This window comes from Micromonospora sp. CPCC 205739, assembly GCF_036906795.1.
Classification (GTDB): domain Bacteria; phylum Actinomycetota; class Actinomycetes; order Mycobacteriales; family Micromonosporaceae; genus Micromonospora.
Genome location: NZ_JBAKHS010000014.1, coordinates 1 through 115,343, shown reverse-complemented (window position 1 = coordinate 115,343; position 115,343 = coordinate 1). Strand labels below are relative to the sequence as shown.

General features: G+C 74.2%; 63 protein-coding genes and 4 pseudogenes (1 of these 67 running past the window's edge). 43 read left to right on the top strand and 24 right to left on the bottom strand.

What is annotated here, in order from left to right; translation table 11 throughout:
• Positions 1-8,872: the 5' portion of a non-ribosomal peptide synthetase/type I polyketide synthase gene (locus V6U88_RS20720; RefSeq protein ID WP_334455335.1), read on the bottom strand. Its footprint begins 3,134 nt before the window's first position; 8,872 of the gene's 12,006 nt are visible here — the first part of the coding sequence; the start codon lies at positions 8,870-8,872; the stop codon falls past the left edge of the window.
• 691 nt (positions 8,873-9,563) lie between these two features.
• On the opposite strand from V6U88_RS20720, the gene V6U88_RS20715 reads away from it, so the two are divergent.
• Positions 9,564-9,992, top strand: a complete 429-nt coding sequence (locus V6U88_RS20715; RefSeq protein ID WP_334455333.1) for a phage holin family protein — start codon at positions 9,564-9,566, stop codon at positions 9,990-9,992.
• A 117-nt stretch (positions 9,993-10,109) separates the two neighbouring features.
• Positions 10,110-10,661, top strand: a complete 552-nt coding sequence (locus V6U88_RS20710) for a DUF5872 domain-containing protein (RefSeq protein WP_334455332.1) — start codon at positions 10,110-10,112, stop codon at positions 10,659-10,661.
• Positions 10,662-10,699: 38 nt separating this feature from the next.
• On the opposite strand, the gene V6U88_RS20705 is transcribed toward V6U88_RS20710, so the two are convergent.
• A complete protein-coding gene (locus V6U88_RS20705; RefSeq protein WP_334455330.1) occupies positions 10,700-11,890 on the bottom strand; it encodes an MFS transporter in 1,191 nt (396 codons plus the stop codon).
• A gap of 57 nt (positions 11,891-11,947) precedes the next feature.
• Positions 11,948-12,844 carry a redoxin gene (locus tag V6U88_RS20700; protein ID WP_334455329.1) on the bottom strand — a complete coding sequence of 299 codons (897 nt, stop codon included), beginning with the start codon at positions 12,842-12,844 and terminating at the stop codon, positions 11,948-11,950.
• A gap of 431 nt (positions 12,845-13,275) precedes the next feature.
• Between V6U88_RS20700 and V6U88_RS20695 the strand changes: the two genes are divergently transcribed.
• From V6U88_RS20695 to V6U88_RS20685, 3 genes are all read left to right on the top strand, one after another.
• Positions 13,276-14,448 carry a low temperature requirement protein A gene (locus tag V6U88_RS20695; protein ID WP_334455327.1) on the top strand — a complete coding sequence of 391 codons (1,173 nt, stop codon included), beginning with the start codon at positions 13,276-13,278 and terminating at the stop codon, positions 14,446-14,448.
• A gap of 173 nt (positions 14,449-14,621) precedes the next feature.
• Positions 14,622-15,137 (top strand): YsnF/AvaK domain-containing protein, encoded by a 516-nt coding sequence (locus V6U88_RS20690; protein WP_334455326.1) that lies wholly within the window; start codon positions 14,622-14,624, stop codon positions 15,135-15,137.
• A gap of 154 nt (positions 15,138-15,291) precedes the next feature.
• Entirely contained in the window at positions 15,292-16,113 is an 822-nt protein-coding gene (locus V6U88_RS20685; RefSeq protein WP_334455324.1) for a mechanosensitive ion channel family protein, read from the top strand.
• A 139-nt stretch (positions 16,114-16,252) separates the two neighbouring features.
• Here the strand turns inward: V6U88_RS20685 and V6U88_RS20680 are convergent, their stop codons facing one another.
• Positions 16,253-16,675 (bottom strand): nuclear transport factor 2 family protein, encoded by a 423-nt coding sequence (locus V6U88_RS20680; RefSeq protein WP_334455321.1) that lies wholly within the window; start codon positions 16,673-16,675, stop codon positions 16,253-16,255.
• An 88-nt stretch (positions 16,676-16,763) separates the two neighbouring features.
• Positions 16,764-17,729 (bottom strand): SDR family NAD(P)-dependent oxidoreductase, encoded by a 966-nt coding sequence (locus tag V6U88_RS20675; protein WP_334455318.1) that lies wholly within the window; start codon positions 17,727-17,729, stop codon positions 16,764-16,766.
• 83 nt (positions 17,730-17,812) lie between these two features.
• Here V6U88_RS20675 and V6U88_RS20670 point away from each other — a divergent pair, with 83 nt between their 5' ends.
• Positions 17,813-18,727, top strand: a complete 915-nt coding sequence (locus V6U88_RS20670) for an AraC family transcriptional regulator (RefSeq protein WP_334455316.1) — start codon at positions 17,813-17,815, stop codon at positions 18,725-18,727.
• Between the two features lie 83 nt (positions 18,728-18,810).
• Entirely contained in the window at positions 18,811-21,276 is a 2,466-nt protein-coding gene (locus tag V6U88_RS20665; protein WP_334455314.1) for a PEP/pyruvate-binding domain-containing protein, read from the top strand.
• Between the two features lie 63 nt (positions 21,277-21,339).
• On the opposite strand, the gene V6U88_RS20660 is transcribed toward V6U88_RS20665, so the two are convergent.
• Positions 21,340-21,816 carry a MarR family winged helix-turn-helix transcriptional regulator gene (locus V6U88_RS20660; protein WP_334455312.1) on the bottom strand — a complete coding sequence of 159 codons (477 nt, stop codon included), beginning with the start codon at positions 21,814-21,816 and terminating at the stop codon, positions 21,340-21,342.
• Between the two features lie 101 nt (positions 21,817-21,917).
• Here V6U88_RS20660 and V6U88_RS20655 point away from each other — a divergent pair, with 101 nt between their 5' ends.
• A complete protein-coding gene (locus V6U88_RS20655) occupies positions 21,918-22,478 on the top strand; it encodes an NADPH-dependent FMN reductase (protein ID WP_334455309.1) in 561 nt (186 codons plus the stop codon).
• A gap of 260 nt (positions 22,479-22,738) precedes the next feature.
• Here the strand turns inward: V6U88_RS20655 and prfH are convergent, their stop codons facing one another.
• Positions 22,739-23,416 (bottom strand): peptide chain release factor H, encoded by a 678-nt coding sequence (gene prfH, locus V6U88_RS20650; RefSeq protein WP_334455306.1) that lies wholly within the window; start codon positions 23,414-23,416, stop codon positions 22,739-22,741.
• The gene (locus tag V6U88_RS20645) at positions 23,413-24,612 is read right to left on the bottom strand and encodes an RNA ligase RtcB family protein (RefSeq protein ID WP_334455305.1); all 1,200 of its coding nucleotides are present in this window, start codon (positions 24,610-24,612) and stop codon (positions 23,413-23,415) included. The genes prfH and V6U88_RS20645 overlap by 4 nt, the downstream gene beginning before the upstream one ends.
• A 278-nt stretch (positions 24,613-24,890) precedes the next feature.
• Here V6U88_RS20645 and V6U88_RS20640 point away from each other — a divergent pair, with 278 nt between their 5' ends.
• From V6U88_RS20640 to V6U88_RS20625, 4 genes are all read left to right on the top strand, one after another.
• Positions 24,891-25,469, top strand: coding sequence for an AMIN-like domain-containing (lipo)protein (locus V6U88_RS20640; protein ID WP_334455303.1), 579 nt, complete (start codon positions 24,891-24,893; stop codon positions 25,467-25,469).
• A 198-nt stretch (positions 25,470-25,667) separates the two neighbouring features.
• The gene (locus V6U88_RS20635) at positions 25,668-26,495 is read left to right on the top strand and encodes an oxidoreductase (protein ID WP_334455302.1); all 828 of its coding nucleotides are present in this window, start codon (positions 25,668-25,670) and stop codon (positions 26,493-26,495) included.
• A 76-nt stretch (positions 26,496-26,571) separates the two neighbouring features.
• A complete protein-coding gene (locus V6U88_RS20630; RefSeq protein ID WP_334455300.1) occupies positions 26,572-27,159 on the top strand; it encodes a maleylpyruvate isomerase family mycothiol-dependent enzyme in 588 nt (195 codons plus the stop codon).
• Positions 27,160-27,285: 126 nt separating this feature from the next.
• The gene (locus tag V6U88_RS20625) at positions 27,286-28,116 is read left to right on the top strand and encodes a PIG-L family deacetylase (RefSeq protein ID WP_334455299.1); all 831 of its coding nucleotides are present in this window, start codon (positions 27,286-27,288) and stop codon (positions 28,114-28,116) included.
• 13 nt (positions 28,117-28,129) lie between these two features.
• Here the strand turns inward: V6U88_RS20625 and V6U88_RS20620 are convergent, their stop codons facing one another.
• Positions 28,130-29,134, bottom strand: a complete 1,005-nt coding sequence (locus V6U88_RS20620) for a helix-turn-helix transcriptional regulator (protein ID WP_334455296.1) — start codon at positions 29,132-29,134, stop codon at positions 28,130-28,132.
• 43 nt (positions 29,135-29,177) lie between these two features.
• Here V6U88_RS20620 and V6U88_RS20615 point away from each other — a divergent pair, with 43 nt between their 5' ends.
• Complete coding sequence (locus V6U88_RS20615) at positions 29,178-29,651, top strand: hypothetical protein (RefSeq protein WP_334455293.1); 474 nt, start codon at positions 29,178-29,180, stop codon at positions 29,649-29,651.
• Between the two features lie 215 nt (positions 29,652-29,866).
• Here the strand turns inward: V6U88_RS20615 and V6U88_RS20610 are convergent, their stop codons facing one another.
• Both V6U88_RS20610 and V6U88_RS20605 read right to left on the bottom strand, forming a co-directional pair.
• A complete protein-coding gene (locus tag V6U88_RS20610) occupies positions 29,867-30,832 on the bottom strand; it encodes a golvesin C-terminal-like domain-containing protein (RefSeq protein WP_334455291.1) in 966 nt (321 codons plus the stop codon).
• Positions 30,832-30,987 (bottom strand): hypothetical protein, encoded by a 156-nt coding sequence (locus tag V6U88_RS20605; protein ID WP_334455289.1) that lies wholly within the window; start codon positions 30,985-30,987, stop codon positions 30,832-30,834. Before V6U88_RS20605 ends, V6U88_RS20610 begins: the two co-directional genes overlap by 1 nt.
• A gap of 203 nt (positions 30,988-31,190) precedes the next feature.
• On the opposite strand from V6U88_RS20605, the gene V6U88_RS20600 reads away from it, so the two are divergent.
• On the top strand, positions 31,191-31,904 hold the full coding sequence (locus V6U88_RS20600; RefSeq protein WP_334455287.1) for a M23 family metallopeptidase: 714 nt from the start codon (positions 31,191-31,193) through the stop codon (positions 31,902-31,904).
• Positions 31,905-31,932: 28 nt separating this feature from the next.
• Here V6U88_RS20600 and V6U88_RS20595 read toward each other — a convergent pair whose 3' ends face one another.
• Entirely contained in the window at positions 31,933-32,931 is a 999-nt protein-coding gene (locus V6U88_RS20595; protein ID WP_334455356.1) for a hypothetical protein, read from the bottom strand.
• A gap of 308 nt (positions 32,932-33,239) precedes the next feature.
• Between V6U88_RS20595 and V6U88_RS20590 the strand changes: the two genes are divergently transcribed.
• Both V6U88_RS20590 and V6U88_RS20585 read left to right on the top strand, forming a co-directional pair.
• Positions 33,240-34,001 carry an MBL fold metallo-hydrolase gene (locus tag V6U88_RS20590; protein WP_334455286.1) on the top strand — a complete coding sequence of 254 codons (762 nt, stop codon included), beginning with the start codon at positions 33,240-33,242 and terminating at the stop codon, positions 33,999-34,001.
• Positions 33,998-34,579, top strand: a complete 582-nt coding sequence (locus V6U88_RS20585) for a DedA family protein (protein ID WP_334455284.1) — start codon at positions 33,998-34,000, stop codon at positions 34,577-34,579. Before V6U88_RS20590 ends, V6U88_RS20585 begins: the two co-directional genes overlap by 4 nt.
• Here the strand turns inward: V6U88_RS20585 and V6U88_RS20580 are convergent.
• The gene (locus V6U88_RS20580) at positions 34,512-36,896 is read right to left on the bottom strand and encodes an alkaline phosphatase family protein (protein ID WP_442934665.1); all 2,385 of its coding nucleotides are present in this window, start codon (positions 36,894-36,896) and stop codon (positions 34,512-34,514) included. The two genes, V6U88_RS20585 and V6U88_RS20580, sit on opposite strands and share 68 nt — an antisense overlap.
• Before the next feature lie 167 nt (positions 36,897-37,063).
• Entirely contained in the window at positions 37,064-38,905 is a 1,842-nt protein-coding gene (locus tag V6U88_RS20575; protein ID WP_334455282.1) for a VCBS repeat-containing protein, read from the bottom strand.
• Between the two features lie 218 nt (positions 38,906-39,123).
• Here V6U88_RS20575 and V6U88_RS20570 point away from each other — a divergent pair, with 218 nt between their 5' ends.
• Positions 39,124-39,570 (top strand): SRPBCC family protein, encoded by a 447-nt coding sequence (locus V6U88_RS20570; protein WP_334455280.1) that lies wholly within the window; start codon positions 39,124-39,126, stop codon positions 39,568-39,570.
• Positions 39,571-39,573: 3 nt separating this feature from the next.
• Here V6U88_RS20570 and V6U88_RS20565 read toward each other — a convergent pair whose 3' ends face one another.
• Both V6U88_RS20565 and V6U88_RS20560 read right to left on the bottom strand, forming a co-directional pair.
• Positions 39,574-40,317 (bottom strand): N-acetyltransferase, encoded by a 744-nt coding sequence (locus V6U88_RS20565; RefSeq protein WP_334455279.1) that lies wholly within the window; start codon positions 40,315-40,317, stop codon positions 39,574-39,576.
• A 76-nt stretch (positions 40,318-40,393) separates the two neighbouring features.
• Positions 40,394-41,449 carry an NAD(P)H-dependent flavin oxidoreductase gene (locus V6U88_RS20560; RefSeq protein ID WP_334455277.1) on the bottom strand — a complete coding sequence of 352 codons (1,056 nt, stop codon included), beginning with the start codon at positions 41,447-41,449 and terminating at the stop codon, positions 40,394-40,396.
• Positions 41,450-41,671: 222 nt separating this feature from the next.
• On the opposite strand from V6U88_RS20560, the gene V6U88_RS20555 reads away from it, so the two are divergent.
• Entirely contained in the window at positions 41,672-43,849 is a 2,178-nt protein-coding gene (locus tag V6U88_RS20555; protein WP_334455275.1) for an amylo-alpha-1,6-glucosidase, read from the top strand.
• A 68-nt stretch (positions 43,850-43,917) separates the two neighbouring features.
• Positions 43,918-44,664 (top strand): ABC transporter permease, encoded by a 747-nt coding sequence (locus V6U88_RS20550; RefSeq protein WP_334455272.1) that lies wholly within the window; start codon positions 43,918-43,920, stop codon positions 44,662-44,664.
• 37 nt (positions 44,665-44,701) lie between these two features.
• Here V6U88_RS20550 and V6U88_RS20545 read toward each other — a convergent pair whose 3' ends face one another.
• On the bottom strand, positions 44,702-45,430 hold the full coding sequence (locus V6U88_RS20545; RefSeq protein ID WP_334455271.1) for a DUF4386 domain-containing protein: 729 nt from the start codon (positions 45,428-45,430) through the stop codon (positions 44,702-44,704).
• A 105-nt stretch (positions 45,431-45,535) separates the two neighbouring features.
• On the opposite strand from V6U88_RS20545, the gene V6U88_RS20540 reads away from it, so the two are divergent.
• From V6U88_RS20540 to V6U88_RS20525, 4 genes are all read left to right on the top strand, one after another.
• Positions 45,536-46,252 carry a TetR/AcrR family transcriptional regulator C-terminal domain-containing protein gene (locus V6U88_RS20540; RefSeq protein ID WP_334455270.1) on the top strand — a complete coding sequence of 239 codons (717 nt, stop codon included), beginning with the start codon at positions 45,536-45,538 and terminating at the stop codon, positions 46,250-46,252.
• 291 nt (positions 46,253-46,543) lie between these two features.
• Positions 46,544-46,666, top strand: coding sequence for a type B 50S ribosomal protein L36 (gene ykgO / locus V6U88_RS20535; RefSeq protein ID WP_334455269.1), 123 nt, complete (start codon positions 46,544-46,546; stop codon positions 46,664-46,666).
• A 194-nt stretch (positions 46,667-46,860) separates the two neighbouring features.
• Entirely contained in the window at positions 46,861-48,402 is a 1,542-nt protein-coding gene (locus tag V6U88_RS20530) for an NAD(P)/FAD-dependent oxidoreductase (protein ID WP_334455268.1), read from the top strand.
• A gap of 37 nt (positions 48,403-48,439) precedes the next feature.
• Positions 48,440-48,781: an MmcQ/YjbR family DNA-binding protein gene (locus V6U88_RS20525; protein WP_334455267.1), complete on the top strand. Its 342-nt coding sequence runs from the start codon at positions 48,440-48,442 to the stop codon at positions 48,779-48,781.
• Between the two features lie 127 nt (positions 48,782-48,908).
• Here the strand turns inward: V6U88_RS20525 and V6U88_RS20520 are convergent, their stop codons facing one another.
• Complete coding sequence (locus V6U88_RS20520) at positions 48,909-50,486, bottom strand: Na+/H+ antiporter (RefSeq protein WP_334455266.1); 1,578 nt, start codon at positions 50,484-50,486, stop codon at positions 48,909-48,911.
• Between the two features lie 383 nt (positions 50,487-50,869).
• Between V6U88_RS20520 and V6U88_RS20515 the strand changes: the two genes are divergently transcribed.
• A complete protein-coding gene (locus V6U88_RS20515; protein WP_334455265.1) occupies positions 50,870-51,718 on the top strand; it encodes a mycofactocin-coupled SDR family oxidoreductase in 849 nt (282 codons plus the stop codon).
• Positions 51,719-51,873: 155 nt separating this feature from the next.
• Positions 51,874-52,620 carry a TylF/MycF/NovP-related O-methyltransferase gene (locus V6U88_RS20510; protein ID WP_334455263.1) on the top strand — a complete coding sequence of 249 codons (747 nt, stop codon included), beginning with the start codon at positions 51,874-51,876 and terminating at the stop codon, positions 52,618-52,620.
• Positions 52,621-52,757: 137 nt separating this feature from the next.
• On the opposite strand, the gene V6U88_RS20505 is transcribed toward V6U88_RS20510, so the two are convergent.
• Together V6U88_RS20505 and V6U88_RS20500 are read right to left on the bottom strand one after the other, a co-directional pair.
• Positions 52,758-53,549 (bottom strand): ABC transporter permease, encoded by a 792-nt coding sequence (locus V6U88_RS20505; protein ID WP_334455262.1) that lies wholly within the window; start codon positions 53,547-53,549, stop codon positions 52,758-52,760.
• On the bottom strand, positions 53,542-54,519 hold the full coding sequence (locus V6U88_RS20500; protein ID WP_334455261.1) for an ATP-binding cassette domain-containing protein: 978 nt from the start codon (positions 54,517-54,519) through the stop codon (positions 53,542-53,544). The genes V6U88_RS20505 and V6U88_RS20500 overlap by 8 nt, the downstream gene beginning before the upstream one ends.
• An 862-nt stretch (positions 54,520-55,381) precedes the next feature.
• Between V6U88_RS20500 and V6U88_RS20495 the strand changes: the two genes are divergently transcribed.
• Entirely contained in the window at positions 55,382-55,672 is a 291-nt protein-coding gene (locus tag V6U88_RS20495; protein WP_334455260.1) for a hypothetical protein, read from the top strand.
• A 68-nt stretch (positions 55,673-55,740) separates the two neighbouring features.
• On the opposite strand, the gene V6U88_RS20490 is transcribed toward V6U88_RS20495, so the two are convergent.
• Both V6U88_RS20490 and V6U88_RS20485 read right to left on the bottom strand, forming a co-directional pair.
• A complete protein-coding gene (locus V6U88_RS20490; protein ID WP_334455258.1) occupies positions 55,741-55,962 on the bottom strand; it encodes an acyl-CoA carboxylase epsilon subunit in 222 nt (73 codons plus the stop codon).
• The gene (locus V6U88_RS20485) at positions 55,959-57,527 is read right to left on the bottom strand and encodes an acyl-CoA carboxylase subunit beta (RefSeq protein ID WP_334455257.1); all 1,569 of its coding nucleotides are present in this window, start codon (positions 57,525-57,527) and stop codon (positions 55,959-55,961) included. Before V6U88_RS20485 ends, V6U88_RS20490 begins: the two co-directional genes overlap by 4 nt.
• A 430-nt stretch (positions 57,528-57,957) precedes the next feature.
• On the opposite strand from V6U88_RS20485, the gene V6U88_RS20480 reads away from it, so the two are divergent.
• Complete coding sequence (locus V6U88_RS20480) at positions 57,958-60,081, top strand: MMPL family transporter (protein ID WP_334455254.1); 2,124 nt, start codon at positions 57,958-57,960, stop codon at positions 60,079-60,081.
• 1,390 nt (positions 60,082-61,471) lie between these two features.
• The gene (locus tag V6U88_RS20475; RefSeq protein WP_334455251.1) at positions 61,472-64,297 is read left to right on the top strand and encodes an AAA family ATPase; all 2,826 of its coding nucleotides are present in this window, start codon (positions 61,472-61,474) and stop codon (positions 64,295-64,297) included.
• Between the two features lie 232 nt (positions 64,298-64,529).
• On the opposite strand, the gene V6U88_RS20470 is transcribed toward V6U88_RS20475, so the two are convergent.
• Complete coding sequence (locus tag V6U88_RS20470; RefSeq protein WP_334455249.1) at positions 64,530-64,802, bottom strand: acyl carrier protein; 273 nt, start codon at positions 64,800-64,802, stop codon at positions 64,530-64,532.
• Positions 64,803-64,906: 104 nt separating this feature from the next.
• On the opposite strand from V6U88_RS20470, the gene V6U88_RS20465 reads away from it, so the two are divergent.
• The 6 genes and pseudogenes from V6U88_RS20465 to V6U88_RS20440 all read left to right on the top strand — a co-directional run bounded on the left by V6U88_RS20465 (position 64,907) and on the right by V6U88_RS20440 (position 87,817).
• Positions 64,907-66,445, top strand: coding sequence for an AMP-binding protein (locus V6U88_RS20465; protein ID WP_334455242.1), 1,539 nt, complete (start codon positions 64,907-64,909; stop codon positions 66,443-66,445).
• 77 nt (positions 66,446-66,522) lie between these two features.
• On the top strand, positions 66,523-83,430 hold the full coding sequence (locus tag V6U88_RS20460; protein WP_334455239.1) for a type I polyketide synthase: 16,908 nt from the start codon (positions 66,523-66,525) through the stop codon (positions 83,428-83,430).
• 32 nt (positions 83,431-83,462) lie between these two features.
• Positions 83,463-84,803: pseudogene (locus V6U88_RS20455) on the top strand (type I polyketide synthase); the annotation flags it as partial.
• Positions 84,804-84,823: 20 nt separating this feature from the next.
• A complete protein-coding gene (locus tag V6U88_RS20450; protein ID WP_334455236.1) occupies positions 84,824-85,414 on the top strand; it encodes a flavin reductase family protein in 591 nt (196 codons plus the stop codon).
• A gap of 252 nt (positions 85,415-85,666) precedes the next feature.
• Positions 85,667-86,950: an LLM class flavin-dependent oxidoreductase gene (locus V6U88_RS20445; protein WP_334455235.1), complete on the top strand. Its 1,284-nt coding sequence runs from the start codon at positions 85,667-85,669 to the stop codon at positions 86,948-86,950.
• A 93-nt stretch (positions 86,951-87,043) separates the two neighbouring features.
• The gene (locus V6U88_RS20440; RefSeq protein ID WP_334455234.1) at positions 87,044-87,817 is read left to right on the top strand and encodes a thioesterase II family protein; all 774 of its coding nucleotides are present in this window, start codon (positions 87,044-87,046) and stop codon (positions 87,815-87,817) included.
• 489 nt (positions 87,818-88,306) lie between these two features.
• Here V6U88_RS20440 and V6U88_RS20435 read toward each other — a convergent pair whose 3' ends face one another.
• Positions 88,307-89,089: a TetR/AcrR family transcriptional regulator gene (locus V6U88_RS20435; RefSeq protein ID WP_334455232.1), complete on the bottom strand. Its 783-nt coding sequence runs from the start codon at positions 89,087-89,089 to the stop codon at positions 88,307-88,309.
• 306 nt (positions 89,090-89,395) lie between these two features.
• On the opposite strand from V6U88_RS20435, the gene V6U88_RS20430 reads away from it, so the two are divergent.
• The 9 genes and pseudogenes from V6U88_RS20430 to V6U88_RS30300 all read left to right on the top strand — a co-directional run.
• Positions 89,396-90,607, top strand: coding sequence for a cytochrome P450 (locus V6U88_RS20430; protein ID WP_334455231.1), 1,212 nt, complete (start codon positions 89,396-89,398; stop codon positions 90,605-90,607).
• A gap of 17 nt (positions 90,608-90,624) precedes the next feature.
• The gene (locus V6U88_RS20425) at positions 90,625-90,855 is read left to right on the top strand and encodes a ferredoxin (protein ID WP_334455230.1); all 231 of its coding nucleotides are present in this window, start codon (positions 90,625-90,627) and stop codon (positions 90,853-90,855) included.
• 131 nt (positions 90,856-90,986) lie between these two features.
• On the top strand, positions 90,987-92,180 hold the full coding sequence (locus V6U88_RS20420) for a DUF993 family protein (protein WP_334455228.1): 1,194 nt from the start codon (positions 90,987-90,989) through the stop codon (positions 92,178-92,180).
• Positions 92,177-93,586, top strand: a complete 1,410-nt coding sequence (locus tag V6U88_RS20415) for an NAD(P)/FAD-dependent oxidoreductase (protein WP_334455227.1) — start codon at positions 92,177-92,179, stop codon at positions 93,584-93,586. The genes V6U88_RS20420 and V6U88_RS20415 overlap by 4 nt, the downstream gene beginning before the upstream one ends.
• Positions 93,587-93,674: 88 nt before the next feature.
• A pseudogene (locus tag V6U88_RS20410) lies at positions 93,675-103,079 on the top strand (SDR family NAD(P)-dependent oxidoreductase); the annotation flags it as partial.
• Positions 103,080-103,085: 6 nt separating this feature from the next.
• Positions 103,086-107,861: a type I polyketide synthase gene (locus tag V6U88_RS20405; protein WP_334455225.1), complete on the top strand. Its 4,776-nt coding sequence runs from the start codon at positions 103,086-103,088 to the stop codon at positions 107,859-107,861.
• Between the two features lie 21 nt (positions 107,862-107,882).
• Positions 107,883-110,540 (top strand): annotated as a pseudogene (locus V6U88_RS30310) (type I polyketide synthase); the annotation flags it as partial.
• Between the two features lie 33 nt (positions 110,541-110,573).
• Positions 110,574-111,479: pseudogene (locus V6U88_RS30305) on the top strand (polyketide synthase dehydratase domain-containing protein); the annotation flags it as partial.
• A gap of 135 nt (positions 111,480-111,614) precedes the next feature.
• Positions 111,615-115,343: type I polyketide synthase (locus tag V6U88_RS30300; RefSeq protein WP_442934664.1), on the top strand; the 3,729-nt coding region annotated here is incomplete at its 3' end.

Here is a 115,343-nt window from a genome sequence, read left to right as displayed (position 1 = left end):
GACGGCCGATGCTCAGGTGCGTGAAGCCGGGTTCGAGGCGTTCCATCGTGGACCAGACGGCCGCCTCGGTCGGGCCGTACAGGTTCCACAACGCGTCGACCCGCTCGGCCAACTGCCGGGCCAGCGGCGCGGACACCGCCTCCCCGCCGCACACCGCGGTCAGGCCGGGCGCCCCGGTCCAGCCGGACTCGATCAGCAGCCGCCAGGTCGCCGGGGTGCCCTGGGCCAGGGTGACCCGTTCCGCGACGAGCAGGTCGGCCAGCCGCGGCGCGTCGTAGGCGACGTCGCGCCCCACCAGCAGCATCCGGGCGCCGACCACGAGGGGCAGGAAGAGCTCCGGTACGGACATGTCGAAGGCGAAGCTCGCCATCGCCAGCATGGTGCCGTCGCTGGTCAGACCCGGCCGGTCGCGCATGGTGGCCAGGGTGTTCACGACGGCGCCGTGGCTCACCCGGACGCCCTTGGGTCGCCCGGTCGACCCGGACGTGTAGATCACGTACGCGAGGTCGTCCGGCCCGGCCAGCGGCTCGGGGTCGGTGTCCGGCTCGGAGTACGGCGCCTCGCCGCCGTGCACCACCTCGCCGGCGTACCCGGCGAACCGGTCGGCGAGGCCCGCCTCGGTGACCAGGACCGGGGCGCCGCTGTGCGTCAGCACGTACCGCTGCCGCTCGACCGGGTAGTCGGGGTCCACCGGGACGTACGCGCCGCCCGCCTTCAGCACGCCGAGCAGCGTGACCGGCAGCTCCGCCGAGCGGTGCAGGCAGACGGCGACCGGGACGCCCGCGCCGACGCCGGCGCGGCGCAGCCGGTGTGCGAGCCGGTTGGCCCGGGCGTTGAGCTCGGCGTAGCGGAGCGTGCTCGCCCCGAAGGTCACCGCGGGCCGGTCCGGGTGCGCCGCCACCTGGCGCTCGATCAGCTCGACGAGGGTCGGCACCCGTCCGGCCGGGGTGGCCCAGTCGAGTGCGGTGGCCGTGTCGTTCCACTCGGCGACCCGGGTCAGCTCGGCGGGGGTCAGGACGGCCACGTCCGCCAGCCGGACGCCGGGGTCGGCGACGGCGGCGGCGAGCAGCGTCTCCAGGTGCCCCATCATCCGCTCGGCGGTCGCCGCGTCGAACAGGTCGGTGTTGTACTCCAGTCGGAACCGCAGCCCCTCGTCCACCTCGTACGCGTACAGGGCCAGGTCCTGCTGGGCGATGCCCGGCTCGACGGCGAACGGGACCATCCGCAGCCCGGCCGTTCCCAGCTCCCCCCGGTCGGGGACGTTGAGCAGGTTGAACATCACCTGGAACAGGGGGTTGCGGCTGAGATCGCGGGGCGCGTCGACCAGGTCCACCAGCCGCTCGAACGGCACCTCCTGGTGGTCGTACGCCCCCAGCGCGGTGTGGCGTACCTGCCCGAGCAGCTCCTCGAAGGTCCAGTCGCCGTCGATCACCGTCCGCAACGGCAGCATGTTGACGAAGAAGCCGACCATCGGTTCCAGCTCGGCGCGGACCCGTCCGGCGACCGGCGTACCGACGCAGATGTCGCGCTGGCCGGTGTAGCGCCAGAGCAGGGCCTTCAGCGCGGCCAGCACCGTCATCGCCAGGGTGGCGCCCCGGGCCTGGCTGAAGTGGCGCAGCTCGTCGGCGGCCTGCCGGGACAGGACGCGGGTGCGGACCGCGCCCTCGAACGTCTGCACCGGCGGCCGGGGCCGGTCGGTGGGCACCTCCAGGGCACTCGCCACCCCGTCGAGCTGCCGGCGCCAGTACCGCATGTCGTCGCTGTCGGTGTCCGCCAACCGGCTGCGCTGCCAGCGCGCGTAGTCCCCGTACTGGACGGCCAGTTCCGGCAGCGGGGACGGGCGGCCGTTGCGGACGGCGTCGTAGAGCGTGGCCACCTCGCCCGCGATGACGCCGAGGGACCAGCCGTCGGAGACGGTGTGGTGCATGGTCAGCGACAGCACGTGCCGGTCGTCGGCGACCCGGAGCAGCACGGCCCGGAACAGCGGCCCGCGGGCCAGGTCGAACGGGCGGCGGACGTCGGCGGCCAGGGCCTCGTGGACCCACGGCGGCACCGCCTCGGCGACCGCCGACTCCACGATGGTGCGCCGCCCCGGCGCGTCCGTGCCGTCGGCGTCCGGCGGCGCCGACACGATCGACAGCTCGACCGGACCCGGCGGCCGCACCTCCTGCACCGGGTCGCCGTCGGGTCCGGTCGGGAAGACGGTACGCAGCGACTCGTGCCGCCGGACCAGCTCGGCCAGCGCCCCGCGCAGCGCCTCGACGTCGAGGGCGCCGTCGAGCAGCAGCGCCGTGCCGACGGTGTAGGCGTCCTGGTGGTACGCCTGGTCGAGGAACCAGAGCCGGTGCTGCCCGGAGGAGAGCGGCGCCGGTCCGGCGTCGGCGTCGGCGCGGGGGATGGTCGGCTCGGCCGGCGCGGGGGTGGGGCGTTCGGCGGCGGCCGGGGCGGCGGGGACGGTGCCGGTGGCCGGCAACGCCGCCGCGATCCCGGCGACGGTGGGCTGCGCGAAGACCGCCTCGAGCGGCAGCGCCACGCCGAGCCGGGCCCGCAACCGCACCACGAACTGGGTGGCGAGCAGCGAATGCGCGCCCAGCTCGAAGACGTTGTCGAGCGCCCCGATCGGCCGGATGCCGAGCAGCTCCGTCCAGATCTCCGCCACGCACCGCTGCTCCGGGGTGCTCGGGGCGACGTAGGCCGTGCTGAGGGGCGGCCGGTTGCCGGTGTCGGCGGGTTCGGGCGCGTCCGGGGCGGCCGGGGAAGCCGTCGGTGGGGCGGGGTCCGCCACGCCGGTACGCGGTGCCGCGTCCACCCAGTACCGGCGCCGCTCGAAGGGGTAGCCGGGCAGCGCCAGGCGGCGGCGCGGGCCGCCGTGGAACCGGTGCCAGTCGACCGGTACGCCGGAGAGCCACAGCCGGCCGACCGCGTCGAGCAGCGTGCTGAGATCGTTGACGTCGGCGCGCGGATGCCGCATCGCCGCCACCGCCTGACCGGGCCGCAGACCGGCCAACCGCACCAGGCCGCCGAGGGCGTGCCCGGGGCCCAGCTCCGCGAGGACCACGTCCTGCTCGGCGAGGAGCGCTGCCGACTCGGCGAACCGCACCGGCTGGCGCATGTGCCGCACCCAGTACCCCGGATCGGTGACCTGCCCGGGGGTGACGGGGCCGCCGGTCAGGTTGGCCAGGTAGGGCCGCTCGGGTTCGGAGTAGGTGACCCGGCGGGCGTGCTCGGCGAACTCGTCGAGCACCGGATCGAGCAGGGACGAGTGGTAGCCACGGGTGACCCGCAGCGGCCGGCACTGCACCCCGTCGCGGGTCAGCCGCCCGCGAAGCTCCTCGATCGCCTCCGGCGCGCCGGAGAGCACGCACAGCTCGGGGGCGTTCACGGCCGCCACCGACAGCCCCTCGCCCAGCAGCCCGGCCACCGCCGGCTCGGGCAGGCTCACCGCGAGCATCGCCCCGGCCGGGGTCCGCCCGACCAGCTCACCCCGGGCGCAGACCAGGCGCAACGCGTCGGCCAGGGAGAAGACGCCGGCGAGGCACGCGGCGACGTACTCGCCGAGGCTGTGCCCCACCATCAGGTCCGGGGTCACGCCCCGGGCGAGCAGCGACCGGGCCAGCGCGTACTCGGTGACGAAGAGCGCGGGCTGGACCAGCCGGGGCTGCGCGAGCAGCCGCTCGGCCTCGGCGTGGCCGTCGGCCGTCGGGCAGAGCAGGGTACGCAGGTCGAGCCCCAGGTCGTCGCGGACCAGCTCGGCGCACTCGTCCACCACGGCCCGGTAGGTCGGCTCCGCGCGGTACAGCCCGGCGCCCATCGCCACGTGCTGCGCGCCGTGCCCCGGGAAGGCGAACACCAGCGGACGCCGGCCGCCGGGCTCGGTCCCACTGAACTGCCGCTGCGGCGAGTCGAGGGCGGCCAGCGCGTCGGCGCGGTCCGCCGCGACGAGGAAGCGCCGGTGGGTCATCGACTGGCGCCGGCCCAGGTTGGCCGCGACTTCGGAGAGGTCCACCTCGGGATGCGCGTCGAGCCAGGCGCGGACCTGGCGGGTCTGCCGCTCCAGCGACTCGACGGTACGGGCCGACACGACCAGCAGCTGCGGCCCCGTGGCCGGCGCGGTGGGTGGCGTGGCGGTCGTGGCCGGCGGCTCCTCCAGCACGACGTGGGCGTTGGTGCCGCCGATGCCGAACGAGCTGATCCCCGCCCGGCGAGGCCCGTCGGCGGGCCATGGGCGGGCGGTGTCGTTGAGGTAGAACGGGCTGCCCGCGAAGTCGATCGCCGGGTTGGGCCGGCTGACGTTGATCGTGGGAGGCAGCGTACGGCTCCACAGCGCCATGATCGTTTTGATCAGCCCGGCCACCCCGGCCGCGGCGTCGGCGTGCCCGATGTTGGCCTTGACCGAGCCGAGGGCGCAGAAGCCCCGCTCGTCGGTGCCGCGGCGGAACGCCTCGGTCAGCGCGGTCACCTCGATGGGGTCGCCGAGGCTCGTGCCCGTCCCGTGCGCCTCCACGTAGCTCACCGAACGGGGGTCCACGCCGGCCGCGGCCAGCGCGCTGCTGATCACCTCGACCTGCCCGTCGACGCCCGGCGCGGTGTACCCCGTGCGGCGGGCCCCGTCGTTGTTGATGGCCGAGCCGCGGATCACGGCGTAGACCGTGTCGCCGTCGGCGACCGCGTCCTCCAGCCGCTTCAGGGCGACGACGCCGACCCCGCTGGACTCGATGCTGCCACGGGCGTCGGCGCTGAACGGGCGGCAGTGCCCGTCGGGGGAGTAGATCCCACCGTCGTGGTAGAGGTAACCGCGCCGCTGGGCGGGGAAGACGCTGACCCCGCCGGCCAGGACCAGGTCGGACTCGCCGGTCAGCAGGCTCTGCCGGCCGAGGTGCACGGCCACCAGCGAGGTCGAACAGGCCGTGGCGACGGTGACGGCCGGGCCGGTCAGGTCGAGCTTGTAGGCGACCCGGCTGAGCAGGAAGTCCTTGTCGTTGCTGATGGACAACTGGTGCTCGCCGATGGCGCTCGTCAGCTCCGGATGGCTGCTCAGGTGGTCGAGCAGGTAGGTGCTGCGACCCGACCCGGCGAACAGGCCGATCCGTCCGGTCTGGCCGGACGGGTCGTAGCCGGCGTGCTCCAGCGCGTGCCAGGCGCACTCCAGCAGGAGCCGGTGCTGCGGGTCCAGGGTCTGCGCCTCGCGGGGCGTGATGCCGAAGAAGGCCGCGTCGAACTCGTCGATCCCGGGCAGCCAGGTGCCCGCCCGGACGTACGCCGGGTCGTCGAGCCGGGCCGGGTCCGCCCCGTCGGCCAGCATCTCCTCGACGGTGAACTCCCGGACCGACTCCACCCCGGCGCGGATGTTGTGCCAGTACTCGTCGACCGTCGCCGCCCCGGGGAAGCGGCCGGCCATGCCGACGACGGCGATCAGGCCGCTGGGCTGGCCGGTGTCGTCGCTCGCGCCGGGCCGGGCGACGCGGGCCGGCGCGGCGGGGCGCGGGGCGGCCGGGGCGATCGCCGTCCCGGTGGTGGCGGCGGTCAGGAACGCCGTCAGGGACTCGACCGTGGGGTTGCGGAACAGGTCGGTGACCGTGACGACGTCGCCGAGTTCTGCGCGCAGCCGTTCGAGGACGGTCAGCAGGCGCATCGAGTGGCCGCCGAGGTCGAAGAAGTTGTCCTGCACCCCGACCTGCGCGACGCCGAGCACGTCGCGCCACACGTCCAGGACCAGCCGTTCGAGGCGTACCCGGGCGGAGTCCCACTGCGCCGGGCCGAGGCCGGCGGGCGCGGCCACCGGCAGGTCGGGCGCCGGCGGAACCTGCTCGGACCGCTGCCGTGGCACGTCGGGTGCGCGGCCGGGCGCGGGCAGCGCCGCGGCGTCGACCTTCCCGTTGCCGGTCAGCGGCAGCGCGTCCAGGAAGACGAACGCCGCGGGAACCAGGTAGGACGGCAGCTCGGCGGCGAGGGCGGTGCGGAGGGCCGAGCCGTCCCGGTCGGGCTCCGCCCCGCCCGCCACGTACGCGACGAGCTGCGGGTCGTCGGGGTCGTCCCGGCGTAGCTGCACCGTCACGTCGCTGTCCGGCAGGTTCCGTCGGACGGCCGCCTCGATCTCGCCGCACTCCACCCGGAAGCCGCGCAGCTTGACCTGGTTGTCGGTGCGGCCCAGGTACTCGAGGTTCCCGTCGGGGCGCAGCCGCACGAGGTCGCCGGTGCGGTACAGCCGGGCACCGGGGACGGACGAGAACGGGTGCGGCACGAACCGCTCGGCGGTCAACCCCGGCTGGTGCAGGTACCCGCGCGCCACGCCGGCCCCGCCGACGTACAGCTCGCCGACCACACCCGCCGGCACCGGGTTCAGCCACCCGTCGAGCACGTACAGCTCGGTGTTCGCGATCGGCCGGCCGATCGGGACGGAGCCGTCGGCCGGAGTGGCCGGGTCGACCTCGTACGCGGCGCAGCCGACCACGGTCTCCGTCGGGCCGTACTCGTTGACCAGCGCGGTCGCGGGCGCGTGGGCTCGCCACGGTGCCACCTGGTCGGCGCGCAGGTTCTCGCCGCCGATGACGAAGCACCGGGTGCGGTCGGCCATCTCGGCGGGGCGGAGCTGGTGGTTGACGAGGTCGAGCTGGGCCGGGGTGATCTTGACCAGCCCGAACGCGGGCCGCTGGTCGCGCAGCGCCTCGCCGAGCGCCTCGGGGCCGAGGTGTTCGCCGATCATCCGCACGGTGGCCCCGCTGGTCAGCGGGACCAGCAGGCTCGTGACGGTCAGGTCGAACCCGATCGACGAGTGCAGCGGGACGATGTCCCCGGGCTGCAACCGGTAGGCCTGGGCCGCCCAGCGCACGTAGTTGCACACCCCGCGGTGGGTGACCATGACGCCCTTGGGGCGGCCCGTGGACCCGGAGGTGTAGATGACGTACGCCAGGTCCTCCGCCGTCGGCGTCGGCCGGCGGCGCGGCCGGCGCTTCGGCCCCGAGCCGTTGGCGCCACGACCGGGCTCGGCCGCCGTCACCGCCGGGACCGCCGTGTCCGGCACCAGCAGCGCCGTGTCGTCGGGCACCAGGTGCGCCAGCGCGGGGCAGGTGAGGACGACCGCAGCGGCCGTGTCGTCGACCAGGTACCGCAGCCGCGCGGGCGGGTGGGACGGATCCATGGGTACGTAGGCCGCGCCGGTCTTCAGCACGGCGAGGACCGCCACGGCGAACGGGGTCGCACGCGGCAGCAGCACCCCCACCAGGCTGCCGATGCCGACGCCCCGGCTGCGCAGCGTCTCTGCCAGCGCCTCGGCGCGGGTGTGCAGCTCCTGGTAGCTCAGCGCGGTCTCGCCGTCGGTCACCGCCACGCCGGCCGGGGTCCGCTGTGCCTGCCGCTCGATCAGCACGTGGACCAGGTCGTCCGGTTCGGCGGGGGTGGCGGTGCGGTTCGCCTCGACGACGAGTCGCCGGTACTCGTCGGGGGTGAGCATCGTGGCCGAGCCGACCGGCGCGCCCGGGTCGGCGACCAGCGACCGCAGCAGCGTCTGGAAGTGTCCGGCGAGGCGGAGCATCGCGTCGTCGTCGAACAGGTCGGTGCGGTACTCCAGCACGGTCCGCAGGCCGTCGGCGTTCTCCCGTACCGAGACGGTGAGGTCGAACTTGGCGGTGTCGGTCGGTACCTCGATCGGGGTGACGCCGAGGCCGTCGAGGCGCGGGGGCGACGCCTCCCGGCCGTACACGAACATGACCTGGAACAGCGGGGTGACGCCGGGCCGGCGGGCCGGGCGCAGCGCCTCGACCAGCGTGCCGAAGGGCAGCTCCTCGTTGCCGAGGGCGTCGAGTACGGCGGTGCGGACCCGCCCGAGCAGCGTCTCGAACGACGGGTTGTCGTCCAGTCGGGCCCGGATCGCGACGGTGTTCAGCAGCAGCCCGACGAGCTGCTGCGTCTCGGCCCGCTGCCGGTTCGCCACCGGCGTGCCCAGCACGATGTCGCGCTGCCCCGTCCAGCGCGCCAGCAGCACCTGGACAGCGGCGAGCAGGACCATGTACGGGGAGACCCGCGTCCGTTGGCACAGCGCCGTCAGCGCCTGCGCGGACACGTCCAGCGGCACCGACAGGGTGGACCCGGCACCGGACGGTACGGCGGGCCGGGGCCCGCGGGTGGGCAGGTCGAGCAGGGCGGGCGCGTCGGCGAGCTGCCGGCGCCAGTATTCGCGCTGGGCGGCCGCCTCCGCACCGGTGAGCCAGTCGTGCTGCCACGCCGCGTGGTCGCGGCAGTCGACGCCGACCGGGGGAAGCTCCGCGGGGCGCCCCGCCCGGTGTGCGGCGTAGAGCCGTTCCCACTCGTCGTGCAGGATGCCCAGCGACCACTCGTCGACGGCGACGTGGTGCATGGTCAGCAGGAGCACGTGCTCCTCCGGCGCGCAGCGCAGCAGGTTGGCCCGCAGCACCGGTCCGCGTTCCAGGTCGATCGGGGTACGCCCCTCGGCGTGGATCCGGGCCTGCAGCTCCTGGTCGCGTTGCCAGGTGGGCAGCCCGCTCAGGTCGTGCGTCCGCAGGAGCCCCGGGCGCGGCTGGTGGACGACCTGGACCAGGTGCTGCGCCGCACCGTCCGACGCCGCGTCCACACCTGCCGGCCCGGCCGGGGCGTCCGCCGCCGGCGCGAGAGTGGTGCGCAGGGCGGCGTGCCGGGCCACCAGATCGTCGAGCGCCGCCGACAGCGCCGCCACGTCCAGCGGCCCCCGGAGCCGGTACGCCAGCGGCACCAGGTAGGTGGCCGACTCAGGGTCGAGGCGGCTCAGGTGCCACATCTGGCGTTGCGCGTACGAGGCCGTGGCCGGGCCGACGTCGTCGGGGTCGACCCGGCGCGACGCGACGGGCGTCGTCTGCCGGGACCTCAGGACGTCGGTCATCGCGTCCGCCTCCTCTGCGCCCACACCGACCGGAGCGGCGCCGCCGACGTGCCGGCCCGCTCCACCGGTTGCTCGTAGTCCAAAAGCCCGAAATCCGTCGATGGCCACCGTCGAGCCGGCATCGGCCCGGCGTGGTGGATCACGACCGCGGGTACGGTGCCGGAATGTGGTGGCACGACCGGCCGGCGGGTTGATCCCGCAGCTCGGAACGTACTCGGGCCCGCCCCCGTGAACAGTCATTCATGTGACACGTGTACATCTCTCGATAGCTGGAGCTGTTCCACATCATGGCACTGATGATCTTCGACGGGATCCCCGGATCGTGTCGGCTGTCGATGCATTCGGGGGGGTCGTTTGCACGTTCGTCTATTCCTTGTCGACGGAAACCTCGACGACGCGGAAGGCGACCACCTCGGGTGCCGCGAACGCCACGGTTACGGCGGACCGAACGGGTCGCCGATCCTGGCCGAGTGCGGGCCGGCATCGCCCCCGTGTGCCGAATCGGCCCTCCCACGCCTGCGGGCACCGATGGATCCCCGGCAGCCACGTCGACGGCTTCGTCGTGGTCGTGCCCGGAACAGCAGCGGACAGGTATGCCGGTGACGTTCGTGGGTAAGCGGCTGCCCGCAACGGCCGAGGAGGGGGACCCATGGGTGACGCGGCGGCGGAACGGTCCAGAGCATCCGCAGCAGTGGTCGGTCCGACCGAGCGCCTGGCTGCCGAGGTGGCCGAGGTGGTGCGGGAGGAGATCCGGCAGGTACGCGCCCACCTGCTGAGGTCGGCCCGTCCGGCGGGTGCCGGCCTGGCACTGCTCGCCACCGCCGGGGGGTGTCTCGTCCTGGGTGCCGGGGCCGCCTCGGCGACCGCGCTGCGCGTGCTGGAGGGTTTCCTGCCCCGCCGGTTGGCCACCGCGGGACTCACCGCGGGCTACCTCGCCGCCGCCGTGGTGCTGGGCCGCGCGGGCCTGCAGCAGTTGCGGGCGGCCGGCGGCGGCTCGGCCTGGCTGGCCGACGAGATGCAGGACGCCGTCTCCGCCACCGCGAGCCAGGTGGTGCCGGCCGGTGCCGCCGCCGTCCGGGACGAACTCGACCGTTGGGGTTCCGCCCGAAGGGAGCAGTGACCTCGACGGCCGTGCGCGCGTCGGTCGTCGCCGGTGAGCCGCACCCACGTGCGCCCGCATCGACGGGGTCGAGGGGCCGGGAGGCATAGCCGGTGCAGGCCCGGGTAGCTGCCAGCCATGGCGCGATACACGAAGCCCGAACTCAGGGAGCAGCTCAAGGAAGAAATCAAGGCTTCCGACAAGGGCGGCAGGCAGGGGCAGTGGTCGGCGCGTAAGTCGCAGCTGCTCACCCAGGAGTACAAGAAGCGCGGCGGCGGCTTCCAGGGTCCCAAGGACGAGCGGCAGAAGTCCCTGCAGCGCTGGGGCGAGGAGAAGTGGCAGACCAAGGAGGGCGACACCCGCGCGCGTCGCGACGGCACCACCAGTCGATACCTGCCCAAGCGGGCCTGGGAGGAGCTCTCCGAGGGCGAGAAGCGGGCGACCGACGACAAGAAGCGCGCAGCGTCTCGATCCGGCAAGCAGTACGTGGCCAACACCGGGTCGGCCAAGCAGGCCCGTAGGGACGCCACCACGGTCGGCCGGCTGTCGGAGCTGCCGGTCACCGAGGCGGCCAAGCTCGTCCGCGGCCTCGACACCGGGCAGCTCAAGACCGCCCTGAAACGCGAGCGCGAGGGCAAGGCGCGCAAGACGCTCATCCAGCGCCTCGAAGCGGAGCTCGGCCGCCGGTGATCAGGCGCCCCGCCTCGCGCAGTGCCGGCACGGTCTGGTCAGGCGGGTGACGTCCGGCCGGCCCTGCGCAGCCCGAGCAGGGCGACCAGGGCGAAAAGGATGACGGCGACGGCGAGCTCGTTGGCGGTCCGGCGCAGGCCGCCGCCGTAGACCACGAGGAAGCCGGCGATGACCGTGGGCAGGCCGAAGCCGACGTAGCAGACGATGTAGATCAGGGAGAGCACGCTGGCGCGTTCGTGCGCCTCGGCCAGCGGCATGACCGTCTTGATGCTGCCCTGGAATCCGCCACCGAAGCCGATGCCCCCGAGCGCGAGGCCGACGAAGAGACCGGCGATGGACTCGGTGGTAACCGACACCAGCGTGACGATCATGCCCAGGATGAGCGCGGTGATGCCGGTGAGCATCACGGTCCGTGCGGCGGCGTTGCGCAGCAGGAGGATGGCGATGGTCCCGAAGCCGGCGAAGACGAAGACGACCAGACCGCCGACCACGATCGACATCTCCATGAGGGCGCGCACGAGCGCCGGGCCGAGCGCGCTGAAGAAGCCGGCCAGCGCCCAGACGGCGAAGACCACCGGAGCGACGGCCAGTACCGGCCCGCGCACGGCGCGGGGCAGGGTGATCTCCGGCCGCAGGCTCTGCAGCGCCCCCTTCATGGGCGTGACCGTTTCCGGCATCAGCACGACCCCGACGCCCTGGAGCAGCAGGATGACGAGCAGGACGACGTACACCAGTCGCGTCGGCGCGGGCAGGAACTGGACGAGCAGCGCCGAGAGCAGGGCACCGGTACCGGTCCCGATGCCGGGGCCGAGAGCGTTCGCGAGCGCGCCGCGGGCGCGGTTGATGTCGAGCATGGCGGCCCCGACCGCGCCGATGGCGGCGCCGGCCGAAAGCCCCTGCACGATGCGGGCGACCACCAGCGCGGGTACCCCGTTGGCGACGATGAAGATGACCAGCGAGACCGCCTGGACGGCGATCGCCACGAGCACCACCGGCCGCCGCCCGACGTGGTCGGAGAGCTTGCCGAAGGTGAGCAGGGACGCCAGCACCGCCACGGCGTAGACGGCGAACACCACCGTGGTGGAGATCGGCGAGAAGCACCAGCGGGCCTGGTAGATCTCGTAGAGCGGGGTCGGCGCGGCCGATGCGGCCACGAAGCACACGAGGATCGAGGCGAGCAGAAGCAGGGAGACCTTCGGCGAGAGACGCCTCGAATCGGCGGTACTCATCAAACGTGCTCCCTAGGTCGGCTGCGAGCGGCGGTCCGGCACCGAGGCGGAGGGTGTCTAGGGGCCGAAGGTGAAGGCGTACGCGCGGAGGCCGGGCCGGTCGGCGACGAGGGTCAGCAGGTGCTCGTCCCGGGACGCGCCGGCGACGAGCCGGATCATGGCCGCCCGGTCGATGTGCGCGACCGCGTCCGGGTCGACGTCTGCGCCGCGCTCGTCGCCGATCGGCTCTCCGTCGAGGAGCACCCGGACCGCGGCCTGCCCGGCGGGGCCGGGGTCGACGACGAGGTTCACCTCGCCGGCGTTGAAGGGCAGGGCCAGCTCGCCGATGCCGCCGGCGAGTTCGACGTACTCCTTGCTGCTGGCCCAGTCGCCGCTCAGGGCGAACGTGCCGGGCAGGCTGCGCGCGGCGCCGAGGTACGTCTCAGGCGTGACGCCGACGTACGAGGGCATCCCGCTCCGGGCGAAGGCCATCGCCTCCTGGCTGACCGGCGGGAGCCTGGTGCCGGGCGCCCTGATCTCGAGAAGCCGCCGGATCTCCGACTCGACCCGCTCGTAGCTGCCCTCGCCGAGCCACCGGTCGACGAGTCTGCCGTCCGCGCCGAAGAGGTACTTCGCGGGCCAGGCGTCGTTGCCGAGGGCACGCCAGAACCTGAACTCGTTGTCGATCGCGATGGGATGGGTGAGGCCGTGGTCGCGGATCGCCCGGTCGATGTTCTCGGCGTGCCTGCCGAACTCGAACTCGGGCGCGTGCACGCCGATGACGGTCAGGCCCAGGTCGGCGTAGTCGCGGTGCCATGCCTTGACGTAGGGCGCGGTGCGGATCCAGTTGATGCAGGTGTACTCCCAGACGTCGATCAGGACCACCCGGCCGTGCAGCGCGTCCGGGGTCAGTGGCGGTGAGTTCACCCACCGCTGGCCGGCGAAGGTCGGGAGCCGCATCGCCACCGCGGTCACAGCGGCGACCTGGAGGCCGTCGGGTCCGCGCTCCGCTGCGCGGTGGCGCCCGGGACGACGATCCGGAACGGGCGTACGACGGTTGGCGTCGACATGAGACTCCCCAGTCCGCTGGGTTCATGGACCTGCCCGGTGTGGGCGACGCATGGCGATCGAGAGCGGCGCGGGCCGTACCCGCAGGGCAGCGGTCGCGCCCTGGCGGCGGCGCGAGCGGTGGCCCCGGTACCGCCAATGCTCCTCGCGATGTCGTGCTCAGCGTAGCCACGCGTCAGGGCGCGTGAGCCGGAAAGCCGACCTCATCCCGCTCCGGTGGTCCTCTCGGAGGCGACCGCGCTGCCGCCGGTCACCCACCCGTGCCGCCCGATCTGTCCGGATCCGGCCCGCCGCGCAGTGCCGGGTGGTATGAAATCAGCAGGCGCGGGAGGAGTGCGATGTCCGGCAGGCCGGCGTTGCTGCGCCGAGGCGACGAACCGCCGAAGGCGTCCTTCCTGGAACTCTTCTTCGACCTGGCGTTCGTCTTCGCCCTGCGGCAGTTGTCCGTCGCCTTCCTGGCCGACGCGAGCCCCGCCGGGGCGGCGCGGACCGCTCTCCTGCTGTTGGCCCTCTGGTGGGTCTGGGTCGTGACCGCGTGGTACGCCGACTGGTACGCCCGCGCCAACCGCTGGGTACAGGCGCTGTTGGTGGCCACCACGCTCGGCGTGACGCTGATGAGCGTCGCGGTGCCGCACGTGTACGCGCATAAAGCCGTCCTCTTCGCCGGCGCCTATGTCGCGATCAACGTGGGTCGCGGCAGCATCAACCTGTTCCTGCTGCGGGGGCACCGGTTGCGCCGGCGCACCCTCAGGGTGTTCGTCTGGATCAGCGCGACGGGGGTCCTGTGGCTGATCGGCGCGTTCTGGCCGGCCGGGCGGGTGCCGGTCTGGGCGGTGGCCCTGGCACTGGACTACGTGGGGCCGCACATCGGGTGGCCCACCCCGTGGCTCGGGCGCACCCGCCCCGAGGACCTGAAGCTACGGGGTGAGCACGTGACCGAGCGGTACCAGCAGATCTTCATCATCGCGCTCGGCGAGCTGGTGCTCGGCGCCGGCCTGGCCTACACCGCGACCGCCATGAACGCCGCACACTCCGCGGCGTTCCTGCTGGTCTTCGCCGTTTCCGTCCTGATCGGGCAGCTGTACGTGACGCCGGCGGGCCGAAACCTGGGCACCGCCATCAACGAACGCGACCCCTCCCGATTCGGCGCGGTCACCGGCGACCTGCACCTGCTCATGATCGCAGGAGTCCTGGCCGCCTCCGTGGGCGCGGAATTCCTCATCACGCACCCCACCGACCAGGGACCCGCTGTCGCCGTCGGCCTCGTCACCGTGGGTCCGGCGCTCTTCCTCGCCGGCCGGGTGGCCCTGTCGGCCGCGATCTACCGGCGGGTGTCCTGGGCCCGGCTGGCCGGCCTGCTCGGGGTGCTCGTCGCCGGCGTCACCGCGTACGCGCTGCCGCTGGTCGGCGTGGGCGCGGTGGCGACCGCGGTGCTTCTCGGCGTGGCGGTCCTCGACCGCCGGCTCGGGGGAATCGAGCCGACTCGGCCTGTAAACCAGGCGGGCCGGTGACCGGGTAACGCCGTCGGCGAGCGCGCGAGAAGCTCCCTGTCCGATCCCGTCCACGGGACTCCGCACGGTTCCGCGGCACCAGCAGCGATTCCTGGCCGCTTTTGGATATCCGCCTCGACGATGCCCCGGGAAATGGCGGTCCCGACCAGCGAAAAGCGTGCACAAAGTCTGGTTTGGGATTCCGGTACCGGCACTACGGCCTGAGCTGGAACGAGTCCTACCGGGACCGCGGGTCGGCCGGCTACCCCGGCGCCGACGCGTCCTACCAGGCCAGCGCCGGGCACGACACGTCCGGCCCGAACACCGACGATGCCATGACCCGCTCCGAGGAGCGGCTCCACGTCGGCACCGAGCGGGAGCAGGCCGGCAAGGCGCGGCTGCGCAAGTACGTGGTGACCGAGCAGCAGCAGGTCACCATGCCCGTCCAGCGCGAGGAGGTCCGGCTGGAGCGCGAGCCGATCACCGACGCCAACGTCGGTAGGGCGATGGACGGCCCGGCCATCAGCGAGGAGGAGCACGAGGTCACGCTGCACGCCGAGCGGCCCGTGGTCGACAAGGAGGCCGTGCCGGTCGAGCGGGTCCGCCTGGGCAAGGAGACCGTCACCGACACCGAGACCGTCGGCGGTGAGGTACGCAAGGAGCGCATCGAGGCCGACCTGCCCGACGAGGGTCGCCGCGACCTGAACTGAGTGCCGGCGGAAATGCGGTGCCATCCCTGGAATTGTCGTCGGGGGTGGCACCGCATTTCCGTGCAGGATGTCCACGGCCGGAGCGGTTTTGAGTGTCACGCGGGCGGGTACATCGGGTCCTGGAAATGCTTCTATAGGCATGAAAGGCGATTCGATGAGAGACAATTTTGGTGACGCGGTGGGTGACGCGCTCCGCTCGGTGATGCTGTTCCTGCCCAAGGCGGTCGCCTTCGTGGCGATCCTCGTGGTGGGCTGGCTGATCGCCAAGGCCGTACTGAAGATCGTGGACAAGGTCCTGGAGCGGGTCCACTTCGACAAGGCCGTCGAGCGGGGCGGCATCAAGACCGCGCTGGCCCGGTCGAAGTACGACGCCAGCGACATCGTCGCCAAGCTCGCCTACTACGGGGTCCTGCTGGTCACCCTGCAGCTGGCCTTCGGCATCTGGGGTCCCAACCCGATCTCCGACCTGATCCGCGGTGTGGTCGCCTGGCTGCCGAAGGCGTTCGTCGCCATCGTCATCGTGGTCGTCGCCGCCGCGATCGCCAAGGCCGTCAAGGACCTCATCTCCAGCGCACTCGGTGGCCTGTCCTACGGCCGCATCCTGGCCACCATCGCCTCGGTGTTCATCCTGGGCCTGGGCATCATCGCCGCGCTCAACCAGATCGGCGTGGCCACCGCCGTCACCACCCCGGTGCTGATCGCCGTGCTCGCCACCGTCGGTGGCATCCTCGTCGTCGGCGTCGGCGGTGGTCTGGTCCGCCCGATGCAGAGCCGCTGGGAGAACTGGCTCACCCGCGCCCAGGAGGAGTCGCAGACCATCGCCACCCACACCCGCGCCTACCAGGCGGGTCGCCGGGACGCCGACGCGGCGATGGCCACCATGCCGCCGGCCCAGCCGCTGGGCGGACGGGGTGCGGAAGCCAGCAACGAGGCCACCATGGTCATCCCCGAGGCGGGCCGCGCCAACTACCGCTGATTATCCGGAGTCGAGTGACTGAAGGGCGGGCACCGGTCCGGGGGACCGATGCCCGCCCTCTCGCTGCGCAGACGCGGCAGGGGTGCGCGTACCGCCTCGGGCCGGCCCGACGGCGGGCGCCGTTCACGGCGCTGAGGTGTCAGGCAGCGACGGCCTGGGCGACGACGTGGGTGTCCTCGTACAGGTGCAGACGGACGATCTTGCTGTTCTGCACGGTGAGGTGGAAGGCCACCGGCGTGGTGAAGGTGCGGTTGTTCGCCCTCACGGTGTGGGTGAAACGGCCCAGCCACACCGCGTCGTCGCCGTCGACGAGCAGCTTGTCGAACTCGACGACGCTCTCCCCGGCAACGAGGGCGGGCCACAGCAGCCTGAAGTACTCCGGTACCTCCCGGCGGTGGGTGCGGCGCCCGGTCCAGGGCAGGCTCTCGTCACCCGGGACGTACCAGTCGATCTCTTCGGCGAAGACGTCCGCGATGTGGTCCGGATCGCCCGCGCCGAGCAGCTGGAAGAAGGTCTGGACCGTTTCCCGGACCGTTGCCTCCTGAGCGGTGTCATGTGACATCAGAACCTCCGGATGGGGACAGGCGGTGGCGTCGGCCACCGCGAGTGGACCTGTCAGGTAGCTGAGGGGCGGGCCACACCCGCGCTGCTCACCGGGCGTCGAGGACCTGTTCGGCGTACGCCCAGAGCCGGTCGGCGGCGGCCGGGTCGACCGCGTGCTCGGCCACGCCGGTGGCCGGCTCCGGGCCGCCCGGCACGACCTCCGCCTCCTGGTTGTCCTCGAAGTACCGGCCGGTGACGCCCTCGACCAGCGGCGACGCGGCGAGCAGCACCGAGGTCGCCGCGCCCTGCGCCGGGCTCTTGTAGTACGACGGCGTGACGAGGTTGCCCGCCTCGTCCATCGCCCCGAAGGCGCGCATGGTGTCGGCGTCGAGGTGGCGTTGCAGGTTGGTGTGGACGTACCCCGGCGTGAAGGCGTTGGCGGTGATCCCGTCGCCGGCCCACCGGCGGGCGATGCCGACCGCGAGCAGGACGTCCGCGGTCTTGGACTGGCCGTACGCCGTCCACGGGTCGTACGCGCGCCGTGCGAACTGGGGGTCGTCGAAGTCGACCCCGGCCCGCAGTTGAGCGCCGGAGCTGACCACCACGACGCGGGCCGACCCGGCGGCCCGGAGGTTGTCGCGCAGCCCGCGGGCGAGCGCGAAGTGGCCCAGGTAGTTGGTGGCGAGCTGGAGTTCCCAACCTTCGGGGGTCAGCTGCCGCTGCGGCACCGCCATGATCCCGGCGTTGGCGATCAGGGCGTGCAGTGGGCCCTCCCAGCCGGCGACGAAGGCGTCGACCGAGTCCAGGTCGGCCAGATCGAGCGCCGCGGCCCGGACGGCGCCCGGGGCTGCCGCGGCGAACTCCTCGACCAGGCCCGCCGCCCGCGCGGGCTCACGGGTGGCGACGGTGACCTCCGCCCCCGCTGCGGCGAGGGCACGCACCGTTTCCGCGCCGATGCCGGAGGCACCGCCGGTGACGATGATCCGGCGTCCGATGAGGTCGACGCCGTCGAGGATCTCGGCGGCGGTGGCGTGGGCGGTGAACGGGGTGATCACGCGCTTGGTGCTGGTCATGGTGGCAACGCTACGAGCGCTCGGCGTGGACTGCCTATAGTCTGAACTCTTACATTCTTTCGTGTGCGTCCAAGGGGGCAGGGATGGACCCGTTGGAGGACGTGCTGTCGCTGCTGCAGGTGTCGAGTTACCTGTCGTGCGGGATGTCCGGCGGTGGGCGCTGGGCGGTCGCCTTTCCGCCGCCGACCGGGCTGAAGTTCAACGCCGTCCGCCGGGGCGACTGCTGGCTCCGGGTGGACGGCCTGCCCGATCCGGTCCGGCTTCGCGAGGGCGACTGCTTCGTGCTGACCCGGCCGCACCCGTTCACCCTCGCCAGCGACCTGGACCTGCCGGCCGAACCGTCGCATCTCCTCTTCGCGGCGGCCGGGGACGGCGTGGCCCGGGCTGGAGAGGGCGACGAGGCGTTCCTCATCGGCGGCGGGTTCAACTTCGTCGGGCCGGCTCGCGAGCTGCTGCTCGACGATCTGCCGCCGGTCCTGCACGTGTCCGCCTCGACGCCGGAGGCCGCGACGGTGCGGTGGGCGGTGGGCGAGATTGACGTCGAACTGCGGCGCCGGCCGATGGGGGGCACGCTGGTCGCCGAACACCTGGCACTGGTCATGCTGATCCGCATCCTGCGCCTGCATCTGGAGCGCGATCCGGGCCGGACGGCTGGCTGGCTGGCCGGACTGGCGGACCCGACGGTCGCCGCCGCGCTGCGCGGGATGCACGCCCGACCCGCCCACCCCTGGACCGTGGCGGAGCTGGCCCGAGTCGCGGCCGTCTCCCGGTCCACGCTGGCCGCCCGGTTCAAGGACGTGGTCGGCAAGGGTCCGCTGGAGTACCTCACCCACTGGCGGGTCGAGCTGGCAGCCGAGCGGATCCGCCGTGGCGAGACCCTCGCGACCGTCGCCCGGTCCGTCGGGTACGGCTCGGAGAGCGCCTTCAGCGTGGCTTTCAAGCGGACCATGGGCTGTTCTCCGCGCACCTACCGCAGCCGGCTCACCCACCAGAGCTGAGCACGGGGATGCATTGCAGTCGCATTGCGATGGGCGTACCCTGACTTTGCAATGCATACGCATTGTCAAGAGTGGGGGTTCGCGTGCGCGTAGTCGCGTTGTCCGAGTTGACCGCCGACCTGGCCGACCTCGTGGGCGGCAAGGCCGCCGGACTGGGGGAGATGGCCCGGTCGGGCGAGCGGGTGCCGGAGGGCTTCTGCGTCACCACCACCGCTCACGAGCTCGGGGTGGTCCCGGAGTCCGAGGTCGCCGAGGCGTACGAACGGCTCGGCGCGGGCCGGGTGGCGGTGCGCTCCAGCGCGACGGCGGAGGACCTGCCGGACGCCAGCTTCGCCGGCCAGCAGGACACGTTCCTCGACGTCGCCGGAGTCCCGGACCTCCTGACGGCGATCCGGGCCTGCTGGGACTCGCTGCACCACGACCGCGTCGTCGCCTACCGCGCCGCGCACCAGATCGACCAGCGGTCGGTGCGCATGGCCGTCGTGGTTCAGCGCATGATCGACCCGGTGGTCGTGGGGGTGCTGTTCACCGCTAACCCGCTCACCGGTTGCCGGACCGAGATGATGGTGGAGGCCGCCGCGGGACTGGGCACCGCCGTCGTGGACGGCAGCGCCGGCGTCGACCGGTACGTCCTCGACGGATCGCCGGCCGCCGGCGCCGGGCTGCTGACCGCTGCCCAGCTCGACGAGCTGCGGGCCGCGGGCCGACGGCTGCAGGACCACTTCGGGCGACCGCAGGACGTCGAGTGGGCGTACGACCGGGAGGGTGTCCTCTGGCTGCTGCAGTCGCGGCCCATCACCACCCTGTTCCCGCTGCCGCCGGAGACGGGGCGACCGGCTCCCCGGGTCTACCTCGATTTCGGGCACGTGCAGGGCATGCTGCAACCCGTCACCCCGATGGGCATGTCCACCTTGAAGTCGCTGGTGGCGGCGATGCTGGCTGCCATCGGCCTCACCGTGGAGATCACCGACATCGGCGGCCGGCTGTACGGCGACCTGACCGACCTCGCGCGCCACCCGTCCGCCCGTAAGCGACTGGTCAAACTGATGGCGGTGGACTTCGGCCCGCGCGCCCAGGCCGTGATGGAACACGTCCTCGCCGATCCGCGATTCGCGCCGCAGCCCGGTGCCACCCCTCGCCGCGCTGGGACGGGGCCCGGCCTGCGGACCGGACTGCGTGCCGTGACCGGGGTCGTCCGGGCGCTGGCCCGCCCGGAGGCCGCCCGGATCCGCCTGGCCCACGAGGTCGAGCGACTGAGGGTCGACTCGGCCGCTCCCGCCGGGCTGGACACCGCCGCCGAGCGGCTGCGGTTCGTGCGCGCCGTGGACACCTCGGACGGCTCCGACGAGATCGTCTGGCCGATCGTCGCCGGCATGCTCGCCTCCGCGCTGCCGCCCGTGCTGTTGCGGGGAGTGGCCGGCCCCGACGAGATCAACACGGTGCTGGGCGGGATGCCGCACAACGTCACCATCGAGATGGACCTGGCGCTGTGGGCGTTGAGCCGACAGGCCCGCGAGCACCGGGAGCTGCTGCTCACCACCGCGCCGTCGGAGCTCGCCGAGGCGTACGCGCGGGGAACGCTGCCCGACTTCGGCCTGGCGGCCTTCCTGGACAAGTACGGCCACCGCGGCGCCGCGGAGGTGGACCTCGGCGTGCCGCGCTGGGCGGAGGACCCGACCCCGGTCTTCGCCGCCCTCGCCAACTACCTGCGGGTCACCGACCCGGAGCTGGCCCCCGACCGCCGGTTCGCCCGGGCTGCGGCGACCGCCGAAGCCACCCTGGAACAGCTCGCGGCCCGGGTACGCCGCCGCCGGCCCGTCCGCGGTCGCCTCGCCGGCTTCCTCCTGCGCCGGGCCCGGATGCTGGCCGGGCTGCGGGAGGCCGGCAAGTTCGCCGGCCTGTACCAGTTGCGGGAGATGCGCCGGCAAATGCTGCTCATCGGCGCCGAGTTGATGCAGCGGCAGCTGCTGGAGCAGCCCGACGACATCATGTTCCTGACCCTCGACGAGGCGGAGACCGCCGTGCACGACGGTGCCGACCACCGGTCGACCGTCGCCGCCCGCCGCGCGGTACACCAGCGGGAACTGCGCCGCACGAGCGTCCCGGTGGCCGTACTCTCCGACGGCACCGACGTCGAGGCCGTCCTGGCGCCGGCACCGGCCCCGAGCGGCGCGCTGCGCGGGGTGGGAGCCGCCGCCGGCAGGGCGACCGGACCCGCCCGGGTCGTCCACGACCCCGCCACCGCCCACATCGAATCCGGCGACATCCTGGTCGCGCCCACCACCGACCCGGGCTGGACACCCCTGTTCCTGACCGCAGCCGCGCTGGTCACCGAGACCGGCGCGATCATGGCCCACGGTCCGACCGTCGCCCGTGAGTACGGCATCCCCGCCGTGATCTGCGTCCCGGGCGCCACCCGAGCGATCCGCACCGGGGAGATCATCACGGTGGACGCCGCCGCCGGCACGGTGACCAGGGCGACCGCGCCCGGCGAGGGTGGTGCCGCGCAGCGGCCGACGATCAGCGGCTCGCTCGGCACCGCCGTCTGAGGCCGTCCCGGGCAAGGTCTGGGCGGGTCGCGCACCACGAGGGTGTCGAGGCCCGCCCTTCGCTCAGGTGGCGACGTTCTGCAGGGCGGCGGCGAGCTTCTTGAGGTCCAGGCCCGCCAGGTGGTCGAGGAAGTGCCGGCGCACCGCGGCGAGGTGGGCGGGCCAGGCCTCCGTCAAACGGGCGAAGCCCGCGTCGGTGAGGACGGCGTTCCAGCCCCGGGCGTCCTCCTCGCACCGGACCCGCCGGACGTACCCCTGGCTCTCCAGCTTCTGCACCACCCGGCTCATGCCGCTGAGCGACATCTCGCAGGCGCTGGCGAGTTCGCTCATCCGCAGCCGCCGGTCGGGTGCTTCGGAGAGGTGCATCAGGGTCAGGTACTCGATGGCGGGAAGACGCTGGGCGCGGACCATGTCCGCGTCGATCGCCCGGGGCAGGGCGTAGATGACGCGATTGAGGGACCGGACGACGGCCTCTTCGTCCGGATCGAGCGGTTGGACCCCTTCCGGGGCCGGTGTCGGCTGCGGTGTGACGACGGACATGACTCCAAGCGTACTTGCTTGACGAAGAAAACGGGCGACCTATAGTTGCGACGCGAAGCAAGAACACCTGTCCGGGTGTTCGCCACCGAGAGGAACCGCAGATGACCAGGATCGGAATCATCATCGGCAGCACCCGACCGGGCCGCAACGGCGCCGCCGTCGCCCAGTGGGTGCACGAGGTCGCCGCGCAGCGCAGCGACGCCGAGTTCGAGCTCGTCGACCTGCTCGACTACAAGCTGCCGCACCTCGACGAGATGTACCCGCCGTCCATGGGCCAGTACCAGCAGCCGCACACCCTCGCCTGGGCCAACAAGATCGCCTCGTTCGACGGGTTCATCATGGTCACCCCCGAGTACAACCACTCCACCTCCGGGGCCCTGAAGAACGCCATCGACTTCCTCTTCAACGAGTGGACCAACAAGGCCGTCGGCTTCGTCAGCTACGGCGGCCTCGGCGGCGCCCGCGCCGTCGAGCACCTGCGCCTCATCGCCGGCGAACTGCAGATGGCCGACGTCCGCGCCCAGGTCGCCCTCTCGCTGTACACCGACTTCGAGAACTTCAGCACCTTCAAGCCCGGCGACCACCAGCGCGACGCCCTCACCACCACCCTCGACCAGGTCGTCGCCTGGAGCCGGGCCCTCGCGCCGCTGCGCAACAAGTGATTGCGTCGCCCTCCGGCACGATCCGGAGGGCGGCCGGTCGGAGGTCTAGCCCGCCTCGACGCTGACCGATATCGAGGAAGGCCGTTCCGAGCAACTCGGCCTGCCGCTCATCGCGGCGGGCACCGCTCGGTCCGGCCTTCCTCGCTGTCCGGGGGTGGCCCGGCCTCGCTGCCTGTGCCGGTGTTCCCCGACCTCGTGCAGTGGGCGTGTACCTCGCCACGGCTTCTGCCGTGACCGGTGCCCGCGCCGGTCGGACGTCGCTACCGCGACGGGCTGGGCACCCGGCTGGACCGCCGTCGCCGCTGCGGAGGCGCCTCCGGCCCGGACGGGTCGAGCCGTTCGACTCGGGTGGGGTTGCCCCGGACGAGTTCGTCGTGGATACGCCGGCGGGCGGCGGTGACGGCCCGCCCCGCCGCCTCGTCGCCCTGCTCGATGCGCTCCCGCAGCAACCGCAGGGCGATGCGGCGGTTGAGGCTGAACTGCCGCTCGGTGTCGACCACCACGACCATCCCCGTGGGGCGGTGGATGGCCCGTACCGCCGTGCTGGCCTTGTTCCGGTGCTGGCCGCCGGGACCGCCGGTGCGGCAGGCGACGACGTCGACGTCCGCTTCGACGAACGGCGTACGCGGGGTGTCCACCCGGCACGGTCGGGCGATGACGTACCAGTTCTTCCGGCCGGCGCCGGACCGGTATGGGCTGGGGGCCTGCAGGCACAGCGTTCCGGTCCACGAACCGGCGAACTCCTCGGCGCCGGCTCCGTCGATCCGGATCAGGACCGATCGGTAGGTGTCGGGCCGGTCACCGGGAACGGTCTGGATCCGATGGATCTCCAGATGCTGCCGGACGGCGTCGGATTCCAGCCGCCCCAGCAGCCGGGCCAGCGCCCAGGCACACTCCTGCGGGCCCCGTCCGGCCGACAGCAGCAGGTGGACGCTCACTGCCGGCCTCGCGCGCGGCGGTGGTCGCGGCGGTCCGGTCGGCTCGGGGACCCGAGGTCGGGCGTCTTGTAGGTGACCAGGGGAACCGTGGTGGCCACGGGCGTGGCCAGCTCGTGGTCGACGAGGTCGGCGATCACCTGCTCGATGCGTTTGTAGGCGGTGGGTGCCTCCTCGAAGAGAAGCTGGCGGTCGCCGCACACCACCAGCGACCCCACCGGCGTGCGGCGCAGCTCCTCGACGGTGTGCTTGGCCCGGCCCCGGCGCAGGGCGTCGGCGCGCGACATCTTGCGGCCCGCGCCGTGCGCCACCGAGTGGTTCGCCGCCGGGCCGGCGTGGGCGGCCACGAGGTAGGAGGCGGTGCCTCGCGTACCGGCGATGAGCACGTCGCGGCCGTCTCCCGGCGCCGCGCCCTTGCGGTGCAGGTAGACCCCGTCGCGGATCTCCACGAGGTTGTGGCACTGGTCGACGATCGGCTCGGTGGGCTCGGCGCCCAGGGCGTGGGCGACCCGGGCGGCCAGCAGCCGCCGGTTGAGCGAACCCCAGCGCACGGCGTCGTCGTGCTGCGCCAGGTAGCCGGCGGGGTCAGGGGCGGGGCCCGCGCCGTGCACCTCGGTGTGCGCCCGCAGGATGCGCTCACCCAGCCCTCGGGAACCGCTGTGGACCACGAGCACGAGGTCGCCGGCGGCGATGCCGAGGCGGCTCGCGTCCTCCGGCTCGAAGACGGACCCGACCCGTGCCAGCTCGACGAAGTGGTTACCCCGGCCGACCGTCCCGAGCCCCTCGACGTGACCGGCGGGGATGTCGCCCGCCACGACCGCCCAGGCCGGGTCGTCGGCATCCTGCCCGGGGTCCAGGGCGCGGTCGAGGTCGGGGAACCGGGCGGCCAGCCGCTCGGGCACGGCACGCCGGAGCCTGATCGGGAAAACGGAGATGCCGCACCCGATGTCGGAACCCACCAGGAATGGGTAGAGCACGGTCGATGCCATGGCGGCGCCGATGGGGGCGCCCTTGCCGGGGTGCAGGTCCGGCATGGCGGCGACGTGAATCATGCCGTCGAGGGCGGCCACCTGATGGCACTGTGCGACGGCATCGGACTCGATCCAGCTCCGCGTGGAGGCGAACACGGTGACCGTGGCCGTACCCGCGGCCGGCGTGGACTGCGGCAGGGACTCCTGCCGGGGGAGGTGCTCGGACAACGACGTTCTCTTCCTGATCAGGATGTGGACGGACGGCAGCACGGCGCGCGTCGGCGCCGGGGAGCCTCGGGGGAGCGGGTGCGGTCCGTCAGAACGTCATGGGCAACACCTTCCCCGAGCCCCGCGCACCCGGCAACCGGATTTCGCCCCGCTGCCCGCTGTTACACGCCAGTTACCCCACGGTGAAGCTGCTGCCGTGGACGCGTCCCACCGTGAACTCGACGTCACCGGCGACGACGCCGGGGGAAGCCATCGAAGCGGGATCACAGGAGGAGACGATGAGGATCAGAAGTGGACTCATGGCGCTGGTCGTCGTGCTCGGCGGGCTGGTCGCCGGCGCGGGCACCGGCACGGCGGCGACCACCAGGGCCGCGGCGACGGGATCGCCGTACTGCGGGATCACCTGGGGCAGCGGGGAGAAGTCGGCCGGCACGCTCAGCAGCGCGCCGCTGATCAACGTGCGTACCGGTCGGCACGACTGCTTCGACCGGGTGGTGTTCGAGTTCGCCGGGCCGGTGAACGGCTACACGGTCACCTACGGCGAGACGTGGACCGAGGGCGAGGGGCTGGCGCTGTCGCCGTACACCGCCGGGGGCGCGCTGCTGCGGGTCTCGCTGCAGGCCCCGGCGTACGACGACGGGCACGTCGCCACCGTCCCCTACCGGGTCGGTGAGCACGCCGCGAACGTGCTGCGCTACCCGACGCTGCGGGACGTGGTCTTCGGCGGCAGCTTCGAGGGCTACACCACCTTCGCGGTCGGGGTGCGGGCCCGGCTGCCGTTCCGGACGTTCGTGCTGGCAGGCCCGGGCACGCACAGCCGGATCGTGCTCGACGTCGCCCACCAGTGGCAGGAGTGACCCAGCCGCCAGGAGGAGGGCCCGGCCCCGGCCGGGCCCTCGACGCCGTGGCGGAGTTCCGGGGCGGGTGACGGTTGCCACGTTGACACGCTGACATTAATAGCAAGAATTGTCAGCACGTCAGAGGGGCGGGTTCGGTGGACGCGGGACCTGTCCGACCGAGGTGCGCCGCCGGCACCCGCTCCCAGGAGGACCGTCATGACCGTCGTACTGATCACCGGCTGCTCGTCGGGTATCGGCCGGGCCACCGCCCAACGCCTGCTCGCCCGCGGCTGCACCGTCTACGCCACCGCCCGCCGGATCGACTCCATCGCCGACCTCGCCGCCGCCGGCTGCCACACCCTGGCCCTGGACGTCACCGACGAGGAATCCATGACCAGAGCCGTGGCCCACGTCGAGGCCGCCCACGGCGCGATCGACGTCCTGGTCAACAACGCCGGCTACGGCGAGTACGGGGTGATCGAGGAGGCCGACCTGGACCGGGTGCGGGCGCAGTTCGAGACCAAAGTGTTCGGGCTGGCCCGGCTCAGCCAGCTGGTGCTGCCGGCGATGCGCCGGCAGGGCGGTGGCCGGATCATCAACGTCGGCTCGATGGGCGGCCGGCTGGTCTTCCCCGGCGGTGGCTACTACCACGCCAGCAAGTACGCCGTGGAAGCCATCACCGACGCCCTGCGGTTCGAAGCCGCCCCGTTCGGCGTGCAGGTCAGCCTCATCGAGCCCGGCCTGATCCGCACCGGCTTCGGCGACACCGCCGCCGGCACCCTGGCCGGCAGCGCCGTCCACAGCGGCCCGTACGCCACGCTCAACAAGGCCGTCGACGAGTCCATGGCGCGCGGCTACGCCAACCGCACCATGTCAGCACCGCCCGAGGCCGTCGCCCGAGCCATCGACCACGCCGCCACCGCCCGCCGTCCCCGCGCCCGCTACGTCGTCACCGCCGCCGCGAAGATCATGGTCCACACCCGCCGACTGCTCGGCGCCCGCGTCTTCGACGCCTTCCTCCGCACCCAGTTCCCTGGCCGCTGAGCCCCGCAACCCGTCACCCGACAGGACAACCCCGCCCCGCGACCGGGCGACCACGCGCGACAGGTAGGAGGAAGCGATGACGAGAGCGGCCGGTTCGGCGGTGCAGGCTCTGCGCACGGAACGACTGGCGTTCCTGGCCACGGTGGCGTCGTTGGAGGAGGAGGTGTTCGATTCCGGCCCCACCCTCTGCGCCGGATGGGCGCCCCGCGACGTGCTGGCACACGTCGTCGGCATCGACGACCACCTGGACCACTACCTCAGGGCCGGCGGCAACGTGAACCGCGCCAACGCGCGGATCGTGGCCGCGCAACGGACCCGGTCGCGTACCGAACTGCTCCACCGGGCACGCGAGTGGGCCGAGCGGCCCCGGTGGACCGCGCGGCTGGCAGCCGGATTCCTCCTCGGCGACCTGGCCGTGCACCACCACGACGTGCTGTTCCCGCTGGGCCGCAGCCGGGAGATCCCCGAGGTGGTGCGGCGGGCCATGCTGCGCGAGGGGACCATCCTCGGGATCCACCGGCTGCGGCACCACCGGGTCGTCCCCACCGACCTGGACGTGGCCCGTGGGCGCGGGCCGGTGCTGACCGGCAGCACCGAAGCGATCGCCATGTGGCTGGCCGGCCGCGACGTCTACCGCCGACACCTGCATCCCACGGAGCTGTAGCGGTGCCGGCAGCGAGCGGCCCGCGCCGCGGCCGACGAGCACGCGGGGCAGCCGTACCGGGCCGGCGTCGAGCGGCGGCGGCCCGATGGCCCCTCGCGGTCCCGGTGGCGCTCGTAGGGTGTGGGCATGGCTGAGCGATCCTTGACTCTGATGGCGGTGCACGCCCACCCCGACGACGAGGCGACGAGTACCGGTGGTGTCCTCGCGCGCTACGCGGTCGAGGGGGTCTCGACCGTCCTCGTCACCTGTACCGACGGGGGATGCGGCGACGGCCCCGGTGGGGTCAAGCCCGGCGATCCGGGGCACGAGCCGGCCGCCGTGGTGGCGATGCGCCAGGCCGAACTGGAGGCCAGCTGCGCGGCGTTGAAGATCAGTCACCTGGAGACGCTCGGCTACGCCGACTCCGGGATGATGGGCTGGCCGACCAACGATCTGCCCGGATCGTTCTGGAAGACGCCGGTGGCGGAGGCGGCGGACCGGCTGGCCGAGCTGATGCGCCGCTACCGCCCGGACGTGGTCGTCACCTACGACGAGAACGGCTTCTACGGCCACCCGGACCACATCCAGGCGCACCGCATCACGATGGCGGCGGTCGCGCTGACCGGCATCCCTGCCAAGGTCTACTGGACGACGGCTCCGCGCTCCATGATCGAGGACTTCGGTCGGGTGATGAAGGAGCTGGGCGTCGACTGGGCGGAGCCGGAGGTGACGTCCGAGTCGGGACCGCAGATCGGCCTGCCCGACGAGGAGATCACCACCTGGGTGGACACCAGCAGGTACGGCGCACAGAAGTTCGACGCGCTGGCCGCGCACTCCAGCCAGAGCGAGAACATCTTCTTCCTCCAGCTGGGCCGGGAGCGGTTCACCGAACTGATGGGCGTGGAGACCTTCGTCCGGGTCCACGACACGACGGGCGCGCCGCTGCCCGAGGACGACCTCTTCGCGGGCCTGCGCTGAGGTCCGAGCGCCGTCACCCGACCGGCGGCTCCCCCTCCGACGGCTGCCGGGCGTAGAGCGCGGCGAGCGCGGCGGCCGTGTCGGCCAGGCGGTCCCGCAGCGCGGCGGGGGCGAGCACCTCCACCTCGGCGCCGAGCCGGAGCAGGTCGCCGTGGGCGTGGGTGAGCGACTCGATCGGCATCACCGAGCGCACCCAGCCCGCGTCGTCCGGTGGGCCGGCGCCGGCATCGACCGCGGCGACCACCGCGTCGGTGCCGATCTCGCGCAGGCGCTGCCGCCCCCGCGGCGACAGGCGGATCGTCGCCTCGTCGCGGTGCAGTCGGGCCCGGAAGTGCAGCACGTGCGCCCGCCACCACCCCGGCAGGTCGAAGTCTCCGGGCCGGTCGAAGGGCTCGTCGAGCGTGGTCAGCGACAGGATCTGGTTCACCCGGTAGGTCGCCGGCTCGGGGCGCTCCGGCCGGGCGGCCACCACGTACCAACGGCCGCCCTTGAGCACCAGGCCGTACGGCTCCAGCGTGCGGCTCACCTCGCCCTGCCAGCTGCGGTAGTCGACCCGTACCCGGTGCTGGCGCCAGACCGCGTCGGCGGTGGGGGCCAGGTGCGGGGAGGGATCGCCGTCGGAGTACCAGCCGGGGGTGTCCAGGTGGAACCGCTGCTGGAGCTGGGCGGCCCGGTCGGCCAGGGGCGGTGGCAGCGCGGCCCGCAGCTTCAGCTGGAGGGTGGCGACGACCGACTCGTAGCCCAGCTCGGCAGCCGGGCCGGGCAGGCCGGCGAAGAGCAGCCGGTCGGCCTCCTCCGCGGTGAGCCCGGTCAGCCGGGTCCGCCAGCCGTCGACCAGCCGGTAGCCGCCGGTGTGCCCGGCCTCCCCGTACAGCGGGATCCCGGCGGCGTGCAGCGACTCGACGTCGCGGTAGATGGTCCGGACGGAGACCTCCAGCCGCTGCGCCAGCTCGGCGGCGGTGAGCCGGCCGTGGCTCTGCAGCAGCAGCAGGATGGACAGGAGGCGGCTGGCCCGCATCTGCTGACAGTAGCTGTCAGGGGAGTGGTCCTACCGTCCCGGCATGGCATTCCGACAGAAGGAACTGACCGTGCCCGGCGTCGTCGAGGTCGCGGGCCGGCACGTCAAGCGCTACCACATCGACCAGCCCGACCGACGGCTCGAACCGGCGGTGGTGACCGCCGCGTACGCGTACCTGCCCCGGTTGCTGCCCGAGCCGGACGGCGGCACCCCGCCGGCGAGCTGGGTGGTGCTGCACCGGGGCGCCGACAGCGGCGCCTACCTGCTGGCGTACAGCTGGTTCTGGGACAACGTGGTGGAGTGCCGGATCGCGGTCGCCGGCCAGCCCGCGCTGGACTGCCCGGACGACGACCCGGCGCGCTTCGTGCCGATGCCCAGGCCCGGGGTGGGCTGCGTCTGGGAACTGGGTGTGCTGGAGCACGAGCGGGCCGCCTGGGTCCGGCACGTCCTCGCCGCCGCCCGGCCCGACCTCGCCGGCTACCTGGCCGACACCCGCGCCGAGGGGCCGGTGGGCTGATGACGGGCGACTTCGACTTCCTGGCCGGCACCGCCCGGTGGCGGGCGGGTGACGACCATGCAGCGCCGACGGCGGGGGGAGCGGGGAATCTGCTGCTTCTACTGGACGGGCGGCCCCGCTATCAGCCGTTCGGTGCGCGGCCGCGGCGCCTCGGCCATCCGGCTCGCCTGACGCCGCGACCGCACACCTGACTCCCTGGTCGGCGTTCGGATCGGTCAGACGCGGGTCAGTCGGACGGCGTCGGCGATGACCAACCCGCCGGAGGAACTCCACCGGCTCACGGCCACCCGGTTGGCATCCCCCGCCGGAAGCGTGAAGGTGCCGAGGGAACGCCACTGCCCGCCGTACGACCGTTGGTCCACGTAGACGGTCCGGTTGCCGGTGGTGGTGGCGACGACGTACGGGGTCGCGCCGTTGTAACCGGCGTTGGCCGGCCACCATGCCTCCACCCGGTAGCTCGCCGTCGCCGGGACGTTGAACTTGTACCAGGCGGCGTCGCTGGCCGCGACCGGGTCGGCGTAGCGGTAGTCGGCCCCGTAGCGCTGCCCGGAGAAGGACGAGACGCCCCAGTTGGCGCTGGCGCTGAACCGCCCGGCGGTGGTGTTGTCCACCACCGAACTCCAGGGGGTGCCGCCGCCGGCCATCCGCGCCGCCACGTCGGCCCGCATCACGTTCAGGTCGATGAACGACGGGTCGATCTTGCCGGTGGTGCTGGTCTCCCGGTGCCCTCGGGCGTGGCTGGCGTCCCTGCCCAGCCGGGTCAGTACGGCGGCGGTGGCGGCGAGCGACGCCTCGTACTGCGCCGCCGTCATCTCCTGGTTGACACCGTTGTAGTCGATCTCCCACCCGATCATCAGGGTGTTGCCGTCACCGGCGGGGATCGGTCCGCTGCCTCCGCTGGTGCCGGCGTGGTTGCACCGGCCGGCCGAGATCACGTGGAAGACCCCGTGATAGTCGACCAGGGCCTGGCAGAGCGGCCCGGGCAGGTCGGACCGGCCGTTGATGCAGATGTTCAGGGCCGGGTGCGGGTTGCTGGCACTGGAGGTGGCCGCGGTGTGGTGCCACAACACCCCGATGGGGTCGAAGGAGCCCGGGCGCATCCGGTTGAGCCAGTCACCCTCCACGACGACCTGCACGCCCGCGGCCCGCAGGACGTCCACCAGCCAGGGGATCGTCGCCATCAGGACGCCCCGAGCAGGTCGGCCAGGCACTCGATCTTTCCAGCGGCGCTCGCCTTGGCGGGTCGGGCGGTGGTGGCCAGGGCCGAGGCGGTCAGCAGCAGGGGGATGCCGAGGACACCTCGGCGCGGGAGACGGATGGATCGTGAGGTGGCCATGGCGCTCCTTCAGCGACTGCGGGGGTGCCGACAGAGATTGACGCTCGTCGTGACCGGCACGCTATAGCGTTACCACCGTCTATGTCGATACCCTTCGTTGCAGAGGTTTCAACTGAAGGAAAATGTCAACGTCGGGGGTCGCGGCGCCGCCGTCCCGGCCGCAGCGCGTACGCCGTCGTGGCTGGACCTTGGTGCCGTCTGCCATGCTCGGGACGGTGACGACCGGCCACCCACCGAAGCTCCGTACTCGCCGCCGAGTGCAGAGCCGCGCCGTCCGGGCCGTACTCGTGCTCGGCGCGGTCGCCGCCCTGCTCGCCCTCGCCGTGGTGGTCGTGCCGCTGCTGCGGCCACCGGGTCCGCGCCCGCTCTTCCAGCTTCCCGTCGCCTGCGGCGAGACCTGGCAGCTCGGCACGTACCCCGGCCACGACGACTACGACGTCGACCTGTTCCCCACCGAGGGAAAGGCGTGGGGCCGACCGGTGCTCGCGTCCTACGCCGGCACGGTCACCGTCGCCGGGATCAACGGCTCGCTGGGCGACCGCACCCCCGAGCGGCCGGACGGCCCGCGCGGTCGCGGCGGTGGTTACTGGGTGAAGATCGACCACGGCGGCAAGTGGGAGACGCAGTACCTGCACCTGCTGGAACCGCCCCTGGTCCGGGTCGGTCAGCGGGTCGAGCAGGGCGAGCAGATCGGGCGGATCGGCAGTACCGGCAACTCCGGTGCGCCGCACCTGCACTACGAGCAGCGCCGGGGCTGGCAGAAGGTGGAGACCCACTTCGACGGCTCGCCCTCCGGTATCACCCGGGACGACACCGAGTACACGGTCACGCGGACGAGCAACAACTGCGCCCCGGGGCACCCGGACCGCAAGGCCGGTGCCGGCCGGGGGAGGGGCGACAACCCGGGTCCCGCGTGACGCCGTACGCCGTGCCGCCCCGAGGAGTTCATCGGTCGGGCGCGGGAGCCCGCCGGCAGAGCCGGCGGTGCTCGGCGGTGACCACGCCCAGCAGGAAGAGATCCACGGCGAGCGCGGAGAGCGCCCCGAACTGGTTGACGGTGAAGCTGAAGATCTGCCCGAAGAGCAGGTCGACCAGGAGCGCGAGCTTGAACAGCCGGAAGGCCCGCACCCGGTCGCGCGGCAGCAGCCACGCCCCGCGGATGCTGAGCACCGCGGTGATCAGCGCGGCGATCGAGACCCCGAGCACCGCACCCCACTCCCGCTGGTCGTGCAACTGCCCGGTGACCGTGTCGAGCAGGAAGCTCGACACCACGACGAACGGCTCGCCGATCAGGTAGAGCACCACCAGCGACACGACCCACCGGTGGGTGGTCACCCAGACCATGGCCCGGCGGGCCCGGCTCAGCCAGGGCTGCCAGAACCGGGGGCCGGGCGCCTCGCGTCGAGGCACCACGTTCAGCAGCCGGGCCACGCCCTCCTCGACGTCCGGGCCGCACCCGTGGACCAGCCGGGCCGCCGCCGCCCGGCGGTCATCGGTGAGGCCGGAGCGGAGCCCACCGACCACCGCGTACAGCGCGTTCGCCGTCCGCTCCGGGCCGGAGAGCCGGATCCGGCCCCGGATCGCCTGGCTGATCACGACGAGCAGGGCGAAGGCGCCGTAGATGATGCCGGCCGCCGGGGCGTAGAAGTAGTCGGTCCCGGCGGTGACGAACTTGCCCACCTCGTCGATGAAGAGCCCGAACCCGATCCCGCCCAGGACCGCGCCGAGGACCCGCGCCGCGCTGCCCAGGTAGACCAGCGCGACCCCCAGACCGGCGGTCATCAGCAGGCCGCCCCAGAGCACGTGCGCGATGTGCAGTCCGCCGCCGCCGAGCCGGGGATAGCCGGCCGCCTGCAGGAAGGCCCGGGTGACCAGCACGGTCACCACCCCGGAGAGCACGAACGCCTGCAGGTACGACGGTGCCTCCAGTACCCGGAGCGGCATCGACCAGCGGGACGGACGGGCGGGCATGGCCCCGACGCTAGTGGCGCTGGCCGTCACCCCGGGTCGGTTCCGCCCAAGTCGCGTCGGCTCGCGGCGCCCTCACCTGCGTCCCATCGGCTCGGTCCCGACATCCGCCACCCGGAGCGTTTCCGCACGGCAACAGCGGGGCCGCCGCACGCTTCGAGTATGGGACAGCCTCCGCGGCGAGATGGGGTACTTGCGGATGGTTCGGAGGAACGGGCCGCACCGGGTTCGGGCCGGGTGGTGGCACCGCCGGTTACGGTGGCAGGCGTGACCGAGGCGGTGCCGTGCAGCTGACGTGGTACGGGCACAGCACCGTGTGGATCGAGGACTCCGGTACCCGGCTGCTGACCGACCCGCTGCTGCGTGACCGGCTCGCCCACCTGCGCCGGCGCCGGGGACCCACCCCGCAGTTGCCGGGCGCCCCGGACGCCGTACTCGTGTCGCACCTGCACGCCGACCACCTGGACTTCGGGTCGCTGCGCCGGCTGCCCGCGCAGACCGCGCTGGTGGTGCCGGCCGGTGCCGCGCGGCTGGTCCGGCGGGCGCTGGGCGCGGCCGCCGACGGCCGCTGCACGGAGCTCGCGGTCGGCGACCGCACCACGATCGGGCGGGTCACGGTCGCCGCCGTCCCCGCCGCCCACCACGCCGGCCGTGGCCCGTGGTCCGGTCACCGGGCGCCCGCCCTCGGCTACCTCGTCGAGGGACGGGCGCGGACCTGGTTCGCGGGGGACACCGGCCTCTTCGACGAGATGACCGGGCTGGGGCCGCTCGACGTGGCGCTGGTCCCGGTCGGCGGATGGGGACCCACGCTCGGCCCCGGCCACCTCGACCCGGCGGGGGCCGCGGAGGCCGTCCGCCGGGCGGCGGCGGCGTGGGCCGTACCGATCCACTTCGGCACGTTCTGGCCGGTCGGCTGCGACCTGGTCCGGCCGGACCGGTTCTTCCGGCCCGGAGACGACTTCGCTCGCCACGCCGAGGCGGTCGCGCCGGGCACCCGGGTGCGGGTGCTGCGACCGGGCGAGTCGCTCACGGTGCGCCGGCCGTGACGGCGACGCTCGGCGCGCTGGGCTCGCTGGTCCTGGTGGTCCTCTTCGGGTCCGTGGTCCCGGTGGTGCCGACCGGCGCGGCGGTCAGCGGCGCCGCCGCGCTCGCCGCCCACCAGCACCCGGTGACCGTGGTGCTCGTCGTGGTCGCCGGCGCCCTCGGCGCGTACCTGGGCGACCTGGCGACCTACGGCCTGCTCGGCTGGGGTGGCGAGCGGCTGGCCCGGCGCCTGCGCTGGCTGCGCGGACGGCAGCGGGTCGGCCGGATGACGGCCCGCCTGCGCGAGCGGCTCGTCTCGACGCTCCTGGTGTCCCGGCTCATCCCGGGCGGCCGGATCCCGGTGCTGCTCGCGGCGGCCATGGGCGGACTGGCCTGGCGGCGCTTCGCCGTCGCCGACGCGCCGGCCAGCCTGCTGTGGGCGGTGCTCTACGCCGCGATCGGCGTCCTCGGGCGAGCGATCTTCCCCGAGCCGTGGCAGAGCGTCGTCGCCGCGATCCTGCTCGTCGTGCTGGTCACCCAGGCGCTGAGCTGGGTGAGCCGGCGCCGGACCCTGCCGGGCGAGCCGCCGGTGGTGCCGTAGTCGGCGCCGCCCGGGTCGCTCCCGCCACGCCTCCGGACGCACGGCCCGCGAGGTGGTCCCGCTCGCCGTCCGCCCCGTCGTCGGCGTGCTCGTCGGGCCGGCGCAGGCCGAGCCCGCGCAGCCAGTCCAGCAACTGCCGGTGTACGGCCTCCGGACCGACCAGTTCGCCCTCCTGCGGCCAGTCGGCCGGGTGGATGAGCAGCGCGTCGGTCTGCCAGCCGCCGAGCCCGCCGTGGCAGCCGATCAGCTCCTCGAAGGCCGCCACCTCCTCCAGGCCCGGGTCCACCGTGCTGATCACCACGAGGTCGCCCACGTGGTCCATCGCCTGGTGACGCAGCAGGTCCTGACGCGCCCGCGGGCCGTACGGCGCCAGCGGATCGTCGCCGTCGACCTGTCCGTCGCGCAGGTTGTGGCAGCCGTGTGCCCCGATCGCCAGCGGCCCGGCGGCGGAGTCGACGACCACCAACCCGATGCCGGGGTGCGCGGCCAGGCCGTCGATCAGTCCCGGTACGGCGGCGTCGAGACGCTCCCGGGTCAGCCGCCCCGGATGGCGGGGCAGGTAGATCATCGCCAGGTTGCCCGACGCCACCACCACGGTCTCCGGATCGGTACGCGTCGCCGCCTCCTCCCGGTCGGCCGGCCCCAGGGTGACCTCGCCGCCGTCCGTGTGCGACCGCACCGCCACCCGGGTCGCCGTCCCGGTCGCCCCGCCCCGGCTGGCCACCTCGGTGAGCAACGTGTTCACCCGTCCCCACTCCTCGACCGGGCCGGCGGCCTCGGCGGTCGTCGCGGCCCGCACCGGGACGGGACCCGCCGGCCCGCCCTCGGCAGCGGCCGGGCGCACCCTCGGCGCGGCGAGCCGGGCGACCACCTGCGCCAGCGACTCGCCGTACCGCTGCCGGAACGTGGCCCCCTGGCTCTGCCCGTGGTCGCTCAGCACCACGATGTGGTAGCGCCGCGCCGCCTCGGCCGCCAGCCGCTGCAGGATGCCGAGCGTCTGGTCGAGCGCCTCGAGGACCGCCAGCGCCTGCGGACGCGCCGGCCCGGCGTGGTGGGCCACCTCGTCGTAGTCGACGAAGTCGCAGAAGATGACCGGTGCCCCGCCGGCCATCTGCTCGGCGATCAGCGCCACGTTGAGGTCACTGAGCAGGCTCGCCATCGGACGCAGCGCCAGGTAGGAACCGCTGCGGCGTCCCCTGGGCCGTACCCCGCGCAGCCGTTGCCGCCGCGCCTCGTACAGCTCGCGCACCACCTGCCCGGCGCCGCGCACGATGGCGCGGGCGAAGCCGTACGGGCTGGCCATGAACGCCGCGTACCCCCGGGTGGACCGCCCGGGCAGCCCGGCGCGGCTCACCGTGAGCAGGCTGGTCGGGGCGTCACCGGAGAAGGCGGTGCTGATGCTGACGCCGCCGTCCCGCAGCAGCCCCTGCCCGGTGGAGAGGCGCCGCTCGATCTCGGCGGCGTCACGGGGCCGGCTGGTCACCATGAGGCGGCCGGGGGAGGCCCCGTCGCCGCCCGCCGTGGCCTTCTCGTACCAGCGGTAGGCCGGCACCCGCCGGACCTCACCGTGCAGCAGACCGGCGTGCGCCGCCGGAGTGGTGGCCGGAAGGCCGGTGTGCCAGCGGGTCATCCGGTGACTGCGCGAGCGCAGCCACCCGCCGATGGTGGGAAGGTTGCCGGCCCTGATCGCCCACTGCACCAGCGGCGCGGCCACGCCGTCGAGCTGGACGACGAGCAGCGCGTCGGGCGGCTGCCGTTCGGGTGGCACCGCGTCGCCCCGGTGCCGCCACCCCGCCCGGCGGTGACGGCGCGGTCCGCGCCGCACCCGGTTCATCACCCACAGCATCTCGCTGACGAACGCGTCGTCGGTGCCGGCGTCGGCGAGCCAGTTGAGCAGCGCGGCGAGCGCCACGGCGAGCCAGGCGGCGGCGAAGGCGTCGGCGAACCCGCCGACGTGCGCGCCCGGGTCCACGCGCAACGCGACGTACATGACGACGGCCTGCACGCAGACGCCGATGGCCAGCGCGCCGAGTCCGCCGAGCGCGGTGGAGAGGGCGAAGAGCAACGGACGCAGCACCGCACCGATCCCGGCGATCAGCCCGACCAGCCACAGCATCGCGACCAACCCGCTGGCGGTGACCCCGGGCAGCAGCCACAGCGTCGTGCTGAGCACGACGAACGAGGTCACCATGCTGCGCAGCAGCGCCCGGAGCCGCGCCAGCGTGGGCCGGTAGTCGCGCAGCACCCGCAGGCCGATGCGGAACGGCTCGGACAGCGTCGGCCGCGACTCGGCGTCACCGTCCGGCTCCATCTCCATCACGATGCCACACCTGATCTATCAGGAATCGGCGCGAGCGGGACGAGTCGTCCCGCCGTCGGACGCCACGCCCGTGCGGCACGGTCGACGTGCCGTCACAGCACCGGGAAACCCGCCGGCAGGCCCACCCGGCCGGTGGCGGCGAGCAGGAGCGACCCGGTGAACCGCTACCCGAGCGTGCCGCCGAAGGCCGCGAACGCCTGGGGGCCGACCGGCAGGTCGGACGCCGACCAGGTGCTGTGGCCGTTGGTGGTGACCCCGCCGGGCGCCTCCGGGGTCGCCGGCGTACTGCGCAGGACGATCACCCGGCCCGCCCGCTGCAGGTCCGAGATCGTGGCGTTCCCGCAGCCCACGACGAGGCTGGCCGCGCCGTCGGGCTGGCGCACCGCGCGCAGGACGTCGCCGAAATAGTGGAACGGCGTGCCGGTGTTCGCCGGCATGCCGGGCGTCGTCCACTCCAGCCGGCGCAGCCCGGTGGTGGTCAGCCCCTGCGCGCTGCCCCGCAGGATCGTGATGGCACCCGCGCCGTCGACATTAGCGACGTCCTCCTGCGGGCTCGCGACGGCGATGTCGCCCCGCCCGTCGTTGTCGAAGTCGGCGAACGCGAGCTCCGTACCGAAGTAGGCCGACGGGTCGTCGCTGCCCGGGATGCCGCGGCTCCGCTGGGTCCAGTACTGGGCACCGTCGACGGTCAGGCCACCGGACGAGCCACGGAGCACGGTGATCGAGGAGCCGCGGTTGGGCGTGTTGGAGCTGAAGCCCTCGCTGTCGGTGGCCACCACGAGGTCCGCGTAGCCGTCTCCGGTGATGTCGCCGGCGGCGAGCGCGGCGCCGAAGCTGTCGCCGTACTCGGCGACGTCCGGCACGCCCGGGGTGTCCTGGTAGAACAGTCGCGCCCCGGCGACGCTGAGACCGTCGGCCGCTCCGGGCAGGACGACCACCGAACCGGCGAAGGACGCATTGCTGAAGTGGTCGCGGTGGAAGCCGACCGCGAGGTCGTCCCGGCCGTCGTTGTCGAAGTCCGCCGAGGCCAGCACGCTACCGAAACCGTCGGTCTCCGGGGTGACCGGCATGCCGGGGGCGTTGCCGGGCAGGTACCGGGCAGCGGCGGGGCTGATCCCGCCGGGCGTACCGCGGAACAGCGCGACGCCGCCGACCCAGGGGCGGCCGGCGCGGGGCGCCCCGGTCACCAGGTCGTCGGTGCCGTCGCCGTCGAAGTCGCCGACGGTGAAGGCCGAGCCGAACTGGTTCTCGCCGCTGACGCCCTCGCCGGGGATGTCGGCGGCCGGCGCCACGTCCGCGAGCCGGATCATCCGGGCCTCGGCGGTCGTGAGCCCCGACCGACCGCCGTACAGGATGCGGAACCGGTCGTGCACGCTGCCGATCGCGAGGTCGGCGTAGCCGTCGTGGTCGAAGTCGCCGGACGCCAGCGCGCGACCGAAGTCGTTGATCTCGCTGTGCGGGTCGGGTGAGCCGTCGTCGTTCGGCATACCCGGCGTCGTGTGGTCGAAGGACTGGCTGCCGGCGTTGGTGAAACCACCCCTGACGTCACCGAAGAGCACGTGGACGGCGCCGGACTGCCCGCCGTTCACCACCTTCCGCAGCTCGCTCACGGCCAGATCCGGCCGCCCGTCGCCGTTGAAGTCGCTTCGTACCTCGTTGAGCCCGGTCACCGGCCGGAAGTGTTGGGCACCGGGGGGCTTGGGCAGCGGCTTCAGCGGCCTGGTCGCCTGCGGGGTCCCCGTCGTCGCGCCCGGCGCCGTGGCGGCCCCGGCGGTGCTGCGCGCGGCCGTCGCGTCCGTGGTCGCGAGGCGTCCACCCGCCGGGCCCGGCCGGGCGGGCTGGCCGGCAGCGACGGGCGCCGTGCCCAGGTACGACGTGGGTGCGCCCGGACCGGCGGGCGGCGCGCTCGTCGTCATGCTCGCCGCGACGAGCCCACCGAGGGCCACCGCGGTGCCCAGCAACCGGTACGCGCCCACGATGTCTCCCCCCGGCAGGTCCGGCGACATGATGCCACGCCGCCGACGCGTCCGGGGGGCACCGAGGCGGCGCCCCTCGCCACCGCGCCCTCCGGTAGGACCCGAGGCCGCACCCGCCGGCCGAGGCGCCACGGCACCTGGCAGGCCGGCCAAGGCGCGGTCGACCGTCACATCCCCCAGTGCTGCCGTGTCATGACCGGTAGGCGGGCCGTCCCCCGACCCGCCGCGCGTCACCACGAGGAGGAGCCATGACCGCCGCCGTTTCCACCATCGACATCGCCCGGCCGCCGGACCAGGTGTTCTCGTACGTCACCGACCCGTCGCGGTTCGCCGAGTGGCAGGACGACGTCGTGGGCGTACACCTGGAGTCGGCTGGTCCGGTCGGATTGGGCGCACGCTTCACGACGGCCCGCCGCATCGGCGGGGTCGAGCGGACCATGACTCAGGAGGTGACCGAGGACCGGCCGCCCCACAGGTGGGCCGTGCACGGGGTCGACGGTCCGATCCGGCCGCGCATGACCATCACCGTGGAACCCCTCGACGAGGGCGCGCGATCGCGCGTGACGTTCGCCCTGGACTTCGTCGGACACGGGATCGGCGTGCCGCTCGTGCCGATGGTCCGCCGGATGGCGGCGAAGGGTGCGCCGGCCAGCTACCGGCACCTGAAGGACCGACTGGAGGCCGGCGTCTCCTAGCGGCTACAACCGGTGCCGGACCCAGACGTTGGGTTCGATGTAGACGGCGTGGTCGTGCGCCACGTCGCAGTGCACCGGCACCAGCGCACCCGGCACGTGCACCGGCCCGCTCGTGTCGAACGGCAGGCCCGTCCAGCGGCGCCAGTCCGCCAGACTGCCGCTGATCATCATCGACCGGGTGGCGACCCGCTCGATGCGCCCGCCCGCGCGCACGTGCACCCGCAGCCACGGGTCGACCGGCAGGCCGTCCGCCCGGACCTGTGCCGCGTACTCGGTCATCGGCAGGTCCGGGTCGGTGTGCTTGCCGCTCGGGCGGACCGGGGCGACCAGGGTGTCGTACCCCCGGTCGGCGACGGCCTGCCGCATGGCGGCGAGCATCCGGGCGGACAGCCCGCCGCCACGCCGGTCGGGGCGGACGCAGATCTCGATCGCCGAGACGATGTTCGGGGTGGCCCCGGTGAGCCGGGTGACCGTCGCCCGCTGGATCGCCCGGTCCCAGCCGCCGTCGGGAAGCTCCGGCTCCGTCCAGCGCAGGGGCACCGCGTACGCCCGGGCGATCGCCCGCCCGGGTTCGGCGGAGTCGACGGCGGCGAACACGAACTCGGGGTAGAGGTCGTGGGCGACGTTGTAGTAGATCCCGCCCATCGGGTCCCAGAGCATGAACTGCGGCCACGCCCCCTCGAAGTCCTCGTCGAGCAGGCCGGCGAGGTCCGGGCGGTCCGCCAGGCTCACGATGTCGATCGTCACGGGCGGAAACCGTAGGCCGGTCACGGGCGCGGCGCATCCCCATTTGCGGCCCGCCCCTGCCCCGGAAGGCGCTGCCTCAGCCCCAGGCGCTCGACCGGTCGACGACCGCGGCCAGCGCGGCCCTGGCCTCGCCGGTCAGCTCCGCCACCAGCTCACCGGCCGGCGTCTCCTTCGCCAGGGAATGCGCCTGACCGGCCCACAGGTTCGCCACCGAGGCGTCCCCGCTGCCCTTGGCGGCGGCCAGCAGCGGGCGGGTGAGGTGCAGCACCTGCGGGTAGCCGACGGGTGCCGACCCGTCGTGCCGGCGAAGGAACTCGTTGACCAGCCCGCGCGCCCGTTTGCCGGTGAACGCGCGGCTCAGGGCGGTCGGCGCGGCGCTGGCCACCGCCGCCCGGTGCAGGTCAGTGGTGCCCGCCTCCGGGCAGCGGAGGAAGGCCGTACCGACCTGCGCGGCGGCGGCCCCGGCGGCGAGCACGGCCGCGACCGCGGTGCCGTCGGCGATGCCGCCGGCGGCCACCAGCGGGCGGTCGCAGCGGGCGGCGACCAGCCGCAGCAGGGGCAGCAGGGCGTAGTCGTCGTCGTCCGGCAGGCCACCGCGGTGCCCGCCGGCCTCCGTGCCCTGCACCACGATGGCGTCCACGCCGAGTCCGACCGCCGCCACAGCGGCGTCCGGCGACGTGACCGTGGCCCAGACGTCGGTGCCCCGCTCCCGCAGGGCGGTCACCGCCGCCCGGTCGGGCAGCCCGAAGACGAAGGACACCACCGGGACCGGGTCCGCGAGCAGGGCGGCCAGCTTCTCCGGGTACCCGTCGTCGCCGCTGATCGGTTCGCCCAGCGTCACCCCGTACCGCCGGGCCTCCGGGGCGAGCCGGTCGCCGTACGCCCGGACGGCGGCCTCGTCGACCGCACCGCCGTTCGGGTCCGGCAGGAACAGGTTGACGCCGAACGGGCGGTCGGTGCGGGTACGGACCTCGGCCACGTCGGCGACGAGCCGGTCGACGTCGATCATCCCGGCGGCGAGGAAACCCAGCCCACCCGCCGCGGAGACGGACGCTGCGAGGGCCGGCGTCGACGGGCCGCCCGCCATCGGCGCGGCGATGATCGGGCGAGGCAGCACGGACAGCACGGACATTCACCCATCCTGCCGGATCGCCGTCGCGCCGGTGCCCTCCGCCGCCCGCGAGGTCCGGCCGCCGGCACCGGGTCCCCGGCCCTGCCGTCTGGTCGCCCGACGACGCCCCCCGTCGTGCGTACGGAATTCACGATGTCACGGCGGCGGCTCCTCGGCGGTCATAGGCTGCGGACGGATGCACCGGGTCCACCGGTCCGGGTTCACGATCGGCAGGGGGTGTGCGTGACGGCGACACGACCGCGCCCCACGCCGGCCGACCCGGTGCCGGACGGACGCGGCGGGAAGGTGTCCAGCGGCGCGTGCCGCGACCTCCCTCCCGAGCTGGGGCCGGACGCGATCGGCGTGCTGGAGGGGCGCACCTTCATGTTCTCCGACGCGGTGGGGAACGTGCCGAACGGGTCCATCGGCGGGCTCGTGCACGACGACACCCGTTTCCTGAACCAGTGGGTGCTCACGATCGGCGACGCGCCGCTGCTGGTGCTCTCCTCCGGCACCGTGGACCCGTACTCGGCGGCCTTCTTCCTGGCCAACTCCGCGCTGCCCGAACTGCCGGCGAACCGGGTCGGCGTGCGGCGGCAGCGCTTCGTCGGCGAGGGGCTCTACGAACGCGTCGAGCTGCGCTACTTCGGCCTGGAGCCGGCGTCGCTGCGGCTACGGCTCGCGGCCGGGGCCGACTTCGCCGACCTGTTCGAGATCAAGGAGTCCGGCCGGGACCGCGGCCCGCACATCGTCCGCCGGCACGAGCCGGACGGGTCGGCGCTGGAGTTCAGCTACCGCAACGGCGACTACGCCGCGTCGGTGCGGATCGAGGCCGACCCGCCGGCCGACCGGATCGACGGCGACAGCCTGGTCTGGGACCTGCGTCTGGAGCGGGGCCAGGAGTGGGGCTGTGAGCTGCGGGTAGCGCTGCGCTTCGGCGAGGAGGACTACCGCCCCACGCCCCGCGGGTTCGGGCAGGGCGTCGACCACGGGCTGAAGGATCCGTCGACCCGGTGGGCGGCGAGCAAGCCGCACCTGCACGCGGAGACCGACCTGTTGCGGGACGTCTACCACAAGTCGGCGGTGGACCTCGTCTCGATGCGGATCGAGAAGACCATCGCCGGGGAACCGGTCGTGCTCCTCGCCGCCGGCCTGCCGTGGTTCCTGACCGTCTTCGGCCGGGACACCCTGATCACCGCCTACCAGACCATGATCTGCGGCCCGGACGTCGCCCGCGGCGCCCTGATCGTGCTGGCCACCCACCAGGCCACCACCTTCGAAGACTTCACCGATCAGGAACCCGGGAAGATCTTCCACGAGTACCGGTCGGGCGAGCTGACCCGGCTCGGCCTGAAGCCCTACCGGCCCTACTACGGCGGCGCGGACACCACCGCGCTGTGGTTGATCCTGCTGTCGGAGTACTGGCGGTGGACCAGGGACGACGAACTCGTGCACCGGCTGCGCCCCAACGCCGAAGCCGCCCTGGGCTGGATCGACCGCTGCGGTGACCTCGACGGCGACGGCTACGTCGAGTACGCCACCCGCTCCAGCCAGGGCCTGGGCAACCAGTGCTGGCGAGACTCCCCGGACGGCGTGCAGTTCGCCGACGGGACCATCCCGGTCCTGCCGATCGCCACCTGCGAGACGCAGGGCTACACCTACGACGCCAAGCTGCGCCTCGCGGAACTCGCCGAGGGCCCCTGGCGGGACCCGGAGCTGGCCCGCCGCCTGCGGGGGGAGGCCGAGCGGCTGCGTGCGCAGTTCGACCGGGACTACTGGATCCCGCATCGGGGTGGCTACTACGCCGTCGGGCTCGACGGTGACAAGCGGCGGATCGACTCGATGACCTCCAACATGGGCCACCTGCTGTGGAGTGGCATCGTGCCCGAGGACCGCGCCGCACACGTCGCCCGGCAGCTCATGTCCGACGAGATGTTCTCCGGCTGGGGCGTGCGCACCCTGTCCACCGCCGACATCGGCTACAACCCCATCGGCTACCACCTCGGCACCGTGTGGCCGCACGACAACTCCATCATCGCGGCCGGCCTCGCCCGCTACGGCTACCGCAAGGAGGCCAACCGCATCGCGATGGCGATGCTGGAGGCCGCCCGCCACTCCGAGCACCGTCTGCCGGAGGCGTTCTCCGGCTACGACCGGTCCTTCGGTCGCCAGCCGGTGCCCTACCCGACCGCCTGCAACCCGCAGGCCTGGGCCAGCGGAGCGCCCCTGCTCCTGCTCCGCACGATGCTCGGTCTGCACCCGCAGGAGGAGACCCTGGTCGCCGACCCGCACCTGCCCGACGAGCTCGGCCGGATCCGCCTGCACCACGTCCTGGCGGGCGGCCGGCGGTGGAACGTCGAGGCGACCGGTTCGCACGCCACCGTCACCTCCGACGACGGGCCGGGTGAGCCGGCGACCTGACCGGACGCCGCCGGGTGAGCACGCTCGGACGGCACGCAGCCGGGGCGACGTCGCGGGAGACTGACCCGATGTCGTCGACGATGCTGGTGGTCGGCCCGAAGCTGGCGGTGTCCCTGGTCGTGCTGACCGCCGTGGCGGCGGCCGTGGCCGTCGTCGGCCGGCTCGGGCACGGCCGCCAGATCGTCGTCGCCGCCGTCCGCGCGGCGGTCCAGCTGGCCGCGGTGTCCCTGCTGATCGCCGCCATCGTGGCCGCGCTGTGGGCCACCGCGGCCTTCGTGGTGGTGATGTGCGTGGTCGCCGCGGGCACCTCCGGCCGGCGGATCACCGGCGGGGCGCGCGGATGGTGGGCCGCCGTGCCGATCGTGGCGGGCAGCCTCTCCGTCGTGGCGGGCCTGCTCGTGGCGGGTCTGGTGCCGCTGCGCGGGATCGCGATCATCCCGGTGGCCGGGATCCTGATCGGCGGCGCGATGACCGCCACCTCGCTGGCCGGCCGGCGCGCGCTGGACGAGCTGACCGGCCGCTGGGGCGAGGTGGAGGCGGCCCTGGCGCTGGGCCTGCTGCCCCGGGACGCGGTGCTGCTGATCTGCCGTCCGGCGGCTGCTCAGGCGTTGATCCCGGCGCTGGACCAGACCCGCACCGTGGGCCTGGTGACCCTGCCCGGGGCCTTCGTCGGGGTGCTGCTCGGCGGGGCGGATCCGCTCGCCGCCGGGATCACCCAGTTGTTCGTCCTCATCGGGCTCCTGGCCGTGGAGGCCGTCGCGGTCGTGCTGACCGTCGAACTGGTGGCCCGCGGGCGGCTGCGCCCGGCGCCGTGACCGCCCGGCATGCCCGGGACGACCCCCGCAGGGACGCTCAGGCGGCGGCCGGCTCCACCCGCACCGCCTCCGGCGGGACCTGGCGTGCGGTCGCGGCGGCCGGCGCGAATCCCCGGAGGATGAGGTACGCGGCGAGGCTGACCTCCCACGCGAACACGGGCAGCGCGGCGACCGAACCCCAGACGGAGACCTGCTCGTAGAGCCCGAACAGCACGGCGGTCGCCGAGGCGCAGATGAGCGGCCCGCCGATCAGCCCCAGCACGGCGATCGACCGGGGCACGAGGCGGGCCCGGTACAGCAGGTAGGCGAGCAGCAGGCTGTTGGCTCCCAGCGCCACGTTGGGACCGAGCAGGAACGCCCAGTCGTGGAGGGCGACCAGCGCCCGGCCGGCGGTGACGAGAGCGGCGTCGTCCGTGCCCGCCGTCCCGGCCACGTCCCGGCGCAGCGTCACCACCGACAGGACAGCAAGGATGCCCACGACGATGATGGCGGCCTCCAGCAGGCGTAGGCAGAGGTAGCCGAGGGCGACGCTGTGATGCCGCGGCCTGACGACGGGGTACAGCGTGACCCCCGTGCCGATGATCGCGACGACGAGGACGAGCTCGAGGAACCCGCCCAGCAGCACTCGGGAGTCGGCGCCGGCGCCGAGGACGTAGTCCGCTTCGGTCAGGGCGGGCCGGTAGAGCACCAGCCCCGCGATGGCGGCGATCTCCGTGATCAGAAAGAACACGCCCGCGGTGATCGCGGTTCTCCTGGTGGGGCTCATGTCGACTCCTGTTCGCGACGTAGAGGTGTACGCCGTACACCTCAATACGCAGGGACCCTAGGTGTACGCTGTACACCTGTCAAGGAGGAGTGGGAGGACGAGCCCGTGGTGGAGCAGACCGATGCCGGGCGGCGTCCTCTGAACAGGGACCGGGTCCTGCGCGCCGCCGTCGCGCTCGCCGACGCCACCGGGATCGACTCCCTCAGCATGCGGCGGCTCGCCCAGGATCTCGGCGTCGTGCCGATGGCGCTCTACAAGCACGTCGCCAACAAGGAAGAACTGCTGGACGGCCTGGCCGACGTGGTGGTCGGCGAGATCGATCCGCCGGACCTCGACGTCGACTGGAAGACCGGCGTCCGGCAGCGGATCCTGTCGGCACGCCGGGCGCTGCTGCGTCACCCGTGGGCGTCGCGGGTGATCGAGTCGCGCCGCCGACCGACGCCGGCCACCCTGGCGTACCTGGATTCGATGATCGGGATGTTCCGGGCCGGCGGTCTCTCCGTCGACCTCACCCACCACGTGATGCACGCACTCGGCAGCCGCGTCCTGGGGTTCAGCCAGGAGTTGTTCGACGACGACTCCCCGGCCCCCGACCCGGAGGCGCAGGCGGCCGCGCTGCGCGAGATGTCCGCCAGGTACCCCCACATCGCGGCGGTGGCGTCCCGGGCCGACCACGACGGCGGGTCCGTCGTCGGCCCGGGCTGTGACGATCAATTCGAGTTCGAGTTCGCCCTCGACCTCCTGCTGGACGGGTTCGAACGACTCCGGCGACAGGGCTGGAGCTCCGCCGCCGGTGGTGCCGACCGCCGGCAGGGGTCGTAGACCCGGGCCGGGGGCCTGCCGGCCGCCGGGGACGACGGCCGCACCGGAACCCGAACCGGGCACGAGGCGACGAACGCGCCGCTCGGGGACCCGATGCCGCAGCCGGGACAGGCCGCGCCGTGCCCGCCCCCGGCACCGAGGCTCGGCGAATGCCCCCTGCCCGGCCGGGTACCCGACTGAGTGCCGACGGCCCGGCCGACCACGTCCCGGTGCCGTGACCGCCTCGTGCTCGCCGACCGTCGCCGGTCCACCGGCCACGGGTGCGGGTCGCACAGGAAGGGATGGCTCGCGATGAAGGTGAGAAGCTCGCTGCGATCGTTGAAGCAGAAGGCGAACTCGATCGTGGTTCGCCGCCGAGGCAAGCTGTACGTGATCAACAAGTCCGATCCACGCCAGAAGGCGCGCCAGGGCTGAGTCGCGTACGTGCCGGCACCCCACGAACTGAGGTGCCGGCCACCGGCCCGGTCAAGGCGCGCTCCGTCGTCGCGGCGCGCGGGTGCGCGGTACCTGTCGACCACGGCCTCCACCGACGTCATCTCCGGTTCGGCAGGCGGATGTCGGGGCGACACCGTCGGAATGGCGACAGTGGCGGCGGAGGCCGGCGGCCGGTGGAACCGCTAGATTCGCCGGCGAGGCTCACCGCAGAGCCACCCCGCTCGGCCTGCCACGTCGATGACCGCAGCCCCCGGGACTCCCCGCGCACCGAACGGGGTGGCCCGCAGGCGCGCCACGACGCCGGCACCCGGACCGCCGCCCCCCGGGAGGTCGTGGTGTACCAGTCGCCCGCGCGCGTCTTCGCCAAGCTCGGCGCCACCGGGCCCGCTCCCGCGCCATCCGTGATCATCCGACGGGCCGTCGTGCTGGGCGCGAGCGTGGCCGGACTGCTGGCGGCCCGGGTGCTCGCCGAGCACGCCGAGAGCGTGCTGGTGGTGGACCGGGACGAGCTGGGGGCGGGCACCGGACACCGGGCCGGTGTGCCGCAGGGCACCCAGATGCACGTCCTGCTGCCGGCCGGCCGGGACCAGATCGACCGGTGGTTCCCCGGCTTCTCCGGCGAGGCCGTGACCGAGGGCGCCGTCCTCCTACCCGCCGCCGCCCGCCGCAGCTACCTCGACGGCCGGCGCAAGGTCCCCGGTTCCGACGTCGACATGATCGCGGCGAGCCGGCCCTTCCTGGAGGAGCTGCTCCGGCGCCGCACCCTGGAGCTGCCCAACGTCAGCCTGCTGCCCGGGCGGGTGACCGGCCTGGAGTTCGCAGGCGGGGCGGTCACCGGCGTCCGGCACGACAGCGCGGCCGGCCCGGTCGTCACGGCCGCCGACTTCGTGGTGGACGCCACCGGCCGGTCCAGCCGGCTCGGCGACTGGCTCGAGCAGGGCGGGTGGGACCGTCCCCCGATGCGCCGGATGGCGATCAACCTGCACTACGCGACCGCCACGTTCCGGCGTACCGAAGAGCAGCCGGTGCCGGTCGCGGTGCTGGCCGCCTGCACCGCGGCGGCGGGCGGCGACATCGCCGGCGCCGCCTTCTCCGCCATCGAGGGCGGCCGGTGGATCGTGATGCTCGGCAGCTACGGCGACGACCGGCCCGGCCGGGACGCGGACGACCTGATCCGCCGGTGCCGGGAGGACTTTCCCCCCGAGTTCGCCCGGGTGGTCGACAACGAGCTGCTCGGGCCGGTCCGCACCTACCGGCAGGCCGACAGCCGGCGCCGGGACTTCCACCGCCTCCGCCGGGTGCCGGCCGGGCTGGTGGCGGTGGGTGACGCCGTCTCCTCGTTCAACCCGATCTACGGGCAGGGCATGTCGTCTGCGGCCCTGCACGCCTCCTGCCTCTCGGAGTACCTCCGCTCGGGCGGCGACCTGCGCCGCCCGCCCCGGGAGTTCCACGCGTTGCAGCGGGTCGTGGTGGACGCGGCCTGGGGGATGTCGACCTCCGCCGACCTGGCCCGCCCGTCGGTGCCCGGCCCCCGCCCCCGGGGATACCGGATCTCCCGGTGGATGGCCGATGAGATCACCGCGGCGTCGGTGACCGACCCGGTGACCGCCCGGCGCTTCGACGCCGTCGTCGAGATGCGCCGACACCCGAACTCGCTGGCCGCCCCCGCCACCCTGCTGCGCGCGGTGCGGGTCAACCGGGCCCGGGAACGCTGAACGTCGGGATGTCGCCCCCCGCCGCTACGGTCGCCACATGGTCACCGTCGCCGACGTACGGGCGCTGGCACTGACGTTGCCGCGCACCAGCGAGCACCTGATCCGCGACCGGGTGAAGTTCCGGGTCGGGGCCATCGTGTACGTCGCGTTCTCCCGCGACGAGACCATGATGGGCTTCGGCTACCCGAAGGAGGAACGCGCTGCGCTCGTCGCCGGCGAGCCGGACGTCTTCGTCCTGCCCCGGGCGTCCGACCTGCGCTTCCACTGGGTCTGCTGCCACCTCGACCGGCTCGACCACGACCGGATGACCGAGCTGGTGAGCGAGGCGTGGCGGATGGTCGTGCCGAAGTTCCTGGCCCGGCAGCGGCTGGGTGCCTGACGCCCGGTCAGCACCGCTGCCGCAGAAACTCGTAGGCCCGTTCCCGCATCGGCGCGGTGAACACGTGCCCCGCCTCGTACATCGCCAGCTCGACCCGGTCGCCGAGGGACCGGCGGACGCCGGCGCGTCAATCGCTGGCGCTCGGCCCCAGCAGCCGGATCTCCTCGATGTCCAGCGCGGCCTGCACCTCCCGCTGCACGGCGTCGTCGATCTCGTTGTTGTCGCGCAGCCGGTTGATTTCGCGGCGCTTGTGGTCGAGAAGCTGGAGCCGGAGGCGGCGGTCACGCTCTCGCGCCTCGGCGGCCTCGTCGCCGGTCTCGGCGGTGAGCACATCGTCGAGGTGCCGCTGGTAGTCGGAGCGGAGCCGGTGGACCACGTCCTCGTCGACGCCGACTCCGGCGGCGACCTCGGGCAGTGCGGCCAGGCCGGCCCGGGTGGCCGCCGTCCGGGCCTGCCGGACCTCCTCCTCCTGCTCGGTGTCGCCCCTGAGCCGCGCCCAGTTGAGCACGGCCGGCAGCGTGGTGCCCTGGATCAGGATCGTCAGCAGGATGACCATCGCGGTGCAGAAGATGATCAGGTCACGTTCGGCGACCGGGGCCCCCGCGGCGGTCGTCGTCGGCACCGCGAGCGCCGCCGCGAGGGACACCGCGCCGCGGAATCCCGCCCACCCGGCGGCGGTGCGCACCCGCCAGCCGGTCGGGCCCCGGCGTTGCCGCTTGCGCCGTTCGACGAGTTCCAGGCCGAACCCGGCAATGTGCACCATCACCATCCGGGTCACCACGACCACGGCCGTCGCCACCGCCCCGATGGCCAGCGCCTGCGTCGTCGAGGTGCTGGTGATGCTCTCCGCCGCCCGGGGGATCTGCATGCCGAGCAGGACGAACAACGAACCGTTGATCAGGAAGGTGGAGAGGTCCCAGAAGGCGTAGGCCAGCACCCGGGAGCGAGCCCGGATCACGCGAGGTCCGTAGTAGGACAGGATGAGACCGGCGACCACCACCGCCAGCACGCCGCTGGCATGGACGAGCTCCGCCAGCAGGAACGCGAGGAACGGGGTCAGCACGCTCAGCGCGCCCTCGCGCAGCGGGTCGTCGATTCGTAGGCGGATCGCGATCACGACCGCGCCGGCCAGCAGGCCGGCGGCGACCCCGCCCCCGGCCGCGAGGCCGAACTCCCCGAGCAGGGCCGGTGCGTCCGGCCAGGCGCCGCCGACGATCAGGCCGACCGTGACGGAGAAGAGCACCAGCGCGGTGCCGTCGTTGATCAGGCTCTCCGCGCGCAACGTCGTCAGGAGCCGGCGGGGCATCCGCTTGGCCAGGCCGGCGACCGCCGCGGCGTCGGTAGGCGCGAGCACCGCGCCCAGCGCCCAGGCCGCGGCCGGTTCCACCCCGAGCTGCTGCACGGCCAGCGACACCGCGACCATCGTGATCCCCACCAGCACCACGGCGAGCAACGCGATCGCCGGCAGGTTCGCCCGGATCTCGCGGAGGCTGACGACCAGGCTCTCCCGGTAGAGGATCGCCGGCAGGAAGAGCAGCAGCACCACCTCCGGCTCCAGCACCACGTGGGACAGCGGTGGGAGCAGTGCGAGCAGCGCACCCATGGTGATCAGCAGGACCGGCGGGGCCACGCTGTAGCGGCCACCGAGGGTGGTGCCGACCAGCACCGTGGCGGCCAGGACCACGATCAGGAACAGCGCCTCCACGTCACCCCCTCCGCCGGCGGCGGTCGGCACGCCGCCGCTGCGGCCGCGCCGTCCCGACCGGTTCCCGGCCGACGGCCCGACGCCACCCGCCCGGGCGCGGGCGGGCCCGCCGGTCGCCGGCCCCCCGGACATCGTGATACGGCCGGCGGCCGGTCCGGGGCGGAACGATCGATCCGGGCCGGGCGACCGCAGGCGGGCGCGGTGGCCCGCCGGCCGCGCCGTTCGCGGCAGCAGTAGGGGTCGGAAGGGGTACTCGGGCGTCCCGTACGTGGTTAGCGTCGGCCCCGAGCGGGCCACCGTACGCGAGAATGACCGCCGCACGCGGCGCTGCTCCCGGTCGGTCTCGACTCACCTTTCACGCGATCCGGCAGAGGGAGACCCACATGGGGCGGGCGGAGAACAAGGTCGTCGTCATCACGGGCGCGGCCCGTGGTCAGGGGCGCAGCCACGCGGTCCGGCTGGCCGAGGAGGGCGCCGACATCATCGCGATCGACATCTGCAGGGACATCGACACGGCCGGCTACGGCATGGCCGGCAACGAGGACCTGGAGGAGACGGCGCGCCTGGTCAAGGAGACCGGTCGCCGCGTGGTCGTCCGGCACGCGGACGTCCGCGACTACGCCGCGCTGCGCTCGGCCATCGAGGAGGGCGTCGCCGAGCTGGGGAAGATCGACGTCCTGATCCCGAACGCCGGCATCCTGCCGATGGGGCCGGACCAGCCGATCAGCGCCTTCACCGGCACCATCGACGTCAACCTCGCCGGCGTGCTGAACACGGTGCACGCCGCGCTGCCGCACTTCAACGAGGGCGTGTCGGTGATCATCGTCGGCTCGATCGCGAGTTTCCTGCCGCCGATGCCTTCCGACGTGATGGCGGGCGCCGGGTACGCCGGTTACCGGTTCGCCAAGCACGTCCTGGTCGACTACGTGAAGGCGCTGGCCCTGCAACTCGCGCCGACCAGCGGGCGGGTCAACTCGGTGCACCCGACCACGGTGGACACCGACATGGCCTTCAACAAGTCGATGTTCCAGACCTACCGGCCCGATCTCGACGACCCCACCGTCGAGGACGTCGCGCCGATCCTGAGCGCCATCCACGCCATGCCGATCTCGCACGTGACCCAGGCCGACGTGACGCACGCCGTGGTCTACCTGGCCTCCGACGAGTCGCGGTACGTCACCGGCAGCCAGATCAAGATCGACGGTGGCGCGCTGGCCATGCAGCACCTCTGACACCACCCCGCCGTACCCCTAGGGCGGGGTGGTGGACAGCCGGCGGTCGGGCCGTGCCGGATGCGGCGCGGCCCGACCGGCGCCCGGCACGGGCAACCAAGGACCGATCGACAGCGGCGTCGGCACGCGCGCCGGCCGCGGAACAGGACGGACAGATGACCGACACGGGCGTCACGCTCTACCTTGAGCTGATCAAGAAGGTGATCGCCAACGAGATCTACACCGACAACGCGGCCCCCTGGTGGACGGGGGCCGAGGGCGCCGCGGTGCCCGAGGGGGGCCTGCCCGGGACCTCCGCCGCGCACACCCTGGTCGGTCTCGAGGGCCTGGACAACGTGCAGGAGTGCGTCGAGCGCGTGCTGGCCGACCAGATCCCCGGGGACCTGGTCGAGACGGGCGTGTGGCGCGGCGGCGTCACCATCCTGATGCGCGCCATCCTCAAGGCGCACGGCGTCACCGACCGGCGGGTCTGGGCCGCCGACTCCTTCGAGGGCGTGCCCGAGGCGGGGGAGGGCAGCCACCCCCTCGACCAGGAGATGGCCCTGCACAACCTGAACAGCATGCTCAGCGTCTCGGCGGACGCCGTACGGGCCAACTTCAAGGCGTACGACCTGCTCGACGAGCAGGTGGAGTTCCTGGAGGGGTGGTTCTCCGACACCCTGCCGGCTGCGCCGATCTCCTCGATCGCCGTGCTGCGCCTCGACGGCGACCTGTACGAGTCGACCCGGGAGGCGCTGATCCCGCTCTACCCGAAGCTCTCCGCGGGCGGCTTCATCATCATCGACGACTACAACATGGAGCCCTGCCGGGCGGCGGTGCACGAGTACCGCGACGAGCACGGGATCACCGACGAGATCCGGCCGGTGGACAACGGCGGGGTCTTCTGGCGCAAGACCGCCTGACCCGCGTACGCCGAGAAGGGCGCCGCCTCCCGACGGAGGCGGCGCCCTTCTCGTGTGGCCTTGCCGACGCATGCGCGAAGGCCCTTCTCCAACGGGGGAGGAGAAGGGCCTTCGCTGTCGGTGACCGACGCCGGCGGTCAGTCGGTCTTTGTCTGGAAGAAGACCGCGGCGAGGGTGACGGAGACGACGAGGATGCCGACGGACCAGGTGAGGGCGATCCACGGGTTGTCGCCGACCGGCCGGTCGAGCAGGAACCCGCGGACGCTCTCGATGATCGGCGTCGACGGCTGGTGCCGGGCCACGCCCTGCAGCCAGCCGGGCAGCGTGTCGATCGGCACGAACGCGCTGCTGACGTACGGCAGGAACATCATGATGAAGGCGAAGCTGGCCGCCGCGTCGGTGGACTTGGTGAGCAGCCCGACCACCGCGGAGAGCCAGGACATCGCCAGGATGAAGGTGACCAGGATGCCGCCGGCGGCGAGCCACTGGAGCAGGCTGGCCTCGGGCCGGAACCCGATGAGCAGGGCCACCGCGATCACCACGACGGTGGAGACGACGTTCTTGATGACGCTGGCGGTGACGTGGCCGCCGAGCAGCACCGCCCCGCTGACGTCCATGGACCGGAAGCGGTCGATGATGCCGGTGCTCATGTCGTTGGCGACGCCCACGCCGGTCTGGGCGGCTCCCCACACCGTGCAGAGCAGCAGCACGCCGGGGGACACGTAGGTCACGTAGTCGCCGCCGGTCTGGATCGCCCCGCCGAAGAGGTAGACGAAGAGCACCATCATCATGATGGGCAGCATCAGCGCCATCATCAGGGCGTCCAGGTCCCGGCTGGTCAGCCGGGTGCAGCGCCCGATCATGGTCACCATGTCGGTCCCCAGCGAGGTGGGCCGGGGCCGGTTGCGCAGGACGATGGTCTCAGTCACCGACTGTCTCCTTCACTCTCTCCACCTCCGGGGCCGGGGTGGGGTGACCCGTCAGCGCCAGGAACACGTCGTCCAGCGTCGCGCTGTGCACCTGGAACTTCGTGATCCGGTTGCGCTGCGGGTCTGCCTCGTCCAGCACGGCCCGCACCTGGTTGGCGGAGCCGTCGGTGGTGACCCCGATCGTCAGCAGGTCGAGATCCTTGGTGACCACCCGCTCGCCCAGCAGCATGAGGACGTCCTCCAGCGCCGTGCGGTCGACCAGCTCCAGGTCGAGGCGCTGACCGGCGACCCGCTCCTTGAGCTGGGTGGGCGTGCCCTCGGCGACGATGGTGCCGCCGTCGAGCAGGGCCACCCGGTCGGCCAGCCGGTCGGCCTCCTCCAGGTACTGCGTGGTCAGGAAGATGGTCAGGCCGTTGGCGGCCAGGTCGGCGATGACGCCCCACAGCGCGAGGCGGCTGCGCGGGTCCAGGCCGGTGGTCGGCTCGTCGAGGAAGACCACCGACGGCGCCCCGACCAGGCTCGCGGCGAGGTCGAGCCGGCGGGCCATGCCGCCGGAGTAGGTGGCCAGCCGACGGCCACCGGCGTCGGTCAGGTCGAACCGGGCGAGCAGTTGCGTCGCGCGTTCCTGCGCCTCGGCGCGGGACAGGCCGGTGAGCCGGCCCATCATGCGCAGGTTCTCCTCGCCGGTCTGGTTCTTGTCGATCGCCGCGTACTGCCCGGTGAGGGTGATGGCCCGCCGCACCTTGCGGCGCTCCTTGACGACGTCGAAGCCGGCGACCCGGGCGCGGCCCGCGTCGAGGGAGGTGAGCGTCGAGAGGATGCGGACGGTGGTGGTCTTGCCCGACCCGTTCGGGCCCAGCAGGGCGAAGACGCTGCCCCGGGGGACGTTGACGTCCACGCCCTTGAGCACCTGCACGTCGCCGTAGGACTTTCGTAGCCCGGTGGCTTCTATTGCCAATTCGTAGGCCATCGTGGTTGCACTCCTCGCCGTCCCTGCTCCGGGTGGTCTTCTGCGTGCCCCGTACGCTGATTCGTGTAGACTGTACGCAGTTCGATGTTTGCCTGTCAACCGGCTTCGATGCCGCAGGTCAGGCCCGTTTTTCAGCGCCCGTCGCGCGCCTGCCGGCGGCGGCTCGCCGGGCGGCGCCGGGGTCGTGTCGGCCCGGGGTTGGCCCCGCTGTGGTCGAGGGCTTCCCCCGTGCCTGTCGCCACGGCCCGCAATGGGAGGTGGCGGGGCTGGATTTCCCGTGCCCGACAATGCGCGGAATCATCGCTGCCGGCTCGGCGGCGACGCGTTCGGAAAGGCTTTCACTCATTTTCCGTCATCCGGGATCAGATGGGGGATGACCCTGACTTGTGGCCCGGCGGAACGTTCGCCGACCCCTAGGTGGCGACCATTGGCACTGCTCACCGCCGTGATCCGGAAGGAGTCCGTCGACCGCCCATGGGGGTTCCGGGAGACCGGTCCGGGGCCCGTCGCGCGGTGTGGGCTTGACGCGCCGAGTACGCGGTGTGTACGGTCTGCACATAACGGTATACGGCATACACAGAAGATTTCGGAGTCCTTTCCCGAGCTGATTTCTGTTCGGTTCGAGGTTGACGCCGGGAAAGTCGCCACACTCATTTCGTTCTCACTTGTCGCATTGATGCTCGACTTCATTCGTTTCGTCGCGCCCCGTGCGGACGCGGCGGTGGAGGGCGGCGAACGATGCGGCGGCGCGGACGCGAGGGCGGAGGCGGCCGGCGGCGCGGGAGAGGGCACCCACGGGTGGTCGCCGGGGCGGGCCACCCGGGAGGTGAGGGCGACGGTGATCGGAGCGCACGGAGAGCGGATGAGGGCGATGTCGGGAGGAATGGTGGGCCTGCGTTGGGAACGCAACGTGGAGGTCACGGTGTCCCCGGACGGGTGGCTGATCCTGCACCGGCAGCCCACCGCCGTCACGTACCGGTATCCGCCCTTCGTCACGGTCTCCTGGATCTCGCTGCAACGGCACGGCGGCGACCTCCACCTGGCGGCCGACGAGGTGGCCACCAGCTGGCAGGCCGACCGGGCGGAGATCATCGTGGTCATCGGCCGGTGGCTCGACGAACTGCGCGAGGCCGGGCTGGTGCGGGAGGACTGACCACGCCGACCGCCGGCGCCCCGGTGCCGTCGCGACCCGGTCGTGCCGCGGCGGCGGTGTCGAGGGGGTCAGTGGCATCGCGAGGCCCAGGCGCCCGGCGCCCGGTAGTCCACGGCCGACCAGGACGCCTCGGCCCGCCGCGAGACGGTCGCGCTCCCGTCCCGGGCGGCGCGCAGCGAGCACATCAGCGCCACCGTGGCCGCCGCGAGCTCCTCCTCGGTGGGAGCGCCCCGGACCACCACCAGACGGGGGACCGGCCCGGCCGCGTCGAAACCCTCCGGCGCGGTCACGTCGGCGGGTTCCCGTGCTTGCGCCCCGGCAGCTGCACCCGTTTGGCCCGCAGCGTCTCCAGCGCCCCGACCAGCACCGCGCGCGTCTCCGCCGGGTCGATGACGTCGTCCACCAGGCCCCGCTCGGCCGCGTAGTAGGGATGGACCAGCTCCTGCTCGTACTGCTTGATCCGCTGCCGCCGGGCCGCCTCCGGGTCCGGCGCCGCCGCGATCTCCCGGCGGAACACCACGTTGGCCGCGCTCTCCGCGCCCATCACCGCGATCTCGTTGCTCGGCCAGGCGAAGGAGAGGTCCGCGCCGATCGACCGGGAGTCCATCACGATGTACGCCCCGCCGTACGCCTTGCGCAGGATCACCTGGATCCGGGGCACGGTCGCCGAGCAGTACGCGTACAGCAGCTGGGCGCCGTGCCGGATGATCCCGCTGTGCTCCTGCGCGGTGCCGGGCAGGAAGCCGGGCACGTCGACCAGGGTCACCAGCGGGATGCTGAAGGCGTCGCAGGTCTGCACGAAGCGGGCCGCCTTGGCCGAGGCCGGCCCGTCGAGGGCGCCGGCGAGCATCCGGGGCTGGTTGGCGACGATGCCCACCACGTGCCCGTCCAGCCGGGCCAGACCGCAGACTATGTTGCGGGCCCAGGAGGCGTGCACCTCCAGCAGGTCCCCGTCGTCGACGATCTCCTCGATCACCTCGCGCATGTCGTACGAGCCGCGGGAATCGGCCGGCACCAGGTCGAGCAGGCGCGGGCAGCGGCGGTCCGGCGGGTCCCCGGTGGGGTGCACCGGGGGCAGCTCCCGGTTGTTGGAGGGCAGCAGCGAGAGCAGGTGCCGCACGTCGGCCAGGCACTCCGCCTCGGTGTCGTACGCGAACGAGACGGTGCCGGTGACCGAGGCGTGCACCTCCGCGCCGCCGAGCTGCTCGTGCGTCACCGTCTCGCCGGTCACCGCCTGCACCACGTCCGGCCCGGTGAGGTACATCTGGGCCACGTTGCGCACGGCGAAGACGAAGTCGGTCAGCGCCGGGGAGTACGCCGCGCCGCCGGCGCAGGGCCCGAGCATCACGCTGATCTGGGGGATCACCCCGGACGCCTGCACGTTGCGGCGGAAGATGCCGCCGTACCCGGCCAGGGCGGTGACCCCCTCCTGGATCCGGGCGCCCGCGCCGTCACCGAGGCAGACCAGGGGCGCGCCGGCCGATTCGGCCATGTCCATGATCTTGTGGATCTTGTCGGCGTGGGCCTCGCCCAGCGACCCGCCGAAGATCCGGAAGTCGTGCGCGTACGCGAAGACCGTCCGGCCGTCGACCTTGCCCCAGCCGGTCACCACGCCGTCGGTGTGCGGGCGGCGGTCCTCCAGCCCGAAGCCGGCGGCCCGGTGCCGGCGCAGCTGCTCGATCTCCCGGAAGGTGCCCGGATCGAACAGCAGGTCGAGCCGTTCCCGGACGGTCAGTTTGCCCTTGGCGTGCTGCTGCGCCGTGGCTCGGGGCCCCGGTCCGGCCACGGCCGTGGCCTTGACGGAATGCAGCTCGGCCACCCGGGACCCGAGGTTGGAATGCGGTTTGTCCACCATGCGCCGTCGCCCCTCACGCTCGCCGACGTCGACCCGCGTCAACCGGCCGGTCGGGTTCTCACGTAACCACCGCCCGCGGCGGCACGACCAGAACGGTCGCCCCCTAACCCCGGCGACCGATCCCCTAGCCGCCCTCCCGGCCACCCCAGGTTCATCGCCGTTACCGCAGGTCAGCGCGGTTGTGGGCGGGGTCGGCGAAACTGATCGGACACTCTGCCGAAGAGCTTGACGGTGTTCTGCCGTACTGCTTAGCATGTACGCGTGGGGCATACGCAGAAGCGTGCCCCGTGTGGTGGGGCACCTTTGGAAATGGCCGTTCAGGCCCGATGAGCGACGAGGTCTTGTCCCCGTCTCCAGGCGGACGACGCCGGGATCTCCGTGCCCTGGACGATGAAATCGGCATAGACGGGCATAGAAGGGTTTCGGCTCAATGAGCGATTCTGTCGGGCTACTGGCCAAACTGCCGAGTGGTCGGCGTTCCAAGTGGGCCATCCTCGCGTTGTGGATTGTCCTCGCCGTCGTGCTCGGCCCGCTCTTCGGCAAGATCGAGGACTACGAGGACCGCACTCCCTCGGGCAGCCTCCCGCGCGGCGCCGAGTCCACCGCCGTGATGGAGGAGCTGGACAAGTACCGCTCCGCCTCGGAGGCCGTCCCGGTCGTCGCCGTCTACACCCGGGAGGCCGGGATCCAGGACGCCGACCGGAGCAAGGTGGAGGCCGACCGTGCGGCCTTCGCCAGGTTCGCCGACGGCGGCGCGGCCATCGAGCCGGCCATCCCGTCGCAGGACGGCAAGGCGCTCATGCTGGTCGTGCCGCTCACCCGCGACGACGTGGAGATCGACTTCGCGGTCAAGGACCTGCGGGCCGCCGCCCAGGCCGGCGCACCGGCCGGGCTCGACGTCGACCTCGGCGGCCCCGGTGGCCTGCTCAACGACTACACCCAGGCGTTCGAGAACCTCGACGTCAACCTGATGATTGCGACCAGCTCGATCGTCGTGGTGCTGCTGTTGCTGATCTACCGCAGTCCGTTCCTCTGGATCTTCCCGCTGCTGGCCGTCGGCTTCGCCAGCGCGCTCACCCAGGGCGTGGCGTACCTGCTCGCCAAGCACGCCGGGCTGCCGGTCAACCCGGCGAGCTCCAGTCTGCTGATGATCCTGCTGTTCGGCGTCGGCACCGACTACGCGCTGCTGCTCATCGCCCGCTACCGCGAGGAGCTGCGCCGGCACGCCGACAAGCACCTGGCCATGGGCATCGCGCTGCGCCGCTCGGGCCCGGCGATCCTCGCCTCCGCGGCGACCGTCGTGGTCGGTCTGGCCTGCCTCGCCCTCGCCGACATGCAGAGCGCCCGCAGCCTCGGCCTGGTCGGCGCCACCGGCGTGCTCTGCGCGTACCTGGCGATGGTCACCATCCTGCCGGCGCTGCTGGTGATCGCCGGCCGGTGGGTGTTCTGGCCGTTCGTGCCGAAGTTCGGCCAGGAGGCCCGGGAAGGGCGCGGGTTCTGGTCCCGCATCGGTACGGCCGTCGGCCGCCACCCCCGGGTGGTCTGGCTCGGCTGCCTGATCGTGATCGGTGGCCTCGCCGTCAGCGCGCTCGACATCAAGATGGGGCTGGCCCAGACCGAGGTGTTCCAGACCAAGCCCCAGTCGGTCACCGCGCAGGAGAAGCTCGCCCGGCACTTCCCGTCCGGCGCGTCCGACCCGGCCATCCTGGTCGCCGACGCCGCCGCGGCCGGGCCGGTCAAGGCCGCCGCAGCCGGTGTCGACGGTGCGACGGTCGGCCAGGAGTCGCCCAGCCCGGACGGACGCCGGGTCATCATCGACGTGGTGCTCCGGGACGCGCCGGACAGCGCCGCGGCGAAGGAGACCATCGACGACATCCGGGACGCGGTGCACGCCGTACCCGGGGCCAACGCGAAGGTCGGCGGCACGACGGCGGAGACCCTCGACATCGACCGGGCCTCCAGCCGGGACGCCAAGGTGGTCATCCCGGTCGTGCTGGCGGTGATCCTGCTGTTCCTGATCATCCTGCTCCGCGCCCTGGTGGCGCCGCTGGTCCTGCTCGGCACGGTGGTGGCGTCCTACTTCGCCGCCCTGGGCGCGTCGCACCTGCTCTTCAAGCACGTGTTCGGGCACGAGGGGACGGCCTGGCAGTTGCCGCTGGTCAGCTTCGTCTTCCTCGCGGCACTCGGCGTCGACTACAACATCTTCCTGATGACCCGGGTGCACGAGGAGGCCGCGCGCCACGGCCACGCCGAGGGCGTACGCCGTGGTCTGTCGACCACCGGCAGCGTCATCACCTCGGCCGGCATCGTGCTGGCGGCGACCTTCGCGGTCTTCGCCTCCATGCCGGTGGTCGACATGATCCAGTTCGGGGTGGTGGTCGCGGTGGGTGTCCTCCTCGACGCCTTCCTGGTGCGGACCCTGCTGGTGCCGGCGCTCTCCTTCGACATCGGCCGGGCGAGCTGGTGGCCCGGGCGGCTCTACCGGGACCTCGGCAAGCCGGCCACCGCGCCGGTCAGCCCCGGGGTGCCGGGCCCGGTGCGGGCCACCAAGTAGCGGCCACCGGGCGGGGCGGGCCGGGTCGGTCCGCCTCCCCCCTGGGTGGGGCTGGGCGCTCTGCCACGGGCGGTCGATGCAGGCGCCGCGTTGGCGGGACCGTGACCCGGGGCAAGGAGCTAGCGACCCGGAGCAGGACGTGAGGTCAGCGATGGCGGCGCGCCCGACGATTCGTCGGGCGCGCCGCCTCGTCGCTTCACAGGCCTTGGATCCGGCTGCGCCGATCCTGAACTGGTCGGGCGGTCAGGGCACCACCTGGCGCAGAGCGCCGACGCCGCGCTGCCCGTGGTGCGGCGCGGTTTGCGGTGTGTCGGGGTGACGATCGGCCGGGATGCCCCGACACGCCGCAAAGCGGGGAGGGGTTCTCGCCGTCGATCGGGGAGTCGTCGGGCGCTCGGCGTCGGCGGCGGTCGCTCGGGCGACCTGCCGTCGGCGACATGACCGGGGGCGTCGAGCGGGGCGGCCGGGCGTCGACCACCGGTAGCCGGTGCCGCTGGGCGGCTGACGGGCGTCGGCCGGCTCGAGCTGGTGGAACGGCAGCTGGTCAGGCCCGCTGGTTCCGGTGGGTGGCGGCGCGCCGCCGGCGAGCCCGGGTCGGTGGCCATTGGCACCGCAGCGGCTGCCGGGCGGCCCTGGTCATCACCGCGCCCCAGGTGGGGTGGTCCAGCACGCCCTGGGCGCTCCGATGTGGGCCGCCCGCCTTCCGGGGCGCCACCGGGACGACGTGACACGCCGGGTTCTGCGGGAGGTGGGACGGGCCGCCTGTCGGGAAAGGGTCAGGCCGACCGGCCTGCAGCGGGATGGGACGCCGCTGGTGGCGGTCCCAGCGGCGCGAGTCGCATCGCTGTCCGGCGGTCCCGGCCGGCCGGACGGCCAGCGCGTGAAGGCCCCTCGTCCGGGCGGTCGACCGGCCCCGCCGAGGTCCGGTCAGGTCACGGCCAGGTCACAGACCGGCTGTCGGGTGACCACGGGCCGGCGGGTGCGGGCCGGTGCCCCGCCGGCGCGACCCGGTAGGAGCGGAGCGGACCTGCGCGAATGCGGAGAAGCGGCCGCACTGGGCTTAGGAAAGTGAACAATAAGTTGCCGGATCAAGTAACGTTTCGTGACACCTGAAGATCGTTCACAGCGATCCTCGTATTGATTAGCGGTCGAGCCGGCGACGTGTGCAGACGCAATAAAAATGGGACACACCGACGAACTGGACATTCTGCAATTCGCCTGGATCGGATCGCCGACAGAACGGCCTGGCCAGGGGCCTGTGCCCGATCTGTGCTAAAGAGGGTGGACTGGCATCACCGTCGATCTGCGGATATGATACGCGGCAACGTGGCTACCAGTGTTGGAGCGTTTCGACTACTACGCTATCTAGGGGTATGCAAACGTGGCGACCATGGGATATGAGGGGGCCCTGTCGCTGTTGCAAGGGCTCCTTCGCCAATGCGACGGCTCAACCGGTCGACTGGCGCTCGTCGAGGGGGGACTGGCCAGCGGTAAAACATATCTGCTCCGTCAATTTTCGCGTTACGTGGCGGAGACGGATGCGTTACTTCTGACTGGTACGGGATCGCGGGCGGAGCAGTCGGTGCCGCTCGGCGTGGTCGACCAGTTGTTCCGGAGTGCCGACCTGGTGCACGCGCTGCCCGAACGGGCCGCCCGGCTCATCGGTTCGGTGGACCCGACCGGCCAGGACGGGGGATGGTCGGACCCACCTGCGGAGCCCGATGCTCGATCGGGCTGGATGCGTGAGTTCTGCGGGGTGCTGCTGGGCCTGGCCCGGGAGCGCACCGTCGTGATCGTCATCGACGATCTGCAGTTCGCCGATTCCGCCTCGCTGCGGCTGTTGTTGTCCTTGCAGCGACGGATGGATGCGGCCCGAATGCTGCTCGTCCTCGGCAAGTGGCACCGGCGCCGGCCGACTCTGCCGCTTTTCTACACGGAACTCACCCGCCAACCGCACGAGAGCATCAAGTTGTCCGCGCTGACCGTGCCGGACATCGCCGATCTGCTCGCCAGGAAATGGGGAAAGGCAGCGCCCGATTCGGTTGCGCAGGAATACCACGAACTGACGAATGGTAATCCGCTGTTGGTGCACGCGCTGCTCGACGACAATGCGGCGGAAGTCGGCAACGAGGACGGGGCCACGCCCGTCGTCGGTGACGGATATGCCCATGCCGTGCTCGCCGGCCTGCACCGGTGGGACGCGCAGCTGCTGGACGTGGCCGCCGCGGCCGCGGTGCTGGACGACCGTTCCGATCCGGCCCTGATCGGCCGTCTTCTCGGAATGCGGACGGAAACCGCCGAGGAGATCGTCGGAATACTGACCGAGGCCGGCGTGCTGCGGGACTGCCGCATGCGGCACAGCCTCGGCGGCACCACGGTGCTGGAGAGCATGAGCGCGGCCGATCGGGCCGCCGTCTACGTCCGCGCCGCCGACCTGCTGCACCAGCAGGGTGCCCCGGCGGCCGAGGTCGGGCGGCACCTGCTCCACGCCGAGCAGGTGCCCGCCGACTGGGCGGTCGCCGTCCTGCGTACCGCCGCCGACCAGGCGCTGGCCGGGGACGACCCCGACCAGGCGGTGCGCTACCTGGAACTCGCGCTCTCCGGCTGCACCGACCGCAGGGAACGGATCGCCATCATGCACGCGCTGACCGGCGTGCTCTGGCGACGGAACCCCTCGGCCACGCTGGCGTACCTGCCCTGCCTGCAGGGCGCGGTGCAGGACGGGGAACTGCACGGGCCGGACGCGGCGGCGGTGATCCGCTACAGCCTCTGGAACGGCGACGAGGACGCGGCGGCCCAGGCGGCCACGGCGCTCGGCGCGTCCGGCGACCCGGTCGACGCGCAGACGGCGGCCGAACTGGCCGTCAGCTTCCACTGGTTCCTCGGCACGGCCCGCGGGCGGCTGCCCGAGTTCGGGTCCAACGGCACCACCCACCCGAGGGACCTCTGGGCGGACGCCGCGCAGCGGCTCACCTCGCTCTGGGGCCGGGGCGGCGGGGAGGCCGCCACCACCAGTGCCGAGCACATCCTGCGCAGCTGCCAGATCGGTGAGACTCCACTGGAGGTGGTGGCCGCAGCGTTGCTCGCGGTGCAGCGCGGCAACAAGCCGGAACTCGCCCGCACCTGGTGCGACCGGCTGCTGCGGCAGGCCGCGGAGCGGGGGGAGGTCACCTGGCAGGCGGTGCTCTCCTCGCTGGCGGGCAGCATCGCGTACCGGCGCGGTGACCTGGTCAACGCGATCCGGCACGCCGAGCAGGCGCTGGCCCTGCTGCCGGAGAAGGGCTGGGGGGTCCTGATCGGTCAGCCGCGCGCCACCCTGATCGTCGCGCGGACGGCGCGGGGCGAGTTCGAGCAGGCGGCGCAGGTGCTCCAGGCGCCGGTGCCCGACTCGATGTTCGGCACCGTGTTCAGCCTGCCGTACCTGCGGGCCCGGGGGCAGTACCACCTGGCCACCGATCGGGTGCTCGCCGCCGGGCGGGACTTCCAGCTGTGCGGCCGGCTGATGCGCGAATGGGACGTGGACGTGCCGGCGCTGATCCCGTGGCGCAGCGACCTGGCCGAGGTGAACCTGCGGCTCGGCCGCTCCGTCGAGGCCCGGGACCTGCTCACCCAGCAACTGGAGCGGGCCCGCGGGGCCGACGTCCGGGTGCGGGGCATCTCGCTGCGGGTGCTCGCCGCCGCCAGCGAACCGGCGCAGCGTCCGACGCTGCTGCGGCAGAGCGTGGAGTGCCTCCAGGCGGCCGACGACCGGCTGGAGCTGTCCAAGGCGCTGACCGCGTTCAGCGTCGTCCGGCAGCAGCTCGGGGAGTTCGACCGGGCGCGGGTGCTGGCCCGGCGGGCCGCGCAGGTCGCGCAGGCGGGTACGACCGGGCCGGCGGTCCCCGCCGGCGGGGACCGGCCGGTCGAGCCGCCCGCGCTGGTCGGCCGCTGGCACGACCGGGAGAAGGAGGGGCGGCACGTGCTCAGCGAGGCCGAGCGTCGGGTGGCGAAGCTGGCCGCGTTGGGTCACACCAACCGGGAGATCAGCCAGACGTTGTACATCACCGTCAGCACCGTCGAGCAGCACCTGACCCGGGTCTACCGCAAGCTCGGCATCACCCGGCGCACGGACCTGCCGGCCGAGCACGAGCTGCGCAAGCGGCTGTCGGAGTCCCGCGGCGAGGGTGCCGCCGGGCTGCTCCACGCCGGGCAGGACTGGGAGGAGCTGGCCGGCTGAGGGGAGACCGCGCCCGTCCGGAGCATCCGGGACAGTGCTCCGGACGGGCGCTCTGCTGTCCGGACGTACGACGGCGCCCCGACCGGACCCGGTCGGGGCGCCACAGCGGTGCGGGAAACCGTCGCCCGCGGAGCCGGCCGGCCGGGCCCGCCGGGCCGCGCACGTCAGGGGGCGCTAGGGGTTTCCGGGGGTACGGGGCTGCACCAGCATTGCCTCACACGGGCGTCACGGGTCAGTGGCCGACCCGGGCCTCGGTCACCCGGCCCGTGACGCCCAACGCGGTGAGGCTCGCCCAGATCGTGCCGGGGGTGGCGAAGTTCTCCAGGCTCAGCAGGTCGTCGACGAACCGGACCCGGTACGTCGACTCGAGGTCGGAGATCAGCTCCACGGTGGCCATCGAGTCCAGGCCGAAGTCGCGCAGCGGGGTGTCCTCGGTGAGGGTGTCGGTCGGCGACAGGAAGGCCAGGTAACCCCGCAGGATCCCCTCGAACCGTTCGTCCAGCATGGGTCACTCCGAATCTGTCGGAACCGGTGTCGGCGGTGACCTCGATACAAGTACCTGCCCGTGCGGCCGACAACCCCTGCCGCCCCTTACTGTTGGAGCACCGGATGGTAGACGTGGACGGTCCCGCCCTGTCGGCGCGTTTCCTTCGCGGCCTGGCGGCGAACCCCACCGGCACGGCCCTGCGGGTCGGATCCCGCGCCGTGAGCTACGAGGAACTGCACGAGCTGGCACTGGCCCGAGCCGGTGCCCTGCACGCCGCCGGGGAGCAGCCGCCGCGAGCCGTCGCGGTGCTCACCGGCAAGAGCGTCGAGGCGTACGCGGGGATCCTGGCCGTGCTGTACGCCGGCGCCACGGTCGTACCGCTGCACGCCGGTTTCCCGGTGTCGCGGACCCGGCGGATGCTGGAGGTCTCCGGCGCGACGGCAGTGGTGGCCGACGAGGCCGGCCTGGCCACCCTCGGCGAGCTGGCCGGCGCCGGGCTGGAGCTGCCGGTGCTGGCGCCCGGCCTGGACGCCGACGCGGTGCCGGGCGCGGCGCGCATCCCGCTCGGCGATCGGCCCCTGGACGCGCCGCTGCCGGTCACCGCGTCGCAGGTGGCGTACGTGCTGTTCACCTCCGGCTCCACCGGCCGGCCCAAGGGCGTGCCGATCACCTACGGCATGACCGACCACTACTTCCGCCTGGTCGACCGGGACTACGACTTCGAGGCCGCGGACGTCTTCTCGCAGACCTTCGACCTGAACTTCGACTGCGCGGCGTTCGACATGTTCTGCGCCTGGGGGGCCGGGGCGACCGTGCAGCCGGTGCCCGCCCAGGCCTACCGGGACCTGCCCGGCTTCCTCGCCGAGCGCGCCGTGACGGTCTGGTTCTCCGCGCCGAGCGCGATCACCCTGATCCGCCGGCTGGGCGGCCTGCGCCCCGGCGCCATGCCCGGGCTGCGCTGGAGCCTGTTCGCCGGGGAGGCGCTGCGCGCCGCGGACGTGGCCGACTGGCACGCCGCCGCCGACCGGTCCACGGTGGCGAACATCTACGGCCCCACCGAACTGACCCTCACCATCACCGGCCACCGCTGGTCGCCGGAGACCTCCCCGGGGCTCTGCGTGAACGGGCTGGTGCCGATCGGGCACCTGCACGAGGGGCACGACGCCCTGCTGCGCACCCCCGACGGGGAGCTGTCCGACCACGAGGGTGAGCTCTGCGTCACCGGCCCGCAGATGACCTCCGGCTACCTCGACCCCGCCGACGACGAGGGACGGTTCCTCGACCACGACGGGCGCCGCTGGTACCGCACCGGCGACCGGGTACGCCGGCTGGCCGACGGGGAGCTGATCTACCTCGGCCGGTGGGACGCGCAGGTGCAGGTGAACGGCTGGCGAATCGAGCTGGCCGAGATCGAGCACGCGCTCGCCGGCTGCCCCGGCGTACGGGACGCGGTGGCGGTGACCCGGACCGTCGACGGGCTGGTGGAGATCGTCGTCTACTACACCGGCGAGCAGGTCCCGGCCGCCCAGCTCGCCAAGCAGCTCGCCGAGATCCTGCCCAAGGGGATGCTGCCCCGCCGGTACACCCACCTGGACGAGTTCCCGCTGAACTCCAATCGGAAGATCGACCGCGGCCGGCTGGCCCGAGCGGCGGCGAGCTGATCCGCCAGCCCCCGATCGGCACCGGTAGGGGCTGGTAGGGGATTCGGAAAGCACGGCCGGAACGTAATCCTGGCCGGGTGGCAGAAGAGGGTACGGAAAACCGGGGAACGCCCACGTCGGCCGCCCGCCTGGCGGGCCTGCCGGGACCGGAGCAGACGCGCGTCCTTGTCGACCTGGTCCGCGCGCACGCGCTGGCCGTCCTGCGGGAGATCGGCGCGGACGACGCGCCGGACGCCGTCGACGCCGGCCGGCCGCTGCGCGAGCAGGGCCTGGACTCGCTCGGGCTGGTCCAGCTGCAACGGCAGCTCACCGCCGCCACCGGCCTGACCCTGCCACCCACCGTCGGCTTCGACCACCCGACCGCCACCGCGCTCGCCGAGCACCTGCGTACCCTGCTGCTCGGCGAGGGGCCCGACGGTGCCGAGCCGGCCCCGGCCGGACCGTCGGCCGAGGAGGAGCCGATCGCCATCGTCGGCATCGGCTGCCGCTACCCCGGCGGGGTGGACTCCCCGGACCGGCTGTGGGCGCTGGTCGCCGAGGGCGGCACCGTGGTCACCGAGTTCCCCACCGACCGGGGTTGGGACCTCGACCGGCTCTACCACCCCGACCCCGATCACCCCGGCACCACGTACGTGCGGCACGGCGGCTTCCTCGACGACGCGGCCGGCTTCGACGCCGAGTTCTTCGGCATCAGCCCGCGCGAGGCAAGCGCCATGGAACCGCAGCAGCGGCTGGTACTGGAGACCGCCTGGGAGGCCCTGGAACGGGCCGGCATCGACCCGCAGTCGCTGCGCGGCAGCCGCTCCGGCGTCTTCATCGGCGCCGACCCGCAGGACTACGGCATGCGGCTGCACGAGGCCCCGGACGGCCTCGACGGCTACCTGATGACCGGCAACTCGCCGAGCGTCGTCTCCGGGCGGCTCGCGTACGTGCTGGGCACCGAGGGACCCACGCTGACCGTCGACACCGCCTGCTCGGGCTCGCTGGTCGCGCTGCACCTGGCCGTCCGCTCGCTGCAACGCGGCGAGTGCACCCTGGCGCTGACCGGCGCGGCATCGGTGATGGTCAACCCCGGCGCGTTCACCTCCTTCAGCCGCCAGCGCGGGCTCTCCCCGGACGGCGTCTGCCGCCCGTTCGCCGCCGCCGCCGACGGCACCGCCTGGGCCGAGGGCGTCGGGCTCCTCGTCCTCGAACGACTCTCCGACGCCCGCCGCCACGGCCACCCCGTGCTCGGCGTCATCCGGGGCACCGCGATCAACTCCGACGGCGCCAGCAACGGCCTCACCGCCCCGAACGGCCGCGCCCAGCAACGGGTCATCCGGCAGGCGCTGGCCGACGCCGGACTCACCCCCGGCGAGGTGGACGCGGTGGAGGCGCACGGCACCGCCACCACCCTCGGCGACCCGATCGAGGCGCAGGCCCTGATCGCCACGTACGGGCGGGGCCACCACGCCGACGCGCCGCTCTGGCTCGGCTCGATCAAGTCCAACCTCGGTCACGCCCAGGCCGCCGCCGGCGCCGCCGGGGTGATCAAGATGCTGATGGCGATGCGGCACGGCACCCTGCCCCGCACCCTCGGCGTCGACGCGCCCACCCCGCACGTCGACTGGTCGGCCGGCACCGTCCGCCTGCTCACCGAGGCCCGGCCCTGGCCCACCGACGGCGCCCCGCGCCGCGCCGGCATCTCCTCCTTCGGGGTCAGCGGCACCAACGCGCACGTCATCGTCGAGGAACCGCCGCCGGTCCAGCCGGCCCCCGCGGCGGACCACGGACCGCCGGTCGCCGCCGCGCTGCGCCCGGTCGTCGTCTCGGCCCGGACCGCGCCGGCGCTGCCCGCCCAGGCCGCCCGGCTGCTCGACGCCACCGACCCGGCCGGCACGCCGCCGGAGCTGGCCGACCTGGGCTGGTCGCTGGCCACCGGCCGCGCGGCCCTCACCCACCGCGCGGTCCTGCTGGCCCGCGACACCGACGAGGTACGCGCCGGACTGCGCGCCCTCGCCGCCGGTGACCCGGCCCCCGGGCTGATCCGGGGCACCGCCACCGGCGGCCGGCTGGCCCTGCTCTTCACCGGCCAGGGCAGCCAGCGCCTCGGCACCGGACGCCGGCTGCACGCCGCGTACCCGGTCTTCGCCGACGCGCTGGAGGAGGCGATCGGCCACCTGGACCTGCAACTGGAACACTCGCTCTGGGACGTGCTCTTCGCCGCCGAGGGCAGCCCCGAGGCGGCCCTGCTCGACCAGACCGGGTACGCCCAGCCGGCGCTCTTCGCCGTCGAGACCGCGCTCTACCGGCTCGTCGAGTCGTGGGGCCTGCGGCCGGACTTCGTCGCCGGCCACTCCATCGGCGAACTGGCCGCCGCCCACGCGGCCGGGGTCTTCTCGCTGCCCGACGCCGCCATGCTGGTCGCCGCCCGGGGCCGGCTCATGCAGGAGCTGGAGTCGGCCGGTGCGATGGTGGCGGTGGCCGCCGCCGAGGACGAGGTCCGCGAGCTGCTCGTCGACGGGGTGGACCTGGCCGCCGTCAACGGGCCGGCCGCCGTGGTGATCTCCGGCGTCGAGGACGAGACGCTGCGGATCGCCGCCGAACTCGCCGGCCGGGGTCGGCGCACCAAGCGGCTGCGGGTCAGCCACGCCTTCCACTCGCCGCTGATGGAGCCGATGCTCGACGAGTTCCGCCGGGTCGCCGAGCTGGTCGCGTACGAGCAGCCCCGCGTCCCGGTGGTCTCCAACGTCACCGGCGCGCTCGCCACCGCCGGCCTGTGCACCCCCGACTACTGGGTGCGGCACGTCCGGCAACCGGTCCGCTTCGCCGACGGCATCGGCTTCCTCGACGCGGCTGGCGTCGACACGTACCTCGAACTCGGGCCCGACCCGGTGCTCACCGCGATGGCGCAGGAGTGCGTCGCGCCCGACGGCGACCGCGCCTTCGTCGCCGCCCTGCGCCGCGACCACGACGAGGAGCGCGAGGTGCTCACCGCGGTGGCGGCGGCGCACGTCCGGGGCGCCCGCGTCGACTGGTCGGCCTGCTACGCCGGCAGCGGCGCGCGCCGCGTCGAGCTGCCCACGTACGCCTTCCAGCACCGGCACTACTGGCTGACCTCCCCGCCCGCCACCGGCGACGCGTCCGGGATCGGGCAGCTCGCCGCCGACCACCCGCTGCTCGGCGCGCTGCTGCACCTGGCCACCGAGGATGGCACGGTGCTCACCGGCCGGCTGTCCCGCCGCTCCCACCCGTGGCTCGCCGACCACGTCATCGGCGGGGTCAACCTGGTGCCCGGCACCGCGCTGGTCGAGCTGGCCGCGTACGCCGGCGACCAGGTCGGCTGCGCGCTGGTCGAGGAGCTGACCCTGGAGGCGCCGCTGGTGCTGCCGGACGACAGCGGGGTCGCGCTCCAGGTCGTGGTCACCCCGCCGGACGGCGACGGGCGGCGCACGGTGGAGTTCCACTCCCGCCGGGAGGACGCCCCGCCCGGCGGCGACTGGACCCGGCACGCCAGCGGCGTCCTCGCCCCGACCGGCGCCACCCCGGCCCGCGACGACGACCTGGCCCGGTGGCCGCCGCGCGACGCCGAGGCCGTCGACGTCACCGACTTCTACCCGCGCCTGGCCGCGCAGGGCTACGGCTACGGGCCGACCTTCCACGGGCTGCGCGCGATCTGGCGGCGGGACGGCGAGGTCTTCGCCGAGGTGGCGCTGCCCGAGTCCACCACCGACGGTGGCGCGTACGGGCTGCACCCGGCGCTGCTCGACGCCGCGCTGCACGCGCTGGACCTGGCCCTGCCGCAGCCCGCCACCGGGGTCACCCTGCCGTTCACCTGGTACGACCTCACCCTGCACGCGTCCGGCGCCACCGCCGTGCGAGTGCGGCTCACCGCGACCGGGCCGGACACCGTCCGGGTCGTGCTGGCCGACGCCTCCGGCGCCCCGGTCGCCACCGTCGGCTCGCTGCTGGTGCGCACCGTGGACGCCGAACAGCTCGGCGCCGGCACCGGCGGCGGGGACCTGCTGCGCATCGAGTGGACCGAGCAGCCCGCGCCCGCTCCCGCCGACTTCTCCGTGGCCGTCCTCGGCCCGGACCCGTACGGGCTGGCCCACGCGCTCGGCGTACCCGTGCTGACCGGCCCGGCGGCCGTCGAGGCCACGCCGGACCTGCTGGTCGCGACCTTCGACGCCGTGGACGGCGAGACCCTGGCCGGCGTACGGGCCGCCGCGCACCGGGCGCTGCGGCTGGCCCAGGACGTCCTCGCCGACGACCGGCTCGCCCACACCCGGCTGGTCGTGGTGACCCGGCACGCCGTACGGGCGCTGCCGGAGGACCCGATCGAGCTGACCACCGCGCCGCTGTGGGGCCTGCTGCGGGCGGCGCAGGCCGAGAACCCGGACCGGCTGCTCCTGCTCGACCTCGACGCCGCCACCCCGGCGACCGCCCTGCCCGCCGCGGCCGCCGCCGGCGAACCGGAGCTGGCGCTGCGCGAGGGTCGGCTGCTCGCCCCCCGCCTGGTGCCCGTCCGCCGCCCGCGTGGCGGCGCCCCTGACACCTGGGACGGCACCGTCCTGGTCACCGGCGGCACCAGTGGCCTCGGGGCGGTGCTCGCCCGGCACCTGGTCACCACCCACGGCGTCCGGCACCTGCTGCTGGCCAGCCGGCGCGGACCGGACGCCCCCGGCGCCACCGTGCTGCGCGACGAGCTGACCGCCCTCGGCGCCCGGGTCACCCTCGCCGGCTGCGACGTCGCCGACCGCGACGCCCTCGCCGCGCTGCTCGCCACCGTCCCCGCCGACCACCCGCTGACCGGTGTCGTGCACGCCGCCGGCATCGTCGACGACGGCACCTTCGACGGCCTCACGCCGCAGCGGGTGGACGCGGTGCTGCGCCCCAAGGCCGACGCCGCCTGGCACCTGCACGAGCTGACCCGCGACGCCGATCTGCGCGCCTTCGTGCTCTACTCCTCGGCCGCCGGCTTCCTCGACGGCTCCGGGCAGGCCAACTACGCGGCGGCCAACACCTTCCTCGACGCCCTCGCCGCGCACCGCCGCGCCGCCGGGCTGCCCGCCACCAGCCTCGGCTGGGGGCTCTGGCCCCGCGACATCGGCATGGGCGCCGGGGTGGACGACGTCGCCGCACACCGGGTGAGCCGTCTCGGCCTGCAGGAACTCACCGTGGCGCAGAACCTCGCCCTCTTCGACGCCGCGCTCGGCGTGGACGAGGCGTTCCTCGCCCCGCTCCGCTTCGACCTGGCGGACCTGCACCAGCGGGCCGCCGAGCTGCCGCCGCTGCTGCGCCGGCTGGTCCGCGCGCCCCGGCGGCCCGCCGCCCGGGCCGGCGCCGGTGCCGTCCCGGTCGAACTCTCGCTGGCCCGCCAGCTCGCCGAGCTCACCGAGGCGGAGCGGACGTCGGTCCTGCTCGACCTGGTCCGTACCCAGGTGGCCGCCGTGCTCGGGCACAGCGGCGCGGATGCGATCGCGCCCCGGCAGGCGTTCAACGAGATCGGCTTCGACTCGCTGGCCGCGGTGGAGCTGCGCAACCGGCTCAACGCGGCGACCGGGCTGCGGCTGACCGCCACCCTCGTCTTCGACTACCCGAATCCGCGGGCGCTGGCCGGGCACCTGGCCGAGAAGCTGCTCGACCTGCGTCCGGCGGCGGAGCCGGTCCGCACGGCGGTGCCCGCCGTCCCCGACGAGCCGATCGCCATCATCGGCATGAGCTGCCGCTACCCGGGCGGGGTGAGCTCGCCGGAGGAGCTGTGGCGGCTGGTCGCCGATGGCGTGGACGCGATCGGCGAGTTCCCCGCCGACCGGGGCTGGAACGTCGACGAGCTGTACGACCCGGAGCCGGGCCGGTCGGGGCGTACCTCCACGAAGGAGGGCGGCTTCCTCTACGACGCCGCTCTCTTCGACCCGGACTTCTTCGGCATCAGCCCGCGCGAGGCCGGCGCCATGGACCCGCAGCAGCGGCTGATGCTGGAGGCGTCCTGGGAGGCGTTCGAGCGGGCGGGCATCGACCCGCACTCGGTCGCCGGGTCCCGTACCGGGGTGTTCGCCGGGGTGATGTACCACGACTGGGCGACCCGGCCCGGCGAGATGCCGGAGGAGGCGCTGGGCTACCTGGGCAACGGCGGACACACCAGCGTGGTCTCCGGGCGGGTCGCGTACGTTCTCGGCCTGGAGGGGCCGGCGGTGACCGTGGACACCGCCTGCTCGTCGTCGCTGGTGGCGCTGCACTGGGCGATCCAGGCGCTGCGTACCGGGGAGTGCGAGCTGGCCCTGGCCGGCGGCGTGACCGTGATGTCCACCCCGGACACCTTCATCGACATGAACCGGCAGGGCGGTCTCTCCTCCGACGGGCGGTGCCGGTCGTTCGCCGCCTCGGCCGACGGCACCGGCTGGGGTGAGGGCGCCGGCGTCCTGCTGGTCGAGCGGCTCTCCGACGCCCGCCGCAACGGCCACCCCGTCCTGGCGGTGGTGCGTGGTTCGGCGGTGAACTCCGACGGCGCGTCCAACGGCATGACCGCGCCGAACGGCCCGTCGCAGCAGCGCGTGATCCGCGCCGCCCTGGCGGCGGCGGGCGTCAGCGCCGCCGAGGTCGACGCGGTGGAGGCGCACGGCACGGGTACGACGCTGGGCGACCCGATCGAGGCGCAGGCGCTGCTGGCCACCTACGGGCAGGAGCGCCCGGCGGACCGTCCGCTCTGGCTCGGCTCGATCAAGTCCAACCTCGGCCACACCCAGGCCGCCGCCGGGGTCGCCGGGATCATCAAGATGGTCCACGCGATGCGCAACGGCGTCCTGCCGCCCACCCTGCACGTGGACGCGCCGTCGGCGCAGGTGGACTGGTCCGCCGGGGCGGTGGAGCTGTTGACGCGGGCGCGGGAGTGGCCGGTGAACGGGCACCCGCGCCGGGCCGGGGTGTCGTCGTTCGGCATCAGCGGCACCAACGCCCACGTCATCATCGAGCAGGCCCCGGAGCAGACTCCGGTGGCCGTGCCCGCGACGCCGGCCGGAACCACCGGTGACGCCTCCGATTCCGTCGCCCTTCCGGTGGTGCCGTGGTTCCTCTCCGCCCGCTCCGAGTCGGCGGTCCGGACCCTGGCGGGCCGGCTGGCGGAGTTCGCGTGGTCGATGGACCCGGGGGAGATGGCACCCGCCGCCCGGACCCTGGCGACCGGCCGGGCGCTCTTCGACCACCGGGCCGTGGTGCTCGGCGCGAACCCGGCCGAGCTGTCGCCGGCCCTCGCCGCGCTCGCCGCCGGCGAGTCCCGGCCCGACGTGGTGTCCGGGGTGGTCCGGGGCGGTCGGCTGGCGGTGCTGTTCACGGGTCAGGGCGCGCAGCGTCTCGGCATGGGTCGTCAGCTGCATGCCGTGTTCCCGGTGTTCGCGTCGGCCTTCGACGCGGTGGTGGCGGAGTTGGATGCGCACCTCGATCGGCCGTTGCGTGAGGTGGTCTGGGGTGACGACGAGGAACTGATCCGTCAGACGGGCTATGCGCAGGCGGGGTTGTTCGCCGTCGAGGTCGCGCTGTTCCGCCTAGTCGAGTCGTGGGGGGTGCGGCCGGACTTCGTGGCCGGGCACTCGATCGGTGAGCTGGCCGCCGCCCACGTCGCCGGTGTCTTGTCGCTGTCGGATGCGGCTCGCCTGGTGGCGGCGCGTGGGCGGTTGATGCAGGCGTTGCCGGCTGGTGGGGCGATGGTCGCCATTCAGGCGTCGCAGGAGGAGGTGCGCACGGCGCTGACGGGCCCGAGTGCCTCGTTCGCGTCCTACAAAGCTGATGACGTAAACGACTCAACCGCCACCGCCATTGCCAACGGCGTTGGCCAGATCGGGGCGAACGGCCTCGGCGATGACTGCGGCACGGTCGCAGACGACGGCAACGGCCGGACGGCAGGCGCAGTGGTGGACATCGCGGCCGTCAACGGCCCCCGGTCCGTGGTCATCTCCGGCCCTGAAGTCGCCGTGCTCGCGGTCGCCGAGCACTTCACCAGGCTGGGGCGCAAGACGACCCGGCTGCGGGTGAGTCACGCGTTTCACAGCGGCTTGATGGACCCGATGCTCGACGAGTTCCGGGCCGTTGCCGCGGAGCTGACCTACGCCGAGCCGCAGCTTCCGGTGGTGTCGAACCTGACCGGTGCCCTCGCCAGCAGCGAGCTGACCGACCCGGAGTACTGGGTGCGGCACGTCCGGGAGGCCGTGCGCTTCGCTGACGGCGTCACCGCCCTGCACGGGGCGGGCGCGACGGCCTTCCTGGAACTCGGCCCGGACGCCGCGCTCACCCCGATGATCGAGGGCATCCTCACCGACGAGGTCACGATCATCCCCAGCCTGCGGCGGGGACACGACGAACAGCGCCAAGCCCTGACCGCGCTGGCGAGGCTGCACGTCACCGGCGCCACCGTCGACTGGACCGCACTCCTCCCGCAGACCGGCCGCACGGTCGACCTGCCCACCTATCCGTTCCAGCGGCAGCGTTACTGGGTGAACCCGCTGCCGCCCGCCGGCGACGTCGGCTCGGTCGGGCTCGACCCGGTCGGACACCCGCTGCTCGGCGCCGCCGTCCCGAGCGCCGACACCGATCGGGTGGTGCTCACCGGGCGGCTCGCCGTCGACCGGCAGCGCTGGCTGGCCGACCACGAGATCCTTGGCGCGGTGCTGCTGCCCGGCACCGGCTTCGTCGAACTCGCCGTCCGGGCCGGGGACCACGTCGGCTGCGGCCGGGTCGAGGAACTCACCCACCGGGCCCCGATGATCCTGCCCGGCCGGGGCGCGGTCACCGTACAGGTGGTGGTCGGCTCGCCCGACGACAGCGGAGTGCGCCAGATCGGCATCCACTCCCGACCGGAGGGCGGGCACGGGGCGTGGACCCTGCACGCCACCGGCGCGGTCGCGCCGACCGCCGCCCCGGCGACCTGGGACCTCACCCAGTGGCCGCCGCCGGGTGCCACCGCACTGCCGGTGGAAAGCTTCTACCCGGGGCTGCGCGCCCGGGGCTACGGCTACGGCCCGACGTTCCAGGGGCTGCGGGCCGCCTGGCGGCGCGGCGAGGACGTCTTCGCCGAGGTCGCGCTCCCCGAGGGCGAGGACGCCGAGCGGTACGGCCTGCACCCGGCGCTGCTGGACGCCGCCATGCACGCCGACCAGCTCGGCGAGGACGGGCCGCTGGACGGCGAGACGCTGCTGCCGTTCTCCTGGTCCGGGGTCACCCTGCACGCCGCCGGGGCGCGCGCGCTGCGCGTACACCTGGAACGGCTGCGCGGCGACGAGGAGTGCCGGATCCGGGTGGCCGACCCCGACGGGCAGCCCGTCGCCACCGTCGAATCGCTGCTGGTGCGGCCGGTCTCCGCCGGGCAGCTCGCCGCCGTCCGGGACGACCGCGCCGGCGCGCTGCTGCGCCTGGAGTGGACCCCGGCGCCGGTCCCGCCGACGACCAGCCGGGCCGTCGTGCTCGGCGACCTGCCGGGGACCGGACTGCCCGCGTACCCGGATCTGGCCGCGCTCGGCGCGGCGCTGGACGCGGGGGAGACCGGCACCCCGGACCTGGTGCTGCTCGGGCTCGGGCCGGCCGAGGGGGACCCGGCCGAGGCGGCCCGGGCCGTCACCCGCGACGCGCTGCGGACCGTGCGGTCCTGGCTGGCCGACGGCCGGCTCGACGGGGCCCGGCTGACCGTCGTCACCCGGCAGGCGGTCGCCACCGCGACCGGCGAGGACGTCGACCTGACCCAGGCGCCCGTCTGGGGGCTGCTGCGGGCGGCGGCCGGCGAACAGCCGGGCCGGTTCGGGCTGCTCGACACCGACGGCAGCGCCGAGTCCGCGCGGCTGCTCGCCGCCGTCGCCGCCGCCGAACCCGAGGCGGCGGTCCGCGCCGGCCGGGTCAGCGTGCCGCGACTGGCCCGGCTGCGCCCCGCCGACGGCGCACCCGGCTGGAACCCGGACGGCACGGTGCTGGTCACCGGCGGCACCGGCGGCCTCGGCGCGCTGATCGCCCGGCACCTGGTGACCACTCACGGGGTACGCCGGCTCGTGCTCACCAGCCGGCGCGGCCCCGACGCGCCCGGCGCGGCGACGCTCCGCGACGAGCTGCGCGGGCTCGGCGCGGTGGAGGTCACCGTCGCCGCCTGCGACGTCACCGACCGCGCCGCCGTCGCCGCCGTGCTCGCCGCCGTTCCCGCCGAGCACCCGCTCACCGCCGTGGTGCACGCCGCCGGCGTACCCGGCGCCGGCCTGGTCGCCGACCTCGACCCCGACGGGCTCGACCCGGTGCTGGCCCCGAAGATCGACGGCGCCTGGCACCTGCACGCGCTGACCCGGGACCTGCCGCTCGACGCGTTCGTGCTGCTCTCCTCCGCCGGAGGGCTGGTGCTCGCCGCCGGGCAGGGGCACTACGCCGCCGCGAACGTCTTCCTGGACGCCCTCGCCGCCCACCGGGCCGCCGCCGGTCTGCCCGCCACCGCGGTCGCCTTCGGTCTCTGGGACCTCGGCGAGGCCGCCGCCGACGACGTGGCCCTGGTGCGCCGGCTCGGCCTGCCGGCGCTCGGCGTCGACGACGGGCTCGCCCTGCTGGACGCCGCCGTGGCGACCGCCGAGCCGCTGGTCGTGCCGCTGCGCGTCGACCCGGCCGCCGTCCGGGCCCGCGGCGACGTGCCGACCCTGCTCCGCGGCCTGGTCACCGCCCCCACCCGACGCGCCGCCGCCGGTACGACCGGCAGCGGCGGCGCGGGCACCGGACTGGCCCAGCGACTCGCCGGCGTCAGCGAGCCGGAACGGCACCGCCTCCTCGTCGAACTGGTCCGTACCCGGGTGGCGGCGGTGCTCGGCCACTCCGGCACCGACGCGGTCGCCCCCGACCGGGCGTTCAAGGACCTCGGCTTCGACTCGCTCGCCGCCGTCGAACTGCGCAACGCCCTCAACGAGGCGACCGGCCTGCGGCTGCCCGCCACCCTGGTCTTCGACCACCCGACCGCCGAGGCCGCCGCGCGTTTCCTCACCGACCGGCTGCTCGGCGCCACCCCCGCCGCCGCGTCCGCCGGCGCCGCGCCCACCCCGGCCGCGCCCGACGACGACCCGATCGCCATCGTCGCGATCCACTGCCGCTACCCGGGCGAGGTGCGCTCCGCCGACGACCTGTGGCGGCTGCTGGTCGAGGAACGCGACGCGATCTCCGAGTTCCCGGTCGACCGGGGCTGGGACGTCGACGCGGTCTACGACCCGGAGCCCGGCGCGGCCGGCAGGACGTACGTCAAGACGGGCGGGTTCCTGCACGACGCGGCCGAGTTCGACCCGGAGTTCTTCGGCATCATGCCCCGCGAGGCGCTCGCCATGGACCCGCAGCAGCGGCTGCTGCTCCAGGGCGCCTGGGAGGCGTTCGAGCGGGCCGGCGTCGACCCCGCCTCCGTGCGGGGCAGCCGCACCGGCGTCTACGTCGGCGTCATGTACACGGAGTACGGCAGCCGGGTGCAGCAGCACGTGCCCGAGGAGATCGCCGCGTACCTCAGTGGCGGCAGCGGCGCCAGCATCGCCTCCGGGCGGGTGGCGTACGCGCTCGGACTGGAGGGGCCGGCGGTCACCATCGACACGGCCTGCTCCTCCTCGCTGGTCGCGCTGCACATCGCCTGCCAGGCGCTGCGCCAGGGCGAGGTGGAGATGGCGCTGGCCGGCGGCGTGACGGTGCTGCCGACCCCGGACGTCTTCGTCGACTTCAGCCGGCAGCGGGGTCTCGCCCCGGACGGCCGGTGCAAGGCGTACGCGAACGGCGCCGACGGCACCGGCTGGTCCGAGGGGATCGGGCTGCTGCTGGTGGAACGCCTCTCCGACGCCCGGCGCAAGGGCCACCCGGTGCTCGCCGTGGTGCGCGGGTCGGCGATCAACCAGGACGGCGCGTCGAACGGGCTGACCGCCCCGAACGGCCCCTCCCAGCAGCGGGTCATCGAGGCGGCCCTCGCCGCCGCCGCGCTCGCCCCGGCCGACGTGGACCTGGTCGAGGGGCACGGTACCGGCACCGCGCTCGGCGACCCGATCGAGGCGCAGGCCCTGCTGGCGACGTACGGCCGGGACCGGGACCGGCCGCTGTGGCTCGGGTCGGTCAAGTCGAACCTGGGGCACACCCAGGCCGCCGCCGGTGTGGCCGGGGTGATCAAAGCGGTGCAGGCGATGCGGCACGGGCTGATGCCGGCGACCCTGCACGTCGACGCCCCCTCCGACGAGGTCGACTGGTCCGCCGGCGCGGTGGAGCTGCTGACCCGGCCGCGGGAGTGGCCGGCGCAGGCCCGCCCGCGCCGGGCGGCGGTCTCCTCGTTCGGACTCAGCGGCACCAACGCCCACATGATCATCGAGGAGGCGCCGGCGGATCTGGCCGGTCCGGCCCGGCCGGCCGACGCGGCGGGCGGCGACGAGCCGACCGTGCCGGTGCAGCCGTGGGTGCTGTCCGGGCGTACCGACCGGGCGCTGCGGGCGCAGGCGGAGCGGCTGGTCGCCCACCTCGACGAGCGGGACGACCTGGCCGACCGGGACGTCGCGTGGTCGCTGGCCACCGGCCGGGCGGCTCTGGAGCACCGGGCCGTGGTGCTCGGCGCGGACCGCGCCGAGCTGGTCGACCGCCTGACCGCCCTGGCGGCCGGGGAGGTCGCCACGGGCGTGGTCTCCGGCGTCGCCCGCTCCGGCGGCCGGACGGCGGTGGTCTTCACCGGTCAGGGCGCGCAGCGCCTCGGCATGGGCCGTGAGCTGCACGCCGTGTTCCCGGTTTTCGCAGCGGCTTTCGACGCGGTGGTGGCCGAGCTGGACGGGCACCTGGACCGGCCGTTGCGGGAGGTGGTCTGGGGTGATGACGAGGGGCTGATCCGCCGGACGGGTTACGCGCAGGCGGGGTTGTTCGCCGTCGAGGTGGCGCTGTTCCGGCTGGTGGAGTCGTGGGGTGTGCGCGCTGACTTCGTGGCGGGGCACTCGATCGGTGAGCTGGCCGCCGCGCATGTCGCCGGGGTGTTGTCGCTGGGGGATGCGGCGCGTCTGGTGGCGGCGCGGGGTCGGTTGATGCAGGCGCTGCCTGAGGGCGGCGCGATGGTGGCGGTGCAGGCGTCGGAAGAGGAGGTGCGGGCGGCGCTGGCGGGTCCGGGTGTGGTAGTCGGATCCTTTGGAGCTGATGTCGTAAACGATTCAGCCGCCATCGCCAACGCCAACGGCACTGATTCGATCGCGGCCGACGGCAACGAGACCCGCACCGGCACCACCGGCACCACCGGCACGGGCATCGCGGCCGACGGCAACGAGACCCGCACCGGCACCACCGGCACCACCGGCACGGGCACCGGCACCACCGGCACGGGCACCGGCACCACCGGCACGGGCACCGGCACTGGCGCTGATTCGGTTTTGGCCAATGGCAACGGGACCAGCACCAGCACCAGCACCGGCATCGGCGCTGGTCAGGTCGCCGTCACCGGCACCGGGGACGGCATGGGCCAGATCGAGGCCAACGGCACGGGTAACGGAGGCGGTCTGGCGGCGGCTGGCGGGGTGGACATCGCCGCCGTCAACGGCCCCCGATCGGTGGTCATCTCCGGCCCCGAGGCCGCCGTGCTGACGGTGGCCGAGCACTTCACCGAGCTGGGCCGCAAGACCACCCGGCTGCGGGTGAGCCACGCGTTCCACAGTCACCTGATGGACCCGATGCTCGACGAGTTCCGGGCCGTTGCCGCGGAGCTGACCTACGCCGAGCCGCAGCTTCCGGTCGTGTCCAACTTGACCGGCACCCTGGCTGGCGCCGGGCTGACCGATCCCGACTACTGGGTGCGGCACGTCCGCGAGGCCGTGCGCTTCGCCGACGGCATCACCGCCCTGCACCAGGCGGGGGCGACGACCTTCCTGGAACTCGGCCCCGACGCCGCGCTCACCCCGCTGATCGAGGGCGTCGTTGCCGACACCGTCGTCGCGCCGGCCCAGCGCCGGGACCGGCCCGAGGTGACGCAGCTGCTCGACGCCCTGGCCCGGCTGCACGTCACCGGGACCCCGGTCCGCTGGACCGAGATCCTCGGCGACGGCAACCGGGTCGACCTGCCCACGTACCCGTTCGAGCGGCGGCACCTGTGGTTGCACGCGCCGAAGACCCGGGCCGGCGACGCCACCGGGCACGGCCAACGCGACGCCGACCACCCGCTGCTCAGCGCCGTCATGGTGGCGCCGCAGGGCGGCGGGGTCGTGCTCACCGGCCGGCTCGCCCTCGACACCCACGCCTGGCTGGCCGACCACAACGTGATGGGCATGGGGCTGCTCCCCGGCACCGGCTTCGTCGAGCTGGCCCTGCGGGCCGCCGAGGAGGTCGGCTGCGACGTGGTCGAGGAACTGATCATCGAGCAGCTGATGCCGTTGCCCGACCACGGCGGCGCGGCCGTCCAGGTCGTGGTGGGGGAGCCGGACGCCGGCAACCGGCGGAGCATCGCCATCTGGTCCCGCTTCGACGACGCCCCGCCGGAGGTGGGCTGGACCCGGCACGTCACCGGCTGGCTCGGCACCGAGAACGCCCCGCCGGTCACCCCGGAGGAGTTCGGCGTCGGGGTCGGCCAGTGGCCGCCGGCCGGCGCGCAGCCGGTCGACATCAGCGGCGTCTACGACTACCTCACCGCGCAGGGCTACCACTTCGGCCCGATGTTCCGCGGGCTGCGCGCCGTCTGGCTGCGCGGCCGGGACCTCTTCGTCGAGGTGGCGCTCCCCGACGAGGCCCGGCAGGACGCGGCCGCGTACCGGCTGCACCCGTCGCTGCTCGACGCCGCGCTCAGCGCCACCGACTTCCTCGGCGGACGCAAGCCGCAGGACATCGGCGCCGGCCAGCTGCCGTTCTCCTGGACCGGGGTACGCCTGCACTCGGGCGGCCGCAGCGGCCTGCGGGTACGGATCAACTGGACCAACTCCGACGCGAGCGCCGGCTCCGAGGCGGTCCGCCTCGACCTGGCCGACACCACCGGCACCCCGGTCGCCACCGTCGAGTCGCTGGTGGTCCGGCCGGTCACCGCGGACCGGCTGGTGGCCGCCGGGGCGGCGATGACCGGCACCCGCCACCTCGACTCGGTGTTCCGGGTCGACTGGCCGCAACTGCCGCTGGGCGAGGCCGCCGAGGCGGTACCCGGGCGGTGGGCGGTGCTCGGCGACGAGGTCGACCTCGGCCGCGAGGACGTGCCCGCGTACCCGGATCTGGACGCCCTGGCCGCGGCGGCCGCGACGGACGGCGTACCCGAGGTGGTGTTCCTGCCGGTGGAACCGGCGGACGGCGAGGTGCCCGACGCGGTCCGCGACGGTGTGGCCGGGGTGCTGGGGACCGTCCGGGGATGGCTCGCCGACGAGCGGTTCGCCGCCACCCGGCTGGTGGTGCTGACCTGGTTCGCGGCCGACGACGACAGCGGACACCTCGACCTGACCGTCGCCCCGGTGTGGGGTCTGCTGCGCGCCGCGCAGGCCGAGAACCCGGACCGGCTGATGCTGGTCGACCTCGACTCCGACGAGGCCAGCCTGCGGATGCTGCCGGCCGTGGTCACCCTCGGCGAACCGGAGGTCGCCGTGCGCGGCAACCAGGTGAAGGTGCCCCGGCTGGCCCCCGTCCCGGTACCCACCGAGCTGCCCCCGTCGCCCTGGCGGGCCGACGGCACAGTGCTGGTCACCGGCGGCACCACCGGGCTCGGCGCGCTGGTCGCCCGGCACCTGGTCGGCACCCACGGAGTGCGGCACCTGGCGCTGGTCAGCCGGCGCGGCCCGGACACCCCCGGCGCCGCGCAGCTGCGCGACGAGCTGGCCGCGCTCGGCGCCGAGGTGACCGTCGCCGCCTGCGACGTCACCGATCCGAAGGCCCTCGCGGCGCTGGTCGACGGGCTGGCGCAGCCGCTGACCGCCGTGGTGCACGCCGCCGCCGTGCTCGACGACGCGCTCTTCACCTCGCTCACCCCGGACCGGCTCGACGCGGTGCTGCGCCCCAAGGTGGACGCCGCCTGGGCGCTGCACGAGCTGACCGAGGAGCGGGAGCTGACCGCTTTCGTCCTCTTCTCCTCGGTGGCCGGGCTGCTCGACCCGGCCGGGCAGGGCAACTACGCGGCGGCGAACAGCTTCCTCGACGCGCTGGCCCGGCACCGCCGCTCGATGGGGCTGCCCGCCACCTCGCTGGTCTGGAACCTCTGGGGCGAGGGCGCCGGCCTGGCCGGCGGCACCGACCCCGGGGTCACCCGGCGGCTCGCCGCGATGGGCATGCCGGCGCTGGCACCGGCCGACGGGCTCGCCCTGCTCGACCAGGCGATGCGGGTGGCCGAGCCGGTGCTGGTGCCGCTGCGCCCCGACCCGACCGGGACGCAGATCCCGGCCAAGCTGCGCGACGTGGCCCGCGCCGCCGCCGGGCGCCGGCCCGCCCCGGCGGCCACCCCGGCCACGAGCCCCGAGGCGCCGGCGGCCCCGGTGGACGAGGGCAGTCTCGTCCAGCGCCTCGCCGCGCTGCCCGAGGAGGGCCGGCAGCGGATGCTGCTGGACCTGGTGCGCGGACACGTCGCCGCCGTCCGGCACGCCGAACCGGGGGAGATCGACGTCCACCGGGGTTTCACCGAGCTCGGCCTGGACTCGCTGGCCGCGATTGAGCTGCGCAACCGGCTCAGTGCCGCGACCGGGCTGCGGCTCGCCGCCACGCTGATGTTCGACCACCCGACCCCGGCCGAGGTCGCCCGGCTGCTGCGCGAGGAACTGGCCGAGGAGGTACCGGTCGGCCCGTCGCCGGACGCGCCCGCCGGGCCGGACGCCGCCGACGCCCCCGACGAGGACGACGTACGCCGCCGGCTGGCCACCATCGGACTGGACGCGCTGCGCGAGGCGGGCCTGCTCGACGCCCTGCTACGGCTCACCGCGCCGGGCGTCGAACCCCCGCCCACCGCGGCGCCCGCCGCCGCCGACCGCAGCGAGGAGATCCGGAACATGGCGGTGGACGACCTGGTCCGCGCGGCCCTCGGCGGCGCCGACCCGAACGGGGCGCACCGGTGAGCGGCGTGGACACCGACCAGATCGTCGCGGCGCTGCGGACCTCGCTGCTGGAGAACGACCGGCTGCGGCAGGAGAACGCCCGGCTGGCCCAGGCGGCCGACGAGCCGATCGCCATCGTCGGGATGGCCTGCCGGCTGCCCGGCGGGGTGGACTCCCCGGAGAGCTACTGGGAGCTGCTGGCCCAGGGCCGGGACGCCGTCACCCCGTTCCCCACCGACCGCGGCTGGGACACCGACGCCCTGTACGACCCGGAGCCCGGCCGTCCTGGCCGGACCGTCACCCGGGAGGGGGCCTTCCTGCACGACGCCGCCGACTTCGACGCCGACCTGTTCGGCATCTCCCCCCGGGAGGCCCGCGACATCGACCCGCAGCAGCGGGTGATCCTGGAGACCGCCTGGGAGGCGCTGGAGCACGCCCGGATCGACCCGCTGTCGCTGAAGGAGAGCCGCACCGGCGTCTACTGCGGCGTGATGTACCACGACTACGACGGGGCCGACGGCGGCGGCAGCATCACCAGCGGGCGGATCTCCTACACCCTCGGGCTGCAGGGGCCGTCGGTCTCGCTGGACACCGCCTGCTCGTCGTCGCTGGTCGCGCTGAACCTGGCCGGGCACGCGCTGCGCGCCGGGGAGTGCAGCCTCGCGCTGGCCGGCGGCATCACCGTGATGTCCACCCCGGAGACGTTCGTCTACTTCAGCTCCCAGCGCGGGCTCGCCCCGGACGGCCGGTGCAAGTCGTTCGCCGCCGCCGCCGACGGCACCGGCTGGGGGGAGGGCAGCGGCCTGCTCGTCCTGGAACGGCTCTCCGACGCCCGCCGCAACGGCCGGCGGATCCTGGCCGTGATCCGGGGCGCGGCGGTGAACTCCGACGGCGCGTCCAGCGGCATCACCGTGCCGAACGGGCCCGCCCAGCAGCGGGTGATCCGGCAGGCCCTGGAGAGCGCCGGGCTGCGACCCGCCGACGTGGACGCCGTTGAGGCGCACGGCACCGGCACCCGGCTCGGCGACCCGATCGAGGCCCAGGCGCTGCTGGCGACGTACGGGCGGGACCGGGCGGGGGAGCCGCTCTGGCTCGGGTCGGTCAAGTCGAACCTCGGGCACACCCAGGCCGCCGCCGGGGTCGCCGGGGTGATCAAGATGGTGCTCGCGATGCGGCACGGGCTGCTCCCCGCCACGCTGCACGTCGACGCGCCCACCCCGCAGGTCGACTGGTCGGCCGGGCGGGTGGCGCTGCTGACCGAGGCCCGGCCCTGGCCGGAGACCGGCCGGCCGCGCCGGGCCGCGGTGTCCTCCTTCGGCATCAGCGGCACCAACGCACACGTGATCCTCGAAGAGGCGCCGGCCGAGGGCGGGGACGCCGCCGCGCCGGTGCCGGGCTGACGGGCGGGAGAGCGATGACTTCGCGTACGGGAACCACGGCGGGCCGGGTCGACCCCGGTGCCTTCCGGCACGTCCTCGGGCTCTTCTGCACCGGGGTCACCATCATCACCGCCGCCGGCGACGGGGTACGCCCGGTCGGTTTCACCTGTCAGTCGTTCGTCTCGCTCTCCCTCGACCCGCCACTGGTCTCCTTCTCGGTGTCGCGCACCTCCCGCTCCTGGCCGCTGATCCGGGCCCGGGGCGCGTTCGGGGTGAACATCCTGACGGCCGAGCAGGAGGGGCTGTGCCGCACCTTCGCCAGCCGGGCCACCGACAAGTTCACCGGCGTGGACTGGACCCCCGGCCCGGTCACCGGCTCGCCCCGGCTGCCCGGCTCACTGGCCTGGGTGGAGTGCACCGTCGAGGCGGAGTACCCGGGCGGGGACCATGTCATCGCCGTCGGCCGGGTCCGCGACATGGAGGTGGTCGACGGCGACGCCGACCCGCTGCTGTTCTTCCTCGCCGGCTTCCGCCGACCCGCTCCGGCCGTCCCGCCGGCTGCCGCCGTACCCGGGTCCGTGCTCGCCGCCGGCGCTCCCGCCACCGCCGTCCCGGGCACCCCCTAGACCGCGCCGGCCGACCCCTGAACGGGCCCCGCCGGCCCCCTGATTACGCCCTTCGCCAGGCCGGATCCCGCCTTTGCGGCCCTAGGGTCGAGGCAGCCATCGACGGGCCTCGGCGCGGCGAGCACCAGCGACGCCGGTCGTACCCGTGGTCGACGGCCCGCGCCCGGTACCGGCGACCGCCCGGCCTCCGCTACCGCGGCCGGCCGCGCGCGTCATGGCCACCGGGCAGCATCTCGTCACGCGGAGGAACGCATGCGATTCGGCTTGATCTACCACCACCAACTTCCCCGCCCGTGGGCCGAGGACAGCGAGGAACGGCTGTTCCAGGAGGCGCTGGAGCAGATCGAGCTGGCCGACCGGCTCGGCCTGGACTACGCCTGGGGCACCGAGCACCACTTCTTCGAGGAGTACTCCCACTCCGCGGCGCCGGAGGTCTTCCTCGCCGCCGCCGCGGCCCGGACGAAGAACATCCGGCTGGCGCACGGCATCATCCACATGCCGCCGGCGGTGAACCACCCGGTGCGGATCGCGGAGCGGCTGGCCATGCTGGACCTGATCTCCGGCGGCCGGGCGGACTTCGGCTCCGGCCAGGGCAGCTCCCAGCTGGAGGTGGGCGCCTTCGGCATCGAGCTGGCGGACAAGCAGGAGCAGTGGCACGAGGCGCTCGAGGTGGTCATCCGGATGATGACCGAAACCCCGTTCACCGGCCACAAGGGCAAGTGGGTCGACGTGCCCGTCCGCAACATCGTGCCCAAGCCGAAGCAGAAGCCGCACCCGCCGCTCTGGCGGGCCTGCACCCGGCGGGAGAGCATCCAGGAGGCGGCCCGCGAGGGCATGGGCGCGCTCGCCTTCTCCTTCGTCAACCCGGAGGAGGCCGAGGAGTGGGTGCAGGCCTACTACCGGACGCTGGAGTCGGACGACTGCGTCCCGATCGGTCAGGCGGTCAACCCCAACGTCGCCATGGTGCTGCCCTTCATGTGCCACGAGGACGAGGAGGTCGCCCTCGACCGTGGGCTGGAGGGGGCGTACTTCTTCTCGTACGCGCTGATGCACTACTACATCACCGGTGAGCACCAGCCGGGCGTGACCGACATCTGGCAGAGCTTCCAGGACGCCCGGGAGGGCATGGGCTTCACCCGCGACGCCATCGTGCCGGACGAGAAGGACCTCCAGTCGGCCGAGTCGCAGGCCATGATGGACCAGGTCGGGCAGCTGCGCCGGGGCATCGGTACCCCGCAGCAGATCGCCGACATCATCCGCCGGTACGAGGCGGTCGGCGTCGACCAGATCATCTTCTCGGTGCAGATCGGCAAGAACAAGCACGAGCACATCATGGAGTCGCTGGAGCTGTTCGCCCGTGAGGTGATGCCGGAGTTCGTCGACCGCCGGGAGGCCCGCGAGGCCGCCAAGCGGGACCGGCTCGACGTCGCCGTCAAGGCGGCCCTCGGCCGGGTCACGCGGCAGACCAAGGACGTCTCCGACTTCGTCATCGCCCCGGAGATGTCGCTGTACGGCGACGCAGACGACGACGACTGACCCACCGCCGCACCCGAGACGACCCGACGGCCGCCGTGGTCCGCACCACCGGACCCGGCGGCTGCCGTGTCCCCGACGTCAAGGATGGACGAGATGGCCGTACCCACGGACAACGGCGCCTGGATCCGGCGCTTCCACCCCGCCCCGGACGCCCCCACCCGGCTGGTCTGCTTCCCCCACGCCGGTGGCTCCGCGTCGTACTTCTACCCGGTGTCGCAGGCGCTGAGCCCCACCCTGGACGTGCTCGCCGTGCAGTACCCGGGCCGGCAGGACCGGCGCGCGGAGCCGGCCTTCGAGGACGTACCCCGGCTGGTCGACGCCCTGGTCGACGAGGTGGCCGTCTGGGCCGACCGGCCGCTGGCGCTGTTCGGGCACAGCCTGGGCGCGACCGTGGCGTTCGAGGTGGCCCGGCGACTGCAGGCGCGCGGGACCGAGGTGTCGGCGCTCTTCGCCTCCGGCCGGCGGGCGCCGTCGCGGCACCGCCCGGCCTGGGTGCACGAGGGCGACGACGACGCGCTGATCAGCGAGATGCTGAAGCTGGAGGGCACCGACGCGCAGATGCTCACCGACCCCGAACTGGTCCGCATGATCCTGCCGGCGCTGCGCGCCGACTACAAGGCCGCCGAAACCTACCGCTACCAGCCGGGTCCGCCGCTGACCTGTCCGGTGTACGCGCTCACCGGCGACGCCGATCCGCAGGTCGACGTGCCGGACGCGGAGAGCTGGCGGGAGCACACCATCGGCCCGTTCGCGCTGCACGTCTTCTCCGGCGGGCACTTCTACCTCAACCGGCACGCCGCCCAGGTCATGGCGCTGATCCGCCGGCACGCCGCGGACGGGGTGGTGGCCGGCCACGCCCGCGCCTGACGCCCGCCGCTCCCCGGGCCTGGCTCCCTGGTTGGGGCCCCACGGTGGCGGCCGGGGCGGGCACGGGTGCGAGGGGCCCGGCGGGCGGGCCCGCCGGGGTCGCTACAAACCTGATGTCGTGGATGGCTCAGGCCGCTGCGGGCGGGACAGGCGTGTCGCGGGCGCTGTGGAGCTGATGTCGTGGGCGGTTCAGGCTGCCGCTGGCGGGACAGGCGTGTCGCGGGCCGCTGTTGAGCTGATGTCGTGGACGCTCAGGCCGCCGCCGACAGGCCAGCCTGTCGCGGGGCGCTGTCGAACTATGACGTGGACGACTCGCGGCCCTCGCCGACCGGGCAGCGGCGGTCGGCCCGGGAACCGAGGTCCCGGGGCGGGAGGGCGGGGGTCACCGCGACGGATCAGCGGGCGGGCTGAGTCGTTCACGACATCAGCTCCACAGCGACGGGAACAGGTGCGCGTCGGCCGGCGGAGGCAGGGCGACCGGGCGGCGGTTCAGTGCTCCGCGTCGCCCGCGGCGCGGGCCGCGGCGCGCTGCTCGACCAGGGCGCCGACCCCGTCGAGGATGCGCTCCAGGCCGAAGACGAACTCGTCATCCGGCCCGGCCGGGGTGTCCAGCACGCCGGCGTCGATCACCGCGGTGAACGCCGGGAAGCGGTCCGGCCCGGCGAGCTTGCGGACCAGCTGGCCGTAGGAGGACATCGCGGCCAGCTCGTCGGGGGCCTTGGCCATGAACGAGGCCTGCACGTCGGCGGAGACGGTGGCGTCGTTGCGGCAGAAACCGCTCAGCAACATGATCACCGACAGCTTCTCGCCCTCGCCCAGCGCGGTGCCGCCCAGGCACTCCAACCCCCGCTCCAGCCAGATGATCTGGTTGGGGGTGACCGGCGGGCCGAGGGTCGGGATGTGGAGCGCCCAGGTGTGCTTGCGCAGGATCGCGTGCTGCTCCCAGGTCCACCGGGCCAGCCCGGCGCGCCACCCCTCGTCCGGCGAGTCGGGCCCGGACGGCGGCGTCTGGTAGATCGCGTCCATCATCAGCTGGAGCAGCTCGTCCTTGGCCGACAGGTAGCGGTACAGCGACATGGTGGACGCGCCCAGATCCGACGCCACCCGGCTCATCGACACCGCCGACAGGCCCTCCGAGGCGGCGATGGACACCGCCGCGTCGACGATGCGCGGAAGGCTCAACGCGCGCTTGGGACCCTTGTTCGGTCGGTCCCGCAAACCCCAGGCGTCCCCGATGTATCCCGGCAGCCCCGGATCAATGCTTCCGCCCATCGACTCCACTTTCCCTCTGAGACGCCCGGCCGCGGTCATCCGCCCCTCGCCGCCGCCCCTCGCTGCGGTTCAGGGTATGCCGCCGCCCGAACGATGTCTGCACGGGATTGGGGAACCGGACGGTCGGTGCCGTGACAGTAACCGTTCCGTCCCGTCCCGTGGTGCCGGCATAGGGGGCCCAGCGCCGACCTTAGGGGGTGCGGAACCTGTCCGGCGTGCCGGCGCGCTGCTTGAATCGACCCGATCGATTTACCGCCGCCCCCTGATGAGAGAGGCGTCGCAGCGATGACCGAAACAGCCGATGCCGTGACCACCGGTACCGAGCGCCCGGATTTTCCGCTGGACCGGCGCCGGTGCCCGCTCGCCGTTCCGCAGGAATACGAGGTGATGCGGGAGGAGAATCCACTCGCCCCGGTGACCAACCGGATGACCGGAAAGCCCGTCTGGGCGCTGACCCGTTACCGGGACGTGCGCCAGGTGCTGGGTGACCCGTCGATGAGTTCGAACGCTCGCAATCCCTCCTATCCGGCGCAGTTCCACGTGCCGGAGGAGATGCTGCCGTACATCGCCTTCCCGTTCCCGGCGATGGACCCTCCGGAGCACACGGTCCGTCGGCGAATGGTGATCCCCGAATTCACCGCCGCGCGGATCAACAAGCTCCGCCCACGGATGCAGCAGATCGTCGACACGCAGATCGACCAGATGCTGGCCAAGGGTGGCCCGCTGGACCTGATGGCCGAGCTGGCGCTGCCCGTGCCGGCGCTGCTGTTCTGCGAGATGCTCGGCGTCGACCCGGTGCACATCGGCTATTTCCGCCGCTACGCGGAGACCACCACCGGCCGGGACTCCAGCCAGGAGGCGGTGGCCGGCGCGATCGCCGAGATGGACGAGTTCCTCGATGAGCTGATCACCGAGAAGACCAAGAACCCGGGCGACGACCTGCTCAGCAGGATCGCGGCCCGGCTGCCCGACGAGCCCACCCTCGAACACGAGGACCTGGTCGCCATCGCCCGGGTGCTGGTGATCGCCGGCTCCGACACCACCGCCAACGTTGTCTCCCTCGGCACGGTGCTGCTGCTGCAGCACCCGGAGCAGCTCGCCGAGCTCAAGGCGGACCCGTCGCTCTGGCCGGGCGCGGTCGAGGAGTTGCTGCGCTTCCTCAGCATCCTCGACTCGGCGACCGTGCGGGTGGCCACCCACGACGTGGAGGTCAGCGGCGGCACCATCCGCCAGGGCGAGGGGGTGCTCGCGCTCAACGGCGCGGCGAACTGGGACCCGGAGCGTTTCCCGGAACCGGAGAAGTTCGACATCCACCGCAACGCCGAAGGGCACATGGCCTTCAGTTACGGCAACCACATGTGCCCCGGCGCGAACCTGGCCCGGATGCAGCTCGAAACCGTCTTCCGTACGCTCTTCGAGCGCATTCCGGATCTGCGCCTGGCCGCCGACGTCGACAAACTGTCGTACATGTTCGACGCGCACGCCTACGGGTTGCACGAACTGCCCGTCACCTGGTGAGCGACGGATCGCCGACAATGCGCGTCGAGGTCGACCGGGATACGTGCGTCGGTTCCGGCAACTGCGTGCACTTCGCACCCGCCGTGTTCGACCAGGACGACCGCGACGGTCTCGTGGTCGTCCTGGCGGAATCGCCGGAACCGGCACTGCGCGCGGCGACCCGTACGGCCGCGCTGAACTGTCCGGTCGGCGCCATCTCGGTCGATCGGACACATTCCGGCAGCCCGCCGGTCCGGCCCGCCCCCTAGGGCGCGGTCGGGCCGGCGGAAGCCGTTCAGGGGTTGCCCCGGAATTAGGGGGTCGCCGCTATGGAACCGCACTCCCGCGAGTCGCTTGAATTGTGCCGACTCGATCCAGACGACGGTTCGGAGCAGAAAAAATGATCAAGCTTCCGGAGTCGGACGGCACGCTGACCGTCTACCACCCGACCCAGGCTCCGCGCGTGGTGCAGCCCGCCGACCCCTCGGAGTTCCGGACCCGTTCCGTGCTGGCCACCGCGCACGTGCTGGGTGACCCGCTGGCCGACAACGAGCCCTTCGGGCCGCCCGGCGGGGACCCGCCGCCGCAGTCGCTGGACTGGGAGGCCACCCTGGCCTTCCGCCGGCACCTGTGGTCGTACGGCTTCACGCTCTGCGAGGGCATGGACACCGCGCACCGCGGCATGGGGCTGGACTGGCCCGGTGCCGCCGAGCTGATCCGCCGCTGCGGCGCGGAGGCGAAGGCGGTCGGCGGGCGGATGGCCGCCGCCGTCCTCACCGACCAGCTGGAGCCGTTCGCCCCGGTCACCCTGGCCGAGGTTCAGGCGGCCTACGAGGAGCAGCTGGCCGTGGTCGAGGAGGCCGGCGCCCAGCCGGTGATCATGTGCAGCCCGCACCTGAACGTCGCCGTCCGCGGCCCCGAGGACTTCGCCACCGTGTACGGCAACCTGCTACGCCAGTCGAGCCGGCCGGCGATCGTGCACTGGATCACCTCGGAGTGGGACCCGCGCAACTCGGAGTACTTCGGCTACGAGGAGCCCGACGACGCGTACGACGCGCTGATCGCGATCGTCCGGGACAACCTGGACAAGGTCGACGGCGTCAAGATCGGACCGGCGTCGCTGGCCCGGCAGGTCGAGTGGCGCAAGCGGCTGCCGGAGGGCGTCAAGTTCTACACCAGCGACACCACCGAGTACCCGGAGATGTTCGTCGGCGACTTCTCCGGGCAGAGCCACCCGCTCACCCCGGTCATCGACGCGGTCGTCCCGATCGCCGCCGAGGCGTTCCGGGCGCTCGACGCCGGTGACGACAACCGGGCCCGGGGGCTGCTGGAGGAGACCCTGCCGCTCAACCGGCACCTGTTCAGCGGCGAGGGCCGGAGCATCTTCTTCTTCAAGACCGGAGTGGTCTTCCTCGGCTGGCTGGCCGGGCACCACGACCACTTCCGGATGGTCTGGGGCGAGCAGTCGGCCCGCTCCGTGCCGCACCTGGCCGCCGCGTACCGGCTCGCCGACAGCCTCGGCGCGCTGCCCGACCCGGAGCTCGCCGAGCGGCGGATGAAGCTCTTCCTCGCCACCTCGGGGATCGAGCAGTGAGCCGGGCCGTCGTCCTCGGCGGCGGCCTCGCCGGGATGCTCGCCGCCGCCGCGCTGGCCCGCGCCGTGGACGAGGTCGTCGTCGTCGAACGCGACCAGCTCCCCACCGAGCCGCAGCCGCGCAAGGGGCTGCCGCAGGGCCACCACAGCCACATCCTCATGCGCGGCGGCGTCGAGGCCTTCGACCAGCTGCTGCCCGGCGTCACCGACCGGCTCTACGCCGCCGGCGCCAAGCGCCGCGGCCTGCCCTCCGGCGCGCTGGCCCGCGGGCCGGAGGGCTGGATGGAACGGCTGGACACCGACGCGTACCTGCTGCTGTGCAGCCGGGAACTGCTCGACCACGTGGTCCGCGACCAGGTGCTGCGCGAGGCGCGGATCAGCGTCCGGGAGGGCACCCGGGTCACCGGGCTGGTCGGCGACGCCGACCGGGTCACCGGCGTGCGGGTCGAGCAGGGCGGCGCGGAGGCCACCCTCGACGCCGACCTGGTGGTCGACGCCACCGGCCGCGCCACCAGCGCCCCGAAGTGGCTGGTCGACCTGGGCCTGCCCCAGGTCCGCGAGGACGTGGTGGACGCCGGCATCGTCTACGTCAGCCGCTGGTTCACCGAGCCGCCCGGCACCCGCGACGACTTCCCCGGCGTCATGATCCAGATGCAGGCCGGCACCGGCCGGCCCGGCCAGGGCGCCGGGCTGCTGCCGATGGAGAACGGCCGCTGGATCCTCAGCCTCTTCGGCAGCCGGGGCGGCGAGCCCCCCACCGACGAGGAGGGCTTCGCGCAGTTCGCCCGGGACCGGCACCACCCGATCATCGCCGACCTGATCGCCCAGGCCCGCCCGGCCGGGCCGATCCGCGCCTACCGGAGCATCCCGGACCAGCGGCGGCGCTTCGAGAAGCTGCCCGTGCCGGAGGGCTTCCTCGTCATCGGCGACGCTGCCCAGGCGCTGAACCCGGTGCACGGCACCGGCATGTCGGTCGCCGCCCAGTGCGCGCTGGCGCTGCGTACCGAGCTGGACGTGCGGGGCCTGCGCCCCGGCTTCTCCCGCAACGTGCAGGCCGCGATCGCGAAGATCAACCAGGGTGCCTGGCAGATCGCCGTCAACACCGACCAGGGGCTGCCGCACGTGCGGGCCAACGTGCCGCTGCGCGGCGGCGCGTTCGCCAACAAGATGGCCGCCCGGGTCGCCCGGACCGGCTGCGGCAACCGCATGGTCATCAACACCGTGTTCAACGTTGCGTCGCTCTGCGCGCCGATGACCCGGATGATGACCCCCGCCTTCCTCTGGGCAGTGCTGCGCGGCCCCCGTACGCCGGCGCTCACCGCCGAGCAGGCCATCGCGCAGTTCCCCGAGTTCGGCGACCTCGTCAAGGTCGACGCGGCGCCCCGGTCCACGACCAGCCCGGCCTGACCATGCACGACCCGCAGACGGCTCACCTCGCGATCGGAACAGGCGGTGGTACCCGGTGAACCAGGAGATGCCGTCGCGGGACGGCGAGGTGCTGCCCTGGCTGCTCTCCGCGCGCGGCACCGACGCGCTGCGCGGGCAGGCGGCCCGGCTGTCGGCGTACCTCGAGGACGCCGCCGACCTGCGGGCGGCGGACGTCGGGCACTCGCTGCTGACCACCCGGGCCCGGCTCGGCCACCGCGCCGTGGTGCTCGGCGCGGACCGCGCCGAGCTGCTCACCGGGGTACGCGCGCTGGCCGACGCCGCCGACGCCCCCGGCCTGGTCACCGGCACGGTCCTGCCCGACGCCCGGGCGGTCTTCGTCTTCCCCGGCCAGGGCTCCCAGTGGCCCGGGATGGCCCGGGCACTGCTCGACGAGGCACCCGCCTTCGCGGCCCGGCTCGCCGAGTGCGCCACCGCGCTGGAACCGTACGTCGACTGGCGGCTGCTGGACGTGCTGCGCGACACCGAGTCCCCGCTCTGGGACTCCGTCGACGTGGTGCAGCCGATGCTCTGGGCGGTCATGGTCTCGCTGGCGCACCTGTGGCAGGAACACGGGGTACGGCCCGCCGCGGTGGTCGGCCACTCGCAGGGCGAGATCGCCGCCGCCTGCGTCGCCGGTGCGCTCACCCTCGACGACGGCGCCCGCGTCGTCGCCCTGCGTAGCCGGCTCATCGGCGCCGAACTCGCCGGCCTGGGCGGGATGATGTCCGTGCTGCTGCCCCGCGACGCCGTCGAGGCCCGGCTGCAGCGGTGGGCCGGCCGGCTCCAGCTCGCCGTGGTCAACGGCCCGTCGTCCATGGTGGTCTGCGGCGAGGTCGCCGCCCTCGACGAGTGCCACGCCGAGCTGACCGCCGACGGCGTGCAGGTCCGCCGGATCGCCGTCGACTACGCCTCGCACTCGCACTACGTCGAGGGCATCCGGGAGAAGCTGATCGAGGCGCTCGCCCCGATCAGCCCGCGTACCGCCGGAGTGGCCTTCTACTCCACGGTCACCGGCGAACCGCTGGACACCGCCACGGTGACCGCCGACTACTGGTACCGCAACCTGCGCCAGACGGTCCGCTTCTCCGACGCCGTCCGGGCGCTGCTCGCCGACGGGCACCGCGTCTTCGTGGAGTCCAGCGCCCACCCGGTGCTCACCTCCGCCGTGCAGGACACCGCCGAGGCGGCCGGCGTCAGCGCCGTGCCGATCGGGTCGCTGCGCCGCGACGACGGCGGGCTGCGCCGCTTCGCCACCTCGCTCGCCGAGGCGTACGTGCACGGCGCCCCGGTGGACTGGACCGGCTTCCTCGCCGGGGGCCGCGTCGTGGGTCTGCCCACCTACGCCTTCCAGCGCCGCCGTTACTGGAAGAACCCGACCGGGCGTACGACCGGCGCCGGCGAGGGCACCGCGGGCCACCCGCTGCTGACCGGGCTGGTCCGGCCCGCCGAGGGCGACGGCCTGCTGCTCACCGGCCGGCTCTCGGTGACCCGGCAACCCTGGCTCGCCGACCACGAGGTGTACGGCCGGGCGGTGCTCCCCGGCGCCGCCCTGGTGGAGCTGGCGCTGCACGCCGGCGAGCAGGTCGACCTGCCCGGAGTCGCGGAGCTGACCCTCGGCGCGCCGCTGGTGCTGCCCGAGCGGGGCGCCCTCGCGCTGCAGGTGGTCGTCGGCGGCCCCGACACCGGCGGCACGCGGCCGGTCAGCGTCCACTCCCGCCCCGAGGAGTCCGACCAGCCGTGGACCCGGCACGCCGAGGGGCTGCTGGCCCCCGCCGCGCCGCCGCCCGGCGCTGGACCGGCCGACTGGCCGCCGTGCGACGCGACCGCCGTCGACATCCGCGACGGGTACGCCCGCCTCGCCGACCGGGGCTACGGCTACGGCCCGGCATTCCAGGGCCTGACCGGGCTCTGGCGGCGCGGCGACGACCTCTTCGCCGAGGTGACCCTGCCCGAGCCGGCCCAGCCGGACGCCGACCGGTTCGGGGTGCACCCGGCGCTGCTCGACGCCTGCCTGCACGCGGGCGTGATCGAGGAGCCGGGCGGGGACACCCTGCTGCCGTTCGCCTGGACCGACGTCACCCTGCACGCCGTCGGGGCCACCGCGCTGCGGGTCCGGGTGCGGCGTACCGGGCCGGACCGGGCCGCGATCGAGGCGGTCGACCCGGCCGGGGCGCCGGTGATCTCGGTCGGCGCGCTGGTGGCCCGCCCGGTCGCCGCCGAGCAGTTGGCCGCCACCGGCGCGCCGCCCGTGCAGCCGCTGCGCCTGGACCGCCGGCCGGTCGACCTGGCGGCGGGCGTCGACTCGTTCGACGGCTGGGCGGTCCTCGGCACGGACCCGCCCATCGGCGCGCCCGCCACCAGCCACCCCGACCTGACCGCGCTCCGGGCCGACCTGGACGCCGGTGCCGCCGTACCCGAGGTCGTGCTCTGGGCCGTCACCCCCGACGGTGGCGACGTGGTCGACGCCGCCCACGCGGCGGCCGGGCGGGCGCTGCGGGTCGTCCAGGAGTGGCTGGCCGACGAGCGGCTGGCCGAAGCGACGCTGGTGGCGCTCCTCCCCGAGGCCGACGACGACCTGCGCTCCGCGCCGGTGCGGGGCGTGCTCCGGGCCGCCGCGGCCGAGCACCCGGGCCGCTTCCTGCTGGTCGGCGCCGACGGCGATCCCGCCTCCCTGGCGGCGCTGCCGGCCGTGCTGCGCCTCGGCGAGCCCGAGGTGACGCTGCGGGCCGGTGCCGCCGCCGTACCCCGGCTGGTGCGGGCCTCCGCGGACGGCGACGCGCCGCCGGCGCTGGCGCCCGACGGCACCGTCCTGGTCACCGGCGGCACCGGCGGCCTCGGTGCCCTGGTGGCCCGCCACCTGGCCGCCGTCCACGGGGTGCGGCACCTGCTGCTGACCAGCCGCCGCGGCCCCGACGCCCCCGGCGTCGACGCGCTCCGCGCCGAGCTGACCGACCTCGGCGCGCGGGTCACCGTCGCCGCCTGCGACGCCGCCGACCCGGTGGCGCTGCGCGCCCTGCTCGACGCCGTCCCGGCCGCACACCCGCTGACCGGGGTGGTGCACGCCGCCGGGGTGCTCGACGACGGCCTCGTGCAGTCGCTGACCCCCGAGCGGATGGACGCCGTACTGGCGCCGAAGGTCGACGCCGCCTGGCACCTGCACGAGCTGACCCGCGACGCCGACCTGGCGCTGTTCTGCCTCTTCTCCTCCGCCGCCGGGGTGCTCGCCCCGGCGGGTCAGGCCAACTACGCCGCCGCGAACCTCTTCCTGGACGCCCTCGCCGCGCACCGCCGCAGCCGGGGCCTGCCCGCCCACTCGCTGGCCTGGGGGCTCTGGGCCGGCGGCACCGGGATGACCGGGCACCTCGACGAGACCGCCCTGCGCCGCCTGCGCCGGCAGGGCTTCGACGCCCTCTCCGAGGCCGACGGGCTGGCCCTGCTCGACGCCGCGCTGGCCGGCGACGTCACCGCGCCGGTGCTGCTCCGCCTGGACCCCGCCGGCCTGCGCGCCCAAGCCGCCTCGGGTGCGCTGCCGGCCGTGCTGCGCGACCTCGTCCGGGTGCCGCGCCGGCAGGCCCACCGGGGCGCCGGCGCCGCCTCGCTGGCCGACCGGCTGCTGCGGCTGCCCGAGGAGGAACGCCGCCGTACCCTGCTGGACCTGGTCCGCGCCGAGGTCGCCGGGGTGCTCGGTCACGCCACCCCGGACGCGATCGAGGCCGACCGGGCTCTCAAGGAACTGGGCTTCGACTCGCTCACCGCCGTGGAGCTGCGCAACCGCCTCAACGCGGCGACCGGGCTGCGGCTGCCCGCCACCCTGGTCTTCGACCACCCGACCGTCTCGGCGGTCGCCGCCCACCTCGTCGCGACGCTGCTCGGCGCGGCCCACCCGGCCACCCCGGTCGCGACGACCCCGGCGGTCGCCGACGAGCCGATCGCGATCGTCGCGATGGGCTGCCGCTTCCCCGGCGGGGTCGGCTCGCCGGAGCAGCTGTGGCGGCTGGTCGCCGACGGGGTGGACGCCATCTCCGGGTTCCCCACCGATCGGGGCTGGGACACCGACGGGCTGTACCACCCCGAGCCGGGACTGGCCGGGCGTACGTACACCCGGTCGGGTGGGTTCCTGACCGACGCGGGGGAGTTCGACGCGGACTTCTTCGGCATCAGCCCGAACGAGGCCGTGGCGATGGACCCGCAGCAGCGGCTGCTGCTGGAGTGCGCCTGGGAGACCCTGGAACGCGCCGGCATCGACCCGGCCACGCTGCGCGGCAGCGACACCGGCGTCTTCGCCGGCCTGATGTACCACGACTACGCCGGCAGCACCGCCACCGGCTCGATAGCCTCCGGCCGGATCGCGTACGCCCTCGGGCTGGAGGGGCCGGCAGTCACCGTCGACACCGCCTGCTCGTCGTCGCTGGTGGCGCTGCACTGGGCGGTCCGCGCGCTGCGCGCCGGCGAATGCTCGCTCGCCATCGCGGGTGGAGCGACCGTGATGGCCACCCCGGAGGTCATCCTGGAGTTCTCCCGGCAGCGCGGGCTCTCCCCGGACGGCCGGTGCCGCTCGTTCGGCGCGGGCGCCGACGGGACCGGCTTCTCCGAGGGGGTCGGCCTGCTGCTGGTCGAGCGCCTCTCCGACGCCCGCCGCAACGGTCACCCGGTGCTGGCCGTCGTGCGGGGCTCGGCGGTCAACCAGGACGGCGCGTCGAACGGGCTCACCGCCCCGAACGGTCCGTCGCAGCAGCGGGTCATCCGGGCCGCCCTGGCCTCGGCCGGGGTGCCGGCGGCCGAGGTGGATGTGGTGGAGGCGCACGGCACGGGTACGACGCTGGGCGATCCGATCGAGGCGCAGGCGGTGCTGGCCACCTACGGTCAGGACCGGCCCGCCGATCGTCCGCTGTGGTTGGGGTCGATCAAGTCGAATCTGGGGCACACCCAGGCCGCCGCAGGTGTGGCCGGCGTGATCAAGATGGTCCTGGCGATGCGGCACGGGGTCCTGCCCCGCACGCTGCACGCCGAGGAGTCGTCGCCGCAGGTGGACTGGTCCGCCGGTGCGGTGGAGCTGCTGACCGAGGCGCGCGAGTGGCCGGTCGACGGCCGCCCCCGCCGGGCCGGGGTGTCGTCGTTCGGCATCAGCGGCACCAACGCGCACGTCATCATCGAACAGGCCCCGGACGACGCGTCGACCAGTGCGTCCGGCCCGGGCGTGGACTCCGGGGTGTCCGGCGCGCTGCCGTGGCTGGTGTCCGCGAGGTCGGTGCCGGCCCTGCGGGCCCTCGCCGGTCGGCTGGCGGACGTCGCCGGGTCGATGAGCCCGGCGGACGCGGCCGCGGCGGCCCGCACCCTGGGCACCGGCCGGGCGCTGCACCCGCACCGGGCCGTGGTGCTCGGCGCGGAACCGGCGGAACTCTCCGCCGGCCTGGCCGCCTTGGCCGCCGGGGAGACCGCCCCGAACACGGTGACCGGCACACCGCGGGGCGGTCGGTTGGCGGTGCTGTTCACCGGTCAGGGCGCGCAGCGCCTGGGCATGGGCCGCTCGCTGCACGCGGTATTCCCGGTGTTCGCGTCTGCGTTCGACGCGGTGGTGGCGGAGTTGGACGCGCACCTGGATCGGCCGTTGCGTGAGGTGGTCTGGGGTGATGACGAGGAGCTGGTCCGGCTCACCGGTTACGCGCAGGCTGGTCTGTTCGCCGTCGAGGTGGCTCTGTTCCGGCTGGTGGAGTCGTGGGGTGTGCGGCCGGACTTCGTGGCCGGGCATTCGATCGGTGAGTTGGCCGCCGCGCATGTCGCCGGGGTGTTGTCGCTGGCGGATGCGGCGAAGCTGGTGGCGGCGCGGGGTCGGTTGATGCAGGCGTTGCCCGTTGGTGGGGCGATGGTGGCGGTGCAGGCGTCGGAGGAGGAGGTGCGGGCGGCGCTGGCGAGCCGGGGTGTTGTGGTCGGCTCCTTTGGAGCTGACGTCGTAAACGATTCAGGCGGCCACGGCCACGGCAACGGCAGCGGCAACGGCAGCGGCACTGGCACTGGCACTGGCTCCGATTCGGTCGCGGCCACCGGCACCGGCATCGGCGCCGGCACCGGCGCTGGTCCGGTCGCCTTCAACGGCACCGGCACCGGCACCGACGACGGCCAGGTCGCGGCCAACGGCACGGGCACGGGCAATGGTGACGGTCCGATGGCCGCTGGCGGTGTGGACATCGCCGCCGTCAACGGCCCCCGGTCGGTGGTCATCTCGGGCCCCGAAGCAGCCGTGCTCGCGGTTGACGAACACTTCACCAACCTGGGCCGGATGACCACCCGGCTGCGGGTCAGTCATGCGTTCCACAGCGGGTTGATGGCCCCGATGCTCGACGACTTCCGCACCGTCGCCGCAGAGCTGACCTACGCCGAGCCCCAGATCCCGGTCGTGTCGAACCTGACCGGCGCCCTCGCCACCACCGAGCTGACCGAGCCCGACTACTGGGTGCGGCACGTCCGCGAGGCCGTGCGCTTCGCCGACGGCATCACCGCCCTGCACCAGGCGGGTGCCATCACGTTCCTCGAACTCGGCCCCGACGCCGCGCTCACCCCGATGATCGAGGGCACCCTGACCGACGACGTCACGATCATCCCCAGCCTGCGGCGCGGACACGACGAACAGCGCCAGGCCCTCACCGCCCTGGCCAAGCTGCACGTCACCGGCACCACCGTCGACTGGACCGCATTGCTCCCGCAGACCGGCCGCACCGTCGACCTGCCGACCTACCCGTTCCAGCGGCAGCGGTACTGGCTCGCGGCCCCCTCCGCCGCCGACCTCTCCGGATTCGGGCAGGTCGCCACCGGCCACCCGCTGCTCGGCGCGAAGGTGACCGTCCCCGACGACGACCTGCTGGTGCTCACCGGCAGGATCTCCGTACCCGGTCAGCCGTGGCTGGCCGACCACGACCTGCACGGCCGGGTCGTCTTCCCCGGCACCGGCCTGCTCGACCTGGCCCTGCACGCCGGGCAGCAGGTCGGCTGCGACCGGCTGGTCGAGCTGACCGCCGAGACGCCGCTGGTCCTCACCGACGAGGCGGTCACCGTACGCGTGGTGGTCGGGCCCCCCGACGACCAGGGCGCGCGGCCGGTCGGCGTGCACACCCGCGGCCCCGACGAGGAGTTGCCGTGGGCCCGGCACGCCACCGGCGTGCTCGCCCCCGGCGGACCCATCCCGGTCCCGCCGCCGGCCGCCTGGCCGCCTCCCGGCGCGGTCCGCGCCGACGTCGAGGATGTCCAGCGCGGCCTGCTGCGCCACGGCTACGGGTACGGCCCGACCTTCCAGGGCCTGCGGGCGGTATGGCGACGCGGCACCGAACTCTTCGCCGAGGTGACGCTCCCCGAGGGGGCCACCGCCGACGGCCACGAGACGCATCCCGCCCTGCTCGACGCGGCCCTGCACCCGCACCGCCTCGACGACGCAGCCGGACCGGTCCAGCCGTCGGTCTGGCGGGACGTCATCCGCCACGCCGCCGCCCCGGCCACGCTGCGGGTCCACCTCGTGCCGGTCGGCGGCGGCGTCACCCTGACCGCCACCGACGCCGACGGCCGTCCGGTGCTGACCGTCGGGCACCTGGAAAGCCGGCTGGTCGGCGCCGACGAACTGGCCGCCGTCAGCGGCGCCGGCGACGAGAGCCTGCTCCGCCTCGACTGGGTGCCCGCGCCCGAGGCCGCCCCCGACGCCGCCCCCGACGCCGCGCCGGCGACCTGGGCCGTGCTCGGCGAGGACCGGTTCGGGGTGGCCCCCGACGCGCCGGCGTACCCCGACCTGGCCGCGCTGCTCGCCGCCGTCGACGCCGGGGCGCCCGAACCGGCGTACGTGCTGCACGCCCCGACCACCCCCGCCGGCTCGGGGCCCGAGGCGGTCCACGCCCTGCTCACCGTGCTGCTCGGCACGGTACGGGACTGGCTGGCCCAGACCCGGCTGCCCCGGACCCGGCTGGTGCTGCTCACCCAGGGCGCGGTCGGGGCGGGGGAGCTGCCCGCCGAACCGGTGCTCGCGCCCGTCTGGGGGCTGGTCCGCTCCGCCCAGTCCGAGCAGCCCGGCCGGTTGGTGCTGGTCGACACCGACGGCAGCGGACCCTCCTGCGTCGCCCTGCCGGCGCTGCTGGCGTACGACGAACCGGAGCTGGCCGTCCGCGACGGCCGCGCGCTGCTGCCCCGGCTTACCCGGGCCTCCGCCGGCGCTGGCGCGCCGCCGCGCTGGGACACCGACGGCACGGTGCTGGTCACCGGCGGGACCGCCGGACCCGGCGCGGCCATCGCCCGGCACCTCGTGGCCGAGCACCGCATCGACCACCTGCTGCTCGCCGTCGACCCGGCCGAGGAGGCCGACAAGGACCTCCTCGCCGAGCTGGCCGACCTCGGCGCAGACGTCACGGTCGCCCCGTGCGATCTCACCGACTCCGACGCGGTGGCCACGCTGCTCGACTCGATCCCCGAGCGGCATCCGCTCACCGCCGTGGTGCACGCCCCCGCCGTACGCGAGGAGAGCCTGCTCGCCGCCACCGCGCCGGAGGCGTTCGCCGCCGCCCTGCGCGCCGCCGTCGACCCGGCGTGGCACCTGCACGAGCTGACCGCCGACCGGCCCCTCGCCGCGTTCGTGCTGGTCTCCTCGGCCGCCGGACTGATGTTCGGCGCCGGTCGACCGGCCACCGCGGCGGCGGCCACCTACCTCGACGCGCTCGCCGCCCACCGGGCCGCCCGCGAGCTGCCCGCCACCGCCCTCGCCTTCGGGGCGTGGGAGGCCGGACCGCCCTGGCTGGACCGGATGGGCCTGCATCCGCTCGGCGTCGCCGAGGGGCTGGCCCTGGTCGACCGGGCGCTCGGGCAGGCCAGCCCCGCCCTGGTCCCGGTACGCCTCGACGTCGCCGCGCTGCGCGCCACCGCCGACGCGCTGCCCGCGCTGCTGCGGCAGGTGGTCCGGGTACCGGCCCGGCGCGTCGCGCCGACCGGCCCCGACCTCGCGCAACGCCTCGCCGGGCTCCCCGACGACCAGCGCGAGCGCTTCCTGCTGGAGCTGGTCCGCACCCACGTCGCCGCCGTCCTCGGTCACCCCGACTGGCGCTCCGTCGAGCCGGACCGGGCCTTCCAGGACCTCGGCTTCGACTCGCTGGCCGCCGTCGAGCTGCGCCGGACGCTGAGCGAGGCGTGCGGCCGGTGGCTCTCGCCGACGCTGGTCTTCGACTACCCGACCTCGCGGGAACTCGCCGCTCACCTCGACGCGGAGCTGGGCGTGCGCGACACCGCCGAGGCCGACCCGGTGCTGCGCGAACTGGACCGGCTCGCGGCGGTGCTCGCCGGCCCCACCGACGGCGACCCGGCCCGGGTCACCGCCCGGCTGGAGGCGGTGCTGCGCGAGTGGCGGACCCGGCACGACCCGGCCGGGCCGGACGGCACGGACGACGACCTGGCCACGGCGACCGACGACGAACTGTTCGCGGTGCTGGACAACCTGGGGATGGGCTGAGCGGCGATGGCGACCGACGACAAGCTGCGCGACTACCTCAAGCGCGCCACGGCGGACCTCCAGCAGACCCGGCGGCGGCTGCACGACGCCGAGCAGCGCTGGCACGAACCCATCGCGATCGTCGCGGCGGCCTGCCGCTTCCCCGGCGGAGTGCGTACCCCCGCCGACCTGTGGGAACTGGTCGCCGCCGGCGGCGACGCGATCAGCGGCTTCCCGCAGAACCGGGGCTGGGACGTCGCCGGCCTGTACGACCCGGAACCGGCCACGCCCGGGCGGACGTACTGCGTCAACGGCGGGTTCCTGCACGACGCGGGGGAGTTCGACGCCGACTTCTTCAAGATCAGCCCGCGGGAGGCGCGGGAGACCGACCCGCAGCAGCGGCTGCTGCTGGAGACCGCCTGGGAGGTCGTCGAGCGGGCCGGCATCGATCCCGCCTCGCTCAAGGGCAGCGCGACCGGCGTCTTCGCCGGCCTCGTCTACCACGACTACGCCGCCAAGGGCGTCGGCAGCCTGGCCAGCGTCGCCTCCGGCCGGGTCGCGTACGCGCTGGGCCTGGAGGGGCCGGCGGTCACCGTGGACACCGCCTGCTCCTCGTCGCTGGTCTCGGTGCACCTGGCCGCGCACGCACTGCGGGCCGGCGAGTGCGGCCTCGCCCTGGCCGGCGGGGTGACGGTGATGTCCACGCCGGACTCGTTCGTCGGGTTCAGCCAGGACCGGGGACTGGCCCCCAACGGCCGGTGCAAGTCCTTCTCCTCCGACGCCGACGGCACCGCCTGGGGCGAGGGCATCGGCCTGCTGCTGCTGGAACGCCTCGCCGACGCCCGCCGCCACGGCCACCCGGTGCTCGGGCTGGTGCGGGGCAGCGCGGTCAACTCCGACGGCGCCAGCAACGGCCTCTCCGCCCCGAACGGGCCGGCCCAGCAGCGGGTGATCCGGGCCGCGCTGACCGCCGCGCAGCTCACCGCCGACCAGGTCGACGCCGTCGAGGCGCACGGCACCGGCACCACCCTCGGCGACCCGATCGAGGCGCAGGCGCTGCTCGCCACGTACGGGCAGGGCCGGCCGGCGGACCGGCCGCTCTGGCTCGGCTCGTTCAAGTCCAACGTCGGGCACGCCCAGGCCGCCGCCGGGGTCGGCGGGATCATCAAGATGCTGGAGGCGATGCGGCACGACACGCTGCCGCAGACCCTGCACGTCAAGGAACCGACCCCCAACGTGGACTGGTCCACCGGCAACGTGCGGCTGCTCACCGAGGCCCGGCCCTGGCCGCGCGGCGACCGGCCGCGTCGGGCCGGGGTGTCCGCGTTCGGGCTCAGCGGCACCAACGCCCACGTCATCGTCGAGGAGCCACCCGCCGACGCCGCCCCGGTCCAGGACGGGGTCGGCGTGCGGCCCGGGCGTCCGGTGGCGCTGCTGGTCTCCGGGCGCGACGAGGCGGCGCTGCGGGCGCAGGCCCGCCGGCTCGCCGGCCACCTGGAGGAACACGCCGACCAGGCGCTCGTCGACGTGGCGTACTCGCTGGCCACCACCCGCGCCGCGCTGGAGCACCGGGCCGCCGTGGTCGGCGCGGACCACGCCGCGCTCCGCGCCGGCCTGGCCGCGCTCGCCGACGGCACCCCCGCCGCGCACCTGGTCCGCGACACGGTACGCGTGGACGGCCGGACCGCCTTCTGCTTCACCGGCCAGGGTGCCCAGCGCCCCGGCATGGGCCGGCAGCTGCACGCCGCCTTCCCGGCCTTCGCCGACGCGTTCGACGCCGCCGTCGCCGCCCTCGATGAGCACCTGGACCGGCCGCTGCGCGAGGTGGTGTGGGGCGCCGACGCCGACCCGCTGAACGACACCGGGTACGCCCAGCCGGCGCTCTTCGCGCTGGAGGTGGCGCTGTACCGGCTGCTGGAGGGCTGGGGCGTGCGCCCGGCGTACCTGGTCGGGCACTCCATCGGCGAGCTGGCCGCCGCGCACGTCGCCGGCGTGCTCACCCTGCCCGACGCGGCGGCACTGGTCGCCGCCCGGGGCCGGCTGATGGGGGCGTTGCCCGCCGGCGGGGCGATGGTCGCCGTCGAGGCGACCGAGGAGGAGGTCCGGCCGCTGCTCGACGAGCGGGTCGACCTCGCCGCGGTGAACGGCCCGACCGCGGTGGTGGTCTCCGGCGTCGAGGCCGCCGCGCTGGCCGTCGCCGAGCAGCTGCGCTCCCTCGGCCGGCGGACCCGCCGGCTGGCCGTCTCGCACGCCTTCCACAGCCCGCTGATGGAACCCATGCTCGCCGACTTCGCCGCGGTCGCCCGCTCGCTGCGGTACACCGCGCCGACCCTGCCGGTGGTCTCCACCCTGACCGGGCGGCCGGTCACCGGCGAACTGACCGACCCCGAGCACTGGGTACGCCAGGTGCGCGGCACCGTCCGCTTCCACGACGCCGTACGGTGGCTCGCCGAGCAGGGCGTCACCACGTTCCTGGAGCTCGGCCCGGACGCGGCGCTCTCGGCCACCGGCCCGGACTGCGTCGCCGACGACCGGGACGCGGTCTTCGTGCCGCTGCTGCGCCGGGACCGCGACGAGGAGCGGGAGCTGGTCACCGCGCTGGCCCGCGCCCACACCCGGGGCGCGGCGGTCGACTGGGCGGCCGTGCACCCCGGCGCCCACCGGGTCGAGCTGCCCACCTACGCGTTCCAGCGCCGCTGGTACTGGTGGGAGGCGCCGGAGCCGGTCGCCGCCGATCCGGCCTTCCTCGACGACCTCGCCACCGCCGACCCCGCCGCCCTCGCCGCCGACCTGGGGGTGGACCCGGCGGCCCTCGGCCAGGTGCTGCCCGCGCTGGCCGCGCTGCGCCGCCGGCACGCCGACCGGTCCGCGGTGGACGGCTGGCGGTACCGGGTGGTGTGGGAGTCCGTCGCCGATCCCGACCCGGGCCCGGCGCCGGCCCGCTGGCTGGTCGCCGTGCCCGACGGGTACGACAGCGACCTGCGGGTCGGCATGATCGCCACCACCATGGTCGAGCACGGCGGCGAGGTGGTCCGGGTCCCGGTGGCCGACGCCGACCGGGCCGCCCTCGCCGCCCGGCTGCGCGACCTGCGCGGCCCCGGCACGGTGGTGCTCTCCCTGCTCGCCCTCGACGACCGGCCGCACCCCGACCACCCGGCGCTGACCCGGGGCGTCGCCGGGACGGTGGCGCTGGTGCAGGCGCTCGGCGACGCCCAGCTCGACGCGCCGATCTGGTGCCTCACCACCGGCGCGGTCGCCGTCGACCCGGGCGAGTCCGCCGACCCGGCCCAGGCCGCCGTGCACGGTCTCGGCACCGGCCTCGCCCTCGACCTGCCCCGGCACTGGGGCGGGCTGGTCGACCTGCCCGAGTTCCCCGACCCGGCCGGCCTGCGCCGGCTGCGCGCCGTGGTCACCGCCACCGGCGGCGAGGACCACGTGGCCATCCGCGACGGCGGGGTGCGCGCCCGCCGGATGGTGCGGGCCGCCCGGCCGGCGGCCCCGCCGTCGTGGCGCCCGCGGGGCACCGTGCTGGTCACCGGCGGCACCGGTGGCCTCGGCGCGCACGTGGCCCGCGCCCTGGCCGGGGCCGGCGCCGAGCACCTGGTGCTGGTCGGCCGGCGCGGCACCGACACCCCCGGCGTGGACGCGTTGACCGCCGAGCTCACCGCACTCGGCGCCGAGGTGACCGTCGCCGCGTGCGACGTCGCCGACCGCGACCAGCTCCGCGACCTGCTCGACGGGCTGCCCGCCCGGTGGCCGCTGACCGCCGTGCTGCACGCCGCCGGGGCCATGCAGCGCATCGCCCCGGTGGGGGAGCTGGCCCTCGCCGAGATCGCCGACGTGGCCGCCGCCAAGGTGGCCGGCGCCGCCCACCTCGACGACCTGCTCGCCGACACCGAGCTGGACGCCTTCGTGCTCTTCTCCTCCGGCGCCGCCGTCTGGGGCAGCGCCGGGCAGGCCGGCTACGCCGCGGCCAACGCCTACCTGGGCGCGCTCGCCGCCCGCCGCCGGGCCCGGGGGCTCGCCGCCGCCGCGATCGCCTGGGGCTCCTGGGACAGCGGCATGGTCGACGCCGACCTGGCCGCCGGCATGCGCCGGCTCGGCGCGCCCCCGATGCGACCCGAGCTGGCGATCACCGCGCTGCCCGAGGCGTACCGGCGCGACGCCGGGGACCTCGTCGTCGCCGACATCGACTGGTCGCGGTTCGCCCCCGTCTACACCATGGCCCGCCGCCGGCCGCTGCTCGACGCGCTGCCCGAGGTGGCCGAGGCGGTCGCCGGCGACGCCACCGCCGGTGCCGGCGGGCTGGCCGACCGGCTCGCCGCGCTGCCACCGGCGCAGCGCCCGCGGGCCCTGCTGGACACCGTCCGCGCCGAGGTGGCCGCGCTGCTCGGCTACGACAGCCCGGCCGCCCTCGACCCCGCCCGCCCCTTCGCCGACCTGGGCTTCGACTCGGTCGCCGCGATGGACCTGCGGCAGCGGCTCACCGCCGCCACCGGCCAGGCGCTGCCCGCCACGCTGGTCTTCGACCACCCGACGCCGGCCGCCGTGGCGGAGTTCCTCGGCGCGGAACTGGGCGTCGGCGCCGCCGACGGCGCGACCGGCCTGGCGGCCGACCTCGACCGGGTGGAGGCCGCCCTCGCCGCGCTGCCGGAGGACGACGCCGACCGGCCGGCGCTCGCCGCCCGGCTGCGCGCCCTGATCGGCCTGGTCGACCGGTCCGCCGGCGACGACCGGCTCGGCGAGGCGGCGACCGCCGACGAGATCTTCGACTTCATCGACAACGAACTCGGGTTGCGCTGACCCACAGGGGTGAGGACGGGCATGGCGGAGGACGGGAAGCTTCTCGACTACCTGAAGCGGGTCACGGCGGATCTCACGCAGACGCGCCAGCGGCTCCAGGAGGTCGAGGGCGTCGAACGCGACCCGATCGCGATCGTGGCGATGGCGTGCCGCTACCCGGGGGACGTGCGTACCCCGGAGCAGCTGTGGGACCTGGTCGCCGGTGGGGTGGACGCGGTCGGGCCGCTCCCGACCGACCGGGGCTGGGACCTGGCCCGGCTGCTCGCCGACGACCCCGACCGGATCGGCACCAGCTACGTCGCCGAGGGCGGCTTCCTCGCCGAGGCCGCCGAGTTCGACGCCGCCTTCTTCGGCATCTCGCCGCGCGAGGCCGCCGCGATGGACCCGCAGCAGCGGCTGATGCTGGAGGTCTCCTGGGAGGTGCTGGAACGCGCCGGCATCGCCCCGGACGCCGTGCGGGGCAAGCCCGTCGGCGTCTTCACCGGCTCCGGCTACCAGGACTACGGCGACCTGCTCAACGCCGCCCCGGAGGCGGCCGAGGCGTACCTGGGCACCGCGGCGGCGGCCTCGGTGATCGCCGGGCGGGTCGCGTACACGCTCGGGCTGGAGGGGCCCACGCTGACCGTGGACACCGCCTGCTCCTCGTCGCTGGTCGCGCTGCACCTGGCGGTGCAGGCGCTGCGCCGCCGCGAGTGCACCCTCGCCCTGGCCGGCGGGGTGATGGTGATGTCCACCCCGGCGCCGTTCGTGGCGTTCAGCCGGCAGCGCGGGCTCGCTCCCGACGGCCGCTGCAAGGCGTACTCCGACGACGCCGACGGCACCGGCTGGGCCGAGGGCGCCGGCGTGCTGCTGCTCGAACGGCTCTCCGACGCCCGCCGCAACGGCCACCCGGTGCTCGCCGTGGTGCGCGGCAGCGCGGTCAACCAGGACGGCGCGTCCAACGGCCTCACCGCCCCCAGCGGGCCGGCCCAGCAGCGGGTCATCCGCGCCGCCCTGGCCAACGCGCAACTGCCGCCCGGCGAGGTCGACGTGGTCGAGGGGCACGGCACCGGCACCACCCTCGGCGACCCGATCGAGGCGCAGGCGCTGCTGGCCACGTACGGGCAGGGCCGGCCGGCGGACCGGCCGCTCTGGCTCGGCTCGCTGAAGTCCAACTTCGGGCACGCGCAGGCCGCCGCCGGGGTCGGCGGTGTGATCAAGATGGTGCAGGCCATCCGGCACGGCCTGCTGCCGAAGAGCCTGCACGTCGGGACCCCGTCGTCGCACGTGGACTGGACGCCGGGAACCGTCCGGCCGCTCGCCGAGGCGCTGCCCTGGCCCGAGTCGGGCCGCCCCCGCCGGGCCGGGGTCTCCTCCTTCGGCGTCAGCGGCACCAACGCGCACGCCATCATCGAGCAGGCCCCCGAGGAGGAACCGGCCGAGATCGCCGCGCCGGAGCCGGCACTGTCGGGGCGTACCCTCGCCTGGGTCCTGTCCGCCCGCGACCCGCAGGCGCTGCGCGCGCAGGCCGCGCGGCTCGCCGCCGTCGCGGCCGGACCCCACCCGGCCGACGTCGGGCACGCCCTGGTCACCGGCCGCTCGGCGCTGGAACACCGCGCGGTCGTCACCGGTACGGCGGCCGCCGCGCTGCTGGCCGGCCTGACCGCCCTCGCCGACGACCGGGAGGCCGCCAACCTGGTACGCGGCACCGCCCGCACCGACGCCCGGGTGGCGTTCGTCTTCCCCGGCCAGGGCTCGCAGTGGGCCGGGATGGCCGTCGAGCTGCTCGACTCCTCGCCGGTCTTCGCCGACACGATCGCCGAGTGCGCCCGCGCGCTCGAACCCTTCGTCGACTGGAACCTGGTCGACGTGCTGCGCGGCGCGCCCGGCGCGCCCACCATCGACCCGGTCGACGTGGTGCAGCCGGTGCTCTGGGCGGTGATGGTCTCGCTGGCCCAGCTCTGGCGCAGCCACGGCGTCGAGCCGGCCGCCGTGGTCGGCCACTCGCAGGGCGAGATCGCCGCCGCCTGCGTCGCCGGTGCGCTCACCCTCGACGACGGCGCCCGGGTGGTCGCCCTGCGCAGCCAGGTCATCGCCGCCGAGCTGGCCGGCCTGGGCGGGATGATGTCGGTCTCGCTGCCCGCCGACGCCGCCCGCGAGCGCCTCGCCGGCTGGGCGGGACGGCTCTCCCTCGCCGCCGTCAACGGGCCCGGCTCGGTGGTGGTCTGCGGCGAGGTGGACGCCCTCACCGCGTTCCAGGCCGCACTGGCCGCCGAGGAGATCCGCACCCGGATGATCCCGGTGGACTACGCCTCGCACTCCGTCTTCGTCGAGGGCATCCGCGACCGGCTCGCCGAACTGCTCGCCCCGGTCCGCCCCCGCACCGCCGAGGTGCCGTTCTACTCGGCGGTCACCGGTGCCCTGCTGGACACCACCGCCCTCGACGGCGGCTACTGGTACACCAACCTGCGGCAGACGGTGCTCTTCGCCGACGCCACCCGGGCCATGCTCGCCGACGGGCTGACCGTCTTCGTCGAGCCCAGCGCCCACCCGACGCTCAAGGTCGGTATCGAGGAGACCGTCGCCGACGCCGGCGCCCCCGCCGTCGCGGTCGGTACGCTGCGCCGCGACGACGGCGGACCGGACCGGGTCGCCGCCTCGCTCGCCGAGGCGTACGCGCACGGCGTCGGAGTCGACTGGCTGCCGCTGTTCGACGGGCGACCGGGGCAGCGGGTGGAGCTGCCGACGTACCCGTTCCAGCGCCGCCGGCACTGGCTCGACGCGGCCGCCGCCGGCACCGGCGACGTCACCGGCGCCGGTCAGCGTCCCGCCGAGCACCTGCTGCTCAGCGCGGTCGTCGCCACCCCCGCCGACGACGGGGTGGTGCTCACCGGGCGGCTCTCCACCGGCACCCATTCCTGGCTGGCCGACCACGCCGTCGCCGGCACCGTGCTGGTCCCCGGCACCGGCCTGGTCGAACTGGCGCTGCGCGCCGGCGACGAGGTCGGCTGCCCGGCCGTCAGCGAGCTGACCATCGGCGCGCCGCTGGTGCTCGCCGACGGCACCGGCGTGCAACTGCGGGTCGCCGTCGGCGCGGCGGGGGAGCGCGGCGTCCGCCCGGTCAGCGTCTGGTCCCGGGCCGAGGACGCCGCCGCCGACGCGCCCTGGCAGCGGCACGCCACCGGCCAGCTCGCCCCGGCCACCGCCCGCCCCGCCGACGACTTCGCGCAGTGGCCGCCGGCCGGCGCCACCGCCGTCGACGTCGCCGGCCTCTACCCCGACCTGGCCGACGCCGGGCTGGCGTACGGGCCGGTGTTCCAGGGGCTGCGGGCCGCCTGGCGGTCCGGTGCCGAGGTGTACGCCGAGGTGGAGCTGCCCGAGGAGGCCACCGCCGACGCCGAGCGCGCCGACCTGCACCCCGCCCTGTTCGACGCCGCGCTGCACGCGGTCGCCCTCACCGACGCCGTCGACGACCGGGCGCTGCTGCCGTTCGCCTTCACCGGCCTCACTTTGCACGCGGTCGGGGCGTCCAGCCTGCGGGTGCGGATCACCCCGCTGCGCGCCGGCGAGGTCGCCGTAACCGCCGCCGACGCCGGCGGCGCGCCGGTGCTCTCCCTGGACTCCCTCGTCCTGCGGCCGCTCCCCGCCGACCTCGCCCCCGCCGCCACCGGGCCCGTCGCCGAGGCGCTCTACCGCACCGTCTGGACGCCGGTACCCACCCCGCCGCCCGCGCCCGTCCAGGTCGGACGGTGGGACGACGGCGAGGTCCCCGACGTGGTGGTGCTGCCGGTCCCCGGCGGCACCGACGCGGCGGCGGTGCACGACACCACCCGCCGCGTCCTCGCCGACCTGCAGCGCTGGCTCGCCGACGACCGGTACGCCGCCACCACCCTGCTGGTGCTCACCCGCGGCGCGGTCGGCCGCGACGGCGAGGACGTCACCGACCTGGCCGGCGCCGCCGTCTGGGGCCTGGTCCGCTCCGCCCAGTCGGAGCACCCGGACCGGATCGTCCTCGCCGACACCGACGTCAACGTCGAGCACGCCGTCGCGCTCGCCCCGACCCTCGTCGCCGCCGGCGAGCCGCAACTGCTGCGGCGCGACGGGGACCTGCTCGCCACCCGGCTGGTCCGCGCGCCGGCCACCGGCGACGCACCGCCCGCCGCCCGGATCGACCCGGCCGGCACCGTGCTGATCACCGGCGCCAGCGGCACCCTCGCCGCCGTCGTCGCCCGCCACCTCGTCCTCGCCCACGGGGTACGCCACCTGCTGCTGCTCAGCCGGCGCGGACCGGCCGCCCCCGACGCGGCCGACCTGGCGGCCGAGCTGACCGGCCTCGGTGCCTCGGTCGCCCAGGTCGCCTGCGACGTCACCGACCGGAACGCCCTCGCCGCCGTGCTGGCCGACGTGCCGGCCGCGCGCCCGCTGACCGCGGTGGTGCACACCGCCGGGGTGCTGGACGACGGCACCATCGCCTCGCTCACCCCCGAGCAGGTCGACGCGGTGCTCGCCCCCAAGGTGGACGCGGCGCTGCACCTGCACGAGCTGACCCGCGACGCGGACCTCGGCGCGTTCGTCCTCTTCGGCTCGGCGGCCGGCGTGGTCGGCGCACCCGGGCAGGGCAACTACGCGGCGGCGAACGCGTTCCTCGCCGGCCTCGCCGCGCACCGGCGCGCGCAGGGGCTCGCCGGCCAGTGCCTGGCCTGGGGTTTCTGGACGCAGGCCACCGGGATGACCGGGCGGCTCGGCGGCGTCGACCGCGCGCGCATCTCCCGCAGCGGCATGATCGGCCTCGCCGTGGACGAGGGCCTGACTCTGCTCGACGCCGCCTTGGACCGTCCCGACGCTCTGCTGCTGCCGGTCCGCTTCGACCTCGCCGCGGTCCGCGCCCAGGGCGACGTGCCGGCGCTGTTCCGTACCCTGCTGCCGGTCGCCCGGCGCAGCGCCGCCGGGGTACGCGCCGACGCCGGCTCCCTGGTGGACCGGCTGCTCCGGCTGCCCGACGCCGACCGCGAGCAGGCGGTGCTCGACCTGGTGCTGGACCGGGTGGCGCTGGTGCTCGGCTTCACCTCGGCCGCCGCCGTCGCCCCGGAGCGGGCGTTCCGCGAGCTGGGTTTCGACTCGCTCACCGCGGTCGAGTTCCGCAACCGGCTCAACCAGACCCTCGGCCTGCGGCTGCCGGTGACCGCGGTCTTCGACTATCCCTCACCGGCCGGGCTGGCCCGCTTCCTGGTCGACGAGCTCTCCGGCACGACCACCGTGACGTCGGCCGTGGTGGCGGCGAAGCCGGTCGACGAGCCGATCGCCATCGTCGCCATGAGCTGCCGATTCCCCGGCGGGGTCAGCTCGCCCGAGGAGCTGTGGCGGCTGGTCGCCGACGGGGTGGACGCGATCGACGACTTCCCCGCCGACCGGGGCTGGAACCTCGACCAGCTCCACGATCCCGGGTTCACCACGCCCAACAGCAGCTACACCCGCTCGGGTGGGTTCCTGCACGACGCCGCCGACTTCGACCCGGCGTTCTTCGGGATCAGCCCGAACGAGGCGCTGGGCATGGACCCGCAGCAGCGGCTGCTGCTGGAGTGCGCCTGGGAGACCTTCGAGCGGGCCGGCATCGACCCGGTGACGCTGAAGGGCAGCCCGACCGGGGTCTTCGCCGGCCTGATGTACCACGACTACCCGGCCAACAGCGGCACCGGCGCGGTGGCCTCCGGCCGGGTGGCGTACGTGCTGGGGCTGGAGGGGCCGGCGGTCACCATCGACACCGCCTGTTCGTCCTCGCTGGTGGCGCTGCACCTCGCCGCCCAGGCGCTGCGGTCGGGGGAGTGCGACCTGGCGCTGGCCGGCGGGGTCAGCGTGATGGCCACCCCGGAGATCTTCGTGGAGTTCAGCCGGCAGCGGGCGCTGTCCCCGGACGGTCGCTGCCGGGCCTTCGCCGCCGCCGCGTCCGGCACCGGCATCGCCGAGGGCGCCGGGTTCCTGCTGGTCGAGCGCCTCTCCGACGCCCGCCGCAACGGCCACCCGGTGCTGGCCGTGGTACGCGGTTCGGCGGTCAACCAGGACGGCGCGTCCAACGGCATGACCGCGCCGAACGGCCCGTCCCAGCAGCGCGTCATCCGCGCCGCCCTCGCCTCGGCGGGGGTGCCGGCGGCGGAGGTCGACCTGGTCGAGGCGCACGGCACCGGCACCACCCTGGGCGACCCGATCGAGGCGCAGGCCCTGCTCGCCACGTACGGCCGGGAGCGCCCCGCCGACCGGCCCCTCTGGCTGGGCTCGGTGAAGTCGAACCTGGGCCACACCCAGGCGGCGGCGGGCGTGGCCGGGGTGATGAAGGTCGTCCTCGCGATGCGGCACGGGGCGATGCCCCGGACGCTGCACGTGGACGCGCCGTCGCCGCAGGTGGACTGGACCGCCGGGGCGGTGGAGCTGCTGACCGAGACGCGGGAGTGGCCGGTGAACGGGCACCCGCGCCGGGCGGGCGTGTCGTCGTTCGGCATCAGCGGCACCAACGCCCACGTCATCATCGAGCAGGCCCCGGAGCAGACTCCGGTGGCCGTGCCCGCGACACCGGCCGACGGTGCCGCCGGTCCGGCGCAGGTCGTGCCCTGGCTGCTGTCGGCCCGCTCGGAGGCGGCGCTGCGGGCCCAGGCCGGGCGCCTCCCCGGGTACGCGGGCGAGCGCGCGGACCTGCGGGACGGCGACATCGGGTGGTCCCTGGCCACCGGGCGGGCGCTCTGGGAACGGCGGGCGGTCGTCCTCGGCGCGGACCGGACCGAGCTGCGCCGCGGCCTCGACGCCCTCGCCGCCGGCACGCCCGACCCGACGCTGGTCTCCGGCGTGGCCCGGGCCGGTCGGCTGGCGGTGCTGTTCACCGGTCAGGGCGCGCAGCGCCTCGGCATGGGTCGTGAGCTGCATGCGGTGTTCCCGGTGTTCGCGGCGGCCTTCGACGCGGTGGTGGCGGAACTGGATGCGCACCTGGACCGGCCGTTGCGTGAGGTGGTCTGGGGCGAGGACGAGGAGCTGATCCGTCAGACGGGCTATGCACAGGCCGGGTTGTTCGCGGTCGAGGTGGCGCTGTTCCGGCTGGTGGAGTCGTGGGGTGTGCGGCCGGATTACGTGGCCGGGCATTCCATCGGGGAGTTGGCTGCGGCGCATGTGGCAGGGGTGTTGTCGCTGGGGGATGCGGCGCGGTTGGTGGCGGCGCGGGGTCGGTTGATGCAGGCGTTGCCGGCTGGTGGGGCGATGGTGGCGGTGCAGGCGTCGGAGGAGGAGGTCCGGTCGGCGCTGGCGGGACCGGATACCTCTGTCGCGTCCTACAGAGCTGATGACGCAAACGACTCAACCCCCACAGCCACCGGCACGGGCGCTGGTCAGGTCGCGGCCAACGGCGTCGGCGTCGGCAACGGCAACAGTCAGGCCGCAGGTGCCGGTGTGGACATCGCGGCCGTCAACGGCCCCCGGTCCGTGGTCATCTCCGGCCCCGAAGCCGCCGTGCTCGCAGTCGCC

What these genes read in the sequence shown, in the direction of transcription:
- V6U88_RS20710 (WP_334455332.1), top strand. Translation starts at nt 10,110, where the DNA reads ATGGCGCGATACACGAAGCCCGAACTCAGGGAGCAGCTCAAGGAAGAA.
- V6U88_RS20705 (WP_334455330.1), bottom strand. Translation starts at nt 11,890, where the DNA reads ATGAGTACCGCCGATTCGAGGCGTCTCTCGCCGAAGGTCTCCCTGCTT.
- V6U88_RS20695 (WP_334455327.1), top strand. Translation starts at nt 13,276, where the DNA reads ATGTCCGGCAGGCCGGCGTTGCTGCGCCGAGGCGACGAACCGCCGAAG.
- V6U88_RS20685 (WP_334455324.1), top strand. Translation starts at nt 15,292, where the DNA reads ATGAGAGACAATTTTGGTGACGCGGTGGGTGACGCGCTCCGCTCGGTG.
- V6U88_RS20680 (WP_334455321.1), bottom strand. Translation starts at nt 16,675, where the DNA reads ATGTCACATGACACCGCTCAGGAGGCAACGGTCCGGGAAACGGTCCAG.
- V6U88_RS20675 (WP_334455318.1), bottom strand. Translation starts at nt 17,729, where the DNA reads ATGACCAGCACCAAGCGCGTGATCACCCCGTTCACCGCCCACGCCACC.
- V6U88_RS20670 (WP_334455316.1), top strand. Translation starts at nt 17,813, where the DNA reads ATGGACCCGTTGGAGGACGTGCTGTCGCTGCTGCAGGTGTCGAGTTAC.
- V6U88_RS20660 (WP_334455312.1), bottom strand. Translation starts at nt 21,816, where the DNA reads ATGTCCGTCGTCACACCGCAGCCGACACCGGCCCCGGAAGGGGTCCAA.
- V6U88_RS20655 (WP_334455309.1), top strand. Translation starts at nt 21,918, where the DNA reads ATGACCAGGATCGGAATCATCATCGGCAGCACCCGACCGGGCCGCAAC.
- V6U88_RS20640 (WP_334455303.1), top strand. Translation starts at nt 24,891, where the DNA reads ATGAGGATCAGAAGTGGACTCATGGCGCTGGTCGTCGTGCTCGGCGGG.
- V6U88_RS20635 (WP_334455302.1), top strand. Translation starts at nt 25,668, where the DNA reads ATGACCGTCGTACTGATCACCGGCTGCTCGTCGGGTATCGGCCGGGCC.
- V6U88_RS20630 (WP_334455300.1), top strand. Translation starts at nt 26,572, where the DNA reads ATGACGAGAGCGGCCGGTTCGGCGGTGCAGGCTCTGCGCACGGAACGA.
- V6U88_RS20625 (WP_334455299.1), top strand. Translation starts at nt 27,286, where the DNA reads ATGGCTGAGCGATCCTTGACTCTGATGGCGGTGCACGCCCACCCCGAC.
- V6U88_RS20620 (WP_334455296.1), bottom strand. Translation starts at nt 29,134, where the DNA reads ATGCGGGCCAGCCGCCTCCTGTCCATCCTGCTGCTGCTGCAGAGCCAC.
- V6U88_RS20615 (WP_334455293.1), top strand. Translation starts at nt 29,178, where the DNA reads ATGGCATTCCGACAGAAGGAACTGACCGTGCCCGGCGTCGTCGAGGTC.
- V6U88_RS20610 (WP_334455291.1), bottom strand. Translation starts at nt 30,832, where the DNA reads ATGGCGACGATCCCCTGGCTGGTGGACGTCCTGCGGGCCGCGGGCGTG.
- V6U88_RS20605 (WP_334455289.1), bottom strand. Translation starts at nt 30,987, where the DNA reads ATGGCCACCTCACGATCCATCCGTCTCCCGCGCCGAGGTGTCCTCGGC.
- V6U88_RS20600 (WP_334455287.1), top strand. Translation starts at nt 31,191, where the DNA reads ATGCTCGGGACGGTGACGACCGGCCACCCACCGAAGCTCCGTACTCGC.
- V6U88_RS20595 (WP_334455356.1), bottom strand. Translation starts at nt 32,931, where the DNA reads ATGCCGCTCCGGGTACTGGAGGCACCGTCGTACCTGCAGGCGTTCGTG.
- V6U88_RS20580 (WP_442934665.1), bottom strand. Translation starts at nt 36,896, where the DNA reads ATGGAGATGGAGCCGGACGGTGACGCCGAGTCGCGGCCGACGCTGTCC.
- V6U88_RS20575 (WP_334455282.1), bottom strand. Translation starts at nt 38,905, where the DNA reads ATGTCGCCGGACCTGCCGGGGGGAGACATCGTGGGCGCGTACCGGTTG.
- V6U88_RS20570 (WP_334455280.1), top strand. Translation starts at nt 39,124, where the DNA reads ATGACCGCCGCCGTTTCCACCATCGACATCGCCCGGCCGCCGGACCAG.
- V6U88_RS20560 (WP_334455277.1), bottom strand. Translation starts at nt 41,449, where the DNA reads ATGTCCGTGCTGTCCGTGCTGCCTCGCCCGATCATCGCCGCGCCGATG.
- V6U88_RS20550 (WP_334455272.1), top strand. Translation starts at nt 43,918, where the DNA reads ATGTCGTCGACGATGCTGGTGGTCGGCCCGAAGCTGGCGGTGTCCCTG.
- V6U88_RS20545 (WP_334455271.1), bottom strand. Translation starts at nt 45,430, where the DNA reads ATGAGCCCCACCAGGAGAACCGCGATCACCGCGGGCGTGTTCTTTCTG.
- ykgO (WP_334455269.1), top strand. Translation starts at nt 46,544, where the DNA reads ATGAAGGTGAGAAGCTCGCTGCGATCGTTGAAGCAGAAGGCGAACTCG.
- V6U88_RS20525 (WP_334455267.1), top strand. Translation starts at nt 48,440, where the DNA reads ATGGTCACCGTCGCCGACGTACGGGCGCTGGCACTGACGTTGCCGCGC.
- V6U88_RS20515 (WP_334455265.1), top strand. Translation starts at nt 50,870, where the DNA reads ATGGGGCGGGCGGAGAACAAGGTCGTCGTCATCACGGGCGCGGCCCGT.
- V6U88_RS20510 (WP_334455263.1), top strand. Translation starts at nt 51,874, where the DNA reads ATGACCGACACGGGCGTCACGCTCTACCTTGAGCTGATCAAGAAGGTG.
- V6U88_RS20500 (WP_334455261.1), bottom strand. Translation starts at nt 54,519, where the DNA reads ATGGCCTACGAATTGGCAATAGAAGCCACCGGGCTACGAAAGTCCTAC.
- V6U88_RS20495 (WP_334455260.1), top strand. Translation starts at nt 55,382, where the DNA reads ATGAGGGCGATGTCGGGAGGAATGGTGGGCCTGCGTTGGGAACGCAAC.
- V6U88_RS20485 (WP_334455257.1), bottom strand. Translation starts at nt 57,527, where the DNA reads ATGGTGGACAAACCGCATTCCAACCTCGGGTCCCGGGTGGCCGAGCTG.
- V6U88_RS20480 (WP_334455254.1), top strand. Translation starts at nt 57,958, where the DNA reads ATGAGCGATTCTGTCGGGCTACTGGCCAAACTGCCGAGTGGTCGGCGT.
- V6U88_RS20475 (WP_334455251.1), top strand. Translation starts at nt 61,472, where the DNA reads ATGGGATATGAGGGGGCCCTGTCGCTGTTGCAAGGGCTCCTTCGCCAA.
- V6U88_RS20470 (WP_334455249.1), bottom strand. Translation starts at nt 64,802, where the DNA reads ATGCTGGACGAACGGTTCGAGGGGATCCTGCGGGGTTACCTGGCCTTC.
- V6U88_RS20465 (WP_334455242.1), top strand. Translation starts at nt 64,907, where the DNA reads ATGGTAGACGTGGACGGTCCCGCCCTGTCGGCGCGTTTCCTTCGCGGC.
- V6U88_RS20450 (WP_334455236.1), top strand. Translation starts at nt 84,824, where the DNA reads ATGACTTCGCGTACGGGAACCACGGCGGGCCGGGTCGACCCCGGTGCC.
- V6U88_RS20445 (WP_334455235.1), top strand. Translation starts at nt 85,667, where the DNA reads ATGCGATTCGGCTTGATCTACCACCACCAACTTCCCCGCCCGTGGGCC.
- V6U88_RS20440 (WP_334455234.1), top strand. Translation starts at nt 87,044, where the DNA reads ATGGCCGTACCCACGGACAACGGCGCCTGGATCCGGCGCTTCCACCCC.
- V6U88_RS20435 (WP_334455232.1), bottom strand. Translation starts at nt 89,089, where the DNA reads ATGGGCGGAAGCATTGATCCGGGGCTGCCGGGATACATCGGGGACGCC.
- V6U88_RS20425 (WP_334455230.1), top strand. Translation starts at nt 90,625, where the DNA reads ATGCGCGTCGAGGTCGACCGGGATACGTGCGTCGGTTCCGGCAACTGC.
- V6U88_RS20420 (WP_334455228.1), top strand. Translation starts at nt 90,987, where the DNA reads ATGATCAAGCTTCCGGAGTCGGACGGCACGCTGACCGTCTACCACCCG.
- V6U88_RS20405 (WP_334455225.1), top strand. Translation starts at nt 103,086, where the DNA reads ATGGCGACCGACGACAAGCTGCGCGACTACCTCAAGCGCGCCACGGCG.